Origin of the sequence: Tardiphaga sp. 862_B3_N4_1 (assembly GCF_051811085.1) — a bacterium.
Classification (GTDB): domain Bacteria; phylum Pseudomonadota; class Alphaproteobacteria; order Rhizobiales; family Xanthobacteraceae; genus Tardiphaga; species Tardiphaga robiniae.
In genome coordinates, this window is sequence record NZ_JBPWQB010000001.1 from 3,015,896 (window position 1) to 3,128,126 (window position 112,231).

Annotated in this window: 114 protein-coding genes, 2 tRNA genes and 1 pseudogene (2 of these 117 cut by a window edge); 34 read left to right on the top strand and 83 right to left on the bottom strand. The window is 61.2% G+C overall.

Going from position 1 to position 112,231, the window contains the following annotated elements; genetic code table 11:
- On the bottom strand, window positions 1-458 hold the beginning of the coding sequence (locus AB8B02_RS14340; RefSeq protein ID WP_439064237.1) for an aliphatic sulfonate ABC transporter substrate-binding protein. 505 nt of this gene lie to the left of the window's left edge; only the first 458 of its 963 coding nucleotides appear in the window; the start codon lies at window positions 456-458; its stop codon lies off the left edge, out of view.
- 424 nt (window positions 459-882) lie between these two features.
- On the opposite strand from AB8B02_RS14340, the gene AB8B02_RS14345 reads away from it, so the two are divergent.
- The 3 genes from AB8B02_RS14345 (at window position 883) to AB8B02_RS14355 (ending at window position 3,437) form a co-directional block, all read left to right on the top strand.
- Entirely contained in the window at window positions 883-1,791 is a 909-nt protein-coding gene (locus tag AB8B02_RS14345) for an aliphatic sulfonate ABC transporter substrate-binding protein (protein ID WP_439064645.1), read from the top strand.
- A gap of 33 nt (window positions 1,792-1,824) precedes the next feature.
- Window positions 1,825-2,640 carry a MetQ/NlpA family ABC transporter substrate-binding protein gene (locus AB8B02_RS14350; protein WP_439064238.1) on the top strand — a complete coding sequence of 272 codons (816 nt, stop codon included), beginning with the start codon at window positions 1,825-1,827 and terminating at the stop codon, window positions 2,638-2,640.
- 122 nt (window positions 2,641-2,762) lie between these two features.
- Window positions 2,763-3,437 carry a peptidoglycan recognition protein family protein gene (locus tag AB8B02_RS14355; RefSeq protein WP_439064239.1) on the top strand — a complete coding sequence of 225 codons (675 nt, stop codon included), beginning with the start codon at window positions 2,763-2,765 and terminating at the stop codon, window positions 3,435-3,437.
- Window positions 3,438-3,440: 3 nt separating this feature from the next.
- Here the strand turns inward: AB8B02_RS14355 and AB8B02_RS14360 are convergent, their stop codons facing one another.
- Complete coding sequence (locus AB8B02_RS14360) at window positions 3,441-4,262, bottom strand: aspartate dehydrogenase (RefSeq protein WP_439064240.1); 822 nt, start codon at window positions 4,260-4,262, stop codon at window positions 3,441-3,443.
- Window positions 4,263-4,576: 314 nt separating this feature from the next.
- Between AB8B02_RS14360 and AB8B02_RS14365 the strand changes: the two genes are divergently transcribed.
- A complete protein-coding gene (locus tag AB8B02_RS14365) occupies window positions 4,577-5,413 on the top strand; it encodes a siderophore-interacting protein (protein WP_439064241.1) in 837 nt (278 codons plus the stop codon).
- Window positions 5,414-5,444: 31 nt separating this feature from the next.
- On the top strand, window positions 5,445-6,923 hold the full coding sequence (locus AB8B02_RS14370) for a GH1 family beta-glucosidase (RefSeq protein WP_439064242.1): 1,479 nt from the start codon (window positions 5,445-5,447) through the stop codon (window positions 6,921-6,923).
- Window position 6,924: 1 nt separating this feature from the next.
- Here AB8B02_RS14370 and AB8B02_RS14375 read toward each other — a convergent pair whose 3' ends face one another.
- From AB8B02_RS14375 to AB8B02_RS14395, 5 genes are read right to left on the bottom strand one after another with little or no spacing between them, the layout of a single operon-like run.
- Window positions 6,925-7,764 (bottom strand): phosphodiesterase, encoded by an 840-nt coding sequence (locus AB8B02_RS14375; protein WP_439064243.1) that lies wholly within the window; start codon window positions 7,762-7,764, stop codon window positions 6,925-6,927.
- The gene (locus AB8B02_RS14380) at window positions 7,764-8,825 is read right to left on the bottom strand and encodes an ABC transporter ATP-binding protein (protein WP_439064244.1); all 1,062 of its coding nucleotides are present in this window, start codon (window positions 8,823-8,825) and stop codon (window positions 7,764-7,766) included. Before AB8B02_RS14380 ends, AB8B02_RS14375 begins: the two co-directional genes overlap by 1 nt.
- Window positions 8,822-9,607, bottom strand: a complete 786-nt coding sequence (locus tag AB8B02_RS14385) for an ABC transporter permease subunit (RefSeq protein WP_120293094.1) — start codon at window positions 9,605-9,607, stop codon at window positions 8,822-8,824. Before AB8B02_RS14385 ends, AB8B02_RS14380 begins: the two co-directional genes overlap by 4 nt.
- A gap of 4 nt (window positions 9,608-9,611) precedes the next feature.
- A complete protein-coding gene (locus AB8B02_RS14390; RefSeq protein ID WP_068732044.1) occupies window positions 9,612-10,427 on the bottom strand; it encodes an ABC transporter permease in 816 nt (271 codons plus the stop codon).
- A gap of 42 nt (window positions 10,428-10,469) precedes the next feature.
- Entirely contained in the window at window positions 10,470-11,477 is a 1,008-nt protein-coding gene (locus tag AB8B02_RS14395) for an ABC transporter substrate-binding protein (protein WP_120293156.1), read from the bottom strand.
- Between the two features lie 210 nt (window positions 11,478-11,687).
- Between AB8B02_RS14395 and AB8B02_RS14400 the strand changes: the two genes are divergently transcribed.
- A complete protein-coding gene (locus tag AB8B02_RS14400) occupies window positions 11,688-12,101 on the top strand; it encodes a hypothetical protein (RefSeq protein WP_439064245.1) in 414 nt (137 codons plus the stop codon).
- A gap of 8 nt (window positions 12,102-12,109) precedes the next feature.
- Here the strand turns inward: AB8B02_RS14400 and AB8B02_RS14405 are convergent, their stop codons facing one another.
- Both AB8B02_RS14405 and AB8B02_RS14410 read right to left on the bottom strand, forming a co-directional pair.
- A complete protein-coding gene (locus tag AB8B02_RS14405; protein ID WP_089264760.1) occupies window positions 12,110-12,433 on the bottom strand; it encodes a GrlR family regulatory protein in 324 nt (107 codons plus the stop codon).
- Window positions 12,434-12,550: 117 nt separating this feature from the next.
- Window positions 12,551-12,799, bottom strand: a complete 249-nt coding sequence (locus AB8B02_RS14410) for a hypothetical protein (protein ID WP_184517958.1) — start codon at window positions 12,797-12,799, stop codon at window positions 12,551-12,553.
- A gap of 220 nt (window positions 12,800-13,019) precedes the next feature.
- Here AB8B02_RS14410 and AB8B02_RS14415 point away from each other — a divergent pair, with 220 nt between their 5' ends.
- Together AB8B02_RS14415 and AB8B02_RS14420 are read left to right on the top strand one after the other, a co-directional pair.
- Window positions 13,020-14,165, top strand: a complete 1,146-nt coding sequence (locus AB8B02_RS14415) for a GGDEF domain-containing protein (protein ID WP_184517961.1) — start codon at window positions 13,020-13,022, stop codon at window positions 14,163-14,165.
- 73 nt (window positions 14,166-14,238) lie between these two features.
- Entirely contained in the window at window positions 14,239-14,511 is a 273-nt protein-coding gene (locus AB8B02_RS14420; protein ID WP_089264763.1) for a hypothetical protein, read from the top strand.
- Window positions 14,512-14,519: 8 nt separating this feature from the next.
- Here the strand turns inward: AB8B02_RS14420 and AB8B02_RS14425 are convergent, their stop codons facing one another.
- The 4 genes from AB8B02_RS14425 to argE are packed head-to-tail and all read right to left on the bottom strand — an operon-like array spanning window position 14,520 to window position 17,796.
- Entirely contained in the window at window positions 14,520-15,128 is a 609-nt protein-coding gene (locus AB8B02_RS14425; RefSeq protein ID WP_439064646.1) for a glutathione S-transferase, read from the bottom strand.
- An 8-nt stretch (window positions 15,129-15,136) separates the two neighbouring features.
- Complete coding sequence (locus tag AB8B02_RS14430) at window positions 15,137-15,562, bottom strand: GlcG/HbpS family heme-binding protein (protein WP_439064246.1); 426 nt, start codon at window positions 15,560-15,562, stop codon at window positions 15,137-15,139.
- A 48-nt stretch (window positions 15,563-15,610) separates the two neighbouring features.
- Entirely contained in the window at window positions 15,611-16,621 is a 1,011-nt protein-coding gene (locus tag AB8B02_RS14435; RefSeq protein WP_439064247.1) for an NAD(P)H-quinone oxidoreductase, read from the bottom strand.
- On the bottom strand, window positions 16,618-17,796 hold the full coding sequence (argE, locus tag AB8B02_RS14440) for an acetylornithine deacetylase (RefSeq protein ID WP_439064248.1): 1,179 nt from the start codon (window positions 17,794-17,796) through the stop codon (window positions 16,618-16,620). Before argE ends, AB8B02_RS14435 begins: the two co-directional genes overlap by 4 nt.
- Before the next feature lie 39 nt (window positions 17,797-17,835).
- On the opposite strand from argE, the gene AB8B02_RS14445 reads away from it, so the two are divergent.
- On the top strand, window positions 17,836-18,489 hold the full coding sequence (locus tag AB8B02_RS14445) for a DUF1028 domain-containing protein (RefSeq protein ID WP_439064249.1): 654 nt from the start codon (window positions 17,836-17,838) through the stop codon (window positions 18,487-18,489).
- Window positions 18,490-18,500: 11 nt separating this feature from the next.
- On the opposite strand, the gene AB8B02_RS14450 is transcribed toward AB8B02_RS14445, so the two are convergent.
- From AB8B02_RS14450 to AB8B02_RS14480, 7 genes are all read right to left on the bottom strand, one after another.
- The gene (locus tag AB8B02_RS14450) at window positions 18,501-19,649 is read right to left on the bottom strand and encodes an ABC transporter ATP-binding protein (RefSeq protein WP_439064250.1); all 1,149 of its coding nucleotides are present in this window, start codon (window positions 19,647-19,649) and stop codon (window positions 18,501-18,503) included.
- Entirely contained in the window at window positions 19,633-20,448 is an 816-nt protein-coding gene (locus AB8B02_RS14455) for an ABC transporter permease (RefSeq protein ID WP_439064251.1), read from the bottom strand. Before AB8B02_RS14455 ends, AB8B02_RS14450 begins: the two co-directional genes overlap by 17 nt.
- A complete protein-coding gene (locus AB8B02_RS14460) occupies window positions 20,445-21,299 on the bottom strand; it encodes an ABC transporter permease (RefSeq protein ID WP_439064252.1) in 855 nt (284 codons plus the stop codon). Before AB8B02_RS14460 ends, AB8B02_RS14455 begins: the two co-directional genes overlap by 4 nt.
- A gap of 78 nt (window positions 21,300-21,377) precedes the next feature.
- Window positions 21,378-22,415, bottom strand: a complete 1,038-nt coding sequence (locus tag AB8B02_RS14465) for an ABC transporter substrate-binding protein (RefSeq protein WP_439064253.1) — start codon at window positions 22,413-22,415, stop codon at window positions 21,378-21,380.
- Window positions 22,416-22,590: 175 nt separating this feature from the next.
- Window positions 22,591-23,001, bottom strand: coding sequence for a RidA family protein (locus AB8B02_RS14470; RefSeq protein WP_089264770.1), 411 nt, complete (start codon window positions 22,999-23,001; stop codon window positions 22,591-22,593).
- An 11-nt stretch (window positions 23,002-23,012) separates the two neighbouring features.
- Window positions 23,013-23,516, bottom strand: coding sequence for a flavin reductase family protein (locus tag AB8B02_RS14475; protein ID WP_093762112.1), 504 nt, complete (start codon window positions 23,514-23,516; stop codon window positions 23,013-23,015).
- Window positions 23,513-24,973: a 4-hydroxyphenylacetate 3-hydroxylase family protein gene (locus AB8B02_RS14480; RefSeq protein ID WP_089264772.1), complete on the bottom strand. Its 1,461-nt coding sequence runs from the start codon at window positions 24,971-24,973 to the stop codon at window positions 23,513-23,515. The genes AB8B02_RS14475 and AB8B02_RS14480 overlap by 4 nt, the downstream gene beginning before the upstream one ends.
- 91 nt (window positions 24,974-25,064) lie before the next feature.
- Between AB8B02_RS14480 and AB8B02_RS14485 the strand changes: the two genes are divergently transcribed.
- The gene (locus AB8B02_RS14485) at window positions 25,065-26,012 is read left to right on the top strand and encodes a LysR family transcriptional regulator (RefSeq protein WP_439064254.1); all 948 of its coding nucleotides are present in this window, start codon (window positions 25,065-25,067) and stop codon (window positions 26,010-26,012) included.
- On the opposite strand, the gene AB8B02_RS14490 is transcribed toward AB8B02_RS14485, so the two are convergent.
- Both AB8B02_RS14490 and AB8B02_RS14495 read right to left on the bottom strand, forming a co-directional pair.
- Window positions 25,980-26,894 (bottom strand): 2-hydroxyacid dehydrogenase, encoded by a 915-nt coding sequence (locus AB8B02_RS14490; protein ID WP_439064255.1) that lies wholly within the window; start codon window positions 26,892-26,894, stop codon window positions 25,980-25,982. The two genes, AB8B02_RS14485 and AB8B02_RS14490, sit on opposite strands and share 33 nt — an antisense overlap.
- A gap of 11 nt (window positions 26,895-26,905) precedes the next feature.
- Window positions 26,906-27,361 carry a type II 3-dehydroquinate dehydratase gene (locus tag AB8B02_RS14495; protein ID WP_439064256.1) on the bottom strand — a complete coding sequence of 152 codons (456 nt, stop codon included), beginning with the start codon at window positions 27,359-27,361 and terminating at the stop codon, window positions 26,906-26,908.
- 912 nt (window positions 27,362-28,273) lie between these two features.
- On the opposite strand from AB8B02_RS14495, the gene AB8B02_RS14500 reads away from it, so the two are divergent.
- Window positions 28,274-30,241, top strand: coding sequence for a cache domain-containing protein (locus tag AB8B02_RS14500; protein ID WP_439064257.1), 1,968 nt, complete (start codon window positions 28,274-28,276; stop codon window positions 30,239-30,241).
- A gap of 14 nt (window positions 30,242-30,255) precedes the next feature.
- Here AB8B02_RS14500 and AB8B02_RS14505 read toward each other — a convergent pair whose 3' ends face one another.
- The 6 genes from AB8B02_RS14505 to soxY form a co-directional block, all read right to left on the bottom strand.
- Window positions 30,256-30,645 carry a c-type cytochrome gene (locus tag AB8B02_RS14505; RefSeq protein WP_184517989.1) on the bottom strand — a complete coding sequence of 130 codons (390 nt, stop codon included), beginning with the start codon at window positions 30,643-30,645 and terminating at the stop codon, window positions 30,256-30,258.
- A 71-nt stretch (window positions 30,646-30,716) separates the two neighbouring features.
- Window positions 30,717-31,418, bottom strand: coding sequence for a c-type cytochrome (locus tag AB8B02_RS14510; protein WP_439064258.1), 702 nt, complete (start codon window positions 31,416-31,418; stop codon window positions 30,717-30,719).
- Window positions 31,402-32,676 (bottom strand): sulfite dehydrogenase, encoded by a 1,275-nt coding sequence (gene soxC, locus AB8B02_RS14515; RefSeq protein ID WP_320444727.1) that lies wholly within the window; start codon window positions 32,674-32,676, stop codon window positions 31,402-31,404. The genes AB8B02_RS14510 and soxC overlap by 17 nt, the downstream gene beginning before the upstream one ends.
- A gap of 40 nt (window positions 32,677-32,716) precedes the next feature.
- Window positions 32,717-34,414 carry a thiosulfohydrolase SoxB gene (soxB, locus tag AB8B02_RS14520; RefSeq protein WP_439064259.1) on the bottom strand — a complete coding sequence of 566 codons (1,698 nt, stop codon included), beginning with the start codon at window positions 34,412-34,414 and terminating at the stop codon, window positions 32,717-32,719.
- A gap of 102 nt (window positions 34,415-34,516) precedes the next feature.
- Window positions 34,517-34,846, bottom strand: a complete 330-nt coding sequence (gene soxZ, locus AB8B02_RS14525; RefSeq protein ID WP_089264796.1) for a thiosulfate oxidation carrier complex protein SoxZ — start codon at window positions 34,844-34,846, stop codon at window positions 34,517-34,519.
- 48 nt (window positions 34,847-34,894) lie between these two features.
- Window positions 34,895-35,359 carry a thiosulfate oxidation carrier protein SoxY gene (soxY, locus tag AB8B02_RS14530; protein ID WP_068732003.1) on the bottom strand — a complete coding sequence of 155 codons (465 nt, stop codon included), beginning with the start codon at window positions 35,357-35,359 and terminating at the stop codon, window positions 34,895-34,897.
- 165 nt (window positions 35,360-35,524) lie between these two features.
- Here soxY and soxA point away from each other — a divergent pair, with 165 nt between their 5' ends.
- Genes soxA through AB8B02_RS14545 form a run of 3 tightly spaced genes read left to right on the top strand, consistent with a single transcriptional unit; the run spans window position 35,525 to window position 37,509 of the window.
- Window positions 35,525-36,349: a sulfur oxidation c-type cytochrome SoxA gene (soxA, locus tag AB8B02_RS14535; protein WP_320444729.1), complete on the top strand. Its 825-nt coding sequence runs from the start codon at window positions 35,525-35,527 to the stop codon at window positions 36,347-36,349.
- A 10-nt stretch (window positions 36,350-36,359) separates the two neighbouring features.
- Window positions 36,360-36,986 carry a sulfur oxidation c-type cytochrome SoxX gene (gene soxX, locus AB8B02_RS14540; protein ID WP_320444730.1) on the top strand — a complete coding sequence of 209 codons (627 nt, stop codon included), beginning with the start codon at window positions 36,360-36,362 and terminating at the stop codon, window positions 36,984-36,986.
- Window positions 36,987-37,008: 22 nt separating this feature from the next.
- Complete coding sequence (locus AB8B02_RS14545) at window positions 37,009-37,509, top strand: GlcG/HbpS family heme-binding protein (RefSeq protein ID WP_414716955.1); 501 nt, start codon at window positions 37,009-37,011, stop codon at window positions 37,507-37,509.
- 15 nt (window positions 37,510-37,524) lie between these two features.
- On the opposite strand, the gene AB8B02_RS14550 is transcribed toward AB8B02_RS14545, so the two are convergent.
- Together AB8B02_RS14550 and AB8B02_RS14555 are read right to left on the bottom strand one after the other, a co-directional pair.
- Window positions 37,525-38,112: a SoxW family protein gene (locus tag AB8B02_RS14550; protein WP_320444731.1), complete on the bottom strand. Its 588-nt coding sequence runs from the start codon at window positions 38,110-38,112 to the stop codon at window positions 37,525-37,527.
- Window positions 38,113-38,133: 21 nt separating this feature from the next.
- A complete protein-coding gene (locus tag AB8B02_RS14555) occupies window positions 38,134-38,877 on the bottom strand; it encodes a cytochrome c biogenesis CcdA family protein (protein ID WP_320444732.1) in 744 nt (247 codons plus the stop codon).
- A 79-nt stretch (window positions 38,878-38,956) separates the two neighbouring features.
- Here AB8B02_RS14555 and AB8B02_RS14560 point away from each other — a divergent pair, with 79 nt between their 5' ends.
- From AB8B02_RS14560 to AB8B02_RS14570, 3 genes are all read left to right on the top strand, one after another.
- The gene (locus AB8B02_RS14560) at window positions 38,957-39,328 is read left to right on the top strand and encodes a thioredoxin fold domain-containing protein (protein ID WP_439064260.1); all 372 of its coding nucleotides are present in this window, start codon (window positions 38,957-38,959) and stop codon (window positions 39,326-39,328) included.
- 35 nt (window positions 39,329-39,363) lie between these two features.
- A complete protein-coding gene (locus AB8B02_RS14565) occupies window positions 39,364-39,741 on the top strand; it encodes an ArsR/SmtB family transcription factor (RefSeq protein WP_068731992.1) in 378 nt (125 codons plus the stop codon).
- A 69-nt stretch (window positions 39,742-39,810) separates the two neighbouring features.
- A complete protein-coding gene (locus AB8B02_RS14570) occupies window positions 39,811-40,920 on the top strand; it encodes a YeeE/YedE family protein (protein ID WP_439064261.1) in 1,110 nt (369 codons plus the stop codon).
- A gap of 67 nt (window positions 40,921-40,987) precedes the next feature.
- On the opposite strand, the gene AB8B02_RS14575 is transcribed toward AB8B02_RS14570, so the two are convergent.
- The 3 genes from AB8B02_RS14575 to AB8B02_RS14585 form a co-directional block, all read right to left on the bottom strand.
- Window positions 40,988-41,440: a DsrE family protein gene (locus AB8B02_RS14575; protein ID WP_184518027.1), complete on the bottom strand. Its 453-nt coding sequence runs from the start codon at window positions 41,438-41,440 to the stop codon at window positions 40,988-40,990.
- Between the two features lie 30 nt (window positions 41,441-41,470).
- Window positions 41,471-41,947, bottom strand: a complete 477-nt coding sequence (locus tag AB8B02_RS14580) for a DsrE family protein (RefSeq protein ID WP_439064262.1) — start codon at window positions 41,945-41,947, stop codon at window positions 41,471-41,473.
- A gap of 88 nt (window positions 41,948-42,035) precedes the next feature.
- Window positions 42,036-43,085: a YeeE/YedE family protein gene (locus AB8B02_RS14585; protein ID WP_439064263.1), complete on the bottom strand. Its 1,050-nt coding sequence runs from the start codon at window positions 43,083-43,085 to the stop codon at window positions 42,036-42,038.
- Between the two features lie 1,102 nt (window positions 43,086-44,187).
- On the opposite strand from AB8B02_RS14585, the gene AB8B02_RS14590 reads away from it, so the two are divergent.
- Entirely contained in the window at window positions 44,188-44,553 is a 366-nt protein-coding gene (locus AB8B02_RS14590; protein WP_439064264.1) for a hypothetical protein, read from the top strand.
- 481 nt (window positions 44,554-45,034) lie between these two features.
- Here AB8B02_RS14590 and AB8B02_RS14595 read toward each other — a convergent pair.
- Window positions 45,035-45,120: transfer RNA gene (locus AB8B02_RS14595), tRNA-Tyr, on the bottom strand.
- 245 nt (window positions 45,121-45,365) lie between these two features.
- On the opposite strand from AB8B02_RS14595, the gene rlmB reads away from it, so the two are divergent.
- A complete protein-coding gene (rlmB, locus tag AB8B02_RS14600; protein ID WP_439064265.1) occupies window positions 45,366-46,217 on the top strand; it encodes a 23S rRNA (guanosine(2251)-2'-O)-methyltransferase RlmB in 852 nt (283 codons plus the stop codon).
- Window positions 46,218-46,341: 124 nt separating this feature from the next.
- On the opposite strand, the gene AB8B02_RS14605 is transcribed toward rlmB, so the two are convergent.
- Together AB8B02_RS14605 and AB8B02_RS14610 are read right to left on the bottom strand one after the other, a co-directional pair.
- Complete coding sequence (locus tag AB8B02_RS14605; protein WP_439064266.1) at window positions 46,342-47,004, bottom strand: hypothetical protein; 663 nt, start codon at window positions 47,002-47,004, stop codon at window positions 46,342-46,344.
- A 50-nt stretch (window positions 47,005-47,054) separates the two neighbouring features.
- The gene (locus AB8B02_RS14610; protein WP_184518042.1) at window positions 47,055-47,480 is read right to left on the bottom strand and encodes a hypothetical protein; all 426 of its coding nucleotides are present in this window, start codon (window positions 47,478-47,480) and stop codon (window positions 47,055-47,057) included.
- A gap of 290 nt (window positions 47,481-47,770) precedes the next feature.
- Between AB8B02_RS14610 and AB8B02_RS14615 the strand changes: the two genes are divergently transcribed.
- Both AB8B02_RS14615 and AB8B02_RS14620 read left to right on the top strand, forming a co-directional pair.
- Complete coding sequence (locus AB8B02_RS14615) at window positions 47,771-48,034, top strand: hypothetical protein (RefSeq protein WP_093762074.1); 264 nt, start codon at window positions 47,771-47,773, stop codon at window positions 48,032-48,034.
- Window positions 48,035-48,127: 93 nt separating this feature from the next.
- Window positions 48,128-48,331 carry a hypothetical protein gene (locus tag AB8B02_RS14620; RefSeq protein WP_439064267.1) on the top strand — a complete coding sequence of 68 codons (204 nt, stop codon included), beginning with the start codon at window positions 48,128-48,130 and terminating at the stop codon, window positions 48,329-48,331.
- A gap of 9 nt (window positions 48,332-48,340) precedes the next feature.
- On the opposite strand, the gene AB8B02_RS14625 is transcribed toward AB8B02_RS14620, so the two are convergent.
- Window positions 48,341-48,562 carry a hypothetical protein gene (locus AB8B02_RS14625; RefSeq protein ID WP_141137104.1) on the bottom strand — a complete coding sequence of 74 codons (222 nt, stop codon included), beginning with the start codon at window positions 48,560-48,562 and terminating at the stop codon, window positions 48,341-48,343.
- 475 nt (window positions 48,563-49,037) lie between these two features.
- Here AB8B02_RS14625 and AB8B02_RS14630 point away from each other — a divergent pair, with 475 nt between their 5' ends.
- A complete protein-coding gene (locus AB8B02_RS14630; protein WP_184518050.1) occupies window positions 49,038-49,349 on the top strand; it encodes a hypothetical protein in 312 nt (103 codons plus the stop codon).
- A gap of 984 nt (window positions 49,350-50,333) precedes the next feature.
- Here AB8B02_RS14630 and eutC read toward each other — a convergent pair.
- The 20 genes from eutC to AB8B02_RS14730 all read right to left on the bottom strand — a co-directional run bounded on the left by eutC (window position 50,334) and on the right by AB8B02_RS14730 (window position 73,967).
- Entirely contained in the window at window positions 50,334-51,107 is a 774-nt protein-coding gene (eutC, locus tag AB8B02_RS14635; protein WP_439064268.1) for an ethanolamine ammonia-lyase subunit EutC, read from the bottom strand.
- A gap of 1 nt (window position 51,108) precedes the next feature.
- On the bottom strand, window positions 51,109-52,500 hold the full coding sequence (locus AB8B02_RS14640) for an ethanolamine ammonia-lyase subunit EutB (protein ID WP_439064269.1): 1,392 nt from the start codon (window positions 52,498-52,500) through the stop codon (window positions 51,109-51,111).
- A gap of 9 nt (window positions 52,501-52,509) precedes the next feature.
- Window positions 52,510-53,298 (bottom strand): histidinol-phosphatase, encoded by a 789-nt coding sequence (gene hisN, locus AB8B02_RS14645; protein WP_439064647.1) that lies wholly within the window; start codon window positions 53,296-53,298, stop codon window positions 52,510-52,512.
- A complete protein-coding gene (locus AB8B02_RS14650) occupies window positions 53,298-54,233 on the bottom strand; it encodes a phosphotransferase (RefSeq protein WP_439064270.1) in 936 nt (311 codons plus the stop codon). Before AB8B02_RS14650 ends, hisN begins: the two co-directional genes overlap by 1 nt.
- A gap of 14 nt (window positions 54,234-54,247) precedes the next feature.
- Complete coding sequence (locus AB8B02_RS14655) at window positions 54,248-55,213, bottom strand: phosphotransferase family protein (protein WP_439064271.1); 966 nt, start codon at window positions 55,211-55,213, stop codon at window positions 54,248-54,250.
- Window position 55,214: 1 nt separating this feature from the next.
- On the bottom strand, window positions 55,215-56,501 hold the full coding sequence (locus AB8B02_RS14660) for a Zn-dependent hydrolase (protein WP_439064272.1): 1,287 nt from the start codon (window positions 56,499-56,501) through the stop codon (window positions 55,215-55,217).
- Window positions 56,494-57,255, bottom strand: a complete 762-nt coding sequence (locus AB8B02_RS14665; RefSeq protein ID WP_116661694.1) for a DeoR/GlpR family DNA-binding transcription regulator — start codon at window positions 57,253-57,255, stop codon at window positions 56,494-56,496. The genes AB8B02_RS14660 and AB8B02_RS14665 overlap by 8 nt, the downstream gene beginning before the upstream one ends.
- Window positions 57,256-57,319: 64 nt before the next feature.
- Window positions 57,320-59,158, bottom strand: coding sequence for an ABC transporter ATP-binding protein (locus AB8B02_RS14670; RefSeq protein ID WP_175367977.1), 1,839 nt, complete (start codon window positions 59,156-59,158; stop codon window positions 57,320-57,322).
- Window positions 59,158-60,075, bottom strand: a complete 918-nt coding sequence (locus AB8B02_RS14675; RefSeq protein WP_439064273.1) for an ABC transporter permease — start codon at window positions 60,073-60,075, stop codon at window positions 59,158-59,160. Before AB8B02_RS14675 ends, AB8B02_RS14670 begins: the two co-directional genes overlap by 1 nt.
- Entirely contained in the window at window positions 60,075-61,055 is a 981-nt protein-coding gene (locus AB8B02_RS14680; protein WP_175367975.1) for an ABC transporter permease, read from the bottom strand. Before AB8B02_RS14680 ends, AB8B02_RS14675 begins: the two co-directional genes overlap by 1 nt.
- A gap of 68 nt (window positions 61,056-61,123) precedes the next feature.
- On the bottom strand, window positions 61,124-62,707 hold the full coding sequence (locus AB8B02_RS14685; RefSeq protein ID WP_439064274.1) for an ABC transporter substrate-binding protein: 1,584 nt from the start codon (window positions 62,705-62,707) through the stop codon (window positions 61,124-61,126).
- Between the two features lie 421 nt (window positions 62,708-63,128).
- Complete coding sequence (locus AB8B02_RS14690; RefSeq protein ID WP_439064275.1) at window positions 63,129-63,776, bottom strand: hypothetical protein; 648 nt, start codon at window positions 63,774-63,776, stop codon at window positions 63,129-63,131.
- A gap of 20 nt (window positions 63,777-63,796) precedes the next feature.
- Window positions 63,797-65,050 (bottom strand): efflux RND transporter periplasmic adaptor subunit, encoded by a 1,254-nt coding sequence (locus tag AB8B02_RS14695; protein ID WP_439064276.1) that lies wholly within the window; start codon window positions 65,048-65,050, stop codon window positions 63,797-63,799.
- The gene (locus tag AB8B02_RS14700) at window positions 65,047-68,229 is read right to left on the bottom strand and encodes an efflux RND transporter permease subunit (protein WP_439064277.1); all 3,183 of its coding nucleotides are present in this window, start codon (window positions 68,227-68,229) and stop codon (window positions 65,047-65,049) included. Before AB8B02_RS14700 ends, AB8B02_RS14695 begins: the two co-directional genes overlap by 4 nt.
- A gap of 72 nt (window positions 68,230-68,301) precedes the next feature.
- A complete protein-coding gene (locus AB8B02_RS14705; protein WP_141137184.1) occupies window positions 68,302-68,646 on the bottom strand; it encodes a hypothetical protein in 345 nt (114 codons plus the stop codon).
- A 91-nt stretch (window positions 68,647-68,737) separates the two neighbouring features.
- Complete coding sequence (locus AB8B02_RS14710) at window positions 68,738-70,111, bottom strand: sensor histidine kinase (protein WP_439064278.1); 1,374 nt, start codon at window positions 70,109-70,111, stop codon at window positions 68,738-68,740.
- 93 nt (window positions 70,112-70,204) lie between these two features.
- Complete coding sequence (gene rpoH / locus AB8B02_RS14715; protein WP_439064279.1) at window positions 70,205-71,158, bottom strand: RNA polymerase sigma factor RpoH; 954 nt, start codon at window positions 71,156-71,158, stop codon at window positions 70,205-70,207.
- Window positions 71,159-71,385: 227 nt separating this feature from the next.
- Window positions 71,386-71,823, bottom strand: coding sequence for a hypothetical protein (locus AB8B02_RS14720; RefSeq protein ID WP_439064280.1), 438 nt, complete (start codon window positions 71,821-71,823; stop codon window positions 71,386-71,388).
- A gap of 124 nt (window positions 71,824-71,947) precedes the next feature.
- Entirely contained in the window at window positions 71,948-73,330 is a 1,383-nt protein-coding gene (locus AB8B02_RS14725) for an ATP-binding protein (RefSeq protein ID WP_439064281.1), read from the bottom strand.
- Window positions 73,290-73,967, bottom strand: coding sequence for a response regulator transcription factor (locus AB8B02_RS14730; protein WP_089267551.1), 678 nt, complete (start codon window positions 73,965-73,967; stop codon window positions 73,290-73,292). The genes AB8B02_RS14725 and AB8B02_RS14730 overlap by 41 nt, the downstream gene beginning before the upstream one ends.
- A 530-nt stretch (window positions 73,968-74,497) precedes the next feature.
- Between AB8B02_RS14730 and AB8B02_RS14735 the strand changes: the two genes are divergently transcribed.
- The 5 genes from AB8B02_RS14735 to AB8B02_RS14755 all read left to right on the top strand — a co-directional run bounded on the left by AB8B02_RS14735 (window position 74,498) and on the right by AB8B02_RS14755 (window position 79,342).
- Window positions 74,498-74,752, top strand: coding sequence for a hypothetical protein (locus AB8B02_RS14735; protein WP_141137186.1), 255 nt, complete (start codon window positions 74,498-74,500; stop codon window positions 74,750-74,752).
- Window positions 74,753-74,843: 91 nt separating this feature from the next.
- Window positions 74,844-75,920 carry a type III polyketide synthase gene (locus AB8B02_RS14740; protein ID WP_439064282.1) on the top strand — a complete coding sequence of 359 codons (1,077 nt, stop codon included), beginning with the start codon at window positions 74,844-74,846 and terminating at the stop codon, window positions 75,918-75,920.
- 4 nt (window positions 75,921-75,924) lie between these two features.
- Window positions 75,925-76,662, top strand: coding sequence for a methyltransferase domain-containing protein (locus tag AB8B02_RS14745; protein WP_439064283.1), 738 nt, complete (start codon window positions 75,925-75,927; stop codon window positions 76,660-76,662).
- Window positions 76,659-77,807, top strand: coding sequence for an NAD(P)/FAD-dependent oxidoreductase (locus tag AB8B02_RS14750; RefSeq protein WP_439064284.1), 1,149 nt, complete (start codon window positions 76,659-76,661; stop codon window positions 77,805-77,807). Before AB8B02_RS14745 ends, AB8B02_RS14750 begins: the two co-directional genes overlap by 4 nt.
- On the top strand, window positions 77,804-79,342 hold the full coding sequence (locus AB8B02_RS14755; protein WP_439064285.1) for a DHA2 family efflux MFS transporter permease subunit: 1,539 nt from the start codon (window positions 77,804-77,806) through the stop codon (window positions 79,340-79,342). Before AB8B02_RS14750 ends, AB8B02_RS14755 begins: the two co-directional genes overlap by 4 nt.
- Window positions 79,343-79,480: 138 nt before the next feature.
- Here the strand turns inward: AB8B02_RS14755 and AB8B02_RS14760 are convergent, their stop codons facing one another.
- The 20 genes and pseudogenes from AB8B02_RS14760 to AB8B02_RS14855 all read right to left on the bottom strand — a co-directional run bounded on the left by AB8B02_RS14760 (window position 79,481) and on the right by AB8B02_RS14855 (window position 100,926).
- Window positions 79,481-79,780 (bottom strand): DUF3551 domain-containing protein, encoded by a 300-nt coding sequence (locus AB8B02_RS14760; RefSeq protein ID WP_309944913.1) that lies wholly within the window; start codon window positions 79,778-79,780, stop codon window positions 79,481-79,483.
- Between the two features lie 1,509 nt (window positions 79,781-81,289).
- Window positions 81,290-82,045: an SDR family NAD(P)-dependent oxidoreductase gene (locus tag AB8B02_RS14765; protein ID WP_120292943.1), complete on the bottom strand. Its 756-nt coding sequence runs from the start codon at window positions 82,043-82,045 to the stop codon at window positions 81,290-81,292.
- A gap of 47 nt (window positions 82,046-82,092) precedes the next feature.
- Entirely contained in the window at window positions 82,093-83,850 is a 1,758-nt protein-coding gene (locus tag AB8B02_RS14770; protein WP_175365720.1) for a nitrilase-related carbon-nitrogen hydrolase, read from the bottom strand.
- 15 nt (window positions 83,851-83,865) lie between these two features.
- Entirely contained in the window at window positions 83,866-84,855 is a 990-nt protein-coding gene (locus AB8B02_RS14775) for an acetamidase/formamidase family protein (protein ID WP_120292939.1), read from the bottom strand.
- 45 nt (window positions 84,856-84,900) lie between these two features.
- Window positions 84,901-85,614 (bottom strand): ABC transporter ATP-binding protein, encoded by a 714-nt coding sequence (locus tag AB8B02_RS14780; RefSeq protein ID WP_175365722.1) that lies wholly within the window; start codon window positions 85,612-85,614, stop codon window positions 84,901-84,903.
- The gene (locus AB8B02_RS14785; protein WP_120292935.1) at window positions 85,607-86,323 is read right to left on the bottom strand and encodes an ABC transporter ATP-binding protein; all 717 of its coding nucleotides are present in this window, start codon (window positions 86,321-86,323) and stop codon (window positions 85,607-85,609) included. Before AB8B02_RS14785 ends, AB8B02_RS14780 begins: the two co-directional genes overlap by 8 nt.
- Window positions 86,323-87,387, bottom strand: a complete 1,065-nt coding sequence (locus AB8B02_RS14790; RefSeq protein ID WP_439064286.1) for a branched-chain amino acid ABC transporter permease — start codon at window positions 87,385-87,387, stop codon at window positions 86,323-86,325. Before AB8B02_RS14790 ends, AB8B02_RS14785 begins: the two co-directional genes overlap by 1 nt.
- Before the next feature lie 13 nt (window positions 87,388-87,400).
- The gene (locus tag AB8B02_RS14795; protein ID WP_089267934.1) at window positions 87,401-88,273 is read right to left on the bottom strand and encodes an ABC transporter permease subunit; all 873 of its coding nucleotides are present in this window, start codon (window positions 88,271-88,273) and stop codon (window positions 87,401-87,403) included.
- A 107-nt stretch (window positions 88,274-88,380) separates the two neighbouring features.
- Entirely contained in the window at window positions 88,381-89,619 is a 1,239-nt protein-coding gene (locus AB8B02_RS14800; protein WP_120292931.1) for an urea ABC transporter substrate-binding protein, read from the bottom strand.
- An 11-nt stretch (window positions 89,620-89,630) separates the two neighbouring features.
- Entirely contained in the window at window positions 89,631-90,296 is a 666-nt protein-coding gene (locus tag AB8B02_RS14805; protein WP_309944902.1) for an ANTAR domain-containing response regulator, read from the bottom strand.
- On the bottom strand, window positions 90,293-91,453 hold the full coding sequence (locus AB8B02_RS14810; RefSeq protein ID WP_439064287.1) for a transporter substrate-binding domain-containing protein: 1,161 nt from the start codon (window positions 91,451-91,453) through the stop codon (window positions 90,293-90,295). Before AB8B02_RS14810 ends, AB8B02_RS14805 begins: the two co-directional genes overlap by 4 nt.
- A 674-nt stretch (window positions 91,454-92,127) precedes the next feature.
- A pseudogene (locus tag AB8B02_RS14815) lies at window positions 92,128-92,363 on the bottom strand (LysR substrate-binding domain-containing protein); the annotation flags it as partial.
- Between the two features lie 56 nt (window positions 92,364-92,419).
- Complete coding sequence (locus AB8B02_RS14820) at window positions 92,420-93,397, bottom strand: DMT family transporter (protein ID WP_309944898.1); 978 nt, start codon at window positions 93,395-93,397, stop codon at window positions 92,420-92,422.
- A complete protein-coding gene (locus AB8B02_RS14825; protein WP_089267928.1) occupies window positions 93,346-94,155 on the bottom strand; it encodes an ABC transporter permease in 810 nt (269 codons plus the stop codon). Before AB8B02_RS14825 ends, AB8B02_RS14820 begins: the two co-directional genes overlap by 52 nt.
- Window positions 94,152-94,949: an ABC transporter ATP-binding protein gene (locus AB8B02_RS14830; RefSeq protein ID WP_120292923.1), complete on the bottom strand. Its 798-nt coding sequence runs from the start codon at window positions 94,947-94,949 to the stop codon at window positions 94,152-94,154. The genes AB8B02_RS14825 and AB8B02_RS14830 overlap by 4 nt, the downstream gene beginning before the upstream one ends.
- 1 nt (window position 94,950) lies before the next feature.
- On the bottom strand, window positions 94,951-95,931 hold the full coding sequence (locus AB8B02_RS14835) for an ABC transporter substrate-binding protein (protein WP_439064288.1): 981 nt from the start codon (window positions 95,929-95,931) through the stop codon (window positions 94,951-94,953).
- Window positions 95,932-95,950: 19 nt separating this feature from the next.
- Window positions 95,951-96,619 (bottom strand): TetR/AcrR family transcriptional regulator, encoded by a 669-nt coding sequence (locus tag AB8B02_RS14840; protein WP_244558570.1) that lies wholly within the window; start codon window positions 96,617-96,619, stop codon window positions 95,951-95,953.
- 1 nt (window position 96,620) lies between these two features.
- The gene (locus AB8B02_RS14845) at window positions 96,621-98,369 is read right to left on the bottom strand and encodes a hydantoinase B/oxoprolinase family protein (protein ID WP_439064289.1); all 1,749 of its coding nucleotides are present in this window, start codon (window positions 98,367-98,369) and stop codon (window positions 96,621-96,623) included.
- Window positions 98,366-100,456, bottom strand: a complete 2,091-nt coding sequence (locus AB8B02_RS14850; protein WP_439064290.1) for a hydantoinase/oxoprolinase family protein — start codon at window positions 100,454-100,456, stop codon at window positions 98,366-98,368. Before AB8B02_RS14850 ends, AB8B02_RS14845 begins: the two co-directional genes overlap by 4 nt.
- A 266-nt stretch (window positions 100,457-100,722) precedes the next feature.
- Window positions 100,723-100,926: a hypothetical protein gene (locus AB8B02_RS14855; protein WP_439064291.1), complete on the bottom strand. Its 204-nt coding sequence runs from the start codon at window positions 100,924-100,926 to the stop codon at window positions 100,723-100,725.
- 37 nt (window positions 100,927-100,963) lie between these two features.
- Between AB8B02_RS14855 and AB8B02_RS14860 the strand changes: the two genes are divergently transcribed.
- Window positions 100,964-101,149, top strand: a complete 186-nt coding sequence (locus AB8B02_RS14860; protein WP_309944882.1) for a hypothetical protein — start codon at window positions 100,964-100,966, stop codon at window positions 101,147-101,149.
- A 613-nt stretch (window positions 101,150-101,762) separates the two neighbouring features.
- On the opposite strand, the gene AB8B02_RS14865 is transcribed toward AB8B02_RS14860, so the two are convergent.
- Window positions 101,763-101,837 (bottom strand) — tRNA-Thr (locus AB8B02_RS14865).
- A 1,398-nt stretch (window positions 101,838-103,235) separates the two neighbouring features.
- Entirely contained in the window at window positions 103,236-103,955 is a 720-nt protein-coding gene (locus AB8B02_RS14870; protein WP_089264886.1) for an outer membrane protein, read from the bottom strand.
- A 41-nt stretch (window positions 103,956-103,996) separates the two neighbouring features.
- Between AB8B02_RS14870 and AB8B02_RS14875 the strand changes: the two genes are divergently transcribed.
- Window positions 103,997-104,260, top strand: a complete 264-nt coding sequence (locus AB8B02_RS14875) for a hypothetical protein (protein WP_439064292.1) — start codon at window positions 103,997-103,999, stop codon at window positions 104,258-104,260.
- A gap of 18 nt (window positions 104,261-104,278) precedes the next feature.
- Here AB8B02_RS14875 and AB8B02_RS14880 read toward each other — a convergent pair whose 3' ends face one another.
- Both AB8B02_RS14880 and AB8B02_RS14885 read right to left on the bottom strand, forming a co-directional pair.
- Window positions 104,279-104,710: a hypothetical protein gene (locus AB8B02_RS14880; protein WP_439064293.1), complete on the bottom strand. Its 432-nt coding sequence runs from the start codon at window positions 104,708-104,710 to the stop codon at window positions 104,279-104,281.
- Between the two features lie 221 nt (window positions 104,711-104,931).
- Complete coding sequence (locus AB8B02_RS14885; RefSeq protein ID WP_089264888.1) at window positions 104,932-105,216, bottom strand: His-rich protein BRANT; 285 nt, start codon at window positions 105,214-105,216, stop codon at window positions 104,932-104,934.
- A 292-nt stretch (window positions 105,217-105,508) separates the two neighbouring features.
- Between AB8B02_RS14885 and AB8B02_RS14890 the strand changes: the two genes are divergently transcribed.
- The 5 genes from AB8B02_RS14890 to AB8B02_RS14910 all read left to right on the top strand — a co-directional run bounded on the left by AB8B02_RS14890 (window position 105,509) and on the right by AB8B02_RS14910 (window position 109,715).
- Window positions 105,509-106,069 (top strand): tetratricopeptide repeat protein, encoded by a 561-nt coding sequence (locus AB8B02_RS14890; protein WP_439064294.1) that lies wholly within the window; start codon window positions 105,509-105,511, stop codon window positions 106,067-106,069.
- Window positions 106,070-106,184: 115 nt separating this feature from the next.
- Window positions 106,185-107,573 (top strand): serine hydrolase domain-containing protein, encoded by a 1,389-nt coding sequence (locus tag AB8B02_RS14895; RefSeq protein WP_439064295.1) that lies wholly within the window; start codon window positions 106,185-106,187, stop codon window positions 107,571-107,573.
- Window positions 107,574-107,695: 122 nt separating this feature from the next.
- Window positions 107,696-108,475 (top strand): NAD kinase, encoded by a 780-nt coding sequence (locus AB8B02_RS14900; protein WP_093762060.1) that lies wholly within the window; start codon window positions 107,696-107,698, stop codon window positions 108,473-108,475.
- Between the two features lie 87 nt (window positions 108,476-108,562).
- Window positions 108,563-109,108, top strand: a complete 546-nt coding sequence (locus AB8B02_RS14905; protein ID WP_068731951.1) for a response regulator — start codon at window positions 108,563-108,565, stop codon at window positions 109,106-109,108.
- Window positions 109,109-109,133: 25 nt separating this feature from the next.
- Complete coding sequence (locus tag AB8B02_RS14910; RefSeq protein WP_439064296.1) at window positions 109,134-109,715, top strand: Hpt domain-containing protein; 582 nt, start codon at window positions 109,134-109,136, stop codon at window positions 109,713-109,715.
- Between the two features lie 114 nt (window positions 109,716-109,829).
- Here the strand turns inward: AB8B02_RS14910 and AB8B02_RS14915 are convergent, their stop codons facing one another.
- Both AB8B02_RS14915 and AB8B02_RS14920 read right to left on the bottom strand, forming a co-directional pair.
- On the bottom strand, window positions 109,830-111,002 hold the full coding sequence (locus AB8B02_RS14915; protein ID WP_093762054.1) for a DUF2336 domain-containing protein: 1,173 nt from the start codon (window positions 111,000-111,002) through the stop codon (window positions 109,830-109,832).
- Between the two features lie 296 nt (window positions 111,003-111,298).
- Window positions 111,299-112,231: the 3' portion of a transglycosylase SLT domain-containing protein gene (locus AB8B02_RS14920; RefSeq protein ID WP_093762052.1), read on the bottom strand. The gene runs 57 nt beyond the window's last position; 933 of the gene's 990 nt are visible here — the last part of the coding sequence; its start codon lies off the right edge, out of view — the gene reads right to left on this strand; it ends in the stop codon at window positions 111,299-111,301.

The window sequence follows — 112,231 nt, forward strand, 5'->3', positions numbered from 1 at the left end:
GCGATGATCGTGTTATGCGCGCTCGATCCCTTGCCGAAGCCGACCTTCTTGCCCTTGAGATCGGCGAGCGTCTTGATCGGTGAATTCTCGGGAACGACAATGCCCTGATTGTAGCCCCGCGACGGGATGGCGGCGATATAGACGAGATTGGCACGCGCAGCCTGCGCGAAGATCGGCGGCGCATCACCGGCATAGCCGAAGTCGACATTGCCGGTATTGATGGCTTCAAGGATCGGCGGCCCGAACTGGAACTCGACCCAGCGCACGCTGATGCCCTTTTCCTTGAACACCTTCTCCAGCGTCGCGCGCTGCTTCACGGCCGGGAAGATGCCGGCCTTCTGGAAGCCGATGCGGATTTCCTTCAACTCCTGCGCCGCGGCTGGCGATGCGGCGAGCCCGGCTGACAGCAACAGTGCTGCGGAGAGACCTGCGACCACGGATCGTCGGGAATAGGACATGCACTGTTGCTCCAGTTGCGCCCGGGGCGATGCAAGGGCGTGACGGTGAAACGCTACGCGCGATTGCGAAGATTGTGCTTTCAAAGGTCGCGGGCAGTCTGCAAGTTTTGCAATCCGAAGGTCAGCTCCGGGAGCAGCTTCATCTCCGCCGCAGGGAAATAACCTGCTCTTCCGGAGCCAGCCAGAAGGCATGCGGAGAACGTTTCCGCTGCACAACAAGGCCATCGCAGCATGCCTGCATCGCCGCGCCCGGAACTACAGTTGGCCATTTCATTGACGGAAACGCGCTGCTCTCGCACCTTTGCTGCTCACGAAACATCATCAGCAAAGCAGTCCCAACATGCTTCCGATTCACATCGCCCGCTTCATCGAACGCTTCGTGTTCCGGCGCACCCGGGCGCTGCAACTGGCCGCCGTAGCCTCGATGCTGTCGGTCTCCTTCGCCTGCGCGCAGACACCGGACACGGTGCGCATCGGCTATCAGAAGTCGTCGACGCTGATCGCCGTACTGAAGACCAATGGCGAATTGGAGAAGGCGCTCGCGCCGCTCGGCGTGAAGATCAGCTGGCATGAATTCAGCAGCGGCCTGCCGCTGCTCGAAGCCATCAACACCAACAATGTCGACTTCGGCGCCGATGTCGCCGACACCGTGCCGCTATTCGCGCAGGCGGCCGGCGCCAAGCTCGCTTACATCGCCGAGGAAGCCGCCTCGCCTGCCGCGCAGGCGATTGTGGTTCCAGCGGAGTCGCCGCTCAAGACGGTCGCCGATCTCAAGGGCAAGAAGGTCGCGGTGACCAAGGGTGCCGGCAGCCACTTCCTGCTGCTCGCTGCGCTGAGCAAGGCCGGCCTCACCTTCAAGGACATCCAGCCGGCCTATCTGCCGCCGGCCGACGGGCGCATTGCTTTCGTCGGCGGCAATGTCGATGCCTGGGTAGCATGGGATCCGTTCCTCACCAGCGCGCAGCGCCAATCCAACGCGCGCGTGCTCGCGGACGGCAGTAACGGGCTTGCCAGCTACAAGCGCTACTATCTCTCATCGGCCGCCTATGCCGACAAGCGCGGCGACGTGCTGAACGTGATCTTCAAGAAGCTGGACGAGACCGGCAAATGGGCCAAGGCCGAGCCGAAGGAAGCCGCCAAGCTCCTCTCAAGCCTGTGGGGCATCGACGCCCCCACTGTCGAGGAAGCCAACAGCCACCGCTCCTACAAGGTCGGCGCCGTCACCAAGGCCGGCCTGTCCGAGCAGCAGATCATCGCCGACGCCTTCTTCAACGAAAAGCTGATCCCCGTGAAGGTCGATGCCAGCGACGTGAAGATCTGGGCGCCGAAGTAATCCCATTCTGACATTCCCTGAAAGACAACGACAATGAAGACCGCCCTCTCCGCCATCGCCGCCGCGATGCTCGCACTCGTCTCCTTTGGTGATCATGCCGACGCGCAGTCCGCCACCAAGCCTGAACTGAAGGTCGGTTTCGTACCCGGCCCCTATATCGACGGCTTCAAGAAGGGCGTCGAGCCCGAGCTGAAAAAGAAGGGCTACACCGTCAAATACTATGAGTTCTCGACGGGTCTGGAAGCCAACACCGCAGTGTTCAAGAACGACATCGACGCCAATGTGATGCAGCACACGGTGTTCCTCGACAGCTATAACCAGCGCCAGAAGACCGACCTGACCGGCATTATCACGGTGCCGACGCCGCCGATGGGTCTCTATTCGACCAAGCACAAGACATCCGATGCCGTGAAGGCCGGCGCCACCGTGGTGGTGCCCAATGATCCCGTAAACCTGCAGCGCGCGCTGTGGATCCTGCGCGATCTCGGCTGGATCGAGATCAAGGACAACAACCCCGTCGACGTCACAGAGCTCGACGTGGTCAAGAATCCGAAGGGCATCAAGATCGTCCCGCTGGAAAACGCGCAGGCGCCGCGCGCCCTCGGCGATGCCGACTTCGCCGCTGTGCAGGGCAATTTCGCGATCTATAGCGGGCTGAAGCTGACCGAGGCCTTCGCACTGGAAAAGATGACCAAGCCCTACACCAATGTCGTGGCCGTCCGCCGGGGCAATGCCGAGGCGCCATGGGCGAAGGACATCGTTGCGGCCTATCAATCGGACACGTTCAAGACTGCGATCCGCAACGACAAGTTCTACGCCGGCTTCACCCTGCCCGAATACTTCAACTGAGCGCAACCTACGCGCGCAGGCTGCCCTAGCGCGACGATCATACCGAGCCGCGGATTTGACTCCCAGCGCGGCTCGGTTACGCTTTCCGGAGGCGTTATGAGACGCCTTCGGAAACGAGGGACATGAGAGATCGGATCGTCGGGGTATTGCTGGCTTTGTGCGCGATCGCCACACCGGCGACCGCCCAGACGCTGTCAAACTTCGAGATCGCCGCCCGCTCCCGCGGCACCCCCGACATTCCCGGCCTCAACATGGTCTGGCTAAGGCCATGGACCGATCTCCGCCACGCCCGTGAATGGCGCAACATCGTCGTCCATCAGTCGGAAGGCGCGGTCGGCTCCGCCTGGCGTAACGCTGTCGCGCAGATGCAGAAACCCGATCGTCGCGGCGTCGCCATCTGGATCGAGACCGACGGCACGGTTTACTGGTCGACGCCCGAATGGGCGGTGCCGAACCATCTCAACCGCGGCAACCGCAACGACAACAAGTATATCGACAACAGCGGGACCTATCAGCAGATCGACAATGACTCATCGATCGGGGTCGAGTTCGTCGGCAACTACCCCAATGTCCGCAAGCCGCCGACTGACGCGCAGATCGCAGCCTGGCGCGTACTCGTCCGCGTGTTGCAGGCCCGCTACGATATCCCGAACGAGCGCGTGTTCGCGCACAACTGGATCGAGTATAAGGATCGCCGCTACTGCGAAGGCTGCGAACTCGCCAAGATCGCCCGGACCCAGGGAATCGAGACTGCGCAGCAGATAGCCCCTGCGCATCAAGCCGAAAGCAGCAAATAGGCTTCAGGTCCCGACGCGCAGCGCCGCGCGCTGCTTGCGCAGATAGGCGATCACCGACAGCGCGGTGATGCGGCCGGTCTTCGGATTCTCCGACGGGATATTCTCGATCTGCATCGAGAACCGCGCGGAATCCGAATCCACTTCGACGCGATGGACGTTGCGCGTCAGCGCCGGATCGGCCCAGATTTCCAGCGTTGTGGCGTCGGGGCCCGCGCCTGCGAGCGACAGCGCGACGGCGACGTTGAGATTGGCGGGAAAGCCCTTGGCAGCCTCGCGCGCCGTGCCCTCGAAAATCTTCATCGGTTCGGTGATGCTCTCGATGTCGATCTTGTTCTCGACGATATAGGGCGCGCCGGCGAGGCCCTTCACCGGTTTGCGCGTCACCATGCGCACCGTGTTGATCTTGCCCTCGGCGGCAGCGGTCACGGCATCGAGCCCGATCAACGCCCCGGTCGGCACCACGATCTGCCCGCCATTGGCCTTGGCCAGCGCGATGAGATCGTCATTGAACAACAGCGCTCCGGCGCTCAGCACGATCGCGGTCTTGCCCTTGCTGACGAACGGCTTGACGATCTCGGGCAGCAACGCTGCGGGCGCACATTCGATCACGATATCGGCGACATCCACGAGGCCTGCGATGGGCAGCACCGGCGGCGCCTTGCCGAGACCGGACAGGAACGCCTGATGCTTCTCCGGATTCTGCACGGCGACCGCCGCCAGAACCAGACCGTCGATACCGCGGTCCAGGGCTTCCGCCACCTTGCGGCCGATCGGGCCAAGGCCAACAATGGCCACGCGCGTGGCAGACTTTGCTTCAGTGCTCATTACGTCGATCTCGTCCAATGATTTCGGGGGCATGCCGCCACATCCGGAAACCGTTCTCCCCCGGAAAGGCCGCAATGTCCATGCGGTGACGTCAGCCAGTTTAGAAGGCTTCCGGCCTCACGCCATCGTGCGTCGCGTGCGACAATCCCGGGCTTGCACGTAAAAGGACGTTTCGCTACCTCTGCCGTGATTGCTGTCTCGGCGAGGCCGCACGTAAGCGTTAACGTGAACCAACGCGCCGATCGAACCTGATCCAGGCTCGACCTGCGCGACATCGCGTCAAACAGGCCGATCTGGATTCCCCGGGAATCCACATGACCGACACATCTTCAGACACCATTTCCAACGATCTTCATCGCATCACGCGCGTTCGGCACGAGCTGAAGCGCCGCCTGCTGACCGTCAAGCGCGTGACGTCGGTGACGCCGCATATGAAGCGCATCACCCTCACGGGCGACGACCTCGATGGCTTCGTCAGCGCGTCCTATGACAACCACGTCAAGGTGTTCTTCCCGCGCCCCGGCGAAGCCGAGCCCCTGATGCCCGCCTTCAGCGAAGGCCGCGTGCTGGTCGATGAGAGCGCGCGGCCAATCGCGCGGGACTACACGCCGCGGCGCTATGACGAAGCCGCGAAAGAGCTCGACATCGATTTCGCCATTCATGATGCGGGGCCTGCCACGACCTGGGCCACCCAAGCCAAGCCAGGCGATAAAGTCGGTATCGGCGGCCCGCGCGGTTCGTTCGTGGTGCCGGACGACTTCGACTGGTACCTGCTGATCGGCGACGAAACTGCCCTGCCCGCCATCGGCCGCCGACTTGAAGAACTGCGTCCTGCCACACGGGCCATCGTGATCGCGGAAGTCGCCGATGCTGCCGAGGAGCAGATCTTCGCATCCAAGGCCTCCGTCACCATCAACTGGTTGCATCGTGGCCAGCAGAGCGCCGGTTCGACCACCCTGATGGAAGATGCCCTGCGCAGCCTCAAACTTCCCGTTGGAGACGGCTACGCCTTCATCGCCGCGGAATCCGAAGTCGCCAAGCGCCTCCGCAAGATTCTCGTCGACGAGCGCCAGCATCCCAAGGCGTGGGTCAAGGCGTCTGGCTATTGGAAAGGCGGCGCAGAGAACTATCATGAGCCGCATGACGACTGATCGTCGCGTCCCGGACTAGCAGGGAGTATAAGTGTCCCATCGTTTCACGCGCCGCGATTTCACTGGGGCGGCCGGCGCGCTCGCCGCCGGCCTCGCCGTCCCGCCTGGAAAGGCCGAAGCTCAAACAGTCTCGGCCACACCGGCGGCGCTTGCCAACGACCGGCGTTTTCCCGCGGATTTCGTCTGGGGCACCGCCACGTCGGCCTATCAGATCGAAGGTGCCGTCGCGGCCGAAGGCCGCGGCCCCTCAATCTGGGATAGCTATTCGCACACGCCGAACAAGATCCGTGGCGGCGGCAACGGCGACCACGCGGTGGATCATTTCCATCGCTACAAGGAAGACGTCCAGCTGATGAGGGCGTTGGGCGCGAAGGCCTATCGCTTCTCCATCTCATGGTCGCGCGTGTTTCCGACGGGCGTGGGCACGCCCAATCCGCAAGGGCTGGATTTCTACAATCGTCTCATCGACGAGTTGCTGGCCAATGGCATCGAGCCATTCGCCACTCTGTATCACTGGGATCTGCCACAGGCGCTGCAGGATCGCGTTGGCGGCTGGGCGTCATCAGATACGCCGAAGGCGTTCGGCGACTATGCTGGCCATGTCGCACAGCGCATCACCGACCGCGTCAAAAACATCTTCACCATCAATGAATGCGGGACCTTCGTGGATTTCGGCTATGGCCACGGCCCGGTCGAGCTCGCGCCCGGCCTCAAGCTGCCACAGCCGCAGCTCAACCAGGTTCGCCATCACGTCGCACTGGGCCACGGCATGGCTGTGCAGGCGATCCGCGCCAATGGACGCGCCGACACCAAGGTCGGCGTTGCCGAGAATGTCGCATCCTGCGTTCCGGCCATCGAGACGCCTGCCAATATCCGCGCAGCCGAAATCGCAACGCGCGAGATGAATGGTGGCTACATGACCGTCATCCTCGAAGGCAGATACACCGATGCATTCCTGGCCTATGCCGGCAAGAATGCGCCGAGCTTCACCGCCGAAGAACTGAAGATCATTTCTTCCCCCGTCGATTTCGTCGGTCTCAACGTCTACATGCCGCAATATTATGTGGTAGCGAGTGGCGATCAGCACGGCTTCGCCCTGGTGCCGTTCCCGATCTCGTTCCCGCGCATGGATTCAGACTGGCTGCGGATCGGACCGGAAGCGCTGTATTGGGCGCCGCGCAATGTTGCGAAGGTTTGGAACGTCAAGCAGATCTACATCAGCGAGAACGGCACATCGGCTGCCGACCGGCCAGCCGGCGACGGCAAGATCCACGACCTCGACCGCGTCATGTACCTCAGGAACTATCTCACGCATCTGCAGCGCGCGACGTCGGAAGACATCCCCGTAGCGGGGTATTTCCACTGGAGCCTGATGGATAACTTCGAGTGGTCGGATGGTTATGAAAAGCGCTTCGGCCTCTATCACGTCGACTTCGCCACGCAGAAACGAACGCCAAAGCTCAGCGCGGAGTTCTATCGCAGCCTGATCGCGGCGAACGCGCTGGTCTAGCTCAGAGCAACTTCCCGTCAGCGCCGAAGAATGGATGCGGGCCGTCGAAGTCGCCGATCGGCACCTGATGCGTGACCAGATGGCCGCCCTCCTCGCCATCCGGAAACCAGACATGCAGGTGGAAAGCGGGCGGTTCGACACGGAAGGACGGCGGACGCAATTCGGCGATGTCGAGATCGACCGCATGGTTCGGCGCCGGGCAGATGGTCGCAACCGTCCCGGCGAATGTCGTCAGTGTCGCGCGATGGACGTGACCGGCGGCGACGATGCGCACGCGCGGATGCCTGCGGACGATGGTTGCGAGGTCATCCGCGTTGAACAGGTCCTGCACGTCCATGTGCTCGATACCGGTGCGGAACGGTGGATGATGCAGGAACAATAAAGCCGGCCGCTCGCGCGATGATGCCAGCGTGGCATCCAGCCACGCCAGCGTTGCCACTTCCAGCGTGCCATGCGGCTTGCCCGGCACATGCGAGTCCAGCAGGATGATATCGAGCGGGCCAACCGTCCGCGCCTGATCGAGCGGGCCCAACGACTTGGCATAGGCCCAATCTGGAAATGCCGCGCGCATCATGTCGCGGGCGTCGTGATTGCCGGGGACGCCGATGAAGGGGATCTTGAGCGGAGCGAGCAGCCGCCACAGATGCTCGTATTCGCCCGGCGTCGGCGTATCCACGAGATCGCCGGAGATGACAACGAGATCGGGCCGCGGATCGAGCGCGTTCAGCTCGGCGACACCGCGCTCCAGCGCCCTCGCCGTGTCGACCTTGCCATAGGCCAGCTCGCCCGGCGCCTTGATATGCAGATCGGAGATCTGCGCGATGATGGTGGGCTTCGACATCAATCTTCTTTCGGCAACACGCGAACCGCTTGAGGCGCGACCGACAGGCCGACGCGCTCCCCTGCACGCACATTGATGGTGTTCGGCGCGTCCACCGTCAACGGCTTGTTCGCCGCACCCGTCACCCCGAGACGCTGGCGATCACCGATAAAGGCGACGCTTTCGACCATGCCGCGCAGGAAGGCGTCTGCCTCGGCGACAATTCCGATGGTCTCTGGCCGGATCATCGCCACCGCCGCAGCGTTGTCGGCGGCGTCATTGAGCGCCAGCCAGCCGCCGGGCAGCGTCAGCCGACCGCCGCTCACCGGCCCCTCGACGATATTGGCCGCGCCGACGAATTCGGCGACGAAGCGGTTCTGGGGAGCAAAGTAGATCTCTCGCGGCGTTCCGATCTGGGCGATAGCGCCCTTGCGCATCACCACAATGCGGTCACCGAGTTCCATCGCTTCGGCCTGATCGTGAGTCACATAGATCGCGGTGATCCCGAGCGAGCGTAGCAGGCTGTTGAGTTCACTGCGCAGCCGGTCGCGCAGCGACGCATCGAGCGCGGTCAACGGCTCATCCAGCAGCAGCACCCGTGGGCGCACGGCCACCGCGCGCGCCAGCGCGACGCGCTGACGCTGACCGCCAGATAATTGATCGATCCGGCGGTTTTCGAGCCCGCCAATATTGGTGAGCGCCACCATCTCGGCGATGCGCGCCTGCCGCGCGGCCTTGTCGACGCCGCGGATCTTGAGCCCGTAGCCGATATTCTCGGCCACCGTCATGTTGGGAAACAGCGCATAGGACTGGAACACCATGCCGACATGGCGCTGCTCGATCGGCACCGCCGTCATGTCGGTCTTGTCGAACAGCACACGACCACCGACATCGGGCGTCTCCAGCCCGGCAATGATCCGCAGCATGGTGGTCTTGCCGCAGCCGGAGGGACCGAGCAGCACCAGCGTCTCACCACTGACGATATCCAGCGAAGCCGGCGCCAGAGCCTGCGTACCGTCCGGAAAGGTCTTGCCACAGTTCTCGATATGGACGGCCGCACCGTGGCCTGCGATCCCGCTCATTTCTTTTCGCCCTTCTCGGCAAACATCTGCATCGCCACCAGAAGAGGCACAATCATGATGAAAAAGATCAGTGTGTAGGCCGATGCCACTTCCAGCCGCATCGACGCGTAACTATCGGCGAGGCCGACCGGCAGCGTCTTGGTGAGCGGCGTGTGCAGCATCCAGGTCAGGTTGAATTCGCCGAGCGACAGCGTCACCACCATCAGCGATCCGGCGAGAATGCCGGGCATGGCGTTCGGCACGATGACATTGCAAAACCGCGTCCATGGCGAGGCGCCGAGCGAGGCAGCGCCCTCGTCCAGCGTCTTAATGTCCACCGAAGCGAACACCGCCATCACCGAGCGCACCATGAAGGGCATGGTGAAGATCACGTGGCCAGTAAGGATGAAGACCCACGACTGCCTGAAGCCACCGAAACCGCCATAGGTGAGCAGCAGCGCCAGCGCGATGGCCAGGCCAGGGATTGCCAGCGGCAGCGTGATGATCTCCTCGATCACGCGCGACAACCTACCGCTCTTCACGTGTAACCCATAAGCCGCGGGCACGCCGACAACCAGCGTCACCGCCAGGGTCGCGAAGGCGATCAGAAACGACAGCCCGATTTCACCGGCATAGAGGTTCCAGACCTGTACCACCCATTGCAGGGTGACGCCCGACTGGATGCCACGGAAGTAATTGACGGTGACGCCAGCGGAAATCGACAGCACAACAGGCACGACGAGGAACGCCGCGACGAGCAGTGTGAAGCCGAGCTGGCCAGCGAAAATCAGGCGATCGCGCATCGGCTTACCCCGCCGCCGCGACAGCGCCGCCGCTCATTGAGCGGGCCAGCGCGAGGATTGCCCAGGCGATCACGCCGAGTCCGATCGACAGCGCCGCCGAGATCGCAAAATTCGCCGCCAATGTGAACTCGGTATAGATCAGCATTGGCAGCACATCGATGTTGGTCGCAAGCGTGAAGGCTGTCCCGAACGCCCCCATCGCCGTCGCGAAGGCAATCGCGCCCGAGGCTACGAAAGCCGGCCCGAGCGCCGGCAGTACCACGTCGCGCTGGACCGCCCACGGGCTCGCACCGAGCGAACGCGCTGCCTCCTCCAATCCGATATCGAGCTTCTGCACCGCGGCCATCACCGTGAGGATCACGCGCGGAATCGAGAAATAGAGATAGCCGAGAAACAGACCGAAGATCGAATAAGCGAATACGACTTTCTCGCCCGTCACCGCGGCGGTGATGGCGCCGATCAGGCCCTGACGTCCTGCAAGGAGAATGATGAGAAAGCCGACCACGACGCCGGGAAATGCCAGCGGAAATGTCAGCATCGCGATCAGCACGGCGCGGCCGGGGAAGCGATGCCGCTGCAGAAACAGGCCCGCGATGGTGGCAATCACCAGCGTGGCGATGGTCGTCGCCGCAGCGAGTACGACCGTATTGATCAGCGTGGCACGATAGCGCGGTTCTGTAATGATCGCGAGATAGGCGGACACGCCGCGCGATCCACCGGCACCGACGGCGAGCAATTGCGCCATCGGCAAGAGGAAGAAGGCTGCTGTCACCACCACGAGCGGCAGCAGGCAGATCCAGATGAAATTACGATGCGACATGAAATTATGGTGCCCCTGCCCCCGCCGGGGCACCATTGTGCATCAACGGACTTCGGCGAGATAGCGGTCGCTGAAGCCTTTCTGCGCCAGCTCCATCTTGCCCCAGTCCACGCTCTTGGCGCGGGCATATTCGCTGTCCGGCAGGAACTTGGCCTTCACGGCTTCCGGCAGGTCGATCTTGCGGGCCGGACGGAGGTAGGCGTTGGTCCAGATCGCCTGGCCCTTGTCGGACAGGAGATAATCCATGACCTTCTTGGCCTTGTCCTTGTGCGGCGCGTTCTTCACGAGACCGACCACATAGGGGAACACGACCGAGCCTTCGCAGGGAATGACGAATTCGAAACTGCCCTTCTCGGAATACTTGGCGCGATAGGCATTGAAATCATAATCCAGCAGGATCGGCATCTCGCCGGAGACGACGCGGGCATAGGATGTCTGCTTCGGCACGATCGCGTCGTTCTTCTTCAGCTCCTTGAAGAAGGCGATGGCCGGATCGAAATTCTGGTCGGTGCCGCCGAGGGCGAGATTGACCGCAACAGCGCCGACATAGCCGACGGCGGCAGACGTCGGATCGAGATAGCCGACCATGCCCTTGTAGTCGGGCTTGGCGAGATCCTTCCAGCACTTCGGCACCGGCTTGCCAGCGAGGGCATCCTTGTTGACGAAGAAGCCGAGCGTGCCGGAATGGATCGTGGTCCAGTAGCCTTCGGAATCCTTCAGGCCGGCATCGACCTGATCCCAGCCGGCAGGCTTGTAGGGTTCGAGTGCATCCTGCGCCTTGGCCTTCATACCGAAAGTGACGCCAAAATAGCCGATATCGCCGACCGGATTGGCCTTCTCGGCGAGGATCTGCGCCAGCGCCTGGCCGGAATTCTTGTTGTCATGCGGCATCTCGATGCTGAGGTCGGTCTTCACGGCCTTGATCATCGACGCCCAGTCGGCCCATTCCGGCGGACAGTTGTAGCAGATGACATCCGCAGCACGGGCGGGCTGCGATAGGGCGGCGAGCGCCAGCGCGGACAGAGCAAATACCAAGCGGAACGGTTTCACGGCGATCGTCTCCATCCTGACGCAGGCTTTAAGGCCGGCGCATAGAAGTCTGAGGGGAATGCGTGACGCCCCACTATAGGCCGCGGATGAAACTTTTGCGACAAAGCCAACCCGCAGCGCATTTGTGCACCGCAATGACCGCGAAGCCCATCGACAACACCCCGCGGAGGATGTGAAATCACGTGTCGCCGCTGATATTGGACCGTTGATGTGAAAGAGACGCCCGAACGCGATCGAGGCCTGCTCGGTCTGGTCGAACGACTCATGAGGAGGCCAGGCGATCCCGAACCGATCACGCCTGAGCCAGACGCGGACACCAGAGACGGTTTCGATCCGGTCGTCGCAGAGGAGAATCCAGCGGCATCGCTGGAGCCGCAACTTGCGGTCGAGAGCACCCGCACGCTTGGCCGGTCGGAAATCGCGGATGTGATCCTGCGCGCGCTAAGGGGTATCGATGGCTGTCCGACAGCCGGCTTCGAGGTGGTCGTCTATGGCACGCGCCCATGGAACGCCATGTTGCGCATCACGCCGGCCGCCGGCGCGGTGCCTGACGCGCGTGCCTGGCGCCAGCGGGTCCAGGACATGGTTCAGCTGTTGCGACATCAATACGAGTTGCGCGAATAGACCGGAGGCTAGCCTTCCATGCGCACCAGCACGACCTCAAACGGCACGCCAGGGCGTTGCTTGACGACACCTCTGCAGGACGCCGTCGTGGTCTTGGATGTCCCGACCAGATCAATCTCGACCTCGTCGATGCCGAAGATCGTTGGCTGGCCGTCCGCATGCCGGCGGGTCGCAATCGTCGCCGTGAAAGCATCGCCGTTCTGGATATAGGAACCGCTATAGGCGATCACCGTATCGCCGCCCGACAATCGACCATCAGCGAGCGTGATAATCCCCATGCCTTCCTTTTCGGGAATACGAAACCACGCCGAATAACGGCCATCCGGGAGCATGACAAACCTGAACTGTAAGTTGCGGTATAGCCAATTACCACCAACCCATCAGAAAGACGTTAACCAGATCGGTCGCATTGAAACGATCGATCTCGCCTTCCCCAATGTAATGCCGCGCTACTTGCCACCCCCGATATTGCCGCCCTTGATATGGCCGAGCGAGTTGCTGCCATAGGCAGAATTGCCATGATTGCCGCTCATCGCGGCATTACCACGAAAAATCGCCGGCCCTCGCATCTGGCCATAGGTCCCGTAATATCCGTGGTGCGCCTTGTAGCCGCGATGGACTTTCTTCGCCGACGCCGCCGTCGCCGTGAAACTCGCGATCATCAGTGCAGCTGCCGCCGTCGCCAGGATCTTTTTCATGTTCAAACCTCTGTAACGCCCTTCAGGAAAACGCCGGTCGCTGCGTCTCGTTCCGGCACAAATCGTTGCAAAAAACGGTCTTACGACGATCTCCGGACATCCCTTCCATCGGTCTGGTAACGCTTTGCTCACCATACAAAATGGGTGGCCCCGACCGCGATCGGTGGTAAGTGGGTGCTGCTTATTGCGCATCAAATAAATTACACCGCGTTCGGACATCATGTTGCTAGATCAGTCCTCCATCTTCGCAGCGATCGGACTCTCGAGCGCGGCGCTCGCGCTCACATTGCTCGCCACCTGGCTCGTCGCGCGATCCGAGACCTATCTGCTGACTTGGTCGATCGGTCTCGCGACCACGGTCGTTGCCGTCATCATCTATGCAGGCTTCGAACAATATGATTCGAGGCTACAGCTCGCTGCATTCATATTGCTGCTTGTCGGCTTCGGGGTGATCTATGCGGGCACCACGCAATTCTGCTCGAACCAGGCCCATTGGATCCGCGCCGCCCTCGTCACCACTGCAGGGCTCGTTCCGATGATCATCGGCTTTGCGCTTGGTTACACCGGCACCGGCACGATGGCCGCGAATTTTGGCACGGGCCTTCTCGTTGCGCTCTCGGCTGCGCAATATTGGCACGCGCGCGCCGAAGCACCGCTGCTGATGGTCGCAAATGCGTTGCTTTATCTCGTCACGGCCGCATCGTTCGTGGCTTGCGGTGCCGAACTCTTGCGTACCGGACAATTCGTGCTGACCGATCGACCGATGAATTGGGCAGAACAGTTCAATTCACTGATGGTGATCGTCGGTCTGACCGGGATCGGTGCACTGTCACTGACAATCAACCAGATCCGGACGTCGAACCGGCATAAATCCGATGCCATGACCGATCCTTTGACCGGCCTGCTCAATCGGCGCGCGCTGTTTGGCGAAAAGGTAACGGAGACAGCATCCAACACTGCAATTCTGGTGATGGATCTCGATCACTTCAAAACGATCAACGATCAGTTCGGCCACGCCGCCGGCGACCGCGTGCTGCGGGCCTTTGCTGAAGTGATCTTCTCGAACATTCGCGCCGAAGATGTTGCCGCGCGTCTGGGCGGCGAGGAATTCTGCATTGTCCTATCCGCGTCGAGCCCAAAAGCAGCGGCCGCTGTCGCCGAGCGCATCCGATCAACGCTGGAGACAAAGACGTTCCCGACTTCCGCCGGTGTTATCCACGCCACGGTCAGCGTGGGAATCGCGATCCGGTCAGCCGAGCCTGAAACGCTGCAGGCATTGCTTAGCCGGGCCGATGCGGCGCTCTACCAAGCCAAGGCGGCAGGCCGAAATCGCGTGCAGATTTCGGACTTCCATCTGGCCGCCTGAGCCGCGCGACACCCGGTTCCACGAAAAATTAAGCACTGGCTGGCAGCGTAAGGTTTTTCGGCAGAATGCCCCGATGCCCGGTCAGAAAACCATTGCCATAGAGACGCTCAATCTGCTGCGCGCCTCAGAACCTCGTCCCAACGACAGCCACCTCAAGGCGGCGTCGATCGTCGCTTTTCCGCTCGGCCCCATCGAGGTCGAGCAAATTACGCCGCGGTTCTTCGCCTCCTTCGCCATCGAGAGCCTGCTGCGCTCGATCTGCTATCGCGAAGAACAGTGGTTGATCGAAGCCCGGCACAGCCATGCGATGCGGATGACGCTGAACTGGGTCGAGGCTGAAAGCTGACGACCAAATTACCTCTCGGCTGGAAACGTATCTCGCAGTGACGGCCGCTCCGACACGGCAGCGAACCAGTCGGCCAGCGCCGGGCGCGATCTGCGCCAGTCGAATGATGCGAAACGGAAATCCAGATAGCCGAGCGCACAGGCGATGGTGAGGCTGCCGATGCTGATGCGCGCGCCGAACACGGCAACGGTCTTTTCCATCTCATCCAGCGCCGCGGCGATCTTGATCATCTGACCATCGATCCATTCCACCGATCTGATCTCGTCGCTACGGCAGGTATTCTCATAGCGCGTCAGCAGCGCCGCATCGAGCAGGCCGTCTCCGAGCGCCTGTTCGGTGAGCACCCGCCAGCGCTCCGCGCCGCGCGGAAACAGCGAACCGTGTCCGAGGTCGTCGAGATATTCGCAGATCACCCGGCTGTCGAACAGCAGCGTGCCATCCGCCAGCTTCGCCGCCGGCACCTTGGCCAGCGGATTGAAACTTGCGATCCGCGCGTCCCGCTTGAGCGGATGCGCCGCACTCGGGAGCCGCACGATGCGATCGGCCAACCCCAGTTCGATGGCGCAGGCCATCACCTTGCGCACATAAGGCGATGTCGGCGCATAAAACAGTTCGATCTTGTTGCTCATGGCTTCTGATCCTCCGCGTCGATGGCTGCCAGCGCGGCACGCGCGACTTCGACATCCTGCGCGCCGGTGCCCGATCCAACGCCGACCGCGCCGACGCACTGGCCTGCAATCACGATGGGCAGTCCGCCTTCGAGATTGGTGAGGTGGCCGCCGCCTGCGATGGCCAACTTGATCTCGTCGGCGGGATTGAGCCGCGATGTCGGCTGCCGATGCGACGCGGCCGTAATGGCCTTGGACATCGATGTTTCCCGCGACAGCAATTTGGCGCCGTCCATCCGGACGAACGCCAGCAGATTGCCGCCGTCGTCGACGATCGTGATGTTCTGCGCCACGCCCAACTCTTCTGCCTTGGCGACGGCACCCGCCAGCGCTTTGAGCGCGCCTTCATGTGTCAGCTTGAGAGAGGGTTTAGTCGTCGCCATGGGACTGCTCCTGTATCGATATGCGGCCTTTGTGCTCGACATAGCCGCTCATGCGGCGGCGCCGGCTGGCAGCAGCAGCACTTTGCCGATGTTTTCATTGGCTTCCAGAATGCGGTGAGCTTGCGCTGCATCTCCGAGAGGCAACTGGCGCCAGATCAACGGCCTCACTACGCCGGATGCGACCAGCGACAGCACCTCGGCACGGAGCGCGGCAGCGACTGCGGTCTTCTCCTCGTCTGACTTCGGCCGCAGCGTCGACGACGTCAGATACAGCCCCTTCCGCATCACCAGACCGAGATCGATCGGCACCACGCCGCCTTCCATGAAGGACAGGCTGACATGCCGTCCGCCCGGCGCCAGCGCATCGAGATTGCGCGCCACATAAGAGCCGCCGACGATATCGAGCACGACATCGACACCGCGCCCCGCGGTGGCGTCGCGCGCTGCGACAACAAAGTCGTCGGTACGATAGTTGATGGCGATGGCGCCAAGCGCTTCCACCGCCTTCTTCTTTGCATCGCTGCCCACGGTCGCGATGGCCGTCGCGCCGCGCGCGATGGCCAAGCGGATCGCAATAGTGCCGATACCACTGGCACCGCCATGCACCAGCACGGTCTCGCTCTTCGACAACCGGCCGCGTTCGAACAGATTGTGCCAGACGGTGAAGAGTGCTTCGGGCAATGCCGCCGCCTGCTCCATCGTCAGCCCCTCGGGCACCGCAAGACAATGCGATGCCTTGGCGATGCAATAGCGCGCGTAACCGCCGCCCTTCACCAGGGCCATCACCGCCTGCCCCTGCAACGCGGCGTCGCCGCCGACCACGCGGCCAGCGACTTCGAGCCCGAGCACGTCAGTGACACCCGGCGGCAGCGGCACGGCACCGCTTCGCTGCATCAGGTCCGGGCGATTGACGCCGGCCGCGGCGACCTCGATCAGCACTTCGCCCGGGCCAGGCACAGGCACCGATCGTTCGACTTGCGTCAGAACGTCAGGACCGCCTGCTTGCGTCGCGATGATCGCCTGCATGGTCGACATGATCGTCGACGCTTCGTTCTTCATGATACGCGTATCCACTCTTCACTCGGCCGACGCAGCAAATCCGCCAGCCTGTCCATCATCACGTTTGCGGCTGCGAGTTCGTCGAAGCCGATCCACTCGTCGGCTTTGTGCCCGCGCGCCATATCGCCGGGTCCGCAGACCAGCGTCGGGATCCCCGCCTCTGCGTAGAGGCCGGCCTCAGTGCCGAAGGCGACTGTGGTTGCGGGTTGCGTATCGCCTGCCATTTCTGCGACCAGACGCGTCATGGAGGCATCGGCAGCAGTATCGAGCCCGGGATAGGCCGACAGTTCCTCGGAGACGATGTCAGCCTCCGGCGCACTGGCGCGCAGCCGATCACGCTCGCGCGCGACCACCTCATCGACCCGCGCAAGAATCTCGCCCGCGTCACGGCCTGGCATGGTGCGGATCTCGTATTCCAGCACGGCCCGTTCCGGCACCAGATTGACCATGCTGCCGCCATGCAGCGAGCCAACGTGAATGGTCGTGTATGGCGGATCGAATGCCGCATCGCCGCCGCGCGCGACTTCCTCATCAGCGAAGCCACGCAGCGCATGCGCGATCGCAACGCCCGCATCGACCGCATTGGCCGCACGATGCGGCATCGCCGAATGACCGGTGCGACCGGTGACCGTCAGGCGACGCGCGACCTTGCCCTTGTGCGCGCGAACGACGCGCATCGTGGTGGGCTCACCCACGATGGCGAGCACCGGTGGCACGACGGACTGCATGAGCGCACACACGAGATCGGGGGCACCGCGGCATCCGACTTCCTCGTCATAGGAAAACGCAAGATGCACGGGCGCGGCAGTTGCCGCGTCCTTCAACCGCGGCACGCTTGCGAGAACGACGGCGAGAAAGCCCTTCATGTCGGTCGCGCCGCGACCATAGACGCGCTCATCGCGGATCACGCCGGCGAATGGCGGCACGGTCCAGGCCTGCCCCTCCACCGGCACCACATCCGTATGCGCCGACAGGACCACACCGGGACGATCCACGGGACCGATAGTCGCGAGCAACGACGCCTTGCAGCCATCAGGCGACGGCACGCGGCGCGAAGACACGCCCGACGACGCAAGTATCCGCTCGATATACGCGATGATATCGAGATTCGAATTCGCACTTATACTTTCGATACTGATTAGCTCGCAAAGTATTTGAGCTATTTTCTCGATCATCTATACTACCAATACTTTTACGATTGCAGGAGCATCACGATGACCTATTCCATCTCGGCACGCTGTCCGGAGACCGGCGCGTTCGGCATTGCCATTACGTCGTCGAGCATTGGCGTGCCGGCGCGCTGCGCCTGGGTGGGACCGCTCGGCCTCGTGGTGTCGCAGAATGTCACTGATCCGTCGCTCGGCCCGACCGGCCTTGCACTGCTGCGTCAGGGCCTCGGCGCGGGTGCCGTCCTCAACAATCTCACGCTCGGCACGCCGCAGCCCGCATGGCGGCAGGTCGGTGTGATCGATCGCTACGGCCAGGTGGCGTGGCATTCCGGCGCGCAGGCGCTGCCGATCGTTGGCATTGCGCAGGGCAATGGTTGTCTCGCGATGGGCAATCTGCTGGTCGATGAAAAAGTCCCGAGCGTGATGATCGCAAAGTTCGAAGCTACGGCCGGACAGCCGCTGGCGGAGCGATTGCTGTCGGCGCTGGAAGCCGGCCTCGATGCCGGCGGCGAGACCGACGACGAACATGCGGCGGGCCTGCATGTCGCCCACATGTTTGACTGGCCGGTGGTCGACCTGCGTGTCGACTGGCACGACGCTCCGATCGGTGAACTCCGCGCGCTGTGGGAGCGCTACCGGCCGCAGCAGAAGGACTATGTCGCGCGCGCGATGAATCCGGGCGCTGCGCCGTCGTTCTAGACGCGACCGCCTCACGCCGCCTCACCCGGCGGAAACGCCACGATATCGTCGGAGCCGATGGTCAATCCGATCTCGGCTCCGACCGGACAGGACGACAGCGCCGCAATGCCCGGCGAACGCAGCAGGATGCGCTCGCCCGCACTGCCGGGCGCGTCGATATAGAGATCGACATGACCGCCTTGAAACACCTGCGTCGTCACGGTGCCGGGCAGCGATCCCGAAGCGCCGCGCGACGTGACGGCGAGATGCTCCGGCCGCACGAAGACATCCACGGCATCGCCGATCGAAAGCGCGGCAATCGGCGCCGCAGGAACGTCGGCGCTGATGTCGCCGACCGAAACGACCGCGACATCGCCGCGCTTCTCGACAAGGCGCCCGTTGAGGATATTGGCATCACCGACAAAGGACGCGACGAAGCGATCGGCCGGACGGCGATAGATATCGTCGGGTGCCGCGATCTGGCGGATGCGCCCGGCCGACATCACCGCGATACGATCCGACATCGACAGCGCCTCACCCTGATCATGCGTCACGAAGATCGTGGTGACGCCGAGCTCGCGCTGGATCTGCTTGAGCTCGACCTGCATCGAGCCGCGCAGATTCTTGTCGAGCGCCGAGAACGGCTCGTCGAGCAACAGCACCTTCGGCTTGATCACCAGGGCCCGCGCAAGCGCGACGCGCTGCTGCTGACCGCCTGACAGCTGTTTGGGCTTGCGGTCGGCAAAGCCTGACAGCTTGACCAGCGCCAGCGCCTCGTCGACGCGGCGCGCGATCTCCTTCTTTTCGACGCCACGGGTCTTCAATCCGTAAGCCACGTTCTTGGCGACGCTCATATGCGGGAACAGCGCGTAGTTCTGGAACACGATGCCGATCTCGCGCATATGCGCGGGCGTTTCGGTGACCAGATCGCCGTCGATGAAGATCTCGCCATTATCGGCTTCGAGGAAGCCGGCAACCAGATTGAGCAGCGTCGTCTTTCCGCAGCCGGATGGGCCCAGCAAGGTCATGAACTCGCTCGGCCGGATCTTCAGCCAGGCCTCATGCAGCGCCATGGAATCGCCGAAGCGCTTGGTGACGGCGTCGAGCTGCACCGCCGGACGGATCTTGTCGCTCGCCGCGGCTGGCGTGTGTGCCGTCATTGGATCAGTGCGCATCAACATTCAGGATTTTCCCGAGGCCCAGGAAGGAATTGGCGATCGTGAGCAAGGTTGCGGTCACGACGATGTAGATGACCGACAGCGCGGCCAGCGTGGGGTCCGCGAATTCGCGGACGTAGTTATACATGGCGACCGGTAGCGTCTGCGTGGCCTGGCTGCTGACGAACAAAGTCGCCGTGAATTCGTTGAAGGACAGGATCGCCGCGAACAGCCAGCCGCTGAGCAAGCCCGGAATCAGCAGCGGGATCGTCACCGTGAACAGGATCCGCAGCGGCGTGGCACCGAGACTGGACGCGGCCAGCTCCAGGCGCGTGTCGAGATTTTCCAGCGAGATGTAAGTGCTGCGCATCACGAAGGGCAACACCATCACCACATGGGCGAAGATGACGAGCGGAAAGCCGCGTCCAATGCCCGTCTGCGAGGCGAGGATGAGAATGCCAAGACCGACGGTGTAATGCGGGATGATCAGCGGAGACAGCAGAATGCCTTCAAGGAAATCCCTGAGCGCGAATTTATAGCGATGAATGGCAAAGGCAAAGGCCGATCCCACCATCACCGCGATGCTGGATGCCCAGACCGTCACGGTCAGGCCATTCCAGAATCCCTTCGCGAAATCGGCATAGGAGAAAGCGCGGTAGAACCAGCGCAGCGACCAGGACTGCGGCGGAAATTGCAGGATCGCACGATCGTTGAAGGCCGAAATTGCCACCACGACGCCAGGCAGCAGCACGAAGAGGAGAATGACGGCGACGAGGACGCGGCCCGACCAGCGCAGCGCGAGGGTTGCAGGTGAGCGCTTCATGTGGTGCCCGCCATACGTTCGAGCGGGCTCGCGGCTTTCTTCAGCAGCGCGATCACAGCCAACGACAATGCGAGGCCGATGATGGAGAGGCTGGCGGCAAAGGGGAAATTGAACGACGAGAAGCCAAGCTGATAGATCAGCGTCGACACCGTGGCGACGCGGCCACCGCCGATCAGCTGCGGCGTCGCAAAGGCACTGAAGGTCCAGGCAAAGGCGGTCGAGAAGCCGGCAACGATGCCGGGCATCGACAGCGGCAGCGTGATGGTCATGAAGATGCGGATCGGACCCGCGCCAAGACTTTCGGCCGCCTTCTCGTAATTGCGATCGATATGCGACAGCGCCGCGGCCAGCATGATGACCATGATCGGCATGGTCACATGCACCAGTGCCGCAATCACGCCGCCGGCGGTAAACATCATCTTCAACGGACGATCCACAAGGCCGAGCTTGAGCAGCAGCGTGTTCAGGAAGCCGTTATTGCCGAGCACGATCATCCAGGAATAGGTCCGCACCACCTCGCCGAGAAACAGCGGAGTGACCGACACGATCAGGATGAAGGAGCGTAGCGCGGAGCTGTTGGTGCGCGTCAACGCATAGGCTAGCGGATAGGCAAGAAGCAACGTGAACACCGCCGTTTCAAAACAGATCAGCACCGTGTTCCAGAACGCCAGGGCGTAAAGCGGCCGCAGCATGGCTTCGAAATTCGCCCAGGTGAATCCGCCGACTTCGAGCGTACCGGGAATATAGGCCCGCACGCTGTACTGAAACACAGCCAGCATCGCCGCGATCAAGCCCACGGCGACGAGGCCGGCCGGCGAGACGAACCATCCCAGAAATGGACGTGTGTTCATGGACAAACTCGAGGTGGGCGAACGTGACGTCATGGATCGCGACCCGGCGGTAGCAACCGGATCGCGATCTGAGCTCCTTTACGGAGCCATGATGTTCTCGGTGAACCACTTGCGCCAGGTACCGGTCTTCTCGGCACGCAGCTTGGCGTCGATCACCAGCGTCTGCTTCGCCCACTGATCCGCGGTCGTGAACACGCCCGGCAGTGCTGCGATCTCGGGCTTGACCTTGGCGTTGTCCACCACTGGGCTGCCCTTCTTCAGTTCGGCGATCTTCGCCTGCACGTCCGGATCGAGTGCGGTGTTGATGAACTTGTAGGCCAGCTCCGCCTTGGTCGAGCCCTTGGTGATGCCCATGGTATCGACGCCGAGTACGGCGCCTTCCTTCGGAATCGCCAGCTTGATCGGCACGCCCTGGGCCTGCATGTAATAGGCATTCATCGACAGCACGACCTGCACCGGAGTTTCGCCGGTGGCGAAGAGCTGCTGACTGTTGGCGTCATTGGTGTAGAACGCCTTGTAGTTCGGCTTCAGCGCCTTCATCTTGGCTTCGCCGACTTCCCAATTCGATGCATCGCCACCGGACAGCTTGGCTGCGACCACCATCACATGACTCGGATCGAAATCGGGCGATGAGATCATGCCCTTGAGCGCGGGATTCCACAGACCTTCCCAGCTCTCGAAGCTGACGCCCTTGGGCAACTGATCAGGCAGATAGCCGATGGTGTAGACATAGGCCCAGGCGCCGATGTGATACGGGCTGATCTTGGCCTGCTCAACCAGATGGCTCGCGTTCGGAATCTTCGCCATGTCGAGCTTTTCGAACAGATTGTCGTTGGCATAGAGCCAGCCGACATGGGCCGTCGTGAAGGTAACGTCGCTCTCGGGCTTGGCAGCGGCGAGCTTGGCCTGATTGAGGCGATCGATCGTGCCGCCGGTGATGTATTCGACCTTCACGCCGGTCTCGGCAGTGAACTTCTTGGCGATCGCTTCATCGATCAGATCGCGGAAACTTCCACCCCAGGTGCTGACTACCAGCTTCTCCTGGGCGGATGCCTGCCCGCCAATCGCGAGCGTCGACAGCAACATCAATGCAGTAAACTTCAAGGCGCGCTTCATCTCGAAACCTCACAAGGATTATGACGTAGAAAGAAAAGCAAACATCGTGCCAGACGATTGATAAATCTCAGGAATTTCCGCCGAACAGCCGCGTGCAACCGCACTCATCGATCATGCGAAGGATGAAGCCGCAAACGTCCGATTGATCTCTGTAGTGCCGGCGAAAAACGCGTCGTTACGCCGGAATTTCCGCGATGATGTCGATTTCCATCAAGTATTCAGGCTTGGCGAGGCCCTGAACGATAATCCCCGTCGAAACCGGATAGACGCCCTTCAGCCATTTGCCGACGACGCGATAGACCGGCTCGCGATAGGCGCGATCGGTGATGTAGATGACGATCTTCACCACGTCCTCAAGCTTGGAGCCTGCCTCTTCAAGCAGCACCTTGGCGCATGTCATGGCATTCTCGGTCTGCGCAGCGGCATCGCCGATACCGACGATCTTGCCGTCGAGATCCATCGCCGTCTGGCCGCGCACATAAACGGTGTTGTTGGCGCGAACGACCATGCAGACATCGTTGTCGAGCGACTGCTCGGGATAGGCTTCTTTGGTGTTGAACTTGCGAAAACGCTGATGGGTGGTCATGGAGCAGATCCTCAGGCGGCGAGACGACGAAATGTGCGATCGGAAAAGATCAAGGGCAGCGCAGCTTGGTTGCGAACGTTCAGCACCTCGCCCGCGACGATGCGATGCGAGCCGAAATCGAACACGCTGGCGACGCGGCAGTCGAAATTGCACAGCGCGCCATCGAGCGCAGGCGCGCCGGTCAGCAGTTCCGACCAGTCACCGGCAAGAAAACGGTTGTCGCGCAGTTCAGGGATCAACCCGGCGAAGCTGTTGGCAACACGCTCCTGCGTATCAGACAGAATGTTGGCGACGAACACGCCATTGGCCAGCAGCTTTTCGAGATGGCGATTGTCGCGGTGAACGCTGAACACAACCGATGGCGGCTCCATCGACAGTGAGCACAACGACGACACCGTGACGCCCGCGCGGCCCGCCTCGCCATCCGTTGTCACCACTGCCACGCCCGAGGCCGTCATCCGCATGGCGTCGCGGAAGATATCGACCTCGACCAAGGGATGCGCCGCAGCGCTCATGACTTCACCCCGTCGATACGGTCGGACAGCCCGGCCGACTTCTTCACGAAATCCAGCGGCCCGGCAAAGTCGAAGCTGTTATAGACCGCCGCCAGATGATTGAAGTGCGGTGCCTGCGCGAACTGCACGAAGGTCAGGCGATGACCGGCATAGTCTGAATTGAGCAGGTCGCGCGCAAAAGCGAGCAGCTTGCGGCGATCGTCGGCCTGCCACTGGTCATTCAGCGAATAGAACTTGTTGAGCCACTTGCCTGATCCCTCAGCCTCGAATGCATCGGCATTAGGGGTGATGCAGATCTGGCCGCCGCACAGTTCGCGCGCGATGTGCATCATCGCCGGAAGCTGCGAACAGGCGAACACGCGGCCGGCATAGAGCATCGACTGCTGCGGCATCAAAAGGCCGCCCGGGCTCTTCTCCGCCATGGCGATCGAGGCGGTGAGATGCGCATTGATGCCTTCGCGGTAGCAAACGAGATCGGCCAGCTTCTCGCGCACCGACTGCAGCTTGTCGAGACCGGTCTGCTTGGCGTTCCACATCGCCGCGCCGATCATCATGTCGGCGGTGTAGAGCAGACGCAGTACATAAGGGAATGCCGAATAGCGATGCAGCGTCGAACGCACGAACTGTGCAGCGCGGGTATGGCGATAGAAGAACACGTCTTCCCACGGGATCAGCACGTCGTCGAACACCACCAGCGCCTCGACCTCATCGAAGCGATTGGCGAGCGGATAATCCTTGGCGTTGGCGCTGCTGCGATTGGCGAAGCCACCGCGGCAGATGTGCTTGACGCCCGGCGCACCCATCTTGACGATGCAACCCACCGCGTAGTCTGAGAGTTTTTCATTGGCCCAGGCGCCGACAGTCGGCTTCAGATAGGCCTGATCGGCATAGGCCGCAGCGGTCTCGTATTTCGCGCCGCGAATGATGATACCGGCATCGGTCTCGCGGGTGACGTGCACCATCAGGTCGGGATCCTGCTGCTGCGGCGGCAGCGAGCGGTCGCCCTTCGGATCGGTATTGGCCGAGACGTGGAAGATGTCCTTCTCGATCACGGCACGGATGTGATGATCGATATTGGCGGCGAAGCGCGGATCGATCTCGGCCAGCACGTCGCGCCCGTCGGTGAGCGACCACATCTCGCCGATGGTCTCGTCGCCGACGCGGGTGACCACGCCGCCGATATCCTTCATCACGTGATCGACGGCCTTGATCTTGTCGTGCCAGTCCTTCTGCTCCGTCGGCGGCTTGTAGAAGACCGAATGTGTCTCGTTGTCTTCAACGTAAGTAAGGTCGGCGGCGTAACGCTCTTCACGCGCCATGTCATACATCCGGGCCTTGACGTCGATGATCGGCTTCAGCGCCGGGTGCGTGGTCACGTCCTTGACGCGCTCGCCATCGATCCAGACCTCGCGACCATCGCGAATGCCCTGTTTGTATTCTTCACCCGTGCGGATCATTGATCGGCTCCTGTTCGACTGGACGACAGGGTGCCGAAGGGCCTATCATAAAGAAAATATTTTTATCTTTGGAGTTGCATAGGAAAACGCGATGAGGTTTTCACTCCGGGCCCTGCGTTACGTGGTTGAGACAGCCGATGCGGGGAGCGTAACGGAGGCGGCCAAGCGCTTGAACGTGTCGCAGCCCTCGATTTCGGCCGCCGTCAGCCAGCTGGAAGCCGAACTCGGCGTCCAGATCTTCGTTCGCCATCTCGCCAAAGGCGTGACGCTCTCCCCCGCCGGCCAGCGGCTGGTGAACGACGCGCGGCTGCTGCTCGCGCATGCGCGCGATTTTGCCCAGGGCGCCCAGTCGCTTGGCTGCACCCTGCACGGCGAGATCGTGGTCGGCAGCTTCTCGACCCTCGCCACACGCTTCATGCCGGGGCTGCTGTCCGGCTTTCGCGAACGGCAGCCGGGCATCTCGGTAAAACTTGAGGAAGGCGACCAGCAGGAGATCATCGATGGGCTGGTCTCTGGACGGACCGAACTCGCGCTGTCCTATTCCTTTGCCGTCCCTGACGAGATCGTCGGTGAGAAATTCTGCGAGCTGCCGCCCTATATCGTGCTGTCGGCGGATCACCCTCTGGCAAACCGGTCGTCGATCAGCCTGACCGAAATGCGCGACGAGCCGTTCATCCTGCTGGACCTGCCGCATTCGCGCGACTACTTCGCCAGCCTGTTTACAGCATCCGGTATCGAGCCGCGCATTTCCTTCCGGACCCGATCATTCGAGCTGATCCGCGGACTGATCGGAAATGGCCAGGGATACTCGATCCACAATGCCGTGCCGCGCACCACCATCGGCTATGATGGCAGCCGAGTCGCCGTGGTGCCGATCACCGAAAAACTGCCGCCAACGCATGTGATGGCGCTGCGTCTGAAACGCCACGCACTGCGGCCGGCGGTACAGACATTCGCCGACTACGCGCGCGACGCCTTTGCTGTTGGCGGCCAATTCGCGCCGGGCTCAATAGCCCCGGCGCGGATCGACGCGGCTTAGCAGCTCCTGCCCGGACCGCAGCCGGCGTACATTCTCGCCGATCTGCTGTGCCGCGGAACCCGGCAGCGCCACCGATGCGAGATGCGGCGTGATCAGAACATTGTCCATCGCCCAGAGCGGACTTTCGGGCGACAGTGGCTCGGAGGCAAACACATCCAGCGTGGCCTCCGCGATATGGCCCGAACGCAGCGCCTCGATCAGCGCCGGCTCATCGACGATGCTGCCGCGCGAGACATTGATGAAGACCGCGCCACGCTTCATCTGCGCCAGGCGCTCGATGTTCAGCAGCCCGCGCGTCTGTGGCGTCTGCGGCAGCATGCAGACGAGAATGTCGCTATCGCCCAGGATATCCGGCAACGCGGACAGGCCGGCCGATGTCTCGATGCCCTCCACCGACTTCAGCGTGTTGGACCAGCCGCGCACGCGATAGCCTTGCCGGGCGCATTCGAGCGCCGCTGTCAGTCCGAGTTCGCCGAGGCCGAGTACGCCGACCGTGATGGTCTCTGGATCGCGTGGATGAATATAGTGCCAGCGGTGCTCACGCTGCGCCCGCTCGAACGCGGGGATGTCCCGTGCGTGCCGCATCACCGCGAACAACACGTAGCCAGCCATCATCCGCGCCATTTTCGGATCGGACAGGCGCGTGATCGGAACCTCCGGCAGGTCGTCACGCCCGACCAGCGCGTCAACGCCGGCGCCGAGATTGACGACGAGCCCGAGATTGGGAAAGCGCGCAAAGAAGCCATGCGGCGGCTTCCAGACAAGTGCCTGCCGCACGCTGGCGAGGTCAGCGATATCGTCAGCCTGACGAAGATCGATCCCCTCCGCGGCCAGCGCCGCACGCCACGTTTTGAAGTCATCGAGGACGCTGTAGAATGCCATCACCTCCGACGTCATTGCGCGGCCTTTTCGGCGATCAGGCGCGATACGGCAGTCAGCGCCAGTTCGTAGCCGAGCGCGCCGAGCCCGGCGATGACTCCCGTTGCAGCACGCGACACATAGGAGTGATGGCGAAACGGCTCTCGCTTCCAGATATTACTCATATGCGCCTCGATTATCGGCCCCTCGAAAGCGAGCAACGCATCGAGGATCGGTACCGACGAGTAAGTGAGACCGGCGGCATTGATGACGATCCCCTCGGCCCTCTCCCTCGCCTCCTGAATCCAGTCAACCAGGACGCCCTCGTGGTTGGATTGGCGGAAGTCGACCGTCAAGCCGAGCGAAACTGCATGGTCCTCGCAGCGCTTCTTGATCGAGACGAAACTTTCGCGGCCATAGGTGCCGCTTTTGTCCAGCCCATAAAGATTAGCATTGGGACCATTGAGGAAATAGACAACTGGAGACGTCATGGTCGCGCTTTCATCTGTCTGGAGGGCAATCGGGTATTCTTGAGAGGCAAGACCGACCCGGGAGAAAACACCAACGAACGAGTGACGTCGGATGATCCCAGATGCTCATCCCTTCGCCAACAGGGCGCATGCAGCTACGCATCGATGCAGCGCACCCGCAAATTGAACCTTAGAGAGACCTGCCTCATTGCAGAAATCAAAAGAACCTATGCGGTTCGACGGATTTCAGTATGGTTCAGAGGTTGCTCTTGCCGTAGGTGAAAAGCCCGGAAGCGGCGCCGTACGTCGCCCGGTAAAAATATGCAAGCCGATCAATTGAAGAAAACCGGCCGAAAAAATCGGTCCGGATGACATGCGGTGCCCGGTCGGCATCCGGCTAGAGCGTTTTCGAGCGAACTCGGTTCTGCTTCGATCAGAACCGAAAAGGCTCTAGTGCATTGGCGCGTGTTTCAAGGAATCCCTGATTTCGCGCCAGATGTTCACACCCCAATTTCTCGCTCTTTGGGTCAACACGTTTTTCAAGATTCACTCCCGCTACTGCCCTATCTCTTTATTGCGGCGAGCAAGAGTTGTGCCAACAGCAGTACTAAGAGAGCGGCGGCGGATGTAAACTAACGTGGCAGCGCGCCTCCTCCAGTGGCCTGCATTCTATTCATTATCCAGCATACCGCGGCACTGAGCGGCACCGTTCAAATTATAGCTGCTTGGCCTTTTCGATCACGCTCGTCGTCTGACTGCGCGAGGGTGGAACGCCGTTGCCATCGCCGTAAGCGGCCCCTTTGCGCGGGCCGCCGCGACGAATCTGCAAGCATCTGACAGCTCGACTGTATTTTAACCTATTCAATCTACAGTTGATCAAAGATTCGTCAGAAGTTGAGTAGTTCGGCGCGACGCCGCCAGACGGAACAAGACATGCTTGCAAATCTGAGCCTGAAGGCCCGCATTACAGCAGCACTTGCAGTGTCTGCGGCAGCAACCGCCCTCGCCGTGCTTTTCGGGGCCATGTGGATCATCGGTGGCATCGTCGATCGGGCCGATCGCAGTGAACTGCAAAGCAACTACGATGCCCTGCAGTCGCGATTGATGCAGGAATCCCGCCGGGCGGCGGCCATGAGCGCCGTGGTAGCAACCATTCCGGCGGTGCAGGACGCGGTCGCACGTAACGATCGTGACGCGCTGTTGCAGTTGTTCGGACCGGGCTTCGCCCAGCTCAAGTCGGACTACGGCGTCGACCAATTTCAGTTCCATACGCCATCGGGATTGTCCCAGTTCCGGGTGCATCAGCCTGCCAAGTTCGGCGATGATCTGACCGGCTTCCGCAAGACCGTGGTCGTGGCCAATTCGACAATGAAACCCGTTGTCGGCCTGGAAGGCGGCGTCGCCGGCCTCGGCATTCGCGGCGTCGTGCCGGTTGCACAGAAAGGCAAACATCTCGGCACTGTCGAGTTCGGGTTGACGTTCGGACAGGGCTTCTTCGACGAGTTCAAGCGCGCGCGCAGCGTCGACGTCGCGTTCTATCTCGCAGGGAATGACGGCTTCAAAACCTTCGGCGGTACGCTGGGCAGCACGAGTTTCTTCGATGCCGACGCCTATCGCAACGCCACGAACGGCAGTTTCATCGTCCGGCAGGGCGAGATGAAGACGACACCCGTGGTCGCCCTGCTGGGACCAATCAAGGACTTCTCCGGTCAATCCATCGGCGCCGTCGAGATCGTCATGGACAACAGCGAATATGCGGCGTCCATCGCGCACGCGCGTCTGCTGGCCGCCAGTATCGCAGCGATCTGTCTGGTGCTAGCTGCCGCCGGGGGCCTTCTGATTGCCCGCGGCATTTCGCGACCAATTCTTGCCATCACGCAGGCGATGCGCGAACTCGCCGAAGGAAATCTGTCGGTCGCCCTGCCGCAACATCGCGGCAAGGACGAAGTCGGCCAGATGGCGCAGGCGGTCGAGGTCTTCAAGCAGAACGCAATCCGGGTCAGTCACTTTCAGGCCGACCAGGATGCGAGCGCTGCACGCGCCGAGCAGGAAAAACGTGCGATCTTCGCCTCGCTCGCCGACAGCTTCGAGGGCAATGTCCGCAAGGTCGTCGACCACGTCTCATCGGCTGCGGCAGACATGCAGAACACGGCGCAGTCGATGTCGTCAGTGGTCGAACAGTGCCGAATCCAGTCCAACGAAGTTTCCGATGCGTCATTGTCGGCGACCGACAATGTGCAGACCGTCGCTGCAGCGTCGGAAGAGCTGTCGTCCTCGATCGGCGAGATCAACCGGCAACTGGCGCAATCTTCCGCTGCGGTCGGAAAGGCCGCCGACAGCGGACGGCGCTCCAATGCGCGCATGCAGAGTCTGGCCGCAGCGGCCCAGAAGATCGGCGAGGTCGTCGCCTTGATCAATCACATCGCCAGCCAGACCAATCTCCTGGCGCTGAATGCCACCATCGAGTCGGCGCGCGCCGGCGAGGCTGGCAAGGGATTTGCGGTCGTGGCGGGTGAAGTCAAATCGCTGGCGACCCAGACCGCCAAGGCCACCGAGGAAATCCGCGCCCAGATCGCGTCAATCCAGGGCGAGACCAACGCCGCGGTGGAGGAGATCCAGGCGGTCTGCGCCACCATCGACGAGGTCGACAAAATCTCGTCGGCTATTGCCGCAGCTATTGAAGAACAGGGTGCTGCAACACAGGAGATTGCCCGCAATGTCAATCAAGCAGCGGCGCGTACCGACGACGTGTCTCGCAACATCTCCAGCGTGACGTCGGGCATCTCCACGACCGGCTCTGCGGCGCAGGAGGTGCTGGGCTCGGCAACAAAACTCGCATCGCAATCGGAAGTGCTGCGCAACGAAGTCGACCGCTTCCTGGCGAGCATCAGGGCCGCGTAAGAAGCGACAGCGCTTTAGCCGCCCTTCTTGCCGTCCGCCGCGAACTGCTTCAGGAACGCGGTGAGATCCTTGATCTCCTGCTCGTTCTTGATGCCGGCAAAGCTCATCTTGGTGCCGGGGATCTTGCCCTTCGGGTCCTTGATGTAGTCGGTGAACACCTGCTCATCCCAGGTCAGGCCGGAATTCCTGTTGGCGTCGGAATAATTGTAGCCCGCGACAGTGCCGGATTTGCGCCCGAACAACCCGTTCAGGATCGGCCCCACGGTGTTCTTCGCGGTCTCGCCGACCTGATGACAGGCGCGGCACTTGTTGAAGGACTTCTCCCCCGCTGCAACATCCTGCGCCATGGCATCGGTTGTTATCAGTGCGAGTGACAAAGCGAGCAGCGAAAAGCGGAACGTCATCCTGGTCAAACCTCGATTGTGGTGATTGTCATGGCGGGCAAGCGATGGCAACAACGCGCGTCGCCGTCGCACTATTCGACCTTGGGGCCGGACTTGCTGTCAGGCGTGACGTCGATTGCCATGGCCCGCCCGATCACCTTCGGTGCCGGCCGGCAATCCTTCATGCACGGGTTCTTGTTCCAGAACTGCTTCTCGGACGTCTCGCGGTCGTCCTCGAAAAATGCCGCAGCATTCGGCATCTTGATCGACGTAAAATTCTTCTCGTTGAGTTCGAATGTCTCGTCCTTGACGATATCGTTCATGCTGAGGATGTAAGCCGTCAGCGCATAGACCTCGTCATTGGTCAGCGACTGCGCATTACCATAGGGCATCGCGCGCTTGATGTAGTCGAACACGGTGGACAGATCGGGCCAGAACGAGCCGACAGTCTTGTCCGGCCGGTCCGCCTTCAACGTCCCGGCGCCGCCGGCAAGCACCGGCCATCGACCGACGCCCTGTCCGAATTCGCCGTGACAGGACGCGCACTTTTCCTGAAACAAATCGTCGCCCTGCTTCACGGTGCCCTTGCCCACCGGAAGACCGCGCCCGTCCGGCCGCACGTCGGTGTCCCACGCGGCGATTTCTTCAGCCGTGGCCGCCCGCCCCAGCCCGAGCTTCGCGGCGGGCTTGGTAGCGTCGCGGCCCGCCATCTGCTGGGCAGCGCTTGGCGCACTCGTGCCGCCGAGCAGACATGCCGCCAGCATTAGTGTCAGGGCATTAGCCGATTTCGACATTTTCAGTCTCCCCGCCCGAACGCACCAGCCAGGTCTGAATGCCGTTATTATGGTAGATCGAATTGACGCCGCGCACCTTGCGCAGATCGTCCTTCGACGGCTGCACATAGCCGGTGGAGTCGATGGCGCGGGACTGGATCATCAGCTCCTGTCCGGTCCAGTCGAAATCCACGTAGAAGCGCACGACGGATTTGTCGAAGACCGGGCCGTCGATGCGCGCAGTCTGCCAGTTGCGGCCGCCATCCATCGAAACATCAACGCGCTTCACGGTGCCGCGCCCGGACCACGCGAGCCCGCTCAGCACATTGCGGCCCTTGTGCTTCAATGGCGCCTGCGGCGACGGATTGGTCACCACCGATTTCGCATCCATCACGAATGTATGCTTGCGGGAATTTCCATCGGCCAGCAGATCCGTATATTTCGACGTCTCCTCGCGGGTCTGCCACGGCTGATCGCCAGCCTCGATGCGGCGCAACCACTTGACCCACAGATTGCCTTCCCAGCCGGGAATGACGGCGCGTAGCGGATAGCCCTGCTCGGGACGTAGCGCCTCGCCGTTCATCGCGAAAGCGATCATGACATCGTTCAGCGCCTTCTCGATCGGCAGCGAGCGGTTCATGCCGGCAGAGTCTGCACCCTCCAGCATCAGCCACTTGGCATTCGGCTTCAGCCCGGCCTCATCCAGCAACACTTTCAGCGGCACGCCGGTATACATCACGTTGTGGATCATGCCGTGCGTGAACTGACAGCCATTGAGCTGACTGCCGCGCCATTCCATGCCGGAATTGGCCGCGCATTCGAGGAAGTACACCTTGTTAACGCGCGGCATCCGCTTGATGTCGTCCATGGTGAACACCAGCGGCTTGTCGACCAGCCCGTTGATCATCAGCCGGTGATCCGCCGGATTGATCTCGGCCACACCGCCGTGATGCCGCTCGAAGCACAGGCCGGACGGCGTGATGATGCCGTCGAGGTCGTGCAGTGGCGTGAAATTGACCGAGGACTCCGCCGACGCGGTGAGCCACGGAACATCGCGCCGGATCACGTTCTTCTCGAACTTCGAGGGCACGCCGTAAGGATGTTTATCGACGCCATCGCCGAGATAGCGCTGCCAGTCCTGCACATCCGTAATGAGTGCTTCGGATTTTGCCGTCTCACCTGCGAGCGCCGGAATCGCCGAAAGTGCTGCACCGGCCAGACCCGCTGCGCCGAGAAAGCGACGGCGATTGAGCGTTTCGGTTGAGGTTCGATCAGTCATGCGACCAGCTTTCGTATCTCTGCAATGCAGGGGCCTGCGATCAGGAACCGGTCACCTTGACGGCGGTGTTGGGTTCGATCTTCACGGTCGACACCTTCGCGACATGCGCCGCGACCACGTCCCAGATCGGCGGCCCCTGGGTGTTCTCATTGATGCTGGCCCAGCCCGAGACCGTGTAGGTCTTGCTGGCTTCGATCGGCTTGCCGGACTTCAGATGAGTCATCCCGGAAATGCGCGAACCCATCGGTTTGGAAATATCGATCGCGTAGCCCATGCCGCCCATGCGCACCATGTCGCCACCGCCCTGGAAATAAGGATCGGGGTGGAAGATATTGTCGGCAACGTCCTCCAGCACTTCCTTGATCTGCGTGCCGGTCATCTGGTTGCGATAACAGTTCGGATAGGTGATCGCGGTGGCGTTGGTGATCTGCTCCCAGGTGATCGCATCACCGGGGATCAGCGTGCCGCCCCAGCGGAAGCCGGGCGACAGCACGATCTCCGCATCGCGCTCGGACATCATCGCGTTGCAGATCAGATCGTCGAAAGTGCCGTTGAAATTGCCGCGGCGATACAGCAGCGAATCCGTCTTGCCGATCTCGCGCGCCAGATCCCCCGCGAAAGGTGCCCTCACCTTTTCCACCAGCGCGGTCATTGCCGGATCGGGTTTGATGGCATCGGAGAAGACCGGCATCAGCTTGAAGCGGATATCCGCAACTTTCTTGTCCTTCACCTCGATATCGAGACGCGACACGAACTTGCCGTGCGAGCCGGTGGCGACGAGCACCGTATTGCCGACCTTGATCAGGCCTGGCATCGCGTCATGGGTGTGCGCCGTCAGGATGACATCGAGCCCCTTCACGCGGCCGGCCAGCTTGCGGTCGACATCGAAGCCGTTATGCGACAGCAGCACCACAATGGACGCACCGACAGCGCGGGCTTCATCCACCTGCTTCTGGATGTCCTCTTCGCGAATGCCGAATTCCCAGTTCGGAAACATCCAGCGCGGATTGGCGACGGCCGTGCGCGGCAATGCCTGACCGATCACGGCAATGGTGGCGCCGCCGCGCTCGAACATCTTGCGCGCCTCGAACACCGGCTCCTGCCATTCGTTGTCGCGAATGTTCTGCGCGAGGAAAGCGAAAGGCGCGCTATCGGCGATCTGCTTGACGCGCTCGGCGCCATAGGTGAATTCCCAGTGCCCGACCATGGCGTCGAGCTTCAGCGCCGACATCACATCGACCATGTCCTGCGCCTTGGTCTGCAGTGACGTCCAGCTGCCCTGCCAGCTATCGCCACCATCCAGCAGCAGCACCTTGTCGTCGCCGCGCTCGGCGCGCACGGCGCCGATCAATGTCGCGATACGGTCCATGCCGCCCATGCGGCCATAGTTCTTCGCAAGCGCAACGAAGTCATCGGCGGTCAGCGCGAAGGCATCGGCGGAACCGGCTGCAATCTTGAAGTAGTTGCGAAACTCGGCATCCGTGAGATGTGGCGGCATGCCTTTCACTTCGCCGACGCCGAGATTCACCGACGGCTCGCGGAAGTGCAGCGGCATCAGCTGCGCGTGTGTATCGGCAACATAGAGGATCGTCACCGTGCCCAGCGGATCGAACCGCAGAATATCGGCCTGTGTCAGGCGCTGCTGTGCCGCAGCCCGACCGAGCGGACCAAGGCCGCTTCCGATCGTCAGCGCAGACGCAGCCGCCGTCGCTTGCAGGAAATCCCGCCTCGATATCATGATCCACCTATGATCCCTTCCGCTATGGAAGGGTGAATGTTCAGAAGAACGTCAGATCCAGAATCTTCAATTCAGGATCTGCAATACAAAGTCTGCAATCCGTCAGGCCACGGTCAGCTTGTTGGTCGCGACATAGTCGGAGCCGTCGTCATCCTTCCAGGTGAAGGTGAATTCGCCGGACTCGGCAGCCTTATAGAAAAACGACTGATAGGGATTGGCCGAGATGGCGGGATTCCAGTCGGCCTCGAACACCGTCTTGCCGTTGAAGGCTGCGGTGAACTTGTTGATGATCTTGCGCGGCACGACCTTGCCGGCCGCATCCTTGCGCTGGCCGGATTCCATTTCGTGAGAGATCAGCGTCTTGATCTCGATCAGTTCGCCCGGCTTGGCCTGGGTCGGAACGCGAACGCGCGGGGTTGGTTTGGTTGCCATGGGAAAGTCCTCGCCTGATAAATCTGTTCTGTGAACGAAGCCGCGCGACTAGCCGCCGCAGCCGCCGATCGTGACTTTCACATTGGCCTTCGCCATGTGCAGCTTGCCGTTGGACATTTCGGCGATGCAGACGATGTTCTGGGTTTCCGCAAGGCGCATGCGCGTCGAGGCCGAGGCCTTGCCACAGGCAGGCGTGAACCGGTAGCTGACGACGGCCGGCAACGGATTGCCTTCGGCGAACACATGCACCGACTTGACGTAGTCGGCATCGGTCATCGGGCTTTCGATATCGACATTGACCGGGACCACGAGGCCGTTCTCGGCGATCTCGGGCACGTCGAGCTTGATCTTGCCGCTTTCGAATTTCTTGTCGCCATACAGCTTCTTGATTTCGGCGGCGACGGCCTGTTCATCGGCCAACGATAGTCTGGGAGCAAGGATTGCTGCGAGACCGGCGATCGCGGCCATGGCCAGCGTTTCGCGACGGGTCTTCTCGACCGACTTCAAAATCATGAGTGCTTCCTCCTGCGGGATTTGAGCAATCCCTTTACAATAGTATCGCTTGACGATTCCAAGTCTGATCTATCTTATCTGGGACATATCATTATATTCTTTTTCTTGAATGTAAAGATCTGAAATGCACAAGTGCCGCACAGACGGCGATGTGGGAGGGGACAGATGAGGAAGACCGTCATTCGGTCAGCGGCAGCGGCCATTCTGGTACTCTGCGCGGGGAGCTTCGGCAGTCATGCGCAAGACGCCAGCGAGAAAGAGATCGAACGTTATCGCGAGATGATCTCGGACCCGATGTCCAATCCCGGCTATCTCGCCGTCGACCGCGGCGAAGCGCTGTGGAGCGAAGCCCGCGGCACCAAGAACGTCTCGCTGGAAACCTGCAACCTCGGTCTCGGCGCCGGCAAGCTCGAAGGCGCCTTCGCGCAATTGCCGCGCTACTTCGCAGATGCCGACAAGGTCATGGACCTCGAACAGCGCCTGCTGTGGTGCATGCAGAACATTCAGGGTCTCGACACCAAGGATGTCGTCGCGCGGCGCTTTTCAGGCCCGGGCCGTGCGTCGGACATGGAAGACCTCGTCGCTTACATCGCCAACAAATCGAACGGCATGAAGATCGACATTCCGCTGAGCCATCCCAAGGAGCAGGAGATGGTGGCGGTCGGTGAAGCCCTCTTCTATCGCCGCGGCGGCGTCAACGATTTCTCCTGCGCCACCTGCCATGCCGACGACGGCAAGCGCATCCGGCTGCAGGGACTGCCGAACTTCTCCAAGCCCGGCAAGCCGGCGCAGGAAACCATGGGCGGCTGGCCGACCTACCGCGTCTCGCAGGGCGCGTTGCGCACCATGCAGCACCGCCTGTGGGATTGCTTCCGCCAGCAGCGCTGGCCCGTGCCGGAATACGGCTCGGACGTACTGACCGCCCTCACCTCTTTCCTGCAGAAACAAGCGGTGGCCGGCGAACTCAACGTTCCGTCGATCAAGCGATAAGGAGCCCGGGATGAAACGCGTTTTGACACTCGCCGCGCTCGTTCTCGCAGCAGGCTCGCTCACGACATCCGCATCGGCGCAGACCGCTGCCAAGGCGCCGGATCCGGCCCTCGTCGATGCCTATATGAAATCCACCTTCGGCAAGGCGCCGCCGGAATGGCAGGCCCGCATCGAGCCGGACGAAACGCTCAAGACCTGCAATGCCTTTCACAACGAGGTGCCCAGCGCGGAAGCCGACAAGATCACCGCGCGCGAACTGGCGCGGGTGGTGTATCCCGCCGACGGCAAATTTCTCGGCAACTGGAAGGAAGGCGCGAAGATCGCCAATAACGGCCGCGGCGGCCAGTTCTCGGATCCGCCTGATACGGTCGCCGGCGGCAACTGTTACGCCTGCCATCAGATGGAGCAGAAGGAAGTCAGCTACGGCACGCTCGGGCCGAGCCTGACCAATTACGGCAAGGATCGCAAATACGATCCGCAGGAAATCAAGAACGCCTTCACCAAGGTCTACGACTCGCAAGCCATGTTCGCCTGCTCGAACATGCCGCGCTTCGGCGTCAACAAGGTGCTGAGCGAACAGCAGATCAAGGATATTGTGGCTTTCCTGTTCGATCCGGAATCGCCGGTCAACAAGTAACCGAAGCTGAGAGGGGATCGATATGACGATGCGAAACGCATGGATTGCCATCGTCCTGTCGACGCTTGCGTCATCTGCAGTAAAGGCGGAAGAAGCCGTCGTCAGTTACAAGTCCCTCGGACTTGAACTGGCGCTAGATGCCGCGCGTGCGGCGCTGAAGGACTGCCAGAAGCGCGGCTATCAGGTCGCCGTTGCCGTGGTCGATCGCTTCGGTACACCGCAAGTCCTGCTGCGCGATCGCTTTGCCGGACCGCACACGCCGCCGACCGCGACCGGCAAGGCGTGGACCTCCGCGACGTTCCGCAACAGCACCACCGAACTCAATGCGATCAGCCAGCCCGGCATGATGCAGGCCGGGCTGCGCAACCTGCCTGGTGTCGTGATCATCGGCGGCGGCGTCATGATTGAAGGCGGCGGTGCAATGCTGGGCGCCATCGGCGTCTCGGGCGCCCCCGGCGGGGATGCGGACGAAGCCTGCGCCAAGGCAGGCATTGCCGCGATCCAGGACAAGCTTGATTTTTAACCTGGTCGTTAGCGACTACGCCTGCTTCTTCAGCCATTCCGGAAACGTCGCGGTCTCGTAGCCCTTCTGGCGCACGTAGCGGAACATAGCCAGAAACTCGGTCGGCTCCAGCAGCCCGGGCATGCGCGCGACTTCCCGCGCCTGCTCGCTTTTCGATGCCAGTCCCGCGACGGTCTCCGGAAAGAACTGGATCGTCGGCGTGAAGCGAATGCCATAGGCTTCGCCAAAGGCTTTCTCGCCGCGCTTGCGGCCGTCGAAATCCGTGACCTCACGTGAACCGATATGATTGAGATGCAGTATCTCGAAATTGTCGCGGATATAGGTCTCGATCTTCGGATCGGTCATGTAGCTTTCGTGCATGCGCTTGCAGGCCGGACAGCCCTTGAGCCCCCACATCACAGCGAAGCGCTTGCCCTTGGCGGTCGCGCCCGCCAGATCCTCGGAGAGATCGAGGAAGCTCTCCAGATACCAGTCCATCTGATAGAGCCCGTCATCACCGAGCGTCGCCTTTGCGGATGCCGGTGCAGCGCGTAACCCGACCACGCCGAAACCGATGGCCGCGAGCGCATGCCGTCTGGTGATCACGCCAGTTACCTCAGACATTCGATCCTCCCGAGCCACACATCATCCGATCGTGCCGAAGGCCGGAAAGGTCTCCAGCATCCAACCTGAAATCCGCGGCATGGCACCAGTCAAAAACAGAACACCTGTCAGGACAAGGCCGGCGCCGATCACCTTCTCGATAGCCAGCATATGCTGACGCAGCCGCGCCATCAGCCGCATGAAAGGCCCCGAAAACAGCGAGGCCAGCATGAAGGGAATTCCAATCCCCATCGCATAGGCCGCAAGCAGAAGTGCGCCCTGCGCCGGCGCACCTTCCGCGCCTGCGACCATCAGAATGGCGGCCAGCACCGGACCAACGCATGGCGTCCAGCCGAAGGCGAAGGCGAGGCCGACCAGATAGGCGCCAAGAAAGCCCGCCGGTCTGCGCACCGCCTGAAAGCGCGCTTCGCGAAACAACAGCCCGATCCGGAAGACGCCGAGAAAGTGAAGTCCGAGAATGACGATCAGCAGACCGGCGATGACGGCCAGCGTATCGAAATAGGCCGTGATCGCCTTGCCGATCAGCGATGCCGATGCGCCCAAGGCGACGAAGACCGTGGCAAAACCCAGCACGAAAGCGAAGGACAACGCGACCACGCGTCCGTTCGGTCGCCAGCCGGCCTGACCACCGCGATCGTCGAGTTCGTCCAGACTGACGCCTGCCAGAAAGCAGAGATAGGGCGGCACCAGCGGCAGAACGCAGGGCGACAAGAACGACAACAGCCCTGCGCCCAGCGCACCAAGGAACGAGATTGAGGACACCACGGCGGATCCGGTTCTGGCATAAATATTCGAATTCGTGTATATGTAGCACATGACGTGGAAATTGCCTCTGAAAACCTCGTTGATCGCAACATTGTTGGTGATGACTGCGGCGCTGTCGCCGAGCATCGCTGATGCGTCCGAACTACTGATGTTCGAGCGCGATGGCTGCGTCTGGTGCGCGCGCTGGAATCGCGAGATCGCGCCGGTCTATGACAGGACCGACGAAGTCAAGCTTCTTCCGCTGCGCCGCATCGATATGGATCGCGACAAGTCGCCCGGCGTCGCACTGGCGTCGCCGGTGCGTTTCACGCCGACCTTTCTGATCGTGGACAATAACGGCCGCGAGATCGGCCGCATCACCGGTTACATGAACGACGAATCTTTCTGGAGCCTGCTCGGGAAGTATGCTGCCAGACTGACCAACTCACAGCCCAACGCCAATCGTTCCTGATCCTCTTCAAACATTCGCGGGACACGCACGCTGCCATGGCTTCTATCATCCCATCCGAACTCGAAGACGAACTGCGCGACGGTGCGGAATATTCCCCCGAACTCGACCAGTTGATGCGCAAGGCCCGCAAGGCCAGCAATTTCCTGAAAGCGATCTCGCACGAAAACCGCCTGCTCCTGCTGTGCCTTTTGGCTGAGCGCGAACGGTCGGTGTCCGAACTGGAGAACATCCTGTCGCTGCGGCAGTCAGCCGTGTCCCAGCAACTCGCGCGTCTGCGCTACGACGGCATGGTGGAGACCCGCCGCGACGGCAAGACGATCTATTACAGCCTGGCCAATGACGATGTGCGAAGCGTCATCTCGGTCATCTACGATATCTTCTGCGCCACGCCGGCGCCGACCAAGAAAAAATAACGCCGCCGATCTGGCAGGCGGAGGCGCGCGGCCCGTAAGGCCAGCGCACCTCACATCAGGAGGAAACCCATGCAGAACATGTCTGCCTGGTTATCGGCGCTGGCTGGATTTGCCATCGGCGCTGCTGCAGGGTTTGCCGTACGACGCGCGCGGCTTTGCACATTTGGCGCGATTGAAGATGCGTTGATGGGCGGTGACAATCGCCGCCTGAAGATCTTTGGGCTGGCGCTGGGTATCGCCGTGCTCGGCACGCAGGCGCTGATCCTGTCCGGCTTTCTCGCGCCCGAACACACCACTTACGTTCCCATTGCATTGCCCCTCATTGCGATCGTCATCGGCAGCATCATGTTCGGCACCGGCATGGCGATGGTCGGCACGTGCGGCTTCGGCTCGCTGGTCCGGCTCGGCACCGGCGATCTCAGGAGCCTGATCGTGATCCTCGTGCTGGGCGCGACGGCCTATGCCACTCTGCGCGGACTGTTCGCCGATCTCCGCATTGGCGTGCTTGAGCAGCTAGCGATCCGCATGCCGGACGGCATACGCTCCGACTTTGCATCGCTGCTGACGCAAGCGACCGGCCGCGATCTGCGCGTGCCGCTCGCCATCATTGTCGGCAGCGGCCTTTGTTGGCTGGCACTCAGCGACAAACGCCTGCGCCGCGCGCCGCGCCTGCTCACTGCCGGTATCGCACTCGGATTACTCACGATTGCCGGCTGGATTGTCACGGTGGGATTGAACGACGATTTCGCGGGTCCGCCGCGCCCGCAAAGCCTGACATTCGTGTCGACCATCGGAAAAGCACTGTATGCCGGGGTCCTGAATGTCGCGAACTTCGCCGATTTCGGCGTCGGCAGCGTGTTCGGCGTCATTGCCGGTGCATTGGCTGCAGCGTGGTTCGCGGCTGAACTCCGATGGGAAGCCTTCGACGACGATCACGAAATGCGCCGTCATCTTATCGGCGCGTGCCTGATGGGTGTCGGCGGCATTCTGGCGGGCGGCTGCACCATCGGTCAGGGCATCACCGCGGGATCGATGCTGGCGCTGTCCTGGCCGATTGCCGTCGGCGGCATGATGCTTGGCGCACGCATCGGCATTGCGATCCTGGTCGATGGCTCGCCACGCGACCTCATTCAGCGCAACTGGATGCTGCTGGCGCGGAAAGCGCCACCGTCCAAGTAGTCATAGCGTTTTCGAGCGAAGTGGAGACCGGTTCGCGTCAAGAAAACGCGTCAAAAAAAGCGAATCTTCAAGGCTTGAGGTAGCTCCAGCCGGCTTCCTGCAACTCAATCAGCCGAACCGCGCCCGATGGCACCACCGTCGCCTCGGATACGACACTGATAGCCTTGCCCTCGCGCTTCTCCATGCCCTCTTTGGTATTTCCGCAGGCGATGAATTTGACGCTGGACGGAAAGCTGGCATCGACGATCTGCTTGATGCGGTCCTTCACCGGCGAGGTGTCGTCGCGCAGCATGTGCAGACCTGGCCCATAAGTGACGATCTCGATCTGAACGTCCTCGCCCTTCGCCTTGTAGAATTCCATGACGTTTGTCGCGTTGTTCAAGGCCAGATTCATCAGGGCCGGATCGTTCTGATTGACCTGAATGGCGACGCGATGCTCCTTCGCGCCTGCTGCGTAAGCGGACAACGCGATCAGCGACAACAGGACGGCTCCGGCAATCGATCTCAACAATGATCGCATCTCGAAATTCCTTTTCAGGGACGTATAATTTCAGGGACGCACGATCGTGAAACCGCGCTCGGTCAAATCCAGCAAATGGCCGACGCCGACCTGCACTTCCACCGCATGCGGATTGATCGCCGGGCGCTTGCCGGTGTCGCGTTCGATCGTGTCCAGCGTGTTGCCGCAGACGCTGAAGCGCACGCCCTGGGTCACCAGACTATCGACCAGCGCGCGGTATTCGTTGGTGTCGCGCATCAGATCGATGCCGGGGCCGAAGGTGACCACCTCGACCGCCACCTTGTCCGGCCCATAGGCTTTCAGGAGATTGCTGGCGACGCTGAGAACGAGGCGTTCTTTCTTCGGATCGGAATCGGACAGCTGCAAGGCGATGAAATGCTCGGCGAAGGGCTTGTCAGGCGCGGCGGCGTCCTGCTTCGCGGGCCGTGTCTGCGCAGTGACCGGGCCCGTTGCAAATGACGTCAGCGCAAGGATCGACAGAAAGAAAAACAGTCCTCGCTTATTCATTGCGCACAAAACCTCTGACGATCAGGGGATTGATTAGCAATCGCCCTGCGCCAGCGCAATCAAACTAACGAAGCGGACTGGAGAGGATTTATTGCGTCGCAAACACAGGACGCAGTGCCAGGCCGCGGATCGCAACTGCAGCGCCCGCAAAGATACCAGCGGCCGCGACGAAGGATGGCAGCGCGAGCGTGGACACACCTGTCAGCCCCTGCCCGATCGAGCAGCCATAAGCCATCGCGCCGCCGATCCCCATCAGCGCCGCGCCGGCCATAGAGCGGCCGGTATGACGCGCAGAGGTGTAGCCCTCGAATTCAAACCGGCCTGTCAGCAGCGCGGTCAACAGACTGCCGACGAACACACCCGCCACCAGCGCGATGCCGAAATTCAGCGTCATGCCCGTCGACAGCATGATGAATTGCAGCGTATCGGCAGCCGGCGACACGAATGTCAGCGACGCCACCGGAATCGGATCGAACTCATCGGCACCAAGCCAACCGGTTGTCAGCCAGCCGGCGATCACCAGGAGGCCCATCACGAGACCCGCCGCGAGTTGCCCCGGCGAACGGCGGAACGCACGATGCGACAGCGCAAATACCAACAGCGCAACGCCGACAATCAAAGTTGCTACGACGCGCGCCGTTGCGTCAGGCAGGCCGAGCGTTCCGAACAGCGACGGGAGAGAATTCACCCCAGGCGTCGTCTGCGTCCATTGCAGGATCGACAGCCGCATCGGCGCGAGCAAGCCCTTCAAGGTCATCTGCGCCGTGACGCCGATGATCGCGATCACGACCAGCGATCTCAGATTTCCTTTGCCCAGCAACACCAGTGCACGGGACGCGCAGCCGTTCGACAGCACCATGCCCAAGCCGAACAACAGGCCGCCGACGAAGATCAAAGGCGCCGAGAATGACGGCTGCAGATAAAGCGACTTGGCGATCTCGACGATCCCAGCGCCGGCAATGAATTGTGTGCCAACAACCGCCACGGCAACCGCCAGCGCATAGCTGCGGATCTTGCGTCCATCGTCATGCGCCCACCAGTCGCGCAGGCTGCTCATGAGGCAGAACCCGCTCAGCAGACCGACCACGCCGAAAACGGCGCCAATCGCAAAACCCGCGATAACCGGGAGCGCAAACATCGAATGATCCGAACGTGATTTTGAGGTGATGACGCCGGATTACTACTGGCAGTTTCAGAACCGGTCCAGTTGGCGCATGATTTAAGGAGGAAGTTCTACGGACGATGAAAAACAGGAAACATAATTCCACCAGATCCCGGAATGCGATGCAGAATAACTATCGCTCTGGGAGCGGCAGAGATCGCCACACGCGTGTTTCGCACCCAATTTTCGAAACGGCATTTTCGATCTTGCCCAGCTCCGGGACCATTCGAACAGCAAGCGATCTGGATCACTGGGGCGAGCTTTGCGCTCCTGTTGCCAACCATTTCTTGGGTGGTGGCTGACGCGCAGTAAGGACGTGCGGGATTCAGCAGTCCTGGAATAGGAGAGATTACGTCAACTGCCGAATGCCAATGAAGGCTGCGACCGCTGCTACTGCCCAGAATATGCTCCCGACAATCCGCTCAGCTCGTTCCGAACGATCACGCAGACCCACGAACCTAAGTATATTTCGTCCTGTTGCCTTAACGATGACGTCGAGAACAATGTGGATTAAAATTCCTACGATTTGATCCATTCGGCCGTCGGGGTCCTGTCGCGGCGTGCGTGCAGCCAGGATAGGCATTGCCACAATATTCGCAATGCGGATGCCCTCCCCGCTCACGAATAAGGAACGCTTCTAACATGCACATGCTTCTAGGCATTTGGGTCATATTCTTCATTGTCGGGCTCGTGCCCGGCAGCATCTTCGGGTACTTGCTCGTGAAACTGCCTTTAGGATTTGGATGGCAAGCGCTCCTATCCGCATGTTTGGCAGCGCTCTCGGGGTACGTAATATCGTTGGTCGTCGTTCCAGCGGAGGCCGCGACGACAGATATTCACACTCGCAACATTGCGCTGTTTGCTCCACCAATTCTTCTGGCCACACTGGTGAGCATCTACTGGACTCGGAAAGAGGCCAAGCCGCCTCCGCGTTCCTGACCAGGAATGCGAGCGCCAATGAGAGGCATGATCACTGCGCATTCCGCAATGTTCCGGGAAAGGGAAACCAATTTTGGCGACTGGGTAGTTTGAACAGAAACACCTCCAAATCTGACCAACGGATCTTGGAGATGATTTTATGAAGCGACTGCTCGTTTTCACGATGTTGTTTCCGCCACTCGTGCTGTTCGTTTACATCTCAGCCGATCAGTTGTTGCGCGATGGTTTTCCCGACATCGGTTTCCTGGCGTGGCTGGTGGGAATTGCGTATGTGCTCGCCGTCATTCCTGCTTGGTTGACGGCAGGAGTGGACTGGGCGCTTTCCGGCCAGCCGCTTTACGTGCGGCTCATCGCGACGATGCCGGTGGCGGCTATCCTGGCCGAGCTTGTCGCAAGCTACATGGGCCAGCCATATTTCGATGTGTCCGTTGCGATAGCGGGAGCAGTTCCAGCCGCGGTGTGTTCGTGGCTGTCAGATAAACCAATGAGAAGCGTGCATGCGTGAGCAAGCTTAGCACCACCACGGGACCAATCTGCGCAAGTCTTGACGGGCACACGTGTTGACGCAGCCGTCCACCGCCAAGTTGTCTATTTTTATAGACAACACGCCAATGACTGCGGTAGCGTTTGCAAACCTTTCACAGCAATCACGGGGTGTGCTTCAGTCGTGGCCTACAGTATCTACGGGACCCCTCACGGGCAGCCTGAGAAGGTCTGCTACGGAACCGTACAGACCCTCGATCAGACGGCGAGCGAGCTACGGAAGCTGCGTGAAGCTGGCGTCTTGGACGTCTACGCTATTGGCTTCGATCCCGAGACCGCCAACCTGCGGAAGCCGCCGTCGGACCCCAAATCGAATTAGGCTGACGCGTTCGGAACCAGGCAAATATGCGCTGCTTGAAGCGAACAACACCGAAAATGGAATTGCTTACAGGATTGCCTGCAACCCGCCGCCCCGCAGGGCCAATTCGTCAATGATGTGAAAATGGTGGGGGAAGAAGGACTCGAACCTTCGAAGTCATAAGACGGCTGATTTACAGTCAGCTCCCTTTGCCACTCGGGACACTCCCCCGCCTGACGCCATCGGACCCAAGCCCAACAAGACCTTGGCCCAACACGGCAGTCCCACCGAATAAGTGGCTGGACGGCCATGGATGACGTTAAAACGCGCGCCCGTAAACGGGCTCCCGGTTGGCGCGTTTATGACGGAAGCCATGGGGCAAAGTCAACCGACCCTGGCAGGAATATCCCCCCTTCCCGACCTCTTTCCGGGGGCCCCAAATTGCCATTATTCGGCATGCGTGAGACAAGCCAGCCATGAGCGATCGAGAACGAAAACAGCGATTCCAGCGTGGACCTGACAAGGGACGCGACGGCCAAAGCAGTCAAAACCGGGATAAACCGCGCGATCAGGGCCGGCGGCCGCCCCGGCGGGGCCGGGAATCCGGCGGCGATGGCCCGGCCATTCTCTATGGCTGGCATACCGTCACCATGGCGCTGGCCAATCCGCAGCGGAAAATCCTCAAGCTGATTCTGACCGAGAACGCCGCCCGGCGCCTCGCGGAGGAGAAGATAGATACCCGCGTTGCCCCGGTGCTGGTCCGTCCGGACGAGATCGACCGCCGCCTTGGGCCCGACGCCGTCCATCAGGGCCTTTTGGCCGAGGTCGAGCCGCTGGAATCGCCGGATCTGGACAGCCTGTCCCAGGACGGCATCGTGCTGGTGCTCGACCAGATCACCGACCCGCATAATGTCGGCGCCATCCTGCGCTCGGCCGCGGCCTTCGCAGTCAAGGCGATCATCACCACGGCCCGGCACAGCCCGGAGGCCACCGGCGTGCTGGCGAAATCCGCCTCCGGTGCGTTGGAACTGGTGCCGATGATCACGGTGCCCAATCTGGCGCGGGCGCTGAATGAATTGAACGATCTCGGTTTCATGACCGTCGGTCTCGACAGCGAGGGCAGCGAGAACATCAGCGCGATCCAGCTGCAACAGCCGCTGGCGCTGGTGCTCGGTGCCGAAGGCAGCGGCTTGCGACGGCTGACGCGAGAGACCTGCAGCGTCGTCGCGCGGCTCGACATGCCCGGCGAGATCAAGAGCCTCAACGTGTCGAATGCCGCCGTGCTCGCGCTCTATGTCGGCGCCAGCAAGCTCGGACTGATGGGCTAGAGCGTTTTCGAGCGAAGTGGGTCCCGGTTCGCGTCAAGAAAACGCGTCAAAACAAGAATCCCTCTATCCAAAACGAAAACGCCCGCCCGCATTGCTGCGAGCGGGCGTTCGTCGTTCGATCAGATCAGTACGCGCGGCGATGCTGCTGCGACTGGTGATAACCACGCTGCGGTCCTGCGGCGCGCGGCGCATACATCACCTTCGGCGCGCCGTAGCGATGTGCCTGATGATAACCGGTGCGCGCCACATAGCTGCGCTGCGTAGTGCCGTAACGCGTGCGCGGCTGCATGCTGTAGCCGTAGCGATAGCTCGGGCGCGCACGATACTGGCTGCGCGACGGATAGCTGTAGATCGCCGGCGCGCGATAGGCCGGACCATAGGAGTAGTTCACCGGATTGGCATAGGGGCCGCCGTAATAGCCGCGACGATAGCCGTAACCGTAACCTTGACCGTAACCCTGGCCATAGCCGCGCCAGCCGATCGCAGTCTCCTGATAGGTCGGGACCGGAGCGAACATGCCCGGGCCGCTGAAGGTCGGGCCCTGGTTGGCGTAATAATACTGACGCGTCACCGGCGTCGGATCGGGCAGCCGCTCATAGGCGGCCACACCGGCGTAACCGTAACCGGCGCTATAGCCCTGTCCGCAGGGGCTGACATAGGCCTGACCGCAAGGCGAACAGCCGTTTGAGGTGAACAGGCCGCCGCCGCAGGCCATTGCAGGCGCTGCGCCGGCAGTGGCGGTGACAACGGCGAATGCCGCAACCCATTTTGAAATCGCGTTACGCATGAATACTCTCTCCTGTCGGGTGTCTTTTTTTGGTGTTGGTGATTGATCGGTCAGCGTCGGAATTCCGGCGGTGCGACGATGACCTCAGGTGGATTGAACGGCACTTCATTTTGCCGCTCCATCGGCGCGGATTTCGCCGACCAGTGCTCGTGGAAGCTCTCGGCCGGCTGCGGCAATTTGCGATTGGCCGGCGGCTCGATTTCCAAACGCCCGTAGCCGGGCTTGTGGCCGAGGCTCGGATAGTAGTGGCCGACATTCGGCACCGGATCGACGTAACGACCGCCATAGACTGTCGGTTGAATATGAATGCCGCGCTGCAAGCCCCAATCGCCTTCGATCACGCGATAGGACGCATCGACGCCGTTGATGATGATCGGCACGCCGGGACGACCGGGCACGACGATGTTGAAACCATCGGCGGCTGCAGCCGGAAGCGTGGTCGCGATCACGAAAAGCACTGCTGAAAGGGTTCGCATGGCCATGTCCTGCATCTCGGCGGTACGATATTCGAACGCCTGGCAGGATGGGTTAAGGGCGCGGTCTAAACTGCCGGTAAGCCTAACGCGCAAGCATCAGGCGAAGTTCAAATGCGCGGGATCGCAGCGTGGATTCGTTAACGCAACGCGCTCGCACGGCGATCTGATCCCGGTCGAAAGACGTCAAGCGCGCGCCGCACACATCTTGCGCGTTGCCTTGGCAACGTGGTCTGATCCCTTCAGCCGTCGTTGTCGCAGACATCTGCAGTCGTCATGTCCGGAGAGCCCCGATGAAGTTCCTCAGTGCAGCCATCATCCTGTCGACGCTGGTCGCGACCCCTGCTTTCGCGCGCCACTGGAAACATCATCACAGCGCCGAAACCTTCGTCTTTGCCGCACCCGGCCAGCCCTACCGGATCCAGTTCGGGCACAATTACGGTCCGGGTCTGCAGCCGGGCACCTTCGCCTATTACGACGGTCCCCTCGCCGCCCGCTGCAAGCAATCGGCCGCGGCCTATCGCGGCCAGGACGGCCGGGCGTATCCCTGCTTCTGATTAAGGTTCCACAGGCCGGTTGACGGGTGGGCAGATTGGCCACTGCGATCGAACTACTCAACCTCTGCCGCATTGCCGCGCCGGAGGTGGCACATGCCCTACGCGCTATTCGAAGACGACCAGAAGCTCAGCCAGGAATTCCCGACCGAGGAGGACGTCTGGCAACATGCCGACGAAGCCGGGCTCGTTGATGTTGTGGACGGCAAGACGGTGCTGGAGGACGGCTACACTATTCAACCGTGCAGCACCGAAGAGGACACGGGCAAGCCGATCGCGGTACCGTCGGCAGTGACCTAGGAACGACTCTCACAATCCTTGGTTGGAAGACTGAGCGTCCTGAGCGCAGGATGGACGTTCCGAAAGTCCTGCCACCTCTCCAGGGGTGGTGGGGCTTTTGCTGTCGTAGCCATTGGTATGCAGTAGCCGCACAAACTCATCCATGGACGCGTTCAGTCGCCTGGCGCGCTCTTCAGATTCGGGCGTTGAGGTGCTGCCGAAAAGCCGGGTGATGGATTCGCGAAAAGTCATGCGATTCCCCTTACTCATTGAGACGCGCTTTGGTCGCGCGAACGGCAAATTGGTTCAACTCGCCGCGGGGCTTATTTAACAGTTTAGCACACACGCCGCTTGACGGCGAATCACATGAAGGATTCTCTATCCCCGTTCAGGGAGGCGGAGATGGAAGACCACTTCACTCACCAGTATTTCAGCCGGCAGTGCTTCGAGCGACATCACGCACGCGAGGTTTTGGAGCGCGCCCTCTGCGCAGGCGCCCTACTCTTCGGCCTGACGGCCTCGTTCGCAGCCTGTCTGTTTATTTGATTATTTGACGCCCGTTCGCCTTCGGCGAACCTCCCACAGCCAGCCGCCCAAAGGCGTCAGCAGGCCGCTTGGAGACGCATTGGCGCTGACACGACGACGGAGCCAATTCTGCACTGTGCCCCGTTAGGCTTAACCCGCTGACGCGCTTGCACTAACGTCGCTCAATCTAAATGATGACGCCATGAGTTGGGTCGAAGAGCGCGATCGTTTAATCGCGGAGACATTGGCGTTTGTAAAAGAGGTCTCGGGCAACCAGCCCGAGCTGGCCGCGAAGTTGACCGTTGCGGTAGACGCCGAGATGAAAGCCGCTGAAAATCCGAAGCAGATCGTCCCGGAACCTGCGCAGCCGATGAAGCTGACTGATCTCCGGGAAGACATCCGCAATCGCGTTGCATCATTCAAGGCACGGCAACAGGAAATGCAGGACAAGCGGGAGGCCGATTATCAGGAGGTCATCGCAAAAGTCCGGGCTACCTTGGAACAACGTTCATAGGTTGAACCCACCGATGGCGAGCCGGTGCGAAAAGACCGTTTGGCCAGGTTATTGAAATGATGGTGCGCTTAGAGAGAGAAAGCTTGAACTTTCTGTTTGAGGTGCTTGAAGAGTGGGAGCGCCATCTCGCACAGCTCGCCCCTAGGGATCTGGAGTGCGATGGTGCGCATCTTCGACTATGAATTCAATGAGATAACGGCTGTCCGACGGTGAAGGTGGACAATCGGAAGTCCCCGCCGCCGTGCTCCTACAGCAGACATATGACGAGCGGCCGCAGTTGAGGGCCCAGACCTCAAACGGCTACGGAGGTGCCGGTCAACGAATTGGGTGAGCGGTTTCGGTCCGGGTTGCTGCGGCCGTCGCGGTCGTCATTGTCGTCCGCGGTGCTAGGACTCCCAGCTGATGCACAGAGGCCGTGGAGGTTGGCGCCGCCGACTGTTCCTGGACATTCGCGGCTCCCAGCACTCGAACTTGCACCGCCGATATCGGCAAATCCGCCGATTCATAGGTCGGCAACTCCGCAGCGAAGCCGGCAGTGCCACCCGAAATCGCGATCGCGGCGACGGCTGCGATCGATAAGGAAGTCATCTTCACTATTATTCTCCTCGTAGGATTCAATAAGCCAGCCTAGCCCCCTTTGCTGCATTGCAATAGATCATTGCTGCATTGCAACAATGCAGGTTCGCACATTGCGCCTTCCAGCCGGCTCTGGCGTCCCGCGCTAGCATCCGCTCGGCGCGGCCTCGCACGCCTCGGATCGAAGGCGCGATCCCCGGCTTAAGGGGGCAATATTGGGCTCTGACGCAATTTGGTGCAGGCGCATCACGGGGCGCCGATTAGTCGGGCTTGGAGCAAGTCGAGCTTGGCGCGTCCATACATCTGACTGACGCTTAACGAGCTTGAGCTTTGTTATCCGTCCCTCGGTCTGCCCGTTGGACCATGCCGATGTTATTGCAGCGCTGACGTCACGAGCGTTCCGGAAGGTCACCGCCCGTTCGCATCCGGACACGGCAAGACGTCGAGAGCCGCCTTCAGCCCGACGCCGCTGACACCGACTTTCAACATGTCGACCACCAACGATACGACCAGGTCGGTGGCATCCACAATGGCAAGGCCGCCATCCCGGACGTTGGAGATGCAGTTTCGCTTCGAATCCGGCGTGCCGATCGCGGGCGAATGGGTCAGGTAGATTCCGAGACTGTCGGCCGCCGAAAGGCCGGGACGTTCGCCTATGATCATGACTGACACCTTCGCGCCGATGATCGCCGCAATGGGATCTCCGATGGCGACGCGCGCCTGCGATGCCAGAACGATAGGCGCAATGGAAAGCTGCCGGGCCGACAGCCGTGCGACGATCGCCCTCGTCAGCGGCACCGCGTTGATGTCGATCGCGCTGGCGGAAAGGCCGTCGGCGAGAATGATCGCGACATCGCAGCCCGGCGTCATGCTTGCGAGCCGCTCTGCAACCTCGGCGGAGACAGTTCGGCCGAGATCGGGGCGACGGACATAGGTGGCACGATCGCCCGCCTTGCTGGCGACCTCGATGATACCCAGCCCGAGCTCATTCAGGCCGGCTTCGACCGAAGCCCAATCGACACTGGACCACACGGCCTGCCGTGCACGCGCGTGATCGAGCAGAAAGGACTGTGCCGCGCGTGTCGGCATGCCCGCTCCGAATCTGCCGAGAAGTACCCGTGCGTCCGTCATCTGCCGCAGATCGCGTGGCAGTGGGGATGTACGTTCTGGCTCCTTCGTCATGTCAGATCCCGAGTAATCTGGAATTCGCCATGTAGTCGGTCAACCGGGTTGGCGCGTCGATCAGGCGACCCGCCTCATCGGTCAAGCCGACCTCAACGAGCCAACGCTCGAACTCCGGCGCCGGCGGACGATTCAAGGTTTCCCGGCAATAAACGGCGTCGTGATGCGCGAGCGATTGATAGTTCAGCATCACGTCGTCGGCACCAGGCACCGTAATGACGAAATTGACATTGGCGGCGCAGAGCAGTGTGAGCAGCACATCCATATCTTCCTGGTCCGCATCCGCATGATTGGTGTAGCAGACGTCGACGCCCATCGGCAGGCCCAGCAGCTTGCCGCAGAAATGATCCTCGAGCCCGGCGCGGATGATCTGCTTGCCATTGAAGAGATATTCCGGGCCGATGAAGCCGACAACCGTGTTGACGAGCAGCGGATCGAACTCGCGCGCGACCGCATAGGCACGTACCTCCATCGTCTGCTGATCGACACCGAAATGCGCGTCGGCCGACATCGCCGTGCCCTGCCCCGTCTCGAAATACATCAGATGAGCATCCGCCGGACCACGCTTGAGGGCACGAACCGCCTCATAGGCCTCGCGCAACAGCGACAGACTGACGCCGAAGCCGTCATTCGCCTTTTGCGAACCGGCGACCGATTGGAACACGATATCCACCGGCGCCTTCGCGGCCATCGCCTTCATCGCTGTCGTCACGTGACCAAGGCAACAGGTCTGTGTCGGGATCGCTAGGCGCGTGCGCAATTCGTCGAGCAACGCGACGATGCGGACATAGTCCTCCACAGTATCGGTGGCCGGGTTGACCCCGATCACGGCATCGCCGGAACCCATCAGCAGCCCGTCGAGCGCCGATGCAGCGATGCCATAGGAGTCGTCGACGGGATGATTGGGTTGGTTGCGCGTGGATAGCCGTCCTTTCAGCCCGATGGTCGAACGAAATTTAGTGACGACCTCGCGCTTCGACGCGACCGAAATCAGATCCTGCAGGCGCATGATCTTGGACACTGCCGCGACCATTTCCGGCGTCAGGCCGAGTGTCAGATCCTCAAGTTGCTGCTGGGCGGTTTTGGGGGCGAGCAGCCATTCCCGGAACTCGCCGACGGTCAACGACGAGACGGCGGCGAAGGCAATCGGATCGTGCCTGTCCTGAATCAAACGCGAGACCTCGTCGGTCTCCGGCGGGATCAGCTCTTCAGTCAGGAATGTTTTGAGAGGCAGATCGGCCAGCGCGATCTGAGCTGCCAGCCGCTCCACCGGCCCGTCCGCGGCAATGCCGGCGAGCTGATCACCCGATCGCTCGGGCGTCGCCTTCGCCATCAGATCCTTTAGATCGTTGAAGCGGAAGACGGTGCCTTCGATAGTGGTTTTGTAAGGCATTTTCACTCGTTACCGCCGGATGAAGGCCAGCGCTTCCGCATGCAGCGCGGGTGTCGCGCTCGCCAGCACGCGCCCGTCCGAGCGGAGGGACAGTGGACACCCCTCCCAATCGGTCATGCAACCACCCGCACCTTGCACGACAGGAACCAGTGCCATGTAATCATAGGGGTGAAGCCCCGTTTCCAGAACGATGTCGCAATGCCCTGAGGCAAGCAATCCATAGATATAGCAGTCGCCACCAAAGCGACGCAGCCTCGTGCTCCGCGACAGTCGCTCATAGGTCTCGGCTTCCCCGTCGTGGAACATATCCGGTGACGTGGTGTAGAAGCGTGCCTCAGCAATCCGCTCGCAAGAGCTGGTCCGCGCCGCTTCGCCGTTGCAGTTGGTCAGTCCCGGCCTGGCGTTCCATCTCTCCCCCGTAAAGGGAATGTCGATCACTCCGCAGAACGGCTTCTCTTCATGAGAGAGCGCTATCAACGTCCCGAAAAGCGGGAAACCCGTGATGAAACTCTTGGTCCCGTCGATCGGGTCGATGATCCAGTTAAAGGCGCCGCGCGGCGTGCCGCCGGTTTCCTCGCCGATGATCCCGTGATCCGGAAAGCGCTGCTGGATCCTTTCTCTCAAATGCAGCTCGGCCGCGCGATCGGCGACCGTCACCGGACTGTCGTCAGGTTTGGAGATGACGTCCAGCGGACTGCGGAAATGCGACAGCAGAAGCGGTCGCACCGAATCCGCGAGTTCGGTGGCAAAAGCGAGATAGGCGTCGGCATCGTCTGCCACCAGGGCGTCCTCGAACATCAAAGTGCCTTCAGAAACGACGGCCATCGTGGATCCTGGATGATGGAGCGGGCGCGCATGTGTTTCCAGATCCCATACTTGTAGAAATCGAAATCCAGCGTCGAGACGCGATTCTGCACCATCGCCCAGGTGCTCCATTTGATGTCGGCGAGCGCCTTGTGAATCACGAAGCGTGCGTGCAGCCGCCGGTCGAAACGGCCGAAATAGGCTTCGATGATCTCCTGTTCGACATCCTCCGGAAAGAAGTGCTCGCTGCTCCAGATCGCAAGATCGTAGAGCCGTTCATTGTTTGAGGCATATTCGAAGTCAATCAGCTTGACCGATCCGTCATCGCCAACCAGGAAGTTGCCTGGCATGGGATCGTTGAAACATGGCACGAGATCCAGCCCCGATGCGTCCAGTGCTGCACGCGCCTGCTGATATTGACGATAGAGCCAAGTGTGATCCTCTGGCCAGTAGCCGCCGAGCTGCCTGACCTGATCATAGTGTTCATCGATCATGTCGAACACGGTCTTCGTCAATGGGAGCGGTTGAGCCCGGTGGAAGCGACGATAGATCTGCACCACGTTGGTGCGAAAACCCTGATCCACGGCATCGCGATGGGTCGATGCGCGGCGATCATCGAGGAATTCCGACACTTCGATGTCTAGATGATCGAGATAATCGAAAGTGCGCGGTCCGATATCGATCGCCTCCGCCTGCTTGCTCGCCGCCCGCGCGGCGTTGCGATCGATGAACATCTCCGTGCCGCGGCCGGGAATCTTGACGAAGTAGCCGACCGGATCGTCCTCGACCCTCACACAGAAATTGATGTTGCTGATTCCACCGGAGACCGGCGCGTAGGACAGGCGGCGCCCCTTCCAATGGGCGACCTGAATGATAGCCGCTTCGAGCGACCGTTCGGCATCCGATGTGCCAGCGCCTACTTCCATCATGGTTCTCGTCTCGCCTAGAGGGATCGCAAGCGCTGCCCGAAACCGGGATTCCCCAGCAGCATCCGGCAGCGCAGAAAACGCCAGCCCGCATATTTCAGGAATTCGACGCTGCGCAGCGGCGATCGAGCATGCTGCAGCAGACTGCGCAGCGCCCAGTACAGGTCGTCGGCAGCAGCATAGATCCGGCAACGACTGAAGGCTGTTTCGCTGAAATGCCCGTCATGCATTTCCAGCAGCGGCTTCATTTGGCTCTCGAACTGATAGAGCTCGTTCATCTGAACGCCGAGCTGATAATAGGGATCCATGTCGGCCGCCATGTCGAAATCCACCAGTATGATTGATCCATCCGGATCCAGCATCACATTGGAGGAATGCGGATCGCCATGTGCCGGCTTGTCGGTGACGCCCGCTGCGGAGATCGCCTCTCGCATCGCCGCCATCCATTCCAGCATCCAGTCCGTGTCAGCAGGCAGGTTCTCACCACTCTGCACGACGAGCGTTTTCAGCCTGTCGATGCCGTCGAACACCGACCATGACCGCCCGAATGGCGCGCCCGCCGCGATGGTTTTCTGCATCTCGATCAACCGGGTTGTCATCGGCGGCTGCATCAAGTCGTCGATCTTGGCCGCACGCCAGCCGTTTCCGAGTCGAGCAAAAAGCACCGCGCGCTGCTCGGCTGCACGTCCGACTGGTTCCGGCGAAAACGCGAGATCATTGAGCCTGCCTGCAGCGGCGAACGCGACATCGTCATCGACCAGCTCAGCCACTTCGTCATTTGCCAGGCGCAGGAAGTAGCTTGGTTCTGCGCCGCCGATCGCGACATCAAACGACTGCGACTCGACAGCCTGATAGGACGGCGACGCTACCGGCGACGTGCAGGCGACATAAGTCACCCGCGATGCATCGAGCACCGGAAGACTCACGATTGCACGTTCCACGCGTTGTTCGAGCAGAGAAACCGGATTCCCGAGCGCCTTCATGTCATGCCCCGTCCGTGTTGCCGAAGCTTTGCAGACCCTTGCAGGCGATCTCGTAGAGCATGTCCGCGAGGACCCGCGTGCCGAAGGCCTGATCCGCGGCGCTGGTGAATTCGGTGGGGTGATGAATGACGCCATCGCGCGAACGCACGGCCATCACGATGGACGGACAGACGGCCGATAGCGCAACGGCGTCGTGTCCGCCGATCGTATCCAGCGAACGCGCGGTCTCTCCGTGTGTTGCGGCCATCCGCTCGGCCAGCGCGATCAGCCCTGCATCGAAGCGGCCGGCCTTGCGACGATCAATTGCGCGAACCTCGTAGGCGACGCTGGCATTTGCCGCCGCCACCTCGATCCGGGCCAGCATCTTGGTTTCGGCTTCGGCGAGAATCTCCGGCGAGCCAGAGCGCAGCTCAATGAACAGAACGGCCTCCGACGGCACGGTGTTCGGTGAATTGGGAAATACTTCGAGCCGCCCGACGGAGGTGTGCAGGTCGAGGCCGTGCTCGCGCGAGATCTGCTTGAGATCGGCGATCAGATAGGCGGCTGCAAGCACCGCGTCCTTGCGTTCCGCCATCGGCGTCGCGCCCGTATGAGCCTGTCGGCCGAGAAATGCGAGGCGATATTTGGTAGCGCCCCAGAACCGGGTGAAGACACCAAACTTCTCTCCGGACTGAAACAGTGCCTTGTCACCCTCGATGTGAAGCTCGATCAAAGCGCTTGGCACGGCAATTTTGCTCGTGCCTGCATATCCGATTTCTACGAGCGACTGCCGCACCGAAATGCCGTCGCCGTCGACGCGGTCGAGCGCCCAATCAAGTTCAGCTGCGCCAGCGAACACGCTGCTACCGAGCAAGCTCGGCTGGAAACGAGCGCCCTCTTCGTTGGTCCAGTTCACCACCTGAAAATTGCAGAGCGACGACTTACCCTCGGCCTTGAGGCGCTGTGACACGGCGAGAACGGCCTCGCAGGCTGACACCACGCCGAGCGCGCCATCAAATCGACCGCCATTGGGCTGGCTGTCGATATGCGACCCGACCATGACCACCGGCGCATTTGCGCCTGCCAATATCAGGCTGCCGAACTGGTTGCCGATCGCATCGACCGCCTGTGTGAAGCCCTGAGCGGAAAACCAGCCCGCGAGCCAGTCCCGCGCCGCGCCATCCTCTTTCGACAATGTCAGCCGCGTCATGGCGCCGTCCGGTCCACCGCCGAAGACCGACAGTTCGTCCATCATCGCCTGCAGGCGGGCTTCGTCGATCGGTGCGTGGTCAGAGAGGGTGTCAGGCATAGATGATGTCCACTTTGGATTTCAGAAACTGGCTGGCGAAGTCCTTGGTCAGCGGTGCCCCGGTGATCACCGCATGCACATCCGAAAGGCCGAATGTGTGGATCGAACCGATGCGCCCGAATTTCGAACTGTCGGCGACGATGACGGCGCGCTTGGCCTGTGTGCGCGCAATCCGGCGGATGATCGCCTCGTCCTCGCCGTAGTCCATGAAGCCGCGCTCGGCATGCACCGCGCTGATGGCGATGATGGCGAGATCGAAGAAATGGTCCTTCATCGCGGCCACCGTCTCCGGTCCGAACGTCGCCTGGTATTCGGTCCGCAGTCGGCCGCCGAGCACGCGCACGCTGGGCGTCGGCTCCCGGTAGAAGTGGGCTGCGACAGCCAGTGAATTGCTGACGATGGTAAGATCCTTGCGTCCCTCGATATAGCGCAGGCAGGCGAGAGCCGTCGTTCCCTCGTCAATGAAGACCTTCATGCCGTGCTCAATCAGCGCTGCGGTGGCTTCGCCGATGCGTGCCTTCTCCTTGGCGCCTACCCGCAGACGTTCCGCAAACGGCTGATCGCTTTCCTGCCGATCGATGACGGCGCCGCCGTAAACCCGGCGGGCAAAACCCTGCGTCTCGAGCTCCCTGAGATCCCGCCTGATCGACTCGTGGCTGACCCTGAGTTGATCGACGAGATCCTTGACGTGAACACGTTGCTTGTGACGCAGCATTTCGCGGATCAATTCCAGGCGATGCTCCGTGAAACTCATGGACGTTCCTCGACTTCGATAGCTTTTGCAGGCTCTTGGCCCATGTTCTTATGCACGACCATCCTCAGGAATTGACCGGGACCGTCTCGCTGAAGCGAGCGGTTACGGCCGGCGGCACCACGAGATGGCAGGCGGCGAAATCCTGCCGCTCCCGCACCGTCAGGCTTGGCTGCGACTGGCTGCATTTGTCCATCGCTTGCGGACAGCGCGACCTGAAACTGCACCCTTCGGGAATATTGAGCGGGCTCGGCGGCTCGCCTTCCATTAGGCAGTCCTCCGGCCGGTAGCGCCGCTGTTCGAGCGTCGGCATCGCGCTGAGAAGCGCCTTCGTATAGGGATGCCCCGGATCGAAAAACAGCCGCTCGTTGTCGGCGAGTTCGAACACCTCGCCGAGATACATCACCGCCACACGGTTGCACGCCTTCCGCACCATCGCGAGATCGTGCGAGATATAGATGTAAGTGAGGTCGTATTCCTTCTGCAGCTTCTGGAACAGATCAAGAAGCTTGAACTGCTCGGCCTGGTCGAGGGACGACAAGGTTTCGTCCATGATCAGGATCTCGGGCTCCAGAACCAGCGCGCGTGCAACATTGATGCGCTGCCGCTGCCCCGCGCTCAGTCCCAACGGAAGCTCCTCATAGAGATCGACCGGAAGCCCGACCTCTCCCATCACCTTCAGCACGCGCGCGCGAATCTTTGCCTTGTCACGCCATCCGTGCGTTCGCAGCGGATCCTCCAGTATCTTGCCGACCGAGGTGCGAGGTGGCAGCGATCCGAACGGATCCTGCAGGACCATCTGCAGTTTCCCGCGGAATGCCAGCAGTTGCTTGCCTTTCAGATTTGCGATATCGGCCTCGCTGCACAGAATCTGGCCGGAACTCGGCAGTTCGAGCCGGCACAGCAGCCGCATCAGCGTGGATTTGCCGCAACCGGACTCGCCCACGATGGCAAAGCTGTCGCCGCGCCGGATGTCGAAGGTGACGTTGCGAACGGCGCGCACGAGATCGACCCCGCCGAAACCCGTCTTCTTGCGTACTTTGTAGCTCTGCGACGCATCACGCAGGCTTAGCACGACATCCCGGCGATCGTCGCGCGGCGCGGGCACGGGCGCGTCGATCCAGATTTTCGGGGTCTGGCTGACGAGATCGCGCGTATATGAATAGATCGGCTTTGCGATCAGATCCTCGGTCGACTGCTCCTCGACGATCCGGCCCTCATCCATCACCAGGATCCGCGAACATGCTTCGCGTGCGACCGGCAACGACGAAGACACGAACAGGACGGCGGTGTCGAAACTAGTCGTCAGTTCCTTCATCAGCCGGATAACCTGCGCAGCCACGGTGACGTCGAGCGGCTGCGTGACGTTGTCCGCGACTAGCAAAGCCGGGTTTGTCACCAGCGCGTCCACGATCAGCGCACGTTGCATCATGCCGCCCGAAAAATGCGACGGATAGTCATGAAAGCGGCTTCGCGCCGAGGGGATGCGGACGGCGTCGAGCAGTTCGACGACCCGATCCTGCGCCTCCCGGCGTGAGACGTTGGGGACGACGGCACGCATCTTCTCCACGATCTGTGCACCCACCGACAGCGTCGGATCCAGCGCGCCCTGCGGGTTCGCACCCACGTAAGAAATCCGCTGGCGCAGTAGCCGCATGTCGGATCCGCGCATGGCGTAGAGGTCACGTCCTTCGAACAGCACCTCGCCGGATTGCTTCGCCAGCGGCTGCTCCAGCCAGTTGACGACGGTCTTCGAGAGCACGGTCTTGCCGCACCCGCTGGCGCCGACCACACCGACGATTTCACGTGGCGCGAGGCTCAGTGATACGTCGTTGAGGATGATTTTCGAGGAGCTGCGGCCGGCGGTGACCGTCACGTTCCTAAGTTCGAGAAGCGGCTCCGTCATCACTCCGAACCTCCATGAATGGTGCTGCGTGCGCGTTCGAGGGAGGCGCCCATCAGATTGATGCTGGTGAGCGTCAGGCCGAGAAAAAGGCCCGGCATGGTGGCGATCCACCAGGCATTGAGCAGATATTTGCGGCCGTCAGCGATGATGTTGCCGAATGTCGGCGTCGGCGGCTGGACGCCGAGGCCGAGAAAGCCAAGCGTCGATTCGAAGATCATCATGCGGGCCACGTCGAGAACCGACGTGAACAGCACCGGCGGCAAGAGCAGCGGCAGCAGCAGTGTCAGGATGATGCGGAGATCCGTCGATCCGCCGATCTTGGCGGCACGGACATATTCGCGTTGTCGCTCGGTCATGACTATGCTGCGCATGATGCGTGCATAGACCGGCCAGTTGGAGACGCCGAGCACCAGAATGATCGCCGGGATGGTGGGCCGCGACACGCCCAGAACCGCGATGGCGAGGATGATCATGGGAATGGAAAGCTGGGCATCGGTCAGCCGCATGATGATGGCGTCGGTCCGGTTGCCGAAATATCCCGCAATAGTGCCGAGCGCACAGCCTATGATCAGCGTCACGATGACCGACGCGACGCCGATCAGGAACGAATAGCGCAAGCCCACCAGCGAACGAACCAGCATGTCGCGGCCGATCTGGTCCGTTCCGAGCGGATAGGCCCAGCTCCAGTTGTTGCCGATGAAGAGCGGCGGCAGCAGCCGTGCCTTGATATTTATCTTGGTGGGGTCGATGCCGCTTAGCTCGGGGTAGAATGCCGCGGCGAACGCGAGGATGAGAAATATTCCCAGGCCCGCGCGAAAGCCGGGCATCGACGCTGCCCGGCTGAAAATTCGGCGAGCAATGGAGCGTTGCGATGTAACGGGCGCAATGGGCGCTGCGGTGGCGGTGACGATGGACATCAGTATTCCAGCCTCGGATCCATGGCGGTGGCAGCGAGATCGACGACGATATTGATGAGCACGAAGATGGCGCTGGTCACGATCGCGATGCCCTGGATCAGCGGGAAATCACGTTGCAGCACGGCGTTGATCGTCAGCAGGCCGAGACCGGGATAGTCGAAGATGTATTCGACGATGATGACTCCGCCGAGCAGGCTGGAGAACTGGATTCCCAGCAGGTTGAGCAGCGGCACCGACGCGTTGCGCAGCGCATGGTTGGCGATGATGCGGCTGCGGCTAAGGCCGCGCACATGACCTACCGCCACATAGGGTTCGGTCATTTGCGCCGACACCGAACTCACCAGCGTTCGGATCAGCACCGGCGACAACTCCACCGCAAGCACGATGGCCGGCAGGATCGTATAGGCGAAGCCGCGATAGCCGATCGCCGGCAGCCAACCGAGCTTGACGGAGAACAGCAGCGCCAGAACGATGCCCAGCCAGAAATTCGGCAGTGAGATGAAGACGGACGACACGTAGAATGCGAGCTTGTCCGGCCATCGCCCGATCGCGAGGCCGCCGGCGATCCCCACGATCCCTGAAAACACCAGCGCGATCACCAGAGTCACCGCAGCGAGCTGCAGCGTCATGGGCAGAACTTCCATGATGAGGCCGAGAACAGAAGCCCGCTCACCACGCGTCGTGTCGTTGAAGTTCGCCCCGCCGGTCGAGGCTCCGTTGGCGGGCCGCACGAAGGACTGGCCGAGATCGCCGCGGACGACGCCATACATGTAGCGGCCGAACTGCACCAGGATCGGATCGCGCAAGCCCATGTCGGTTGCGATCTTCTCGATCAGCGCTTCGGGCGCCATGCCTCCCGCCATCAGCCGTACGGGATCGCCCGGTACGACCCTCAGCAATGTGAAGATCAGCAGCGAAACGAGAAAGATAATGACGACTCCCTGAGCAAGGCGCCGCATAAGAAAATTCAGAATGAACATTCAAAGCTCCAAGAAAGCCAGGCATGGCTGCGCACCGCATCATTGCAGTGCGCAGCGGTCACTCCTGGTCATGCAACGGGCTTGGATGCGTCCATGGATCCATCCGGATAGATATACATGCCTTCGAAATCCTTCTGCATCGCGTGGATCATGACCGACGTGAACAGCGGGAGCGCTGGCATTTTTGAAGCGAGCAAGGGCATCGTTTCGGTTTGCAGGATCTTCTTGCGCTCTTCGAGCGTCGCCGCGCTGCGTTCCTTGTCGAGGCTTGCATCGATGGCAGGATCCTCGATGCCGCAGATGCGGTGCGACGACGAATGGAAGTGGGTGCGCAGGACCAGATCGGGCTCCGGCGAGCCCGTCGACCAGCCGCAATCGACCATATGGCCGGGACCGCCGCCCGGACGATGATAGAGCCGCTCGTTCCAGGCGGCCGGCTCGAGCACCGTCAGGCTGACATTGAAGCCCTGCTCGTTGAGCATCGCGGTGATGACCTCGCCATATTCCTTGGTCTTCGGGTAGAAGCCGACCGATGTGATATATTCGAGCGGCGGCAATCCCTTGCCGTTCGGGAAGCCTGCCTCGGCAAGCAACGCCTGGGATTTCTTCGGATCAAATTTCGGATAGTTTTCGAGATCGACGTAACCGAACTTCACGGGCGAGACGAAGTTCGACGATGCGTGGCCGGCCGATCCCAGCACTTCGAGAATGAGGTCGCGATTGATGGCGTGACAGGCGGCGAGGCGGATGCGCGGATCGTTGAACGGCGGCTTCGAGCAGCGGAACCACAGATATTTGTTCTCGACCGACACCACGCGATTGATGCGGATATTGGCGTTGCCCTTGACTGTATCGACCTGCTCGGGCTCCAGTCGCTCGACGATCGAGGCCTGACCGTTCATCAGCGCGAGCATCCGCGTGGTGGAATCGCCGGTGAATGTGAAGTTGATGCCGGCGATGGCAGGCTTGCCTTTGAAATAGCCGTCATAGGCCTTCATCACGGTGTCATTGCCGCGCTGCTCGACGAAGCGGAACGGCCCGGTGCCGTTAAGCCGCTGCGGCAACACGCCACCGGGACCGGCCGCGATGTCCTTCGCCGACATGATCGGCAGGAACGCCGCCAGGAACATGAAGAGATGTGCGGGATAGCCGCCCTTCGACGTATCGACGATCACTGTGTAGTCGTCCGGCGTCTCGATCTTCAGCGTTTCTGTCGGGCCGGGATACCACTGCGCCGGGCGATCCGCGCGCGATCCATATTCGAATGTGGCCTTAACGTCTTCCGCCTTGAACGGCTTGCCGTCATGGAAGGTCACGCCCTGGCGCAGCTTGATCTGCAGGCGATTGGGATCGAGCAGCTTGATGTCGGTCGCCAGTTCGTAGATCACCTCGCCGGGATTATCGAGCTTCATTGGCGTGCGGGTGAGAAAGCCCATCACGAAGCCTTCGATGTTCTTCTGCGACAGCGTCGTGTGCGCGGTCGGATCCCAATTGCCCGTGATGTTTTCGGCCGACAGAAAGCTCATGGTCTTGCCGGCTTGGGCATGAGCCTTTGAGATGAAGAAGTCCGGATCGATCTGCGCATAGCCAGCGGCGCCTGCAGCGCCGGCAGCTCCCTTCAGAAAGTAGCGACGGTCAAATTGTGTAGGCATAGCCATCTCCTGTTTCCGCAAACCGGACAATCGGTCAAAACGGTCATGCAGGAGCTGTGCCATCTTCAAAAATAGCGAAAACCAGATGATATTTTGTGTGTTTTTTGACCGTTGTTCGAAGCCATAGATGACTGCGACATCGTTTGCCTGATTTTCGAAGAGCGAACGGCTATCTCTTAGGCATCGGCTATGACGATCTCATCGCCGACATGATGCAGCTATTAGCACCATGTTCCAACAGCGACATCCACCACGGAACTCCCCCAATGACTTAAAAGGCAATTTCAGTGACATAAGCGTCGTTAAATTTGCTCGGCATGGTGCAACATTTCTTGGGCAATCAGCGCTTAGCCATGCTCCGGCGATATACGACGTCCGCTTTGCGCCAGAAGCAGTCATAGGCACAGCTCTGCACCTTAAGTCAGCAGCCCGAAAGCGTGGTTACCCCTGGCGTCGCTGTGGCACCCGTGGCATTGGCAGCCGCCATCATGCCGGGGGCGGCAAGGTTCATCGAGACGGTCTCGTTGCAGGCCGTCGCGTTCGGTGTAGGCATCGTCGCCGACGGGGCGATACTGGTGTCGCCGAGGATGGCAGTCAGCGCCTCAAGCGTGCCGGGCAGGACGCTGGAAATCAGCGGAGTCGTGAGCGGCAACGATGAGGGGTCGCTTGGGCTGGTATTCCCGTTCAGGATACAGCTGCTGGAGTCCAGCGGGCTACCAACCGGCGTGGTCGGGGTGGCCGTACCGGTCGCGCTACCGAGATTCGTCGTCGAGATCGTTCCCAGTGCGGCGGCGGGCGTCGCCGCACTTGGCGCTGTGGTTGGCGCGCAATTGATAACGGTGCCCGGCGTTGTCGGATCCGACGCCAGCGGCACCGGAGCCAGGCTGGTATCTGCCGCCCCCGGACGCGTCGCCGCGGAGAACGGACTCGGGCCGTTGAGCGGCGAGGAAACCATTGTACCAGGAGTGGTCGGAAGCCCCATCGACGTCGTGCCCATGGTCGAGACCTGCGCCAGAACCGCATCGCAGCCCAACAGCGATAGCATCAAAACGCCTAACAGTCGCACCATGGCTACGTTTCCTTTCCTGCTCACACAGCCTGCTTGTGGGCCCTCACCTTCTGACCTTCGGCCAGATTCACCATCGGATTCAGCACCACCTGGTCGCCCGCCTTGATGCCATTGCGCACTTCGACGGAGGTGCCGAAGTCGCGCGCGATGGTGATCTTGTGCATATGGACGATGCCATTCTCCACAACGGCCACTTGCGTGCCATCGGCGTTGAAGATCACAGCATCTGCGGGCACGATAAAAGCAGACGTCTTGCGAGGAACATGCAGATCCACGGTGCAATAGACGCCCGGGCTGAGCGCCCCGTCCGGGTTGGGGATGTCGACTTCGGTCAACAACGTCCGGCTGCCGGGCTGCAACGCAGAAGCGATCCGCGTGACCGTGCCGTCAAACACCTGATTGGGAATTTCCGGGACGTGGACGCTCGCTTTCACGCCGGGAGTCACACCGAACGCCGCGTCCTGCGGCACGAATAGCTGAACGCGGATGACATTGCTGTGCATCAGCGTATACATAAACGTGGATCCGGACTGAACCAGGCTGCCGTTATCGATATTGCGCTGGGTGATGACGCCGTCAAACGGCGCGATCACGCGCTGATAAGCCTTCTCCTGCGTGAGTATTCGAATTTGCGCCTCTTGCGCGGCGATGTTGGACTGCGCGACTCCGACCGCCGCCTGCTGGGCTGCCAGCGTCAGCCGGTCGTTGTCGCCCTGCTGCAGCGTCAGCCAGCCCTGTTTCACGAGCCTGCTGTCACGGCCGTTGGTGGCGTCCGCCAGATCGCGGCTGGCCTGGGTCTGCTGCAACGCAGCCTGGTTCTGTTTCAGCGTGGCCTGAGCCTGAGTGATCTGGTGATCGAGTTCCGGCGCGGTGATCTCGGCCAAAAGGTCGCCAGCCTTGACCCGATCGCCAATGTCTACATAGCGTTTTTCAACATAGCCGCTGGTTCGGGCAAAGATATTCGCCGCTTCGAACGCCGTGGTGGTGGCCGGCAGTGAGATGTCGTTGCTGCCGGTGCTGTCGCTGATAACCGCGACCTTAACGTCCGGGACCAGATCGCGGAGTTCCTTTGCTGCGTCCGCAACGGCCTGCTGCGCCTGCTCATGCCGCCAGAAGCCGAAGCTGAGACCACTGCCGAGTAACAACAGAACCGCCAGAACCAGCATCAGTCGGGCCTTGGAACGAGGCCGCACTGGCGGCGGATCCGCATGCCGATTTACCACGGATGGCTCTTCTTGCGTCCGCGCCTCATGCAACCTCTGAATCCCGGTCATGAACTTGCCTCCTCAAAGACGCCGTGTTGCGGCTGGCCGTCGACGCGTTTGCGCAACAGCGAAAACAAATACGGCACGATCAAAAGCGTTGTCGGCGTCGCAAACAGTAATCCGCCGATCACCGCACGGGCGAGCGCTGCATTCTGTTCCTCCCCGGCACTGCCGATCGCCATCGGAATCATGCCGACGATCATCGCCGCCGCGGTCATCAGCACCGGCCGGATCCGGGTGTGGCCAGCGCTGATTGCGGCCTCGAACGCAGAATGGCCTGCGAGTTGCTGCTCGCGCGCGAAGGTAACCAACAGGATCGAATTCGCCGACGCGACGCCGACCGCCATGATCGCGCCCATCATCGACGGCACGTTCAGGGTGGTACCTGTGATGAACAGCATGGTGACGATGCCGGCCAGGGTCGCCGGCAACGCCAACATTACGACGAAGGGATCGCTGAAGTTCTGGTAGTTCACCACCATCAGGAGGTAGACGAACACAGCCGCGAACAGCAAACCGATACCGAGGTTGACGAAGGCATCGTTCATGCTCTGGATCTGCCCCAGTACGACAATGCTGTTTCCGGGCTTCATCTCCTTCTGCAAATCGGCCGTTACCTTGTTGATGTCGGCGGAGATCGCCCCGAGATCGCGGCCCTGTGCGCTGGCATAGACGTCGTAAACCGGCTGCACGTTGGCCTGGTCCAGGTTGGTGGGCAGCGGCTCGCGCTTGAAGGTCGCGACGTTGCTGAGCATTCCCGGCACCGGCTGGCCGCCGACGGTCAGCGTGCTCGACACCGGCGTATTGCCGTAGGCGTTGAGCGAATTGACTCGGTATTCGGGTGTCTGCACGGCGAGATAATAGGGAATGCCAGATGTCGGATCGGTCCAGAAGTTCGGCGACACCTGCGACGAGGAACTCAGGCTGACATTGATATTCGTCGCAATCGTACTGGCATTGAGTCCCAGCTGCGCCGCGCGGGTACGGTCGATCTCGGTATAAAATGACGGCGCGTCAGTTTCCTGCTGAAGATGCGCATCGACAATGCCGGGGATCGCCGCGATGCGCTCCCGCAGCTTCTGCGCGATAGCAAGGTCACCAGGATCGTAGCCTACGGTTCGGACGTCGATCTGCGCCGGCAGCCCGAAATTCAAAATCTGCGTTACGATATCGGCAGCCTGGAAGTAGAACACATCGTCGGGGAATGCCGCAGGCAGCACCTCGCGCAGCTTGCGAACGTAGTCAGCGGTCGGCTTGTGACCTTCTTTGAGCTCCACCTGGATAATGCCGTCATTGACACCGATGGTTGAGCCGTCGGTAAAGGCAAGATTATAGGGTCGGGCAGGCAGGCCAATATTGTCGACGATCAGACTGCGCTCGCTCACCGGAACGATCTGGCGGATCTTGTCCTCTACCTGCTGAAAGATTTTTTCGGTGGCGTCGATCCGCGTGCCGGCGGGGGCACGAACGTGGAGCTGGATCTCGCCGCCGTCGATCAACGGGAAGAAATCGCGGCCGACCGAGACCAGCATGACGCCGCCGAGACCGATGATCAGCACTGCAGCCACCGGCACGGCGACGCGGTTCTTGAGCAACTGGGTCAGCAGCGCGACGTAGCCAGTACGCATCTGCTCGAAGCCGCGCTCGAACGCACCCGACAGCCGCGCGAACAGCCCCTTCGGATGGCCATCGTCCGGGCCGTGCTTTTCGTACCGCAGCAGCAGCCCGATAGTAATCGGGGTGAGCGTCCGCGACAGGCCGTAGGATGCCAGCATGGCGAATACGACCGCCAGGCCAAGCGGCGTGAACAGATATTTCGCGGGGCCATCGAGGAACACTACCGAGGTGAAGACGCAACTTATAGCCAGCGTCGAGACCAGCGTCGGGATCGCGATGCCGGCTGCGCCATGCAGGGTCGCGTCCGGCAGCGTCATGTGCTCCTCGGTCAGTAGCCGATGCGTATTCTCGATCGTCACCGTGGAATCATCGACCAGAATGCCGACCGCAAGCGCGAGGCCGCCGAGCGTCATCGTGTTGAGCGTCTCGCCGAGGAAATATAACACCACGAGCGACGACAAGATCGCCAGCGGGATCGAGATCATCACCACAAGTGTTGAACGCCACGATCCCAGGAAGAGCAGGATCATCAGCGCCGTCAGGCCGGCGGCGATCGCGCCTTCGTGCAGCACGCCCGTCACCGATGACTTGACGAATACAGACTGATCGAACAATTCGTTGATTTTTAACCCGGCAGGCGCTGCTGCCCGCGCCTGTTTAAGCACGTCCTTGACTGCGTTGACCACGGTCAGCGTCGAGGCGTTGCCGTTCTTGATGATACTCAACAGCACCGAACGCCGGCCGTCCTGGCGCACGATATTTTGCTGCACTGCCGACGCGTCGCGAACCTGGGCAATGTCCTTCAGAAAGATCGTCGCGCCGTTGACAAACTTGACCGGGATCATGTTGAGGTCAGCGATGCTTGCGGGCGTCGCGTTTGTACGCATCGTATACTGCTTGTCACCGATCTTGGCGGTTCCGGTCGGCAGCGTCAGGTTCTGAGTATTGACCGCGTTGACGACATCGAGCGGCGTCAGTCCGCGCGACAGTAGCTTGTCAGGGTCGAGATCAACCATAATCTGGCGATACTTGCCGCCAGCCGGGGTAGGTAGCGTCACGCCATGCACCGGCGCCAGCTGTTGCCGGACTCTGTAGATGCCGAAATCATACAATTGCTGTTCGTTGAGCGTATCGGAGTTGAGGCTGAGCTGCAGCACCGGAACGCTGGAGGCATTGAACTGCACCACGATTGGCGGCTGGATGCCAGGCGGCATCAGCGCACGGATCGCATTTGTAGCCGAAACAATCTGCGAAATTGCGAGGTCGAGATTGACGTCGGGTTGGAAGTAGATCTTCTGAATCGAGAGCCCGTTCAGAGTTTGTGCTTCGATATTCTTGATGCCGTTGACGTTCGCGCTGATGGAGTACTGACTGTAAGTCGAGACCCGATCTTCCATCTCAGGTGTCGAGAGACCCGTATAGCTCCAGATCACCGTTACGACGGGAATTCGGATCTCTGGAAAGATGTCGGTCGGCATCGAGCGGATGGCAACGCCGCCGAGAAACAGAATCAGCACCGCCACCACGTAATAGGTATACGGAAATCTCAGTGCAAACCGCACGATGCCCATTGCTCGCTCCAAGATTGTCCGTACGTGGAATAATTCTGCGACTGCCCCGAAGCGCCGTGTGAAGGCAGAACATCAGCACCGGCAGATGTTCAGCGACTTGTCGAGCTGCTCGTCCAGCAAATGCTGCTGCGCATCGAACTTCGAAAGTCGCTGCTGTTCGTCCGCGTTCGCATCTTCGTCTGACAGAAAGCCATTCGGGGTCGGCTGGGCATGCCCCACCGGAGCCGGCAGGGGTTTCGATGCAACGATGGGTTCACGGGCCATCGCGGCATTCGGAGCTGCTGCGATGGCGATCAACGCGATGAAGACTGCCGACACTACTGGCATGAGATTTGAGCGCATTGGATCATTCCTTCCTTGACGCCCGACCGGATTGGCAATCCAGCGGCGCGCGACAGTTGGGTCTTCGGAAGACATAATGATGCGATGCGGAGGGCCAACTAAATAACGATTTAGGAAACGGCGCACCGAACAACGGACAGCGATCTCGCCGCGATGTGATCGCGATCTAGACTTTTGTCTCGGAAGCGTCAGGGAATCCAATTTCGATCACGCACCCCGCCCCCGAAAAGATCGTCAACCGAAAGCCGTGCAATTTGGCAATCGTGGCAACAAGAGTGAGGCCAAGCCCAAGACCTGGTGTCTTGCGAAACGCATCGGAGCGGTAGAACCGCCGCAGCACCGCACTGCGCTCGTCTTCGTTTATCCCCGCGCCGGTGTCCGTGATGCGCAGGATACTCTCGCCGTCGCCGGACACGGTCGTGATCTGGACCTGCCCACCCCGCGGCGTGAACTTGACGGCGTTATCGACCAGATTGGCGATCGCCTCCATCAGCAGGTCCCGATCTCCCTCGACGATCGGGGTATGAACGATATCGGTGCGCAGCGTGATGCCCTTGTCTTCGGCGATCGGCGCATAGAGATCGCGGACCTCGTGCAGCAGTTCCTCCAGTGCGACCTTGCCGAATCCGGTGGAGCGACGGCTGTTCTCGATCTCGGCCAGCCTTAGCAGTGCTGCGGCAATCGCCAGCGACTGGTCCATGCTCAAGATGGCCTTGTCGACCACAGATCGCAGTTCGGGCAGCGTCCTGGCGTTGTTCCGGCCGCGCTCCAGGGCCAGGCGTGCCCGGGTCAACGGGGTCCGCAGGTCGTGCGCGATGTCATTGCCGACTCCGGCAATCGTGTGGATCAACGTTTCGATCTCGTCCAGCATGCTGTTAACCATGGCGGCGAGCTGAGTGAACGGATCGCGGCCGCGATCAACCGGGAGCCGTTCATGCAGACTACCCGCCACGATGCGCTGAATGCGCTCATTAACTCCGGCGATCCGACGTTCGGCACGCAGACTGAGCAGTGCGCCCAGCGCGAGGCATAGCAGCAGAGCCGGGATCAGACCGAGAGCCAGAGCCTGGCTGACAACCATCGACAGCTGAATCGCCTCATCGACATAGCGGCCGATCACCAATATTTCGCCGTCCGGCAACTGCTGGCCGATGGCCTGAACGGTTAGTTGCTCCGGGCCAGCGGGGCGCGGCCTTATGATCTCGACGGTCTGCACCGTGGCGTCCAGCCGCAGCATCGCCGGCGGGCGCTCAAGATTGCCGGCGACCCGGCTTCCATCCGCCCGGAACAGGCCGACGAAATGCACGTCGCGCGAATCCTCGCTGAGTTGAAGATGAAGCGCGTCGAGCCTGCGTTCATTCGGCAATGCCGCCACCGTTTGCAGCTGCAAGGCGATGACATGGTCGGAGCGGGTCACCAGCAGACGGTCGGTCTTCCAATAGATGAAGCCGAACAGGACCAGCACGAACAAAGAAAGCGCGACAGCCGCGACCGTAGCGGCGCGGAAGGTTGAACTACTCGCAAACTCGGCCAGATTCATCGCGTGAGCGGCCCGTGGGGGATATTTGGGCCGCCAACATAACGGATTTCCCACGCTTGCGCGATTCGTCATCGTCCGCCGGAATGACGCAATTCAATGCGTTGCCAGCGCCGGGGCGCGGGTGTGACGTCGATCGTGCGAAAGCTTGCGCGCCGCCGACTGCACCTTCTCGAACGCCCGCTGCTCGATCTGGCGGATCCGCTCGCGCGACAGCCCATAGTGCTGCGCGAGGTCTTCGAGCGTATCCGGCTCGTCGACGAGATGACGCGCCTCGAAGATGTGCCGCTCGCGCGCATTGAGTACGTCAATCGCGCGCACCAGAACCTGGCGGCGATGATCGATTTCGTCCTGCTCGACCGTCATCAGTTCTGGCGTGGGCGCCTGGTCGATCAGATAGTCCTGCCACTCGGCGGCACCCTCGTCATCGTGCACCAGCGCGTTGAGCGAAGCATCGCCGCCGAGCCGACGGTTCATGTCGACGACGTCCTTCTCGGTCACGCCCAGATCGCTGGCTATCAGAGTCACCTGGTCGGGCCGCAAGTCGCCGCCTCCCAGCGCCGAAATCCTGCTCTTGGCCGAACGCAGCTTGAAGAACAATTTCTTCTGACTCGCGGTGGTGCCAATCTTCACCAGCGACCATGAGCGCAGGATGTAGTCCTGGATCGCCGCACGGATCCACCACACCGCGTAGGTGGAGAAGCGGAATCCCTTGTCCGGGTCGAACCCGTCAAGGGCCTGCATCAGGCCGAGATTGGCCTCCGACATGATCTCCGACAGCGGCAGGCCGTAACCACGATAGTTCATGGCCACCTTGGCAGCGAGGCGTAAGTGGCTGGTGACAAGTTGCTCGGCTGCAGCACGGTCGCCGTGATCGCGCCAGCGTATCGCCAGCACGTATTCCTGCTCGCGTTCGAGCATCGCAAAACGCCGGATGTCGGTTCGGTAATTCAAGGCGGTGCCGGCTGCCGCGGGCGACCGCAGCCCGATCGGAGCCGCCAGACCAGACGCCGGTGTGGAATATTCCGTCGACGTTCCATCGATATTCATGTCAGCCCCTCCGCTATGATTGATCTGTTGCTGATCAATGTCCGTCCGGGGCCGATGTCACGGCCTTTGCGGACGATCCTGAAAAGATAGCGGCGGCGATCACGGGAACCATTAAATTACAGGTTAAGGATATAAATTCGAATTCAGATTCGGCTTGCGGCACGAACAAGGCGGGCGTGACGTGGCTTCCGCAACGTCACGCCCGCGATGCCTTGCAGGACGGTTCGTTAGCTGCAGCCGGCGACCCAAGGATAATGGTGGGGATGCAGCGGGCCGTAAACATACGGACAGCCGTAGCCGTAATCATCGTAGTAGCCCGGGAAGCCGAAGCCACGGCCGGTATGTCTGACGAGGTGATGTCCGGCAAAAGCGTGCGATCCGAATCCGCCTCCTGCGAAACGCTGGCCGCCTATTCCGCCGAGATGCTCGCCGCCGATTCCACCCACATGACCGGCGGCAATGCCTGCTATATGGCCGCCGCCGGCTCCGAAGCCCCCCATGTGACCACCACCGAAGCCACCGCCAAAGCCGCCCATATGGCCGCCACCGCCGCCGAAACCACCTCCGTGGCCACCTCCGCCGCCGCCGCGTGCATCAGCGGCGGTGGCTAGCAGGCTCAACGCCAGCGCAGCCGTTGCGAGTACCTTGAATGTACGTCCTTTCATGATCTCATCCTTTCCATCGAGGCCGTTGTTGCCGAAAGCGCCCATATGGCATCGAGGCAACAGCGCGATCTACGAAACATGGTGAGGGGACACGGCGAGACGACTAAAATGTCCTTCAGACAGATCACCTTTCCGGCAATGGACAGGCGATCTCCGCGACGCAGCCGGGACCGGTCGACAGCGTCAACCGGAATCCATGCAGCTTGACGATCGCGGAAACCAGGCTGAGGCCAAGACCGGTGCCAACGGTCCTGCGACTCTTGTCGGAGCGATAGAACCGCCGCAGCACTGCTTCACGCTCGTCTTCTCCAATGCCGGGTCCGGTGTCCGATATTCTGACAATGACATCGCTGGGCCCTCGCACCAGAGCCAACCGGACGCATCCGTAGGGCGGCGTAAACTTGACCGCGTTATCCACCAGGTTGATGATAGCCTCCTGCAGCAGATCGCGGTCGCATCGGACAATGGCATCGTCCTCGACATCGACGCGCAGGCTGACCTGCTTGTCTTCAGCGATCGGTTCGTAGAGGTCGCAAGCCTCACGTAGTAAACCCGCCAGCACCACATCGCCGAATCCCCTGCGGTCGCCATAATGCTCGATCTCCTGGATACGCAGCAGGCTGGTGATAATGGTGAGCACTTCGTCCACGTCAGTGATCGCGCGGTCGGCGACCGCCTGCAGGTCCGCGACCGTCGAGGCATTGGCGCGGCCGCGCTCGAGGCCAACGCGGACACGGGTCAGTGGCGTGCGCAGGTCATGCGCGATCTCGTTGCCGGTCCCTGCCATTTCGGTGACCAGCACCTCGATCTCGTCGAGCATGCCGTTGGCGATGATGGCCAGCTTATCGAAGGGGTGGTCGAGGTTGGCCGTGGGAAGTCGCTCGCGTAGGTCGGCATCGATAATGCGCCTGACCTGCGTATGGAGTTCATCGACACGACGCTGCACCCGCAGGCTGAGCACGCCACCGATCGCCAGACTAAGGGCGCCCGCCACCGGCAGACCGAGCAGCAGGGCGCGGCCGATCGCCGCCGCCAGTTCCTTGAGTTCGCCGCTATGGCGGGCGATGACCAACACTTGGCCGTCAGACAAGCGACGACCGATGGCGCGCACGGACATCGACTCCGGCTTGTGCGGATCGATCCTGACCACCTGCGTCGCATGAATCCGCGCGTCGATCGCCAATTGCGGCGGGATATCGCGCAGATTGCCGGCGATCCGTTTTCCGTCAGCTGTGAACAGACCGGCCAACCGGGTCCGGCGCGGATCGGACGCCAGGCGGTCCTCGATGGCGATGATCCTGCGCTCCGGCACATCCGACGCGATCGCCTCGCTTGCCTCCGCGATCGAAGCGTCCATGTCAGCCCGCATCGAACTGCCAGCCTCCCAGTACACGAAGGCCGAGAACAAAAGAATGCAGAGCGCGATCGCGATGGACGTCCACCGGAACGTCGTCGTGCGGACGAAATCAGGAAGGCGCACGAAGAATAAATCCTGCGCCGCGGACATTGTGGATCATCGGCGGATCGCCCGGCGTGTCCACCTTGTGCCGCAGCCGCCCCATATGAACATCGACAAGATTGGTGTCCGGGACGAATTTATAGTTCCAGACCTCCTCCAGCAACATCGCCCGCGTCAGCAGCTGCTCGTTACGCTGCATCATGTATTCGAGAAGGCGGAATTCCCGCGGCAGCAATTCGATCTCCCGCTCGCCACGCCGCGCTGTGCGTTCGATCAGGTCGAGTTCGAGCGGTCCCACCCGCAACATGGTTTCCCGCGTTTCGATCGGACGGCGCAACAGGGCCTCGATCCTCGCCACCAGTTCGACTATCGCAAAAGGCTTGGTCAGATAGTCATCGCCGCCCATACGTAATCCGCGGACGCGATCATCGACCGCTCCGAGCGCGCTCAGGATCAGTACGGGCGTGCGAATTTGGTCATGCCGCAGCGCCTCGACGATGGTGAGTCCGTCCATTCCCGGTAACATGCGATCGACGACCATCAAGTCCGGCTTGATGGAGCGAGCCTTGTCGAGTCCTTCGATGCCGTTCGCGGCATGTTCGACCTCGAAGCCGCGCTGCGTCAGTTCGGCCGCGAGTTCCTCGGCGGTCTCATTGTCGTCCTCGATCAGCAGAATCTTGGTCATCTGGAGTATCTCGGGCACCGTTTGATCTGAAGACACGACAAGGTGCGACCGCGCCGTAGCATAGCGGAAAACGTCGTCATTTTGTCGAAACTCGGTCATTTCGTCCATCCGGTCGGCACAAGCCTCACCGCTGCGACAGGGACCAAGGATCCCGGGATCGCGTACAGCGTTGCTCCGGCATCGGTATGCCGTGTCACCATGATCTGCCGGGCCAGTCCGCGGAGCTTTTCCTCGTGTCCGTAGCAGAGCACGGCCTGCGCCAGGTCGATTGCGTCCGGCCCTCGCGATACCAATCCCGCAATCACATCCTGATCCCTACCCGCTATCGGCCGAAGATTGATATCAGCGACCATCTTGTCGGACGCAGAACAGCTGTTGAGAGCGAGCGGACTCGCTCCAATGAACGCGGCTGCAGTGGCCGGGCGACGCTCAATCGCTGCCGGTTGAAACGGCGGCGACTTGTGCGGCGGGCGCGCCACCGCAAATGCGGTTGCGGCAAGCAACAGCGATACCCCTAACGAGATCGCACCTTGTCGAACGAACGACGTCAAAATTCCGAGCATCCACCCACCTGCGAACGGCGCTTACTGATGCAGCAGCCATCGGAACGCGCCGAGCCGGACGGCGAACCAATGGCCACAACATCTTCGGAAGGCTTCTGTTCTTCAATTAAATACGAATTTAACCTGCAACGCAGCGACGCCCCGTGCGCAACGATTGCCGGCCAGACACCTGCCATCGACATCCCCGGCAGCAACCGAAGCAGAGCGTCGGTCCGTTCTTAAATCGCAATTTAATCGCTCCGCGGACTTTCTTCGCTATCTCGACCTTCATCGGCCGGCGCTCATTTCGGCGGAGGCATACGGAGGGATTCCCTTGCCAGCAGTTTATATCAATCGTGTCGCAACGGCTGTGCCGCCTTACGACGTTCATGACACTTTTCGCCGCTTCGCACAGTCTACGCTCCATCTGGCCAACCCGCGTCAGGCGCGGCTGTTCGAACGCATGGCCGACAAGTCCGGTATCGAGCACCGCTTCTCGTGCCTTACGCCGGGCAATCGACCGGAAGGCGACCATTTCGATGCCGGCGGCTTCTATGCCCGTAGTGGTTTTCCCGATACGGCGACGCGGATGGAGCAGTATGAGCGGCACGCGCCCGAACTGGCGCAAGCCGCCGTCGATCGCCTGCATCTCGGAGCAGATCGTGACCGCATCACGCACTTGATCATCACCAGTTGCACAGGTTTCTCCGCGCCCGGCCTCGACCTCGATCTCATCGCGCGTTGCGAGCTGCCGACGACGGTCGAACGTACCGTTATCGGCTTCATGGGCTGCTACGCCGCCATCAACGCCCTGAAGCTGGCCTATCACATCGTCCGCTCCGAGGCGTCGGCGCGCGTACTGGTCGTGAACCTCGAACTCTGTACGCTGCATCTCAAGGAAAACGCCGATCTCGAGCAGATGCTCTCGTTCCTGCTGTTCGCCGACGGTTGTGCGGCAAGCCTCGTGAGCGCCGAGCCGTCCGGCATCGCGCTCGACAGTTTCCGCGCCATGCTGGTCCCCGATACCCGCGATCTGATCACATGGAACATCCGCGATGCCGGCTTCGACATGGTTTTGTCGGGACGCGTTCCGGCCGTTATCCAGGACGGCCTACGGCGGAGCGCCGATGAAATCCTGGCTGGAGCGCCCGCGGCGGCGGTCGACCTGTGGGCGGTGCATCCCGGCGGCCGGACCGTTCTCGACGCGGTGGAGCGAGCCTTCGCGCTGGCGCCGACCGCACTGGCGGCGTCGCGCGACGTGCTGCGCCGTTATGGAAACATGTCGTCGGCGACGGTCATGTTCGTGATCGAGCGACTGATGCGTTCGGGCGCACGCGGCCGCAGCGGGTGCGCAATGTCGTTCGGGCCCGGACTGATCGCAGAAACCATGCTTTTTCGAACCGCGGCCTGAGCCCATGAGCACATTCAGCACCACCCGCGCTGCAGCGACGGACCTGTCGCAGCGAAGTACCGAAGCCGAATGGCTGGACAGCGCCGGCGCAAGTTCGGAAGAGCTCGAACTTGTGCTGCGCGACCTCGCCCGCTTCAACGGCGCGATGCTCGGGCACCGGGCGGTGATCGCCTGGCTGGACGCCGCCATCCAGCGGATACCTGAAGGCACCGAGCTCACACTCGTCGATGTCGGTTGCGGCTATGGCGACCTGCTGCGGGCGATCCGCAGCTGGGCCGCCGGGCGCGGCCGGCAGATCAAGCTGATCGGGCTCGATCTCAATCGCGAGACGGTCCGCATCGCGCAGTCGGCGACAGGAAACGATCTCAATATCGAATATCAGGTGATGGACATCTTCAATTTCATCCCGCCCTCCCCCATTGACTTCGTCGTCAGTAGCCTGCTCACGCATCATATGTCCGACGAGATGATCGTGACGTTCCTGCGCTGGATGGAGAGGACCGCGCGACGCGGCTGGATGATCTACGACCTGCAGCGCCACCGGGTGCCGTTCCATTTCATCGGCCTGATGGGCTGGCTGACGCGGCTGCATCCCATCGTCATTCACGACGGCCGGATCTCGGTTGCGAGAGCCCTCACCCGCGCGGAATGGACGGCGCGGTTACGCGATGCCGGGATCGCGCCGCGCGTGGTGCGCCTGCGATGGTTCTTGTTCCGCTTCGTGATCGGACGTGTGCGATGATTCAGGTCGAGACGATCGTCATCGGCGGCGGGCCGGCCGGCAGCGCGGTGGCCTGCGGTCTGGCCAGGTATGGCCACGACGTCATGCTGATCGAGCGCACAGCGACCTCCCAGCATAAAGTGTGTGGCGAATTCCTGAGCGTCGAGACACAGCTGCTGTTAAGGCGGTTGGGCGTCGATCCGCTGGCGCTCGGCGCGGTGCCGGTCGATGAGGTGGCGCTCTATTCCTCGCGCCGCAGCGTGACCTCGGCACTACCGTTTCGCGGGCTGTCGCTGTCGCGCTATCGACTCGACGCCGCGCTGCTGCGACACGCGCATTTCAGCGGCGCACGCCTGCATCGCGACGTGACGGTGAAAACGGCGAGACCCGATGGATCCGGCTGGCTGGTCATGTGCGACAACGGCCATACGGTGAGTTGCCGGAACCTCGTACTGGCCACCGGCAAGCTGGGTCTGCGCGGCATCGACGACACACGCGACGGCTCGCAGGTCGGGTTGAAAATGCACCTGCGGCCTACCCCCCACATTCGCCGAGCGCTCGAGGGTCGGGTCGAGCTTTACTTTCTGGAGGCCAGCTATATCGGCCTCGAACTGGTCGAAGACGGTATCGCCAACCTCTGCATGGTGCTGCCGGGTAAAGTCATGAGCCAGTTCGGATCCGGCTGGCCCGCGCTGCGCAACCATGTGGCGGCGGCACTTCCCGCACTGGCGGAGCGGCTGGCAGACGCCGAACCACTGTGGGACAAGCCGAAGGCCGTGGCCTGTCCCAGCGGCGGACATCTTCATCGCGAGCGAAACACTGCAGCCTATCGGGTCGGCGACCGTCTCGCCCACATCCCGCCCTTCACCGGCGACGGCCTTGCCATCGCCCTTGGATCGGCCGCGCTGGCAGTCGCGCATATCCGGGAGGGCCTTTCACCTGATGTGTATCTGGCGGCGGCGCGAAAACTCACAGCCGGACCGATCCGGCTGGCGAGCATCGTCTCCTGCCTTGCCGAACATCGCATCAGCCGAAACCTGATGTTCGCCGCGGCCACGCGCGGCCCGGGCCTGATCAGCTCGATCGTCCGCCGCACCCGATTAACCCGCGCGATGGATAGCCTTGACCCTGCCGTGCTGCCTGCCCCGCCGCTCGTAAGCCCATGACGACCCCGCGCACCGAACTGCCCCTCGCGGACACCCGGACGTGGCTCGGCTTTGTCCTGATGTGTCTTGGGATGTTCATGGCGATCCTCGACATTCAGGTCGTCGCAACATCGCTGCCGACCATTCAGAATGCCCTCGCCATCTCCCCGGAGACGATGAGCTGGGTCCAGACCTCCTATTTGATTGCCGAGATCATAGCCATTCCCCTGACGGGCTGGCTGACGCATGTGCTCTCAATGCGCTGGCTGTTTGCCGCCGCCCTCGCGCTGTTCACACTGGCGTCGATCGGCTGCGCCGCGAGCGGCACCTTCGCCGCCCTCGTGTCGTTTCGTGTGCTGCAGGGATTCGCGGGCGGAACGCTCATCCCGGCGGTGTTCGCCGCAGTCTTCCTGCTGTTCCCGCCGCGCAACCAAGGTATCGCCACGACGATCGCCGGCATCGTGGCGGTGCTGGCGCCGACGGTCGGCCCTGTGGTCGGCGGCTGGATCACGCAGACCTGGTCCTGGCACTGGCTGTTCCTGATCAATGTCGTTCCCGGGCTGATCGCTTGCGTTGTGGCGCCTCCTCTGCTGCCCCGGCAACAGCTGAACTTTGGCGACGTTGCGGAAATCGATTGGCGGTCGCTGGTTCTGATGGCGATGTTGCTGGCCACTCTGGAGATCGGACTGAAGCAATCCCCCCATGATGGCTGGGTATCGGTCACCTGCACGGGCCTGTTCACAATCAGCGCGCTCTGCGGCGGCCTGTTCGTCCGACGCACATTGCGCGCTGCCCATCCTGTCGTGCAGCTTGGCCCGTTCCGAAACCGCTCGTTCGCGATCGGATGCGCGTTGAGCTTTTGCCTGGGCGTGGGCCTGTACGGCTCAGTCTATCTCATCCCGGTTTTTCTGGCTTACATCAGGGGTCACGACGCCCTGCAGATTGGTTCGACGATGCTGGTGACCGGCGCCGCGCAACTGGCGATGTCGCCCATCGCCGTCGCGCTGGAACGGCGACTCAAGGCGCGCTGGCTGACCGCCGCAGGTTTTGCGGTGTTTGGTATCGGCCTCGCCCTCAGCATGTTTCAGACACGCGACACCGATTTCAACCAGATGTTCTGGCCACAGATCGTTCGCGGCGTCGCCATCATGTTCTGCCTGTTGCCACCGACCCGCCTGGCGTTGGGCTCGCTGCCGGAAGCGCAGATACCGGCAGCGAGCGGCCTGTTCAACCTGATGCGCAATCTGGGCGGCGCGATCGGCATCGCGCTGATTGACACTATCCTATACAGTCGCACCCACATCTACGCCGCTGCGTTGCATATGCGATTGTTATCGGGAGACCCCACGGCGGCAACGGCCATTGGCCTCGATCCCGCGTTGCTGACAAGCGGTCTCTCCGGCCCACCCACTCCTGCCATGGAAGCCCTGGTCCGGCCCATGATCGAAAAGACGGCCTTTGTCTGGAGTGTGAACGATGCTTGGGCAATGCTGGCAGCAACGGCGCTGCTTGCCGTGCTGCTGGTGCCATTCGCATGGGGCGGGCGCGAACGGTAGTTCGGCCCGGGCGAGCGGCGCTGCTGCCGCCATCTCGAGAAGCGATAGACGCGTTTCACGGCGTCCCCCTTTTCAAGATGATCTCGTTTTCCGCACAAGAGATTATTATCGACCGGGCCGTGCCGCTCGCGAAGGCGCTCAGTACCGGGCACGCCACCCGTCGGGCGTTCGCTCATAACTACCGCGGAAATCGATGTTCTCCACGCAGTTGGCGTGCATGTCGGCCGCGGCCTGCAGACATTCCTGATAATCATAGTAGCCGCAGATCTGCGGTGCGCCCCCTGGACCATTGGATGAGCCTGGCAACAGACAGAATGGCGACGCGTCACGGTGCAGTGGCGTAGCTTCGGCGGGTTGCGAGCTCAGCGCTGCGAACGAGAGCACGACGGCAACGGCAAAGGCCGCGGTGAGATATCTGGGTTGTCGATCGAAAATCATCATCCATCTCCATCTGCTGTGAACCTCAAAGCGTGCCGCTCGCGGTCGCGCAGTCGCATCGATCGGAGATCGCGATTGCAAAGCCTGCAAGATGGGCAGCCAAGGGCTACGTTTCCGAGGTCATCGTGCGCCGGAAATTCAAGATTTTCTTCGCACAGGTCCCATACCAAAGAGATAGGAAATCCTATGTATTTCCCGAATAAATACGTGTTTAACTTTCGAAAGCGCTCGGAGCGACCCCGATCGACGTTCCGAATGAAGGTCTGACTGACAGCGGAAAATCGGCCTCTCGAATTTTCCGCAGCGTTTCGAACAGCCGCCATCATCTTCGGCACAAAGCGGCCATTCACGCTGCAAAAGCCACCTGGCCCGTCCAGTGTCCACGGTTGTGTCACTTAACGACATTTGGTGACTACGACCTCAAGATATTGGCTAGGCGACCACCATTCCTCGGCTGCATTGTCTTCGATCAGCACGTAAAACGTCGGCTTCCAACGATTGCTGCGAGCTGCATCGCTCATCACCACTGCCTCTCCGACTGTAGAAGCGCGCACGATGCGCTCCAGGCTGAAGCGCCAACACATGCAGTGCTCGATTTTACCCTTGGTGGCGGGAGCGTCGCTTGCGGAAGGTTAGGGCGACTGATGCTCGGGGCGATGGGGGCCGTCTCATTGGGAGTCATCTCAATCATTGAGCGCTCCCATGGCAAGTTTCCTTTAGTCCGGATGAAGGCTCTATACTTGCTCGAGACAGATCAGATCGAAGCGCTCCCTGCTCATCGCATATCAGCCAGGGCTCATGCCTTCTCCCATACAAACTTGAAGGTGCATCGAGGCAGATCGGATCACACCTACATTTTCACACCACAGCAGGATGCCAACGGATATTGACGTGGTTGTTGTCAGAGAGGGCAAGAACTGGAAGGGCGCGCGCTAGATTTTGTGCTCGGAATGATAGGTTTGGAAAAGCGTTTTAAGACTCAGTCAAAACCCTCGAAATTCATAATGGTAAAGAGTAGCTCGAGAAGCCCACCTGCGTTTGTTTTGCATCTGGCAACCGTTGGCAGTCAGCACTCAGGCCAATCGCAATCGGTGTCATTTGTCACTTCGCTGCCCCCGAATTTGCCGAAGGTTTGTTTTGCGCCAGGAGCTGCCAATCGCCCAAGCTGAGCCGAAAAGCCCACTGCTTCACGATAGCTCGTAGCTGTCGTATCACCAGCCCCATAGCCGCCAATTAGAGGCACATGGGGGCACCAACCGACTGAGCCCCACCTTCCAGCCCGTTTCGTTTCCACGGTCGCAGTTTGGCGTTGGCGCCGGGTTGATGTCACTCATTGCAGAATGGCGAGATCACACCGAGTTAGCTGATCGCCGATGACTGTATAGGAAATTGCAGTTTCCTATACAGTCGTCAGCGTGGATGAATTCTCATGTTTCTTAGTTCAGCAATGATCGTCGAACTATCCCGCTCCTCGAACTGATCGCGCCTCGTTTCGAAGCGGGTTCAGAGCTACACGGCCCTCGTCAGAGCACCGTCGATGATGAGGTTGGTACCCGAGATGCGGCTCGCGATAGGGCTAGCCACGAACACGACTCCGGCGGCCACTTCCTCCGCGGTTCCCATTCGACCGGTCGGGTTCAAGCTCATGGCCGTCTTGTAAAGTTCGGGCGAGCCGTGTTCGATGCCCTGCCATATGCCGCCTTCGAAATAGGTGTTGCCGGGCGACACCGCGTTGACGCGGACGCCTTTGCCGGCGAGCTGATTGCTCAATCCCTTGGCATAGTGGATCAGTGCAGCCTTGAAGGCGCCGTAAGAGCCGGCGGCGAAATCGACCTCGAACCCGGAGACGCTGGAGACGATGACAATCGACGGCGTCTTCGATTTTTCCAGATAGGGAAGCGCGGCCGCCACCGCATTGACCGTGTGCATCATGTCGATGCGGAATGACTTTTCCCAGGTTTCCGCGGTATCGCCGACCGCCAGTGCGCTGACATTGCATACGAGGATATCGACGCCGCCGAGCTCGGCGGCCGCGCCGTCAACCCATTGCTTGAGGGCGACGGGATCGGCGACATCGGTCGACTTGCCCCAGGCCTTGACGCTCTTCGCCTGCAAGGCCGCAACGACGCTGTCGATCTGCACTTGCTGTCGCGCGCAAATGGCGACGTTGGCGCCCTCGCTAGCGAACATGTCCGCAATCGCACGACCGATTCCCTTACTTCCGCCCGTCACCAGAGCGTTCGTGCCCTTCAATCCCAGATCCATGGTTCACTCCTCGGTTGAGATGCCTGACTGCTCGGCTTGCACGATTGTCATCGGTGCTCTCGCGCGTACCACCCCGCAGCCTTCGTGATCAACCCGCGGTAGCTGTGCGGCATCCGCATAGCAACCAGATCTTTCCGGCGCACAACGTTGGTCGGATAGACGGTGTCGAGATTCGTGGTGTCCACCACCGCCGTCGCCGTCCCTTCGGTATCCGCCGCGATGGCTTCCCGACGCGGAAACTCGAAGGTGTCGGGGCCGAACACGCCGCTGAGGCCTGGATATCCGTTGCCGGGATCGAACACATTCGAGAACGCAAAAAACACGTTGTTCTCGCCGGCGCGAACCCGGAAGTGATGCCAGTGATAGAGATCGGCGCCGGTCGGGATCGGATAGTTCTGCGACACAAGCGATCCCACATGCGGGGTGCTGAAACGTTCCTTAATCGCTGCCGCGCAGACGATGAGATCACACCCCTTCAGCGCAAGGATGCGGCCGGCTTCAGGAAACGATGCATCGTGACCGATCAGAAGGCCGATGCGCCCGACCGACGTGTCGGCCACCACCCAGTCATCGCCGTGACGCGCCCAGGCACGCTCGGATTCCGTCAAGTGGGTCTTGCGGTAAACCGCGACAAGGCCTTCTGGCCCGATCAGGCACGCGCTGTTGTAGATCGCATCGCCGTTACGCTCGGCGATGCCGACGACAAGATACACCTTGAGCTGGGCGGCCAGACGGCAGAGCTGATCGGTCTCCGGCCCCGGAACAGTCTGCGCTCGCGCGCCGGGATTGTTGAGGCCGCTCAGCGCGAGTTCCGGAAACACGACGAGGTCGGCCTTGCCCTCAAGCTCCGCCTGCCGCGCAAGCGAGGTGATGCGCGCGAGATTTGCTTCGACGTCATCACCGGGACTCATCTGCGCGACCGCAACCCGCGACGTCCGCCCCGTCGGCCAGGGCTTGTGGCCGTACAACTTGAAGAAATCGCGAGGATTCCAGCTGAACGTATTGGACAGCAGCCCCGCATAGAGTTCGGGGCGGCGCTGAGAGAACACGGCTTCACCGCCAACACGCCGCGCGCGGGACGCGTCCAGATCCATGTCAGCTAGTGCGAAGCCGTCCCCGCCATCGATCAGGGCCGCAATTGTTCCGTCCGGCGCGATCACGCAACTGCCGCCGCTGAACTGGACGGTGCGTTCAAGTCCCCACCGATTGCTTTCGATCAGATAGCAACCGTTCTCGAACGCCCGGCTGATCCAATACGGAGCCGGTGTGCGCTCAGCGAGCCAGTTCGAGATATGGCAGATCACGTCGGCGCCCTGCAAGGCGACGAGACGCGCGGTCTCCACAAAGTGGATGTCCATGCAGATCAGCAGCGCGATGCGCCCGATCGGCGTGTCTAAGACCTGATGGCCGAGATCGCCTGCCGCCGACCATTTCGGCTCCGCAATATAGGGATGCGTCTTGCGATGCTGGCCAATCACACCTTCGGGTCCGATCAGCACCGCAGAGTTGAAATAGATGCTGTCGCTATCGACCTCCGGCATGCCGACAACAATGTAGCAGTCATGTTTCCGCGCGAGCGCTGCGAAGCGATCCGTGGTCGGCCCCGGGATCGTCTCGACGAACGGTGCGACCTCAGCCCGGTCGAACCAGCAATAGCCCGTGGTGCCCATCTCCGGCGTAACGATGAGCCGGGCGCCCGCTGTCGCCGCCGCTTCGCAGAGTTCGAGCAGCCGCGCGATATTGCGCTCCTTCTCGAACATGGTCGGTTCGAACTGAACCGTGGCAACCTTGTGCACGCGCGACATGATCGGCTTACCCTTTTAGACCAAAAATGATTTCTTGATCGAAGCGCCGAGCGTATATTTCGGATCCACCATGTTGCCGAGCCGGACGCGGCCGGTCTGGGTCAGTAGCATGTAGGCATCGATCTCCTCAAAGCCGTAATCGGCCGTCATCCAACGGCAAAGCTCGCGATAGGCGATGCGCGCAGCATCTTCCATCGGCCGCGCCGAGCCGATCGTCATGATGAAGTCCTTGGTCTCCAGCCGCGGCCAAGCAATGCTCCAGCCCTTGATCAGATCAATCTGGACCGTGGTCACGGTCGGATGCTCGATCGCGACGCCGCAGAGTTCGCCGTCGCCCTGCGCCGCGTGGCAGTCACCGAGATAGAGCAACGCGCCCTTGGTATTGACCGGCAGATAGATCACCGCACCGACACCGACGTCGGGCAGGTCCATGTTGCCGCCGTAATAGTCCGGCACCAGCGACGAAATCGCCTCGATCTCCGGCGAAGTGCCGATGGTGCCGATGAACGGCTCATAGGGCAGCGTGATCTTGTCGTTCCATTTGGTGCCGTTCTCGAGAGTGATCTCGAGCTTCTTGACGCGCTCGGGCAAAGCCGGATTGAGCAACGCGGTCTGGCCGGTGCCGACCAGCCCGCCGAATTCCGGCATGACGACAGTGGTGCCGCGCGGTTGCGGCCCACGCGGCACGATGCTCTCGATATAGACCGCGAGCGTATCGCCCTTCTCGGCTCCGTTGATCCAGATCGGCCCGTTCTGCGGGTTGAGAAAGGGAAAGTTGAGAATCTTCGAGGGGATGTCGGTCTCGTGCTTGATGGCGCCCTCGAACGCATCATGGGTTTCGGCGGAGACCACAGCGCCGGGATCGACCGTCAGCACAGGCCCTACGTAAGGGCCATAGACATAGTGGTACTTGCCCTGATCCTGTTCGGTGATCATGTGATGGGTGCCGGGTTTTCCCTTGGCGACGCCCTTGCTCGCCATGATCGAATTTTCCTGCCAGGCCATCGATTCACTCCTTCGTCTCTGTGTTGTTATGGGCGTGGGTTGGTTTCAGACCGCGAGATGACGGCGCATTTCTGCCTGATCGTCGAGCGCGGCCCGATCGAGGCTTGCGACGATGCGCCCCTTGTCCATCACGTAGCAGCGCTGCGCCATGGCGCGGATCATGTCGAGATTCTGCTCGACCAGGATGATAGTGACGCCGGTGCTGCGGTTGAGTTCGACCATGTTGCGGGCAATGTCCTGAACGATATTCGGCTGAATGCCTTCGGATGGCTCATCGAGCAAAATGAGGTGGGGATCGGCAATCAGCACACGCCCGATGGCGAGTTGCTGCTGCTGGCCACCGGACATGGTGCCGGCACGCTGGCTCCAGCGCTCCGCGAGGATCGGAAAGGCTTCCACGATCCGCCGCCGTCCCTCCTCGGGGATATCGCCCTTGATCGCAGCGCCGACGGCGATGTTTTCGGCCACCGTCAGGCGCGGAAACACGTCGCGCCCCTGTGGCACATAACCCATGCCAAGCCGCGCCCGTTTGTGCGGCGGCAACAGTTCGACGGCCTCGCCGCGATAGACAATCGAACCGCTCATCGCCGGCACGAGGCCAATCAGGCTTTTCATCAGCGTCGATTTGCCGACGCCGTTGCGGCCGATCACAGCGACGATCTCGCTCTCCCACACCTCGATTTCGAGGCCCTGCAACACCGGCTTGCCGCCGTAACCGGCGCGCAAGGCCTGCGTCGAGAGAATGACTTCCTTACGCATGGGCCTGCCCCAGATAGATAGCGGCGACGCGTTCGTCGGCGACGATCTCATCGATCGAGCCTTGCGCGAAGACCTGTCCAAGATGCAGCACCGTGACGCGCTGCGCGACCTGGCGCACGAAGGCCATGTCGTGCTCGATCGCCAACACTGTCATGCCGTCCGCATTCAATCGCTGCACCATCTCGCCCGTCTGATGCGTTTCTTCCGGCGACATGCCCGCAGTCGGCTCGTCGAGCAGCAACAGTTGCGGCTTCAGGCTGATCGCCATGCCGATTTCGAGCCACTGCTTCTGGCCGTGGCTCAGATTCCCGGCGGTCTGCATCTGCTCGGCTTCAAGGTTGAGGAACGTCAGCAACCGATCGATCCCGCGCGCGAGCTCAACGCTGCGATGCGTCCGCTGCAGGGCGATTTCGAGGTTTTGTCGGACAGACAATCCCTTGAATACGCCAGGCACCTGGAATTTGACCGACAGCCCGCGGTGAATGCGCGCGAACGGTTTCAGCGCAGTGATGTTCTCGCCGGCGAACAGAATATCGCCGCTACCGGGATGGTGTTCGCCTAGGATCAACCTGAACAGCGTACTCTTCCCCGCACCGTTCGGACCGATCAGGCAATGGATTTCACCGGCCTCAAGCACGAGATCGACCGAATTGGTGACATGCAAGCCGCCGAAATGTTTATTGAGTCCGCGAAGCTCGAGAAGCGCCATCAGACGTCTCCCTTGCTGCGGCGCGCAACGAGCCGGGAAATCAGATTCATGGCACCGAGCACGAGCCCGTTCGGCGCGATCAGCACGGTCAGTACCAGCAGCACACCCATGAACACCAGCGCGTATTGGCTGCCGTAAATGGTCAGGGCCTGGAAGGCCGCGAGCACCACCAGCGTGCCGATCACGGTCGACGTGAGATCGCTGCGGCCGCCGACCGCGACCCAGATCAACGGCAGCGCGGCCGCGGTCATGCCCATGCTCGACGGCGTGATGTACTGTCCCCACGCCGTGTAAAGCACGCCGGAAATGCCCGCGAGCGCCGCTCCGATCACGAAGGTGATGAGCTGATATTTGCGCACGTCGTAGCCCAGCATCTCCGCGCGCTCCGGATTCTCGCGGATCGCAACGATGACATTGCCAAACGAGGAGTTCATCAGGATGCGCAGGCCGAGATAGACCAGCAGCAGCAATCCCAGCACGGCGTAATAGAGTCCGATATCGGCCAACAACACGATGTCGCCACCGGACCATGGGATCGTTAGCGGCGGCATCGCGCTCATGCCATTAAAGCCGTTGAGGCGCGCCGCGCCGATGCGCCACTCAGGGCCCGCGGTCTGGGCCATAAAGCGCTCCAGCATCAGCGTCACCGCCAGCGTGACAATACCGAGGAAGACGCCGGCGATACGGCCGAAGAACATGAAATAGCCGAGCAGCAACGCAAACAGCGCGGCGATCGCGACCGCCAGCACCAGCGCGACCAAGGTGAACCCATAAGCCGAGCCGAAATTGAGCGTGAGGATGCCGTAGCTATAACCGGCAATGCCAAAAAAAGCGGTCTGCCCGAACGAGAGCGAACCGCCATAGCCCCAGATCACACACAGGCTGAGCGCGATGAACACCCAGACGAAGAAATACACGGTATTGCCGACCGTATAACCGTCGCTGAACAACGGATAGGCGCAGGCAATCGCGAACACGATGGCGAACGTAATCCAGAACGCCGGACCACGACCCACAGTCTGCGGGCCTTCGAGGCGGCGGAGGAAACCAGGCAAACCGTTCACAGCTGCGGATCCTTCAGGTTCGTTCGCGCAGCAGGAAGCCGGAGATGCCTTTCGGCAGGACCCGGACAACGATGATCACGGCGACCAGCAAACCGATCTGGCCAAACAATTGTCCCTGCCAGGAGGTCATCACCGACTTCACCACCGCGAGGATCGCGCCGGCCGGCGCGGTACCGAGGAATACGTCGGCCCCACCAATCACCACGGTGACGAAGGCCTCCATGATGAAGGTGGCGCCCATCGTCGGCACCAGCGTCATGGTGGGCGCGTACAGGCCACCTGCAAGACCGGCGAGCCCGGCACCGCAGGCAAAGGTGAGACTGTAGATCAGGCGGGTATCGACACCGAGAGCCGCGGCCATGTGCGGCACCTGGATGGTGGCGCGGGCAAGCACGCCGAAGCGCGTCCAGTTGAACAGCATATAGAGGCCGCCGAGTACGCCGAGCGCGGAGGCAAACAGCACGAGGCGATAGATGGAATAAGAATACTCGCCAACCTGAAAGCTGCCGAACGGCGTTCCGACGCCGGCCATGGACGAGCCCACCAAGATCAGCGTCCCCTGGGTCGCAATGAGGCTCAGGCCCCAGGTTGCCACGATGGTGTCGAGCGGCCGGTCATAGAGATGGCGGATCACCACGAGTTCGACTAGCGCGCCGACCAACGCGGCGACGATGGCCCCGGCCAAGATCGCCAGCGGCAGCGGCAGGCCGAGATGGACGGTGGAAGCCGTCACATAGGCGCCGCACATGATGAACTCGCCATGGGCGAGATTGATCACGCCCATCATGCCGAAGATCACCGCGAGTCCGCATGCCGACAGCACGAGAAAAGCGAATGCATCGCCGAACTGATAGAGCGCCGAGAATATATGCGTTGCGATGTCCATGAACCAACCGGGATGATGCAAATTCGAAATGCGAGGGAAACTTCAGCTCTTCGAGAACACTGTCCCGGCAGGCAGACGTACCTGCCGGGACGGCGCCGACGCCGATGTCAGGGTTTCGGCGGCGGGTTCGAGGGCGTGTACTGCGCCATAGGATCCTTCTTGGTCAGATCGCAACCGGCATCGCCCAGCCAGTACGGCTTGATGCCCTCCCACACTTTCGGAAACGAGATCGAATGATCGGCCCCGACCTTGGCGAGATAAATGGTGTGCGACATATGCTGGCTCTTCGGGTCGATACAGACCTTGCCCTCCGGCGCATCCATGCAGACATCACCGACCGCGATTACCTTGCGGATATCTTCCCGCTTGGTCGACTTCGCCCGTTCGACCATCTGCTTATAGAGATAGACTGCGAGATAGGAATTCTCGGCTTCCTGGTTCACATAGGGCTCGTTAGGGAACTTGGCCTTGAACTTGGTGTAGAATGCCTTGCTGGCCGGGGTATCGATTTCCTCGATGTAGTTGGTCGTGACGTACATGTCCTTCAGGCTTGGCGGCTTGAAGCGTTTGTGTTCGTAGCCCTGCCCGACGTTGACCGACGAGGCCATCGGCAGATTGACGTTGGCGGATGCCGCCTGCTCGTAATAGGAAGCCTGCGCAGTGCCAACCAGCAGCGTCACCACAAAATCAGGCTTTGCTTTCTGGATATTCTGGATGCTCTGTGAGAACTGGGACACGCCGAGCGGGATGAACTCCTCACCGGCCATCTTGCCGCCGTTCTCCTTGACGATGTTGCGCACCCACTCCGCCGATATCTGGCCGAAATTGTAATCCGCGGCGAGCGTGTAGACGTTCTTGCCGTACTTCTCCATCATGTAGGGAATGAGCGTGGAGAACTGCTGTTCCGGCACCGCACCGGTGACAATCATATGGCCGTCGCAAACGCCGCCTTCGTACTGATTGTTGTAGAATGCGAAGCCGTTGAACTGATCGACGATCGGGCGATAGGCCTCGCGCGAAGCGGACGAGAAGCCAGCGAATACTACGTCGACCTTGTCGCGCTGGAGCACACGGCGCATGAATTCCTGATAGCGTGTGTTGTCGGACTGGGTGTCGTAGGCGACCAGCTCAAGCGGCCGGCCGTCGATACCACCGGCCTTGTTGATCTCTTCGGCCGCGAGTTGGATCGCATGCACTTTTCCGATGGTAGCCACCGCGAAATCGCCGGACTGGTCCTCCAGCACCCCGAGCTTGATCGGGGTTTGCGCAAACGCCGCACCTGTCGCGAGAACAAGCGTCCCCGTGAGGGCTACGGCGCGCAGCCCCCGCAACACATTCTTGGTCATGTTGGTGTCTCCTACATCGCTTGCTTGTTGCCGCCTCGCAGCGTGATGCTGGTCGCGCGGCCGGGAATGTCGGGCGCACTTGCCCGCCTGCTCAGAAATTCCTCGCAGTAGAGTTCCAAGTTCTGCCGCGCGCGCATGCTCTCGCGGCGAAGCTGGGAATAGGCGCTCTCTTCATCGAGACCGTCTTGCTGCATCAAGAAGATCACCGCGCGGATCACCGCGCGACGGCTACGACGGCGTTCTTCGAGATCCTGAAGGCGGGCATGCATATCGCTACGCAACATGAACTGGTTCACGCCCATGAACAGTGAGGTGTAGACGGCGCCGCCGTGGACCGGCTTACGCAGGAAGGAAGTCGCGCCGAGATTGACCAACGCCTTCAGACGGCTCGGCGCCTCAACGCCGACCAGACCGATCACCGGCACCGGCGGCAGGCGTGAGATGGGATTGACCTCAATCGCCACCGCGCCTTCGAGATCGCCGTCAATGAACAGGATATCGCGCTCGGACTGCAGGTTGCCGACATCGATCTGCGCGCGGCCGTCGACGATCTCGGGATATTCGGTCGTCACACCAAGTTTGGCGAGGGTGGACTCGAGTGAGCCCTCTTTTCCACCGCGTCCGATGACGACAAGAGCGCGACCGCCTTTGAAATTCTGCAGCAACCGGGATGTCATGATTGCACCACTCTGAGCACGGGAGAGCGCATTGCACTCGCAAAGCGCGGCGACGACTGAACGAGATAGGGATCTGGCGCGATTGGGCTGCGTGCCTCCAGCAGCACTTCGAACTGCCCATTGAGGGTGGAACGGGCGATCCGCGGTGTCAGCCAGGCGTGATAGGTTTGCGGATCAATGCGCACCTCGCCCTGCGGCGCCAGCAAGCTCTGGCTGGCGACCGCGGCGCGCACGGCGCGTGCATCATCGGTACCCGCCTGCTCCAATGCTGCGGCCAGAAGCTTGACGGCGATGTAGGACGCTTCTGCGTCGGCGGACGATACTGGTCCGCCGGGGAAGGCCTTGGCATAGGCGGCGATGAATGCCGCATTCGCCGGAGATTCCAACGAGGAGAAATAGACGCTGGAGCTCAAGTGCCCGTCGATAGCCTCGTCGCCAATCTCCGCAAGCTCCGGCTCTGACAGCGTGCAGCTGGCCACCGGAATTTCATTGACCTGATCGATACCGCGCGCGCGGCAGGCCGCGCGGAAATCGCGGAAGAAGGCATAGGCGCTCGTACCGATCAGATTGTTGAAGACGAAATCTGGACGCTGCTCAAGGATCGCCGATATCACCTGGTCGAATTCGGTATCGCCCACGGACAGGTATCGCTCTGCGACCACGGCGCCTCCCCGCGCGGTCAGCGCCTCACGGAAGATGCGGTTGTTCTCCCAAGCCCAGATGTAGTTGGAGCCGACGCAGAATGCGCGAGTACCAACCCGCGAGGCGAGATACTCGACCAGTGGCAGCACGTGCTGGTTGGGCGATGCTCCGGTGTAGATCACATTGTCCGAACTCTCGAACCCTTCATAATGCGACGGATACCAGAGCAACCCGTCAAACTTCTCGAAGCAGGGAATGACCTCCTTGCGACTCGAAGACGTATAGCAGCCCAAAACTTGGCGGATGCCGGCGCCAAGCAGCTCGAGGCTAAGTGCGCGGTAACGTTCAAGATCGCCCGACGGGTTCACCACGACGGGCTCCAACGTCACCGCACCGTCTGCCTCGGCATTCTCCTGGAACGCCAGCAACGCGCCGTTCAGCATCGAGCGTGCGACGACGCTGTAGGACCCTGTCGTCGAGAACATTATGCCGATGCGATAGTGCTTCCGCGCCATTAGCCGATCCAAAACAAAAAAAGCGCCCGCCGGCTGTGAAGCCGTGGGCGCCCTCGCCACCAACTGGACACGCTTGAATTTGAAGCGCGGTGTTGGAAATGGTTTGAACTTGTAGCGTTATCGGGCAGCTCTGCCCAACGCTTGCAGTTTAAGCTCCCTTAGAACGACCATACTGTCAAGCACGTTGTTACGGCGAGAGTTGCTTCAATTCATCCCTCGTTGCAGCAAAACTATGCAGGGCGCCGGGAAATTACACTGGTTGCACGAGCGCCAATGACAGTCATTGCGTCAGGATCCATTCAGACGGCAATGCGGAGCATCACCTACCATCCACAGCTATCGAATTAAATCGCAGGTCATACCCAACAGATGTATTATGAACCGGCAAACAAAAATATCGACCTTCGAAGACGAGTTGAATGAAAACGCCAGCAATTTGACGACCACCAACGAGGAGACCGCTTGGACCATACACTGCGACGTTGCGTGGCTCTTCGTCGATTCTGCATTTCGTCCTATTAGATGAGCGGCATCTGCGAGAGGAGCTCGCTGAGCGCGACCATGGAGCCGCAGGTCAATCAACTTTCGACGCGCTCGCGGTAATGCTCAAATACACTTGTAACGCCGCGGGATGAGATCCAGCCATTCAAGCACCAGTTCCCGCCCTATCGCCATCACAGCAGCTCACGTTTCAACAGTCCACCCAGCCAGTCCGCAAAGACCTGAAACCTCCGAGAGAGATGCTGACGGTGTGGATAGAGCAGTGCCATGGCATCGGCGCAGCTCGATGATGGGGCATCACCTCGACGAGTTCGCCCGCGTCGAGGTGGCGCTTTACATCGTAGGCCGGGATCTGGATGAGGCCGAAGCTGGCAAGGCAGCAGGCGATATAAACTTCGGCACTGAAGACCTACCCGGGTTTCCAAATTCAAGGTTGGCTTCATTCTACGCAGCAATATCCGGTAGCTACGAAATCGCCTTTCTCTCTCGCCCCAGGCGTCCCAACAGGATCAATCCGGCGAAAATCGCCGCGATCCCGACGACGTGATACCAGGCGAGATGTTCGCCCAGCCACCAGATCGAAAACACTGCCGTACACAGCGGACTGAGATACAGAAATCCTGCAGCACGCGTCGGTCCGTTAGTGGCTACGCCGTAGATATAGAACACGTTACCAAGCATGGTAGGACCCAATCCGGTATAGGCGATCGCGCCTAGGGCTATGGCCATGTCAGCGTTGGTCCAGGCGAACCATGGACCGCCGCTGGCAACCCATGTGACATAGACCGGCAACGACACGACCAGGAGACCTGCCCAGGCAGTCACCACCGTGAGCGGCAAGGTTTCGATTACGCGCGACCATTCCCGCACACGGATCGAGAACCACGCAAAGAAGATCGCTGCGAGAAGCGACCAGAGATTTCCAAGATTCAGTTGCAGCCCGGTCAGTCGCAGCAGATCGCCCTTGCTGATGATCAGGAGCGTGCCGACAAAAGCCAGAGCGAGCCCACCTTGGCCCATTCGGGCGATCTGCCCCTGCCCCATGATCCAGCCGATCAACACGACCCATACCGGCGTCGTGGCATTGATGAAGCCCACTTCGATGGCTGGGCTTTGATATGCTCCGCCGATCAGAAGAAACGAAAACAGGCCGACGCCGACAACGCCACCGATCGTCAATTCGCCCAGCCGCGGCCGGATCTCAGGCCAGGCGCGCCGCAGGGACGGCCACGCAATGACTGTGAGAATGACGAGAGCGGGCAGCCAGCGCCAGAACACCAGCGCCGGCAAAGGCGCCGCGTCACGCGCGGCCCGCGCGACCACATGGTTGCTGCCCCAGAGTGCCGCAGTCACTATCAGCGCAAGCGTACCGAGTGATCGCGAGCCGCCGTTCATGCCCGATCGGCGGATGACTGATGACGCCCGCGTTGCGAGACGTGCCATGGCAGGGATAGCCGCTCAGCATAGTCGACGAGAAAGAAGAGGATTGTTCCGACCACGCCCAACAACAGCAACGACACGAACACACGCACCGTATCGAACTGCCCTTGTGCAACAAGTATCTGAAAACCGATCCCCCGGCTGCCGGCCACGAACTCTCCGACGATGGCGCCCACCAGCGCGAACGAGATCGCCACTTTCATGCCCGCGAACAGACTCGGCAAAGCGCAGGGAAAGCGGATTTTTATCAATACGGCCCAAGGCGATGCCTTTGATACCTTGGCCAGCGCCAGCATGTCAGGATCCACCGACCGCAGGCCTAGAACCATATCGATGACGATCGGAAAGATCGCCAGCATTAACGCAATCGCCACCTTGGGCTCAGGACCGGTGCCCATCCAGATAACGAACAGCGGCGCCAGCGCCACTTTCGGGATCGAGTTGAGCGCCACGAGCAGCGTATAAATAGTCCGCTCGAGGAATTTCGAATAGACAATCCCAACCGCCAGCGCGACGCCGATGACGACCGCCAGTACAAAGCCGAGGCATGTCATCCAGAGCGTAAAGCCGAGATGACGCAGGAACAACCCAGGTGTCTCCAGAAACGCGGCAAAGATCGCCGACGGCGCCGGCAGGATCAGCGGCGACGGCTGGAACACGCGAACCCCGATCTCCCACAGAACGAGAGCTCCGGCCAGCACGACGATGACGTCGCGTGTTTCGTTATCGCCCAGAAACAGACGCCTTGCGAAACGCATCATTCCTTGACGATCCCCAACTCGGCGAAGTGGTGACGGATCCGGTGCACATAGGCGGCGAATTCCGGCGTGTCGCGCACTGCAAGCAGGCGTGGCCGCGGGAGGTCGATGGTGATGACATCGACCACCATGCCCGGCGCCTTGCTCATCATGACGACGCGATCTGACAGGAAAACGGCTTCCGCAATCGAATGCGTGATGAACAAGAGCGTCTTGCGCGTATCCTGCCAGATCTGCGCGAGCTCGATGTTGAGATCATCGCGGGTCATGGCATCGAGCGCGCCAAATGGTTCATCCATCAGCAGCAGGTCGGGATCGGCCAGCAGTGCCCGGCAGATCGATGCGCGTTGTCGCATACCACCCGACAGTTCCCACGGAAACCGATGCTCGAAGCCACCGAGGCCAAACCGGTTCAGCAAAGCCACCGCCCGCGCGCGTTCATCGGCGGTCGGTTTGCGGGTGAATTCGATCGACAGCAGGACATTGTCGAGAATGGTGCGCCAGTCCAGCAGGACATCGCGCTGGAACACGACGCCAAGCCGATCCGGCGTGCCGTCGAGCGGTTTGCCGCCAATGTCGATCGTTCCGAAGGTCGTCCCTTCGAGGCCGGCCACCAGCTTCAGCAAGGTGCTCTTGCCGCAGCCGGATGGGCCAACCACGCTGACGAATTCCTGCGGCCGGATATCGAGATCGATATCGACCAGCGCCGCGACCGGCCCGCGCGGGGAGGCATAAGTCTTCCCCACGCGGCCGAGCGCAACATAGGCCGCTGTTTCTGATGAAGCAGGAGGCGCCATGTTACTCAACGAGGCTGTTGGTGTAGTAGTCCGTCGCTTTCCAGCCGGCCGGCAATACGCCCGCGGCCTCCATCGACTTGCCCGCCGCTTCCCAGTCCGCCTGTGCCTGCCAGCCGATCGGCTTGCCCTGCGACGCCGACGTATTGAAGTAATCCAGCGTCAGCTTGATCTGTCCGAGCAGCACCACGGGGTCCAGCTTGGCGTCCGGACGCTCGGCGATCATCGCCTTCACGCCGTCGTCGGGATTGGTACGCAGATGCTGCCAAGCGCGTTGCTGCACCTCGATCAGACGCTTCAACGCCGGTCCCTTGCTGGCGATCACTTCGTCGCGTGCGACCAGGCCGTAGCTCGGGAACGCAATGCCCGCATCAGATGCCAACAGACACTTCGACGGGCGGGTCGCTTCCGCGAGCGGGAGCGCAGAACCGACGGTCGACATCAGACCATCGGATCGCTTGGCAATATAGGTGCCCCACAATGCGGCCGGATCGACAACTTCAACCTTGAGATCGTCACGCGTCAGTCCGCCGGATTTCAGATAGACGTCTATGAAGGGCGCCCATGGGCTTGCCGCAAAGACGACGACGCTCTTACCGCGCAAATCGGCGACCCTCTCCATCGGCGACGTCTTGTCGACCAGAATGCAGAGATCGGTCTTGCGCTGGAACGTCGCGATCGAGCGAATAGTGGCGCCCTTGGCTCGCGCTGAGCCAACCAACCCCACCTGAACCTGACCGACATCCGCCTGCCCGGCATTGACCAACTGAATCGTATTGCCAGAGCCGCGACCATCCTGAATATCAACATCGAGCTTGGCTTCCTTGAACCAACCGCGGTTCTGAGCCAGATGCATGGCCGCCTGCACGCCCCACGGCGAGAAATCCAGCCGCACCGACAATTTATCCTGAGCCAGAGCAGGCGAAACACCCGCGCCGGCCGCAGCACCTAGAAGCATCAGGGTCGATAGAAAAAGCCTTCTCATATCCCAATCTCCGGTTTGATTACTCTGTGTCGGCGCCATCCGCTTCTGCCGGCGAATTCTGCGTCAAATAGCTCAGCACCATCTCGACGACGTGCTGGCGTCTCTTGAGCACACGTCGGCGCGCCGCGAGATCGCGGTCGAGCAGCCAGGATAATGTGTGCTGATTGGACAGAAAGAAGTAAGCGAGGCCGGAGATCGACATATAGAGATCGACCGCATCGACATTGGCGCGAAACACACCCTCGGTCTGGCCGCGTTTCAGCAGGATCTGGATCGTGTCGAGCAGCCCGCGATAGAGCGGCTTGATGGTGCTCGAACTTTTGAGGTGCTGCGCATAATGGATGTTCTCGATGCTCATCAACCGGATTAGATCCGGCGTCGCAACGAAATGATCGAACGTGCTGCTGACCAGTCGCTTCATGCCTTCGACCGGCGGCAGACCGCGCAGGTCTTCGTCCTGCTGCTTAGTACGCAAGTCCGTATAGATGCGCTCGAGTACTGCCAGATAGAGCTCGTCCTTGGAGCCGAAATAATGGTAGATCAGGTTCTTGTTGACACCGGATTGTTCGGCGATGCGATCGACGCGCGCGCCGTTAAGCCCGTTGGAGACGAATTCGATCCGTGCCGCGTCCAGGATCTTGGCACGGCTCGCTTCCGGATTGCGGGTGATCTTGCTGGGCGCGGCCACACTAAGCTCCATGGCGCCCTTCCGGTAATGGCGGGGCGTCCCGCGAGGATCGTAGTGCCGCAGTTCCCTCGACGTCCAGCACGCCACGCGGGCCGAATGTCACAGCATAATGCTTTCGCGCGAACTCGGCCGTGATCTTGCCGTCCAGGAAATCCTCGCGCACATCGGAGGGATCACGCAGCAGCGGATTGCCGAAGCCGCCTGCACCGGCCTGCTCGTGGATCAGGAGCGCGCCCTCAGTGACATTCCGCGTGATCTTGCCAGGAATGGCACTACGCTCATTGCCGATCTCGATGTAGTTCTTCGACAAGCCGCCGGGCTCGCCCCCATTGAGACCATAGGGATGAAACTTGACGCGGTCGGTGCGCAATTGCAGCAGCGCTTCCGGCGCGAGGATACGATAACTACGGCGAATGCCGACACCGCCGCGATATTGTCCAGCACCACAGCTGTCCGGCACGAACGAGTAATCCTCGATTCGCACCGGATGCTCAGCCTCCATCACTTCGACCGGCATGTTCGAGAGATTTTGCGAGGCATTGGTAACCGCTTCAAGCCCGTCTTTGTCGGGACGACCACCCCAGGCGCCGCAGATCATGTCGACGATGATGAAAGGCTGGCGGTTAGGTCGCAGGCCGCTGATACAAATGACGCTGTTGCCGCCCTCACCTGCGGCTGGCACCTTGTCCGGCACGATCTGCGCAAGTGCTCCGAGCATCGTATCGAACACGCGATACCCCGTCAGCGCACGTGCCGCGCACGGCCCAGGCATGATCGGGTTGAGCACGGAAGCTTCCGGCGTTTTCACTGTAATGCAACGAAAAAGGCCGACATTGTTCGGCACGTCCTTAGCCAGCACGCAACGTATGCTGAGATAAGTCAGCGAATGTGTGAAACTGAGCGTCGAATTCAACGCTCCTTTCACCTGTGGCGAAGAGCCCGTGTAATCGACCAGCAGCGTACCGTCGCCGTTGACGGTGATTGCAACCTTGATAGGGATCGGCGTATCGGAAAATCCGTCATCATCGATATAGTCGATGAAACTGTACGTACCCTTCGGCCAGGTCTTGATCTCCTGCCGGGTCAATCGTTCCGCGTAGTCGAGCAGTTCCTGCATATAGGCGTCGACATCGTCCGCGCCGTAACGCTGCATCAGCTTCTCCAAGCCGCGCTTACCGACCTGAGCCGCCGCAAATTGCGCCGAAAGATCGCCCCAGACCCGATCCGGAACCCGAACGTTGATCTTGATCAGCGCCTCTAGCGTCGTGTTCAGCATACCGCGGTCATAGAGCTTGAGCGGCGGAATCCGCAGCCCTTCCTGATAGATCTCGGTCGAATCCGACGCGTTGGAGCCGGGCACGCGGCCGCCGACATCGGTGTGATGGCAGATCACCACGGCGAAAGCGCGCCGTTTGCCGCTGTGGAAAATCGGCACGAACATGAAGATATCAGGCAGATGCATGCCGCCGTGATAGGGATCGTTCATGATGACGACGTCGCCGTCGTGCAGATCGCCTTCGTATTTGCCGAGCACGGAGGCCATGGCTTCTGGAATCGCGCCGAGATGCTGGGCGATGGTCTTGGCCTGCGCCACCATCTGGCCGTCGCCGGCACAGATTGCCGCGGAAAAATCCATCACGTCCTTGACGATTTCCGAACGCGCTATGCGCACGACCGTATAGGCCATGTCGTCGGCGATGGAATCCAGGCCGCTCTTGATGACCGCGAAGGTGATCGGATCGACTTTCATACCTCGAACTCCAGCACAATGCAGCCGATCGCATCCTTGTGCACACTGGCATCGGGCGGCACGATGATAGTGGCGTCGAACTCCTCGATGATCAGTGGTCCCTGGCGCGGTGATAATCCGACTGCGCTGCGATCGACGATATTGACGGCGATGGCAGCCTCGCCGCGCGCGAAGGACACGTCACGCGTCCCGGAGCGCGATGCGCCCTGTCGGGCGGCGATCTTCATCGCCGAAAAATCCAGACGGTTCTCGCGCAAGCCGCGGCCGGCCACGCGCACCTTCATCAGCTCGATCGGCGTAGCGTCGCGATAGCCATAAGTCTTGAAATATTCGGCGACAAACCGCTCGCGAATCTGGTCGAAGTCCTCGCCTTCGAACGGCACCGTGAGTTCAGTCGCCTGGCCCTCGTGGCGCAGATCGGCCTCCCACAGGAACATCGTGCGCTCGGCCTGATAGCCGTCACCGGCGAGTTGTCCGGCAACCTGTTGCTGCAGCTCGGACTTGATGGCCTTGAGATCGCTGACCTGCATCTTGTCGAGATACAGGCTGACGGTTTTCAGTGCGGTATGCTCAATATCGGAAGCCAGCATGCCGAGCGCGCTGAAAATGCCTGACATCGGCGGCACCACGACGCGTGGAATGCCCAACTGACGCGCGAGATCCGGCGCATGCACGCCCCCGTTGCCGCCAAATGCCATCAACGTGAGATCGCGCGGATCGCGACCACGCTCGACGGTGACGGCGCGCACGGCACGCGCCATCGCCGCATTGGCGACGGCACGAATGCCATGTGCGGCATCCAGTAGAGTGAGGTCGAGCGGGTCGCCGACATGGGTACGGATGGCAGTCTCGCTTAGCTTGCGATCGATATTGAGATTGCCGCCAGCCAGCGACGTGGCGTTGATGAAACCGAGCACAACGTTGGCATCTGTCACTGTCGGCTTTGTGTTGCCGAGCCCATAGCAGGCCGGGCCCGGAACGGCACCTGCGGATTGCGGGCCGACGACCAGCAGGCCACCTTTGTCGATGCCGGCAATGGAGCCGCCGCCGGCGCCAACCTCGGCGATATCGATAGCCGGCACCTTGAGCATATAGCCGCCGGCCTTGATGAACCGGCTCGACGTCGAAATTCCATCGCGGAATTCGTATTCCGACGTCATGGTCGGGCGGCCGTCCTCGATAATGACCGCCTTGGCCGTGGTGCCGCCCATGTCGAACACGATGACGTCGCGATCGTCACGCGCGATGCCGAGCCGTGCCGCGCCAATGACACCGCCCGCAGGACCGGACGCCACCACCAGCACCGGCTTCTCGCAGGTCACATTGGCAGCCAGCATGCCGCCATTCGAGGTCATGACCAGAATGGGCGCAGCCACGCCGATCGAGCGCAGACCCGATTCAAGCTTCTGCAGATAAGTGCGCATGGCCGACAACAGATATGCATTCACCACCGTCGTGCTGGTCCGCTCATATTCCTTCATCTCGGGCAGCACCGCGCAGGATGTCGTCACCAGCAATTGCGGGAAATTGGCCCGCAAAATCGCTTCGGCCTGCAATTCATGCGCCGGATTACGATAGCTGTTGATGAATGCGATAGCGACGGCCTCGATATCCTCGGCGAGTAGCGCCTCTCCGGCCGCGATGACGCTTGCTTCGGAGAGCGGCTCGACCGTCGTTCCGTCCGCCGCCATGCGTTCGGTCACTTCCATACGATACCGGCGCGGCACCAATGGCTGCGGCTTCACCCATGTCAGGTCGAACATGTCGGGCATCCGGATGCGCCCGATCTCCAGCACGTCCCGGAAGCCGCGCGTCGTGATCAGTCCAGTCTTGGCGCCCGACCGTTGCAGGATGGTATTCGATCCGACGGTGGTGCCGTGCAGCACTTCGGCCACAGCCGAAGGCGCAATCGATAGCTCCGCCAGCAGGCTTCCGACGCCGTCAACAACCGCCCGACTCGGATCGGCAGGCGTCGACGACACCTTGCTCTGATGGATCAGACCGGTTTCAAGGAACAATGCAATGTCGGTGAATGTCCCACCGATATCGACAGCAACCCGGATTTTTCCGCCTGACGCCACAGCCACGATCGCTCACCTCGTCGTTACTAACCAGTTAGTCAACAATCTTGGCTAGAGGATGCGGAGTGTCAAGCTGCTGTTTTCAGCGCTTAGCGCCCGAAAAACAGGCTAAAAGCTCACTTTTGATCATGAGGGATTGGCTGGCGACGCACGACCAAGCGTAGGGTCGGGGTTCGGCTTCTTGATAGCTACGCTAACGTTCGCTGATGCGTCAGTCGGTTTATTGGATGAATATTTGACCGGCTGAAAGGCAGTAGCCAATAAGGCGAAGGCTATTTCTTCACTTTCCCCTTCTTCCTTGCAGCCTTCAGGGCATCGGCTTGCGCGCGGAACGCTTCAGCCAGATTCCGCATCCGTTCAGCATGCTCGGTGTCTTCCGAGCGATGAGCTATGGCCTCGGCTTTCTCGGCCTGCTTCCTCAGCGACTTCGTTGGTTTCATGCCGATGTTATACCGCAACGCGGGAAGTTGTTCCACGCTTCCACGCTCCCTCCGGACAGCGTAGGATCCGACAATGAAACAGTCCGACACTTACCGGGCGAATGCAGAGAACTGCGCGGAGATGGCTGCTGCATCCGATAGCGAGCCAGCCAGGAATCGTTTCAAGCGCATGGAAGCTGCATGGCTCGCGTTGGCCGAGGAAGGGGACTGGCTCGACGGCGAGACACCGCTGGAGAAGTCACCAGTTAATCGACAGTAACCCGATGACCGCCGCATGGTCGAAGGGGCGCTACCGTCACTACCCTTATTATTTATGCATGACTCGGGGCTGTGAGGCTAAAAGCAAGTCAGTGCCGCGCGCGAAGCTCGAAGACGGCTTTGCAGAGATCATCAAGACCTTGCAGCCCGCGGAAGGGCTCTTCGATCTGGCCAAGGCAATGCTATGTGATGCTTGGGACATGCGGCTGGCCGCTGCCAAAAACGAGAAGAGTGCGCTTCAAAAGCAATTTACGGATGTCGAACGGCAGATCGGAAATCTCTTGGATCGCGTCGTCGATGCCTCCAGCCCATCGGTTGTGAGCGCTTACGAGACCCGGATCGAAAAGCTCGAACGCGAAAAGATCGTTCTCGCCGAACGGGTTGCCAGAACGGTACCGCCCAAGGGGCGGCTGGAGGATTGTATCGAACTGGCCCTGAGATTTCTGGCAAACCCTTGGTACATCTACGAAAACGGCGACTACGTGATGCGTCAGACCGTACTGAGACTGGCCTTTCAAACACCTCTAAGATACGGCAAAAACGGGGTGTATCGAACTCCCGAATTTTCGCTCCCTTTCAGGTACTTGGCAGAAACTTTCGGTGAAAATGCGAAATGGTGCCGGTTGAGAGGATTGAACTCCCGACCTTCGGTTTACAAAACCGCTGCTCTACCGCTGAGCTAAACCGGCAACAAGATCAATGGGTTAATTGATTACCCGAGATCGAAACAGGACGTCAGGATCAGACGCCTGCCCGCGTCGCGCAGTCAGATATCAGAGTTGTCCGGCAAGGGCTACTCCCGCGCGCGCCAAACCGGCGCACGCGTTTACAGCCACGCGTAAAGCAGCAGCAGATTGACCGCGCAGGCGGCCAGCAGGGCGACCGTGAGTGCCACCTGCACCCCGTCGCTGCGGATATTGTCGATCATTCTCATCGCCCGACAACCATCAAGCGATTCTGGCAAGGGAGTCTCGAACCTTATTTTTCCCGGGATTCAGGACTCGTTTACTTTCGATTCCTGGTGCGGGGGCAGCGGAGAGCTCGACTGTCTACTGCCCCGCGCTCGTCATTCCGGGGCGTGCGTCGCCGGCGAAGCCGGCAGAGCGCGAACCCGGAATCTCGAAGTGTTTAGCACTGACTAGAGACTCCCATGCTGAGATTCCGGGTTCGCGTCCGGCAAGTGCCGGCCGCGCCCCGGAATGACGAGTGTGAGGTGGACTCGGGCTGAGCGCACCCGAACATATTTTCCTATCTCCCGTTGACACCATCCCCATCAGGTTTATATCCCCATTCATCCTGCCCCACCGAGAGGGGCGATCGCGATCGTCACGTTCGCGGGGTGGGATGCGGTGGACGCCGGAGATGCGGCGTTACGCGGTTCATGGGGGGGGACGTCTGTCTTCGGGCAGGACGGATCTGCGCCAGCACTGCCACTGGCAAGGACACGGCCGACCTTGAGATGGACAAACCCCTGGACAGTGTGACGGACGACCAAATCGAAACGCGTTCGGCCAAGTGCTTTGCGGCTACCCTGTCCCCCCGCCCTGGGACATTAATTTTGGTGATGGGACCGTTCGCCATGGCAGATGTGCAGGCAACCGAAAAAACACCGCAGGCGGAACGTCGGGCACTTGCTCGGCGCCTCCGAAAGTCCTGATGCACTCTAAATTGCGGAAGACCGCATCGCATCAGGCCCAAGGGTGCAACGGGCACCTGGCGTTCCGCACGCCCTCTCACTAGGGGGCGGGAATGCAAGCAACGACGGCGCCCCCGCGCCGCAAATAATGGGGGTGATGACGCATGTCTGGAGAGCAGTGGCTGTTTGACAGTTGAATCCGTGAATGACGCGCAGGCGCCGCACCACAGGTGTCATCCCCGGGCTTGACCCGGGGATCCAGCTTCGCCCGCACACCGTCGCACAAGAAAGATGGATGGCCGGGTCAAGCCCGGCCATGACGTGGAGAGGATGACGATCGCATTGAAGCGATGATCAGCGACGCGCAGCGGCACATGACGAATCCCCACAAACAAAAAGGCCGGCGTGATGCCGGCCTTTCCGTCGAAGATTGAAGCGGTTTCGTACTTGCTCAGTACTTGGCGACCACCGGGCCACCCCAGCCGAAGCGATAGTTCAGACCGGCCTTGATGGTGTGCTCGTCGTTGTTGAAGCTGGTCGAGCCGCCGGGAATGGCCGTCGAGGTGATCGTGGTGTTGCCGAAGTTATAGTACTGATATTCGACCTTGCCCGACCAGTTCGGCGAGAACATGTATTCGAGACCGCCACCGACCGTGTAGCCGTCCTTCTTGTTGCCATCGATCACAGCAACCGCGGGAGCCACAGCGGCGATGGTCAGGTTGTTGTTATCCTTCCAGGCGTAACCGCCCTTGGCGTAGAGCAGTGCCGGACCCCAAGTGTAACCGAGACGACCGGTGACCGAGCCGAGCTGATCGTTACCGCCGCCCGTGATGGTCGTGCCATTCGGGAAGACGAGGCTGGTATTGCTGCTCGCCAGCCAGCTGTACTGGGCTTCGACACCCACCACCCAGTTGGTGGCGAACTGATAGTCGAAGCCGCCCTGCACACCGCCCATGAACCGGCCGCTATCGCCGACGAGGCTGTTGCCGTCACCGAAGGCGCCGCCGAGATGACCGCCGATGTAGAAACCGGTCCAGTTGTAGACCAAAGCCGGCGCCGTATAGGCCGGGGCCTTGGTATAGGTCCGCGCCGGAAGGTCGGCAGCGAAGGCTGAAGACGAGATCGCGGCCACGGCAACGATGGCCGACGCGCTGAGCAGAAGCTTCTTCATGGTTGTTCCCCTGTGTTGCGTAATGACCATCGAAAAACAACGTGGCGGCAGTTTGGTTGCTTCACGGCAGGCGTTGCCACATCGATGTTTGCCGACTGCGACAAAGCAGCAACACTTTTGGATTTATTCATTTTCAGGCGGCGCGAAATGGCTTTTGGTTCAATGCTCACACGAACTTGATCGGGTTTTTCAGTGTCCAGATACCCACGCCGGGCTGCGGCAATCTCGTGGCGACGTTGCGGTCAGTTGAGGGCGCCAACGTCGGCATTGATCGTGATCGCATCGAGCACCGACAACAGATCTAAAGAGCTGCCAACAACGCGCTACCGCGTCATCTTTTCCATTTCGGGGAACGGCGCGTAGGTGGCGCCGGCACAGGCCTCAGTGACATTGTCGACAATGCGATCGAGGCGCTTGTCAACATAGGATACCGCCCGCTCCTGCGGCGCGGTGTATCTGCCATCGAAATCCTTCGCCGTATAGCGCACGCAGCTGACATAGCGCAGGCGACCGCCAACGGTGCGTTGCACCGGCTCAGCCATCATGGCGTCACGAACGCCGACCGGATTGTTCAAATAGGTCTTGAAGAACGCCAGCAGATCGACGCGATAATTGGTCGGAAATGGCTGCGCGGCAACGCCCTGGTCATCCGTGAAGCTGATGCCACCGGCGCCGCCTCCTCCGCATGCTGCAAGCCACAGCGGCAACAGCACCGCTGCTGCCTGTTTCGCCGATATCCCCAAATGCCGTCTCATCCGTCGTGCCGTCTCAATTACGCAGGCGTGTCCCCGTCATGCCTGTCCTAGACGGTTCGCCCGGGAATTGGAATTCGCATCTCGGTGACGGACCCGCGCAAACGAACCGGCCTGCCGCACCTCAGGGATGTTATGCATCCCAGGGGATAGGTGCAGCAGGCCGGCCGTTGAAACTCCGCGATCGCGGCTGGGCAATATGAGGCCGCGACCGCGGAGCCCCCTCAGCCGCGCTTGTGCACGACTGTGGTCTGGATGGCGGTGTGCTTGTGAACTTTGTGAACGCTCATCTTCTTGTGGAAGCGATGATGAGGACGGGCATGGCGGTGATGATGGCGGACCATTTTCGCATTTGCGTTCAGCACGCCGGGCTTGGCCTGCACCTTGTTATCGGCCGACGTCACCGGCTTGGTGATCGGCGCCGGCGTGGTCTTGGCGATACCGGCAGCCATCGCGGGAGCGGCAAGCATGGAAACTACGATCAACGCGGTGGAAATTTTCTTCAACATGGTCGTCTCCTGTCGGTCTCGATCACGAAGTTGACCGGTCGGTTGGCCGGGCTTGTCGATCAATGCAGTCAGACTAGCGACGCTGCGCTGAACCCACTCTGAGGAAGCCGGACAGGCTTCGTTCATCTCGGTGACATCCTCGTCATGATCGCTGGGTCAGGCGTCCTGCCCCAAGTCTGCTGCCACAAGTCTGCTCCCCATGTCGGCACAAGCGGGAATGAACACCCACGTCCGGTGTTCACAACCTGAGACTTCCGTGTCAGATTATTGCTGTTGCAAACAGGAGCGCTGCATGACCCACCTCGCGATCAGGCTGACGACGCTGGCAATGTTTTCCGTGGCCGTTGCCGCCACGCCCTTCATGACCTCGGCCTATGCCGCAGGCGGCGATACGCCTTCCGCACCGCCGGCGTCCGACACCAAGGGCACCAAGGACAAGAAGAAGAAAACCGAGACCAGGAATCCGAACAGCGAGAATACCGCGTTCCTCGCCAATTATCGCGCGGCCTATGCCACGGTCTATGACAAGCAGGACTACACAACCGCCATCGCGCAGCTCAAGGCGCTCGGCCAGGACGACCGCGCCGATGTCGCCAACCTGATCGGCTACTCCTATCGCAAGCTCGGCGACTACAAGGTCTCGCAGATCTGGTACGAGCGCGCGCTGAAGGCCGACCCCGCCCATGTCCGCACCTGGCAGTATTACGGCTTGTGGCAGGTCGAACAGGGCAACCGCGATCAGGCGCAGTATCATCTCAACAAGATTGCTTCGCTGAGCGGCAAGGACTCCGCCGAATATAAATCGCTCGCTGCTGCGCTTGAAAAGGCGCCCGGCTCCGGTCCCACCTACTGATCCCATTCGCGGATCAGTCAGCCGGTGCAATCCTTCGGATTGTGCCGGCTTTGTTATGGCTGAGAGATCTGTTCATATTCGCGGCTGCGACGCTCTCCTCACATTGAGACCTCTGATGGATCCCTGGCTGAAGCCCGCACTCGACTACATCCACGACTGGCTCTCATTCCAGATGGCAACGACGCAGCAACCCGGCTGCCTCGTGGCCATCGCGCATCGCGGCAAGATCGTCGCTGAATATGCCTTCGGTCACGCCGACCTCGCGACCGGCGAGAAGCTGACGCCGCGGCATCGCTTCCGGATCGCCTCGCATTCCAAAAGCTTCACATCTGCCGGACTGATGAAGCTCCGCGAGCAACGCAAATTGCGCCTCGACGATCCCGTTGGCGACCATGTGAAAGGCCTGCATCCGCAGGTCGCTGCAACGACTATCGGACAATTACTGTCGCATAGCGCCGGCCTCACGCGCGACGGCGTCGATGCCGGGCAGTTCATCGACAGCCGCCCCTATCTCGACAAGAAGGAGCTATTGTCCGAGCTGCAGCAACCGCCCGCGATTGCGCCCGGCACGCGGCTGAAATATTCCAACCATGGCTTTGGCCTGCTCGGCCTCGTCATCGAAGCTGTCACCGGCGAGCCCTATCGCGACTGGATCAGGCGCGAGATCATTGATGCGGTCGGCCTGCGCGAGACCCAGCCCGACATGCCGCTGGCAAAGGGCGCGCCCCTCGCACAAGGTCATACGCCGCGGCTTCCGCTCGACCGCCGTCTGGTCATTCCCGGCGACACGCCGTGCCACGCCATCACGCCTGCTGCGGGCTTCGTCAGCACCGCAGCCGACGTCGCGCGCTTCTTCGCGCAGCTTGCACCCAATGCAAAGCACAGCGTGCTGTCTGCGGCGGGCCGGCGTGAGATGACGCGGCGGCACTGGCGCAATCCGCACGCAACTATCGAGAGCTATTACGGCCTCGGCACCATGAACGGCACCACCGCCGGCTGGGACTGGTTCGGCCACAATGGCGGATTTCATGGCTATATCTCGCGCACCGCCGTGATCCCGGCCTGCGAGCTGACGATCTCGGTTTTCACCAATGCGACCGACGGCTGGGCGCCCATCTGGGTTGATGGCGCCATGCATATCCTGCGCGCATTCGCCCAGCGCGGCGCGCCGCAGAAGCGTGTCCGCGACTGGACGGGACGCATGTGGACCTCATGGAGCGCGTTTGATCTGGTGCCCATCGGAGACCGGGTGCTGGTCGCCACGCCTCAGGCGATCAATCCCTTCATGGACGTCGCCGAGATCGAGGTGACCGGCAAGGACAAGGGCACGATCGCCGCGGCCGCGGGTTATTCCAGTTATGGGGAAGCAGTCCGGAGGGTCCGTGGCAAGACCGGGAAAGTGACCGAGGTTTGGCTCGCCGGCAGCAAATTAAGGCCCGAAAAGGCGGTCGCGGAGGAGCTGACCCGCAAATATGGAGCAACCGGGCGCCGCTCGCCCCGTTAACGATGCGGCGCTCCCTGCAGCCCGGCCGTCTCAAAGACCTGCTATCCTTTCGCTCGACAAGCCCCAGCGAGGTCGGCTAGACGACCCCGCGCAATCACGCAGCATGAGCCGGCGATCCCCTGATGAACCCGTCCAAGCGCTATGACCGGATCGCCTTCGTGGCCAGTACCAGCGGTGAAGCGCAGGCAGCGCTCGACCAGCTGACGCAGCTCTATGGCAATGCCGATCCGGAAACCGCCGATATCATCGTCGCGCTGGGTGGCGACGGATTGATGCTGAAGACGCTGCATGACTTCATGCGCACGGGCAAACCGATCTACGGCATGCATCGCGGCACCGTCGGTTTCCTGATGAACGAGTTCTCGACGCTTGATCTGCATGCGCGCCTCACCGCGGCGCGCGAGACGCTGATCAACCCGCTGCTGATGCGCGCCACGGACGTCCATGGCGGCGTACACATCCATCACGCCATCAACGAGGTCTCGCTGTTTCGCCAGACGCATCAACTGGCGCGCCTGCGCATCCTCATCGATGAACGCGAACGGATGGCCGAACTTGCCGCCGATGGCATCCTCGTGGCGACGCCGGCCGGCTCAACCGCCTATAACCTGTCGGCGCAGGGTCCGATCCTGCCGATCAATGCCGCGCTGCTGGCGCTGACGCCGATCAGCGCGTTCCGCCCACGGCGCTGGCGCGGCGCACTACTTCCCAATACGGCGATCGTCGCGATCGAGGTGCTGGAAGGCGAAAAACGCCCGGTGGCCGCCGTCGCCGACAACGAGGAAGCCCGCGACGTCCGGCGGGTCGAAATCATCTCCGACAAGTCGATCTCGATGCGCATGATGTTCGACCCCGGCCACAGTCTGGAAGAACGCATCCTGAGCGAACAGTTCGGATATTGAGGCGCCTGCCCGCCTCAACCATTCGTTAAGACGCAACGCGGTATGGTTAACGTCGGGTAACGGTCCCAGCCCGGTTCGAGCCGCATCATGTTCCGTATCGACTTCAACAAGCTGCGTTTTCTGGTCTGCGACGACAATCCGCACATGCGGCGCATCCTGCGCACGCTGCTGCATTCGTTCGGCGCCCGCGAAGTCTATGAAGCCGAGGACGGCGCCACGGCGCTGGAAATGTACAGCCATTACGTCCCCGACATCGTGATCGCCGACTGGGCGATGCCGATTTTCGACGGGCTGGAACTGGCGCAGATGATCCGGCAGCCGGATTCCAAGGGCAATCCCTACGCACCGATCATCATGCTGACCGGCCACTCCGAGAAGCGTCGCATCACCATGGCGCGCGATGCCGGCGTCACCGAATTTCTGGCCAAGCCGATTTCGGCCAAGGGCCTCTATCTGCGCATCATGAGCGTGGTCGCGCATCCCCGCCCCTTCATCAAGACGAAGAACTATTTCGGGCCCGACCGCCGCCGCAACACCACCGTCGCCTATATCGGACCGGAACGCCGCAATGGCGGTGAAGCCGAGGTTCTGCAGCAGCCGTCGCTGCTGGATAAAGCCCGTGTCACTGGCTAGCGCAATGTTCGGAGAAACGACGACCATGGCCAAGAACAAAGCGCCGGCGCCGCCGAAGGTGCAGGCTTTCGCCGATCACCAGGTCATCACGCCGCCGAACACACTGAAGCACGCGATCCGCCGCGTGATCGATCGCGAGCTCGACGATCCCGTCGCGCGCGCCGAACAGGCTCTGGCCAATCTCTCCGGCGAGTTCAAGACCTGGATGCGCAGCGAATGCGACCGCCTCGCCGCAGCACATACCACGATCCTGAAAAAGGGCTTCGATACGCACACCCGCGGCGAGCTGTTTCGTGCGGCGCACGACATCAAGGGCGACGCCTCGACCTTCGGCTTTCCCGCGGCCGGTGTGGCCGCCGAAAGTCTGTGCCGGATTCTCGAACACGCCCCGGATCTCGATGCGGTGCCGCCGGATCTGATCCAGCACCATATCGATGCGATCCAGGCCATCGTGCGCGAGCACAACACCATTGAGAAGGCCGGCGTAGCCAACGAACTCAGCGCCCGCCTGCGTGCCGTCGCGGATGATTATCTGACGGTCGTCAATCGCGATCGGCCGGACCATCTCGAGATGATCTCGGCGCCGAGCATCGTACCGAAAGAATAGCTGCTTTCGTAGGATGGGTAGAGCGCAGCGAAACCCATCACAGCAATTCCAGAAGATGATGGGTTTCGCGAAGACGCTCTACCCATCCTACGGCTTCATGGCGATTTTGGATACTTACGCCGCGATCAGCTGATACTCGTCGCGCGCATTCGCCTGTTCGGCCAGTTCATCGCAGAACACCCGCGCTTCCTCGCGAGCCGATTCCGTCGCGAAACGCCGCAGCAGGATCAACAGCGGCTCGGACGCCGCCTCGTCGGTTTCGCACACCGTCAACACCCGCTCGACCATGCGACGACGCAGCCGCACGGCGCCGCCGACAGAACCGATGAAACCGATTTCGTTGCGCGCAGCCAGCGCGGCGCGGAAGGCAGGGAATGTCGACTCCGGCAGACCTGCGCGGGCAAGCAATGCGTTCAGCCCGGCACCGACGCCGTCATAGACCAGCGCGGCCACGCGGCTCTGCGGCAGGCCGGACAGCTCCACCAGCGCCTGGTCGAACAGGTCGAGATTGCCGGACAGCAGGGCACGGAGGATCAGGCCGACGGTCAGTTGCCCGGCTTCGCGCAGGTGATGGACGAGATCACGCATCTCGTCGCCGCGCGAACGCGACGCAATGTTGACCGTGGAGCGCGCCATCGCCTCGTCGGCAATGCGCTCGGCACGATCCGGCGACAGCCAGTTCCGTGCAACGACAAAGCGGGTCAGTGTTTCGGAGAGCTTGGCCACCAGCGCGAGACGCGTCGTGGCCGGCAGGTCGCCAAGGGCCAGCATCGCTTCGCGGATGGCGGCGAGATGACCGTGACGCTCGACGATACGGTCCCAGGAGAATTGCGCCAGTTCGGCATACGGATTTTCAATGAGTTCGAGCGCAGCCGCGGCAGAGCCGACTTCGGCAATGGCGGCGCAGATCGAAATCGGCAGATTGATGCGGCGCGCGACCGCGCATTGCAGTTCGCTGTTCCCCGTCGCGACGATGTCGACCAGATCGGCATCGATCAGCAGCGGCGAATGTTCGAGCACTGGAAGCGACACACAGGGCTGATCCACCGACAGCGCCTGCACGATGGCCGGGGGCGCCGACGGCGCACGGGCAAAAACCTGCGCCATGGCCTGGCGCACCAGCGGCGATGCGTCATCGAGCAGCATCAGCAGCGCGCCTTCGGCGGCGGCACGGTCGTCGTCTGAAAGATCAGAAAAAATCCAGGCCCGCGCCAAAGAGCGCGTTGCCTCTGCCCGCTCGCTGGCTGGAGCGGTCCGTACCCAACTGATGAACTGCCGAACAATCATGGTTCTGCCAGCCTACGCAACAAGATCAACACCGAAACGCGATGCCACTGTCAGAGAAAATAAACCATCCCACTTAACAAACGGTTCACCATAAGCTTATGGGTTTGTTGAGGTTTTATTAAGGGATCGGACACGCGGGGAAATCTGTGGCTCCCGGTGAATATCACACACTCCGCCCTCATCCTGAGGAGCGCGCCCTTGCGCGCGTCTCGAAGGATGGCCGCTAGCGGCGATGCCTGCCAACAGCCCATGGTTCGAGACGGCGCTGCGCGCCTCCTCACCATGAGGGGACGGAGCTAACTACTAAAAGTTCCGGCGCGATCGCTGAACAGATCGAGCGGCTTGGGCACGCCGACTTCAGGTGCCTTCGGCAGCGACGTGGACGTCAGTGACGTGCGGTTGCCCCACAATTCCTGCACGGCCGGCGACACAGGTTGCGCACGATCACCGCCCTGGAACAGCGACCGGAAAATCGGCTGTTCCTGCACAGCCGTCGATGACTGATCGGATGCAAAGCTTGCGACCTGCGCCGTGCTCAGATCCGGGAAGCGCGACAGGAACGTCGCATTGCTGGACGGCGTCAGTGGCGAGACTGCCTGCGCCGTCACCACACCCGCAGATGCCATCGCCGTCCGCGTCGCCGTGGAATTCGCAGCACTGTCATAGCGCGCCGACAGCACCGAATAGACCTGCGACACGCTGCGTGCGCTGCCGCTCTGATCGTAGAAGATTGGCCGGTTCGCTGCGGCGGCATTCGGGAACAGCGCAGCGCCCGATGCGCTCGGATTGTTCGCCGCATTGTTGATCAGCTTCGATGCACCACTGACGCCCATGAAATGCGCCATATAGAGTTCGGCATCGCTGGGACGACGACCGATCTCGCCAGTGAGTTTGAAACTGTTGGACTGCGTCAGCACGCCGGCCATCGCTGAACTCGCGACGGGATCGTCACGCAGTTTCAGGATCTCAGCCTTCGCAGCGGGATCGCTCACCGAATAACTTCCCGACGGCGACTTGGTGATGGCGTCGGCATATTTGCCGTAGCCGAGCTGCGTGCCGGCTTCCTTCACGGTGCCGAGCCAGGTCTGCTCGATGAACTGGAACAGGCCCTTGGCCGAGGATGTCGAAGCCGTGGCCGAGGGATTGAAATTGGATTCCATCTTGGCGGTGGCGAGCAGATATTCGAAGCTCGTGCCCGTGGTGCCGGCAGCATTCTTGATCGCGCCGGT

Coding starts and splice junctions, on each gene's coding strand:
- soxC (WP_320444727.1), bottom strand. CDS start 32,676: ATGACTGATCGAACCTCAACCGAAACGCTCAATCGCCGTCGCTTTCTC.
- AB8B02_RS14545 (WP_414716955.1), top strand. CDS start 37,009: ATGACGATGCGAAACGCATGGATTGCCATCGTCCTGTCGACGCTTGCG.
- rpoH (WP_439064279.1), bottom strand. CDS start 71,158: ATGAATATCGATGGAACGTCGACGGAATATTCCACACCGGCGTCTGGT.
- AB8B02_RS14770 (WP_175365720.1), bottom strand. CDS start 83,850: ATGTCGCGCGTGCACAAGGTTGCCACGGTTCAGTTCGAACCGACCATG.
- AB8B02_RS14510 (WP_439064258.1), bottom strand. CDS start 31,418: ATGTCGAAATCGGCTAATGCCCTGACACTAATGCTGGCGGCATGTCTG.
- eutC (WP_439064268.1), bottom strand. CDS start 51,107: ATGACGAAGGAGCCAGAACGTACATCCCCACTGCCACGCGATCTGCGG.
- AB8B02_RS14650 (WP_439064270.1), bottom strand. CDS start 54,233: ATGATGGAAGTAGGCGCTGGCACATCGGATGCCGAACGGTCGCTCGAA.
- AB8B02_RS14355 (WP_439064239.1), top strand. CDS start 2,763: ATGAGAGATCGGATCGTCGGGGTATTGCTGGCTTTGTGCGCGATCGCC.
- AB8B02_RS14360 (WP_439064240.1), bottom strand. CDS start 4,262: ATGAGCACTGAAGCAAAGTCTGCCACGCGCGTGGCCATTGTTGGCCTT.
- AB8B02_RS14640 (WP_439064269.1), bottom strand. CDS start 52,500: ATGCCTTACAAAACCACTATCGAAGGCACCGTCTTCCGCTTCAACGAT.
- AB8B02_RS14895 (WP_439064295.1), top strand. CDS start 106,185: ATGGATCCCTGGCTGAAGCCCGCACTCGACTACATCCACGACTGGCTC.
- AB8B02_RS14365 (WP_439064241.1), top strand. CDS start 4,577: ATGACCGACACATCTTCAGACACCATTTCCAACGATCTTCATCGCATC.
- AB8B02_RS14830 (WP_120292923.1), bottom strand. CDS start 94,949: ATGGCGCCTCCTGCTTCATCAGAAACAGCGGCCTATGTTGCGCTCGGC.
- AB8B02_RS14420 (WP_089264763.1), top strand. CDS start 14,239: ATGCCCGGTCAGAAAACCATTGCCATAGAGACGCTCAATCTGCTGCGC.
- AB8B02_RS14825 (WP_089267928.1), bottom strand. CDS start 94,155: ATGATGCGTTTCGCAAGGCGTCTGTTTCTGGGCGATAACGAAACACGC.
- AB8B02_RS14630 (WP_184518050.1), top strand. CDS start 49,038: ATGAGTTGGGTCGAAGAGCGCGATCGTTTAATCGCGGAGACATTGGCG.
- AB8B02_RS14810 (WP_439064287.1), bottom strand. CDS start 91,453: ATGGCGCGGAAGCACTATCGCATCGGCATAATGTTCTCGACGACAGGG.
- AB8B02_RS14390 (WP_068732044.1), bottom strand. CDS start 10,427: ATGTCGCATCGTAATTTCATCTGGATCTGCCTGCTGCCGCTCGTGGTG.
- AB8B02_RS14915 (WP_093762054.1), bottom strand. CDS start 111,002: ATGATTGTTCGGCAGTTCATCAGTTGGGTACGGACCGCTCCAGCCAGC.
- AB8B02_RS14805 (WP_309944902.1), bottom strand. CDS start 90,296: ATGACATCCCGGTTGCTGCAGAATTTCAAAGGCGGTCGCGCTCTTGTC.
- AB8B02_RS14720 (WP_439064280.1), bottom strand. CDS start 71,823: ATGAAAGGACGTACATTCAAGGTACTCGCAACGGCTGCGCTGGCGTTG.
- AB8B02_RS14415 (WP_184517961.1), top strand. CDS start 13,020: ATGTTGCTAGATCAGTCCTCCATCTTCGCAGCGATCGGACTCTCGAGC.
- AB8B02_RS14430 (WP_439064246.1), bottom strand. CDS start 15,562: ATGGCGACGACTAAACCCTCTCTCAAGCTGACACATGAAGGCGCGCTC.
- AB8B02_RS14580 (WP_439064262.1), bottom strand. CDS start 41,947: ATGAATAAGCGAGGACTGTTTTTCTTTCTGTCGATCCTTGCGCTGACG.
- AB8B02_RS14505 (WP_184517989.1), bottom strand. CDS start 30,645: ATGACGTTCCGCTTTTCGCTGCTCGCTTTGTCACTCGCACTGATAACA.
- AB8B02_RS14655 (WP_439064271.1), bottom strand. CDS start 55,213: ATGAAGGCGCTCGGGAATCCGGTTTCTCTGCTCGAACAACGCGTGGAA.
- AB8B02_RS14890 (WP_439064294.1), top strand. CDS start 105,509: ATGACCCACCTCGCGATCAGGCTGACGACGCTGGCAATGTTTTCCGTG.
- AB8B02_RS14605 (WP_439064266.1), bottom strand. CDS start 47,004: ATGCGTAACGCGATTTCAAAATGGGTTGCGGCATTCGCCGTTGTCACC.
- AB8B02_RS14860 (WP_309944882.1), top strand. CDS start 100,964: ATGAAACAGTCCGACACTTACCGGGCGAATGCAGAGAACTGCGCGGAG.
- AB8B02_RS14820 (WP_309944898.1), bottom strand. CDS start 93,397: ATGGCACGTCTCGCAACGCGGGCGTCATCAGTCATCCGCCGATCGGGC.
- AB8B02_RS14710 (WP_439064278.1), bottom strand. CDS start 70,111: ATGAATCTGGCCGAGTTTGCGAGTAGTTCAACCTTCCGCGCCGCTACG.
- AB8B02_RS14885 (WP_089264888.1), bottom strand. CDS start 105,216: ATGTTGAAGAAAATTTCCACCGCGTTGATCGTAGTTTCCATGCTTGCC.
- AB8B02_RS14745 (WP_439064283.1), top strand. CDS start 75,925: ATGAGCACATTCAGCACCACCCGCGCTGCAGCGACGGACCTGTCGCAG.
- AB8B02_RS14730 (WP_089267551.1), bottom strand. CDS start 73,967: ATGACCAAGATTCTGCTGATCGAGGACGACAATGAGACCGCCGAGGAA.
- AB8B02_RS14665 (WP_116661694.1), bottom strand. CDS start 57,255: ATGAGTTTCACGGAGCATCGCCTGGAATTGATCCGCGAAATGCTGCGT.
- AB8B02_RS14755 (WP_439064285.1), top strand. CDS start 77,804: ATGACGACCCCGCGCACCGAACTGCCCCTCGCGGACACCCGGACGTGG.
- AB8B02_RS14590 (WP_439064264.1), top strand. CDS start 44,188: ATGAAGCGACTGCTCGTTTTCACGATGTTGTTTCCGCCACTCGTGCTG.
- AB8B02_RS14610 (WP_184518042.1), bottom strand. CDS start 47,480: ATGCGAACCCTTTCAGCAGTGCTTTTCGTGATCGCGACCACGCTTCCG.
- AB8B02_RS14450 (WP_439064250.1), bottom strand. CDS start 19,649: ATGTTGATGCGCACTGATCCAATGACGGCACACACGCCAGCCGCGGCG.
- AB8B02_RS14660 (WP_439064272.1), bottom strand. CDS start 56,501: ATGCCTGACACCCTCTCTGACCACGCACCGATCGACGAAGCCCGCCTG.
- AB8B02_RS14905 (WP_068731951.1), top strand. CDS start 108,563: ATGTTCCGTATCGACTTCAACAAGCTGCGTTTTCTGGTCTGCGACGAC.
- AB8B02_RS14470 (WP_089264770.1), bottom strand. CDS start 23,001: ATGACCACCCATCAGCGTTTTCGCAAGTTCAACACCAAAGAAGCCTAT.
- AB8B02_RS14775 (WP_120292939.1), bottom strand. CDS start 84,855: ATGGCCTGGCAGGAAAATTCGATCATGGCGAGCAAGGGCGTCGCCAAG.
- AB8B02_RS14565 (WP_068731992.1), top strand. CDS start 39,364: ATGGCTTCTATCATCCCATCCGAACTCGAAGACGAACTGCGCGACGGT.
- soxB (WP_439064259.1), bottom strand. CDS start 34,414: ATGATATCGAGGCGGGATTTCCTGCAAGCGACGGCGGCTGCGTCTGCG.
- AB8B02_RS14380 (WP_439064244.1), bottom strand. CDS start 8,825: ATGAGCGGGATCGCAGGCCACGGTGCGGCCGTCCATATCGAGAACTGT.
- AB8B02_RS14350 (WP_439064238.1), top strand. CDS start 1,825: ATGAAGACCGCCCTCTCCGCCATCGCCGCCGCGATGCTCGCACTCGTC.
- AB8B02_RS14750 (WP_439064284.1), top strand. CDS start 76,659: ATGATTCAGGTCGAGACGATCGTCATCGGCGGCGGGCCGGCCGGCAGC.
- AB8B02_RS14455 (WP_439064251.1), bottom strand. CDS start 20,448: ATGAAGCGCTCACCTGCAACCCTCGCGCTGCGCTGGTCGGGCCGCGTC.
- AB8B02_RS14900 (WP_093762060.1), top strand. CDS start 107,696: ATGAACCCGTCCAAGCGCTATGACCGGATCGCCTTCGTGGCCAGTACC.
- hisN (WP_439064647.1), bottom strand. CDS start 53,298: ATGTTCGAGGACGCCCTGGTGGCAGACGATGCCGACGCCTATCTCGCT.
- AB8B02_RS14345 (WP_439064645.1), top strand. CDS start 883: ATGCTGTCGGTCTCCTTCGCCTGCGCGCAGACACCGGACACGGTGCGC.
- AB8B02_RS14550 (WP_320444731.1), bottom strand. CDS start 38,112: ATGTCTGAGGTAACTGGCGTGATCACCAGACGGCATGCGCTCGCGGCC.
- argE (WP_439064248.1), bottom strand. CDS start 17,796: ATGATCGAGAAAATAGCTCAAATACTTTGCGAGCTAATCAGTATCGAA.
- AB8B02_RS14690 (WP_439064275.1), bottom strand. CDS start 63,776: ATGGTGCGACTGTTAGGCGTTTTGATGCTATCGCTGTTGGGCTGCGAT.
- soxA (WP_320444729.1), top strand. CDS start 35,525: ATGAGGAAGACCGTCATTCGGTCAGCGGCAGCGGCCATTCTGGTACTC.
- AB8B02_RS14695 (WP_439064276.1), bottom strand. CDS start 65,050: ATGACCGGGATTCAGAGGTTGCATGAGGCGCGGACGCAAGAAGAGCCA.
- AB8B02_RS14760 (WP_309944913.1), bottom strand. CDS start 79,780: ATGATTTTCGATCGACAACCCAGATATCTCACCGCGGCCTTTGCCGTT.
- AB8B02_RS14405 (WP_089264760.1), bottom strand. CDS start 12,433: ATGCTCCCGGATGGCCGTTATTCGGCGTGGTTTCGTATTCCCGAAAAG.
- soxZ (WP_089264796.1), bottom strand. CDS start 34,846: ATGGCAACCAAACCAACCCCGCGCGTTCGCGTTCCGACCCAGGCCAAG.
- AB8B02_RS14795 (WP_089267934.1), bottom strand. CDS start 88,273: ATGGACATCGCAACGCATATATTCTCGGCGCTCTATCAGTTCGGCGAT.
- AB8B02_RS14575 (WP_184518027.1), bottom strand. CDS start 41,440: ATGCGATCATTGTTGAGATCGATTGCCGGAGCCGTCCTGTTGTCGCTG.
- soxY (WP_068732003.1), bottom strand. CDS start 35,359: ATGATTTTGAAGTCGGTCGAGAAGACCCGTCGCGAAACGCTGGCCATG.
- AB8B02_RS14385 (WP_120293094.1), bottom strand. CDS start 9,607: ATGCGCGATCGCCTGATTTTCGCTGGCCAGCTCGGCTTCACACTGCTC.
- AB8B02_RS14495 (WP_439064256.1), bottom strand. CDS start 27,361: ATGACGTCTCCAGTTGTCTATTTCCTCAATGGTCCCAATGCTAATCTT.
- AB8B02_RS14800 (WP_120292931.1), bottom strand. CDS start 89,619: ATGACCAAGAATGTGTTGCGGGGGCTGCGCGCCGTAGCCCTCACGGGG.
- AB8B02_RS14615 (WP_093762074.1), top strand. CDS start 47,771: ATGAAGTTCCTCAGTGCAGCCATCATCCTGTCGACGCTGGTCGCGACC.
- AB8B02_RS14445 (WP_439064249.1), top strand. CDS start 17,836: ATGACCTATTCCATCTCGGCACGCTGTCCGGAGACCGGCGCGTTCGGC.
- AB8B02_RS14700 (WP_439064277.1), bottom strand. CDS start 68,229: ATGGGCATCGTGCGGTTTGCACTGAGATTTCCGTATACCTATTACGTG.
- AB8B02_RS14585 (WP_439064263.1), bottom strand. CDS start 43,085: ATGTTTGCGCTCCCGGTTATCGCGGGTTTTGCGATTGGCGCCGTTTTC.
- AB8B02_RS14870 (WP_089264886.1), bottom strand. CDS start 103,955: ATGAAGAAGCTTCTGCTCAGCGCGTCGGCCATCGTTGCCGTGGCCGCG.
- AB8B02_RS14765 (WP_120292943.1), bottom strand. CDS start 82,045: ATGGATCTGGGATTGAAGGGCACGAACGCTCTGGTGACGGGCGGAAGT.
- AB8B02_RS14725 (WP_439064281.1), bottom strand. CDS start 73,330: ATGTCCGCGGCGCAGGATTTATTCTTCGTGCGCCTTCCTGATTTCGTC.
- AB8B02_RS14705 (WP_141137184.1), bottom strand. CDS start 68,646: ATGTCTTCCGAAGACCCAACTGTCGCGCGCCGCTGGATTGCCAATCCG.
- AB8B02_RS14485 (WP_439064254.1), top strand. CDS start 25,065: ATGAGGTTTTCACTCCGGGCCCTGCGTTACGTGGTTGAGACAGCCGAT.
- AB8B02_RS14460 (WP_439064252.1), bottom strand. CDS start 21,299: ATGAACACACGTCCATTTCTGGGATGGTTCGTCTCGCCGGCCGGCCTC.
- AB8B02_RS14685 (WP_439064274.1), bottom strand. CDS start 62,707: ATGCCTACACAATTTGACCGTCGCTACTTTCTGAAGGGAGCTGCCGGC.
- AB8B02_RS14680 (WP_175367975.1), bottom strand. CDS start 61,055: ATGTTCATTCTGAATTTTCTTATGCGGCGCCTTGCTCAGGGAGTCGTC.
- AB8B02_RS14785 (WP_120292935.1), bottom strand. CDS start 86,323: ATGGCGCTTCTCGAGCTTCGCGGACTCAATAAACATTTCGGCGGCTTG.
- AB8B02_RS14465 (WP_439064253.1), bottom strand. CDS start 22,415: ATGAAGCGCGCCTTGAAGTTTACTGCATTGATGTTGCTGTCGACGCTC.
- AB8B02_RS14490 (WP_439064255.1), bottom strand. CDS start 26,894: ATGGCATTCTACAGCGTCCTCGATGACTTCAAAACGTGGCGTGCGGCG.
- AB8B02_RS14475 (WP_093762112.1), bottom strand. CDS start 23,516: ATGAGCGCTGCGGCGCATCCCTTGGTCGAGGTCGATATCTTCCGCGAC.
- AB8B02_RS14835 (WP_439064288.1), bottom strand. CDS start 95,931: ATGAGAAGGCTTTTTCTATCGACCCTGATGCTTCTAGGTGCTGCGGCC.
- AB8B02_RS14500 (WP_439064257.1), top strand. CDS start 28,274: ATGCTTGCAAATCTGAGCCTGAAGGCCCGCATTACAGCAGCACTTGCA.
- AB8B02_RS14880 (WP_439064293.1), bottom strand. CDS start 104,710: ATGAGACGGCATTTGGGGATATCGGCGAAACAGGCAGCAGCGGTGCTG.
- AB8B02_RS14570 (WP_439064261.1), top strand. CDS start 39,811: ATGCAGAACATGTCTGCCTGGTTATCGGCGCTGGCTGGATTTGCCATC.
- AB8B02_RS14845 (WP_439064289.1), bottom strand. CDS start 98,369: ATGAAAGTCGATCCGATCACCTTCGCGGTCATCAAGAGCGGCCTGGAT.
- AB8B02_RS14780 (WP_175365722.1), bottom strand. CDS start 85,614: ATGCGTAAGGAAGTCATTCTCTCGACGCAGGCCTTGCGCGCCGGTTAC.
- AB8B02_RS14435 (WP_439064247.1), bottom strand. CDS start 16,621: ATGAAGAACGAAGCGTCGACGATCATGTCGACCATGCAGGCGATCATC.
- AB8B02_RS14675 (WP_439064273.1), bottom strand. CDS start 60,075: ATGTCCATCGTCACCGCCACCGCAGCGCCCATTGCGCCCGTTACATCG.
- rlmB (WP_439064265.1), top strand. CDS start 45,366: ATGAGCGATCGAGAACGAAAACAGCGATTCCAGCGTGGACCTGACAAG.
- AB8B02_RS14910 (WP_439064296.1), top strand. CDS start 109,134: ATGGCCAAGAACAAAGCGCCGGCGCCGCCGAAGGTGCAGGCTTTCGCC.
- AB8B02_RS14625 (WP_141137104.1), bottom strand. CDS start 48,562: ATGACTTTTCGCGAATCCATCACCCGGCTTTTCGGCAGCACCTCAACG.
- soxX (WP_320444730.1), top strand. CDS start 36,360: ATGAAACGCGTTTTGACACTCGCCGCGCTCGTTCTCGCAGCAGGCTCG.
- AB8B02_RS14620 (WP_439064267.1), top strand. CDS start 48,128: ATGCCCTACGCGCTATTCGAAGACGACCAGAAGCTCAGCCAGGAATTC.
- AB8B02_RS14670 (WP_175367977.1), bottom strand. CDS start 59,158: ATGACGGAGCCGCTTCTCGAACTTAGGAACGTGACGGTCACCGCCGGC.
- AB8B02_RS14410 (WP_184517958.1), bottom strand. CDS start 12,799: ATGAAAAAGATCCTGGCGACGGCGGCAGCTGCACTGATGATCGCGAGT.
- AB8B02_RS14480 (WP_089264772.1), bottom strand. CDS start 24,973: ATGATCCGCACGGGTGAAGAATACAAACAGGGCATTCGCGATGGTCGC.
- AB8B02_RS14375 (WP_439064243.1), bottom strand. CDS start 7,764: ATGTCGAAGCCCACCATCATCGCGCAGATCTCCGATCTGCATATCAAG.